This is a genomic window from Enterobacter sp. CP102, from assembly GCF_025152625.1.
Classification (GTDB): Bacteria; Pseudomonadota; Gammaproteobacteria; order Enterobacterales; family Enterobacteriaceae; genus Enterobacter; species Enterobacter soli.
Window position 1 is genome coordinate 1,953,420 of record NZ_CP104014.1, and the last position, 113,464, is coordinate 2,066,883.

At 53.7% G+C, this 113,464-nt stretch carries 110 protein-coding genes, 2 tRNA genes, 1 other RNA gene and 1 pseudogene (2 of these 114 only partly in view); 47 read left to right on the plus strand and 67 right to left on the minus strand.

Annotated elements, in window-relative coordinates; all coding sequences use genetic code 11:
• Both N1249_RS09165 and N1249_RS09170 read left to right on the plus strand, forming a co-directional pair.
• Positions 1-623, plus strand: the final stretch of a protein-coding gene (locus N1249_RS09165; RefSeq protein WP_259836983.1) for an MFS transporter. It extends 778 nt beyond the left edge of the window; 623 of the gene's 1,401 nt are visible here — the last part of the coding sequence; its start codon lies off the left edge, out of view; it ends in the stop codon at positions 621-623.
• Between the two features lie 3 nt (positions 624-626).
• Positions 627-3,002: a glycoside hydrolase family 3 N-terminal domain-containing protein gene (locus N1249_RS09170; RefSeq protein ID WP_259836990.1), complete on the plus strand. Its 2,376-nt coding sequence runs from the start codon at positions 627-629 to the stop codon at positions 3,000-3,002.
• 5 nt (positions 3,003-3,007) lie between these two features.
• Here the strand turns inward: N1249_RS09170 and rprA are convergent.
• Both rprA and ydiK read right to left on the minus strand, forming a co-directional pair.
• Positions 3,008-3,115, minus strand: an RNA gene (gene rprA / locus N1249_RS09175) — antisense sRNA RprA.
• Between the two features lie 193 nt (positions 3,116-3,308).
• Entirely contained in the window at positions 3,309-4,424 is a 1,116-nt protein-coding gene (gene ydiK, locus N1249_RS09180) for an AI-2E family transporter YdiK (RefSeq protein WP_259836992.1), read from the minus strand.
• 198 nt (positions 4,425-4,622) lie between these two features.
• On the opposite strand from ydiK, the gene N1249_RS09185 reads away from it, so the two are divergent.
• The 3 genes from N1249_RS09185 (at position 4,623) to N1249_RS09195 (ending at position 8,375) form a co-directional block, all read left to right on the plus strand.
• Positions 4,623-7,679: an FAD-binding and (Fe-S)-binding domain-containing protein gene (locus N1249_RS09185; protein ID WP_259836994.1), complete on the plus strand. Its 3,057-nt coding sequence runs from the start codon at positions 4,623-4,625 to the stop codon at positions 7,677-7,679.
• The gene (gene menI / locus N1249_RS09190) at positions 7,676-8,086 is read left to right on the plus strand and encodes a 1,4-dihydroxy-2-naphthoyl-CoA hydrolase (RefSeq protein ID WP_259836996.1); all 411 of its coding nucleotides are present in this window, start codon (positions 7,676-7,678) and stop codon (positions 8,084-8,086) included. Before N1249_RS09185 ends, menI begins: the two co-directional genes overlap by 4 nt.
• Before the next feature lie 94 nt (positions 8,087-8,180).
• On the plus strand, positions 8,181-8,375 hold the full coding sequence (locus tag N1249_RS09195) for a YdiH family protein (RefSeq protein WP_014069924.1): 195 nt from the start codon (positions 8,181-8,183) through the stop codon (positions 8,373-8,375).
• 45 nt (positions 8,376-8,420) lie between these two features.
• Here the strand turns inward: N1249_RS09195 and N1249_RS09200 are convergent, their stop codons facing one another.
• The 5 genes from N1249_RS09200 to ycgZ form a co-directional block, all read right to left on the minus strand.
• Positions 8,421-9,050 carry a winged helix-turn-helix transcriptional regulator gene (locus N1249_RS09200; RefSeq protein WP_259836998.1) on the minus strand — a complete coding sequence of 210 codons (630 nt, stop codon included), beginning with the start codon at positions 9,048-9,050 and terminating at the stop codon, positions 8,421-8,423.
• Positions 9,051-9,201: 151 nt separating this feature from the next.
• Positions 9,202-11,352, minus strand: a complete 2,151-nt coding sequence (gene fdhF, locus N1249_RS09205; protein WP_259837002.1) for a formate dehydrogenase subunit alpha — start codon at positions 11,350-11,352, stop codon at positions 9,202-9,204.
• Positions 11,353-11,536: 184 nt separating this feature from the next.
• Positions 11,537-11,815, minus strand: a complete 279-nt coding sequence (locus N1249_RS09210) for a biofilm/acid-resistance regulator YmgB/AriR (RefSeq protein ID WP_259837004.1) — start codon at positions 11,813-11,815, stop codon at positions 11,537-11,539.
• A 29-nt stretch (positions 11,816-11,844) separates the two neighbouring features.
• Positions 11,845-12,162, minus strand: coding sequence for a hypothetical protein (locus N1249_RS09215; RefSeq protein WP_259837006.1), 318 nt, complete (start codon positions 12,160-12,162; stop codon positions 11,845-11,847).
• 4 nt (positions 12,163-12,166) lie between these two features.
• Positions 12,167-12,406: a regulatory protein YcgZ gene (gene ycgZ, locus N1249_RS09220; RefSeq protein ID WP_259837008.1), complete on the minus strand. Its 240-nt coding sequence runs from the start codon at positions 12,404-12,406 to the stop codon at positions 12,167-12,169.
• A 340-nt stretch (positions 12,407-12,746) separates the two neighbouring features.
• Between ycgZ and N1249_RS09225 the strand changes: the two genes are divergently transcribed.
• From N1249_RS09225 to N1249_RS09265, 9 genes are all read left to right on the plus strand, one after another.
• Positions 12,747-13,967: a diguanylate phosphodiesterase gene (locus N1249_RS09225; RefSeq protein ID WP_259837011.1), complete on the plus strand. Its 1,221-nt coding sequence runs from the start codon at positions 12,747-12,749 to the stop codon at positions 13,965-13,967.
• Between the two features lie 188 nt (positions 13,968-14,155).
• Complete coding sequence (locus N1249_RS09230; RefSeq protein WP_259837013.1) at positions 14,156-14,884, plus strand: MerR family transcriptional regulator; 729 nt, start codon at positions 14,156-14,158, stop codon at positions 14,882-14,884.
• A 310-nt stretch (positions 14,885-15,194) separates the two neighbouring features.
• Positions 15,195-15,563 carry a Fe-S cluster assembly scaffold SufA gene (sufA, locus tag N1249_RS09235; RefSeq protein ID WP_014069932.1) on the plus strand — a complete coding sequence of 123 codons (369 nt, stop codon included), beginning with the start codon at positions 15,195-15,197 and terminating at the stop codon, positions 15,561-15,563.
• Positions 15,564-15,571: 8 nt separating this feature from the next.
• The gene (gene sufB / locus N1249_RS09240) at positions 15,572-17,062 is read left to right on the plus strand and encodes a Fe-S cluster assembly protein SufB (RefSeq protein WP_259837014.1); all 1,491 of its coding nucleotides are present in this window, start codon (positions 15,572-15,574) and stop codon (positions 17,060-17,062) included.
• Between the two features lie 9 nt (positions 17,063-17,071).
• A complete protein-coding gene (gene sufC, locus N1249_RS09245) occupies positions 17,072-17,818 on the plus strand; it encodes a Fe-S cluster assembly ATPase SufC (RefSeq protein ID WP_014069934.1) in 747 nt (248 codons plus the stop codon).
• On the plus strand, positions 17,793-19,064 hold the full coding sequence (gene sufD, locus N1249_RS09250) for a Fe-S cluster assembly protein SufD (protein ID WP_259837017.1): 1,272 nt from the start codon (positions 17,793-17,795) through the stop codon (positions 19,062-19,064). The genes sufC and sufD overlap by 26 nt, the downstream gene beginning before the upstream one ends.
• Positions 19,061-20,281 (plus strand): cysteine desulfurase SufS, encoded by a 1,221-nt coding sequence (sufS, locus tag N1249_RS09255; RefSeq protein ID WP_259837020.1) that lies wholly within the window; start codon positions 19,061-19,063, stop codon positions 20,279-20,281. The genes sufD and sufS overlap by 4 nt, the downstream gene beginning before the upstream one ends.
• Before the next feature lie 14 nt (positions 20,282-20,295).
• Positions 20,296-20,712, plus strand: coding sequence for a cysteine desulfuration protein SufE (sufE, locus tag N1249_RS09260; protein WP_259837022.1), 417 nt, complete (start codon positions 20,296-20,298; stop codon positions 20,710-20,712).
• A gap of 97 nt (positions 20,713-20,809) precedes the next feature.
• The gene (locus tag N1249_RS09265) at positions 20,810-21,823 is read left to right on the plus strand and encodes a L,D-transpeptidase family protein (RefSeq protein WP_259837024.1); all 1,014 of its coding nucleotides are present in this window, start codon (positions 20,810-20,812) and stop codon (positions 21,821-21,823) included.
• A 55-nt stretch (positions 21,824-21,878) separates the two neighbouring features.
• Here N1249_RS09265 and lpp read toward each other — a convergent pair whose 3' ends face one another.
• From lpp to N1249_RS09285, 4 genes are all read right to left on the minus strand, one after another.
• Entirely contained in the window at positions 21,879-22,115 is a 237-nt protein-coding gene (gene lpp, locus N1249_RS09270) for a murein lipoprotein Lpp (RefSeq protein WP_010430241.1), read from the minus strand.
• 311 nt (positions 22,116-22,426) lie between these two features.
• Positions 22,427-23,848 carry a pyruvate kinase PykF gene (gene pykF / locus N1249_RS09275; RefSeq protein WP_014069939.1) on the minus strand — a complete coding sequence of 474 codons (1,422 nt, stop codon included), beginning with the start codon at positions 23,846-23,848 and terminating at the stop codon, positions 22,427-22,429.
• A 377-nt stretch (positions 23,849-24,225) separates the two neighbouring features.
• On the minus strand, positions 24,226-25,371 hold the full coding sequence (locus tag N1249_RS09280) for a PLP-dependent aspartate aminotransferase family protein (protein WP_259837037.1): 1,146 nt from the start codon (positions 25,369-25,371) through the stop codon (positions 24,226-24,228).
• 11 nt (positions 25,372-25,382) lie between these two features.
• Complete coding sequence (locus tag N1249_RS09285) at positions 25,383-26,753, minus strand: cystathionine beta-synthase (RefSeq protein WP_259837039.1); 1,371 nt, start codon at positions 26,751-26,753, stop codon at positions 25,383-25,385.
• Between the two features lie 400 nt (positions 26,754-27,153).
• Here N1249_RS09285 and N1249_RS09290 point away from each other — a divergent pair, with 400 nt between their 5' ends.
• The 4 genes from N1249_RS09290 (at position 27,154) to fumD (ending at position 29,992) form a co-directional block, all read left to right on the plus strand.
• Positions 27,154-28,176: a methionine ABC transporter ATP-binding protein gene (locus N1249_RS09290; RefSeq protein WP_014069943.1), complete on the plus strand. Its 1,023-nt coding sequence runs from the start codon at positions 27,154-27,156 to the stop codon at positions 28,174-28,176.
• Positions 28,169-28,837: a methionine ABC transporter permease gene (locus N1249_RS09295; protein ID WP_217187293.1), complete on the plus strand. Its 669-nt coding sequence runs from the start codon at positions 28,169-28,171 to the stop codon at positions 28,835-28,837. The genes N1249_RS09290 and N1249_RS09295 overlap by 8 nt, the downstream gene beginning before the upstream one ends.
• 24 nt (positions 28,838-28,861) lie before the next feature.
• The gene (locus tag N1249_RS09300) at positions 28,862-29,674 is read left to right on the plus strand and encodes a MetQ/NlpA family ABC transporter substrate-binding protein (RefSeq protein WP_003857677.1); all 813 of its coding nucleotides are present in this window, start codon (positions 28,862-28,864) and stop codon (positions 29,672-29,674) included.
• A gap of 108 nt (positions 29,675-29,782) precedes the next feature.
• A complete protein-coding gene (gene fumD / locus N1249_RS09305) occupies positions 29,783-29,992 on the plus strand; it encodes a fumarate hydratase FumD (protein WP_014069945.1) in 210 nt (69 codons plus the stop codon).
• Here the strand turns inward: fumD and N1249_RS09310 are convergent.
• Genes N1249_RS09310 through N1249_RS09325 form a run of 4 tightly spaced genes read right to left on the minus strand, consistent with a single transcriptional unit; the run spans position 29,973 to position 33,067 of the window.
• A complete protein-coding gene (locus N1249_RS09310; RefSeq protein WP_259837050.1) occupies positions 29,973-30,659 on the minus strand; it encodes an amino acid ABC transporter permease in 687 nt (228 codons plus the stop codon). The genes fumD and N1249_RS09310 overlap by 20 nt on opposite strands.
• Positions 30,656-31,432 carry an amino acid ABC transporter permease gene (locus N1249_RS09315; protein WP_259837052.1) on the minus strand — a complete coding sequence of 259 codons (777 nt, stop codon included), beginning with the start codon at positions 31,430-31,432 and terminating at the stop codon, positions 30,656-30,658. The genes N1249_RS09310 and N1249_RS09315 overlap by 4 nt, the downstream gene beginning before the upstream one ends.
• Positions 31,432-32,247 carry an amino acid ABC transporter ATP-binding protein gene (locus tag N1249_RS09320; protein ID WP_259837055.1) on the minus strand — a complete coding sequence of 272 codons (816 nt, stop codon included), beginning with the start codon at positions 32,245-32,247 and terminating at the stop codon, positions 31,432-31,434. Before N1249_RS09320 ends, N1249_RS09315 begins: the two co-directional genes overlap by 1 nt.
• A 1-nt stretch (position 32,248) precedes the next feature.
• Complete coding sequence (locus tag N1249_RS09325; protein ID WP_259837057.1) at positions 32,249-33,067, minus strand: ABC transporter substrate-binding protein; 819 nt, start codon at positions 33,065-33,067, stop codon at positions 32,249-32,251.
• 571 nt (positions 33,068-33,638) lie between these two features.
• On the opposite strand from N1249_RS09325, the gene N1249_RS09330 reads away from it, so the two are divergent.
• The 3 genes from N1249_RS09330 to N1249_RS09340 all read left to right on the plus strand — a co-directional run bounded on the left by N1249_RS09330 (position 33,639) and on the right by N1249_RS09340 (position 36,140).
• Complete coding sequence (locus N1249_RS09330; RefSeq protein ID WP_259837059.1) at positions 33,639-34,967, plus strand: sensor histidine kinase; 1,329 nt, start codon at positions 33,639-33,641, stop codon at positions 34,965-34,967.
• Positions 34,960-35,571, plus strand: coding sequence for a response regulator transcription factor (locus N1249_RS09335; protein ID WP_259837061.1), 612 nt, complete (start codon positions 34,960-34,962; stop codon positions 35,569-35,571). The genes N1249_RS09330 and N1249_RS09335 overlap by 8 nt, the downstream gene beginning before the upstream one ends.
• Before the next feature lie 89 nt (positions 35,572-35,660).
• A complete protein-coding gene (locus N1249_RS09340) occupies positions 35,661-36,140 on the plus strand; it encodes a heme-binding protein (protein WP_259837063.1) in 480 nt (159 codons plus the stop codon).
• Positions 36,141-36,188: 48 nt separating this feature from the next.
• On the opposite strand, the gene N1249_RS09345 is transcribed toward N1249_RS09340, so the two are convergent.
• Positions 36,189-36,329 (minus strand): hypothetical protein, encoded by a 141-nt coding sequence (locus tag N1249_RS09345; RefSeq protein ID WP_213826622.1) that lies wholly within the window; start codon positions 36,327-36,329, stop codon positions 36,189-36,191.
• Positions 36,330-36,555: 226 nt separating this feature from the next.
• On the opposite strand from N1249_RS09345, the gene N1249_RS09350 reads away from it, so the two are divergent.
• Positions 36,556-37,191: a carbonic anhydrase gene (locus tag N1249_RS09350; protein ID WP_259837066.1), complete on the plus strand. Its 636-nt coding sequence runs from the start codon at positions 36,556-36,558 to the stop codon at positions 37,189-37,191.
• 28 nt (positions 37,192-37,219) lie between these two features.
• Here the strand turns inward: N1249_RS09350 and N1249_RS09355 are convergent, their stop codons facing one another.
• Both N1249_RS09355 and N1249_RS09360 read right to left on the minus strand, forming a co-directional pair.
• Entirely contained in the window at positions 37,220-38,815 is a 1,596-nt protein-coding gene (locus tag N1249_RS09355) for an FAD-NAD(P)-binding protein (protein WP_259837068.1), read from the minus strand.
• A gap of 71 nt (positions 38,816-38,886) precedes the next feature.
• Positions 38,887-39,702, minus strand: a complete 816-nt coding sequence (locus tag N1249_RS09360) for a hypothetical protein (protein WP_259837070.1) — start codon at positions 39,700-39,702, stop codon at positions 38,887-38,889.
• Between the two features lie 115 nt (positions 39,703-39,817).
• On the opposite strand from N1249_RS09360, the gene N1249_RS09365 reads away from it, so the two are divergent.
• Together N1249_RS09365 and N1249_RS09370 are read left to right on the plus strand one after the other, a co-directional pair.
• The gene (locus N1249_RS09365; RefSeq protein WP_259837071.1) at positions 39,818-40,702 is read left to right on the plus strand and encodes a glycoside hydrolase domain-containing protein; all 885 of its coding nucleotides are present in this window, start codon (positions 39,818-39,820) and stop codon (positions 40,700-40,702) included.
• A 31-nt stretch (positions 40,703-40,733) separates the two neighbouring features.
• Positions 40,734-41,504 (plus strand): hypothetical protein, encoded by a 771-nt coding sequence (locus N1249_RS09370; RefSeq protein WP_259837073.1) that lies wholly within the window; start codon positions 40,734-40,736, stop codon positions 41,502-41,504.
• Between the two features lie 104 nt (positions 41,505-41,608).
• Here the strand turns inward: N1249_RS09370 and N1249_RS09375 are convergent.
• From N1249_RS09375 to mdtK, 3 genes are all read right to left on the minus strand, one after another.
• Positions 41,609-41,685 (minus strand) — tRNA-Val (locus N1249_RS09375).
• 4 nt (positions 41,686-41,689) lie between these two features.
• Positions 41,690-41,766, minus strand: a tRNA-Val gene (locus tag N1249_RS09380).
• 153 nt (positions 41,767-41,919) lie between these two features.
• A complete protein-coding gene (mdtK, locus tag N1249_RS09385; RefSeq protein ID WP_259837075.1) occupies positions 41,920-43,293 on the minus strand; it encodes an MdtK family multidrug efflux MATE transporter in 1,374 nt (457 codons plus the stop codon).
• Positions 43,294-43,517: 224 nt separating this feature from the next.
• Here mdtK and N1249_RS09390 point away from each other — a divergent pair, with 224 nt between their 5' ends.
• Positions 43,518-44,156 carry a riboflavin synthase gene (locus N1249_RS09390; RefSeq protein ID WP_014069956.1) on the plus strand — a complete coding sequence of 213 codons (639 nt, stop codon included), beginning with the start codon at positions 43,518-43,520 and terminating at the stop codon, positions 44,154-44,156.
• 32 nt (positions 44,157-44,188) lie between these two features.
• Here the strand turns inward: N1249_RS09390 and cfa are convergent, their stop codons facing one another.
• Both cfa and punC read right to left on the minus strand, forming a co-directional pair.
• Positions 44,189-45,337 (minus strand): cyclopropane fatty acyl phospholipid synthase, encoded by a 1,149-nt coding sequence (cfa, locus tag N1249_RS09395; protein WP_259837077.1) that lies wholly within the window; start codon positions 45,335-45,337, stop codon positions 44,189-44,191.
• A 301-nt stretch (positions 45,338-45,638) separates the two neighbouring features.
• Positions 45,639-46,838 (minus strand): purine nucleoside transporter PunC, encoded by a 1,200-nt coding sequence (gene punC / locus N1249_RS09400; protein WP_259837078.1) that lies wholly within the window; start codon positions 46,836-46,838, stop codon positions 45,639-45,641.
• A gap of 115 nt (positions 46,839-46,953) precedes the next feature.
• On the opposite strand from punC, the gene punR reads away from it, so the two are divergent.
• Positions 46,954-47,865, plus strand: coding sequence for a DNA-binding transcriptional activator PunR (punR, locus tag N1249_RS09405; RefSeq protein ID WP_259837080.1), 912 nt, complete (start codon positions 46,954-46,956; stop codon positions 47,863-47,865).
• A gap of 16 nt (positions 47,866-47,881) precedes the next feature.
• Here punR and purR read toward each other — a convergent pair whose 3' ends face one another.
• Positions 47,882-48,907, minus strand: coding sequence for an HTH-type transcriptional repressor PurR (purR, locus tag N1249_RS09410; RefSeq protein WP_259837087.1), 1,026 nt, complete (start codon positions 48,905-48,907; stop codon positions 47,882-47,884).
• Between the two features lie 297 nt (positions 48,908-49,204).
• Between purR and N1249_RS09415 the strand changes: the two genes are divergently transcribed.
• Positions 49,205-49,294, plus strand: a complete 90-nt coding sequence (locus N1249_RS09415; RefSeq protein WP_041162048.1) for a YnhF family membrane protein — start codon at positions 49,205-49,207, stop codon at positions 49,292-49,294.
• 164 nt (positions 49,295-49,458) lie between these two features.
• Positions 49,459-50,625 (plus strand): MFS transporter, encoded by a 1,167-nt coding sequence (locus N1249_RS09420; RefSeq protein ID WP_166716838.1) that lies wholly within the window; start codon positions 49,459-49,461, stop codon positions 50,623-50,625.
• A gap of 38 nt (positions 50,626-50,663) precedes the next feature.
• Here the strand turns inward: N1249_RS09420 and sodB are convergent, their stop codons facing one another.
• A complete protein-coding gene (sodB, locus tag N1249_RS09425; protein WP_014069962.1) occupies positions 50,664-51,245 on the minus strand; it encodes a superoxide dismutase [Fe] in 582 nt (193 codons plus the stop codon).
• Between the two features lie 122 nt (positions 51,246-51,367).
• Positions 51,368-52,135 (minus strand): C40 family peptidase, encoded by a 768-nt coding sequence (locus tag N1249_RS09430; RefSeq protein WP_259837100.1) that lies wholly within the window; start codon positions 52,133-52,135, stop codon positions 51,368-51,370.
• Positions 52,136-52,473: 338 nt separating this feature from the next.
• Between N1249_RS09430 and grxD the strand changes: the two genes are divergently transcribed.
• Positions 52,474-52,821, plus strand: a complete 348-nt coding sequence (grxD, locus tag N1249_RS09435; protein ID WP_014069964.1) for a monothiol glutaredoxin 4 — start codon at positions 52,474-52,476, stop codon at positions 52,819-52,821.
• A gap of 73 nt (positions 52,822-52,894) precedes the next feature.
• Here the strand turns inward: grxD and rnt are convergent, their stop codons facing one another.
• From rnt to eptA, 5 genes are all read right to left on the minus strand, one after another.
• The gene (gene rnt, locus N1249_RS09440; protein WP_014069965.1) at positions 52,895-53,554 is read right to left on the minus strand and encodes a ribonuclease T; all 660 of its coding nucleotides are present in this window, start codon (positions 53,552-53,554) and stop codon (positions 52,895-52,897) included.
• Between the two features lie 95 nt (positions 53,555-53,649).
• Complete coding sequence (gloA, locus tag N1249_RS09445) at positions 53,650-54,057, minus strand: lactoylglutathione lyase (protein ID WP_014069966.1); 408 nt, start codon at positions 54,055-54,057, stop codon at positions 53,650-53,652.
• A gap of 99 nt (positions 54,058-54,156) precedes the next feature.
• The gene (locus N1249_RS09450) at positions 54,157-55,254 is read right to left on the minus strand and encodes an alkene reductase (protein ID WP_014069967.1); all 1,098 of its coding nucleotides are present in this window, start codon (positions 55,252-55,254) and stop codon (positions 54,157-54,159) included.
• A gap of 53 nt (positions 55,255-55,307) precedes the next feature.
• The gene (locus N1249_RS09455) at positions 55,308-55,907 is read right to left on the minus strand and encodes a TetR/AcrR family transcriptional regulator (RefSeq protein WP_259837111.1); all 600 of its coding nucleotides are present in this window, start codon (positions 55,905-55,907) and stop codon (positions 55,308-55,310) included.
• 41 nt (positions 55,908-55,948) lie between these two features.
• Positions 55,949-57,574, minus strand: coding sequence for a phosphoethanolamine transferase EptA (gene eptA / locus N1249_RS09460; protein WP_259838064.1), 1,626 nt, complete (start codon positions 57,572-57,574; stop codon positions 55,949-55,951).
• Positions 57,575-57,722: 148 nt separating this feature from the next.
• On the opposite strand from eptA, the gene N1249_RS09465 reads away from it, so the two are divergent.
• The 3 genes from N1249_RS09465 (at position 57,723) to sodC (ending at position 59,505) form a co-directional block, all read left to right on the plus strand.
• Positions 57,723-57,962: a DUF1289 domain-containing protein gene (locus tag N1249_RS09465; RefSeq protein ID WP_259837112.1), complete on the plus strand. Its 240-nt coding sequence runs from the start codon at positions 57,723-57,725 to the stop codon at positions 57,960-57,962.
• A 48-nt stretch (positions 57,963-58,010) separates the two neighbouring features.
• On the plus strand, positions 58,011-58,907 hold the full coding sequence (locus N1249_RS09470; protein ID WP_259837114.1) for an aldo/keto reductase family oxidoreductase: 897 nt from the start codon (positions 58,011-58,013) through the stop codon (positions 58,905-58,907).
• A 79-nt stretch (positions 58,908-58,986) separates the two neighbouring features.
• Positions 58,987-59,505 carry a superoxide dismutase [Cu-Zn] SodC gene (gene sodC / locus N1249_RS09475; protein ID WP_014069971.1) on the plus strand — a complete coding sequence of 173 codons (519 nt, stop codon included), beginning with the start codon at positions 58,987-58,989 and terminating at the stop codon, positions 59,503-59,505.
• Here sodC and N1249_RS09480 read toward each other — a convergent pair.
• Genes N1249_RS09480 through N1249_RS09490 form a run of 3 tightly spaced genes read right to left on the minus strand, consistent with a single transcriptional unit; the run spans position 59,484 to position 62,664 of the window.
• Positions 59,484-61,517, minus strand: a complete 2,034-nt coding sequence (locus N1249_RS09480; RefSeq protein WP_259837117.1) for an FUSC family protein — start codon at positions 61,515-61,517, stop codon at positions 59,484-59,486. The two genes, sodC and N1249_RS09480, sit on opposite strands and share 22 nt — an antisense overlap.
• Positions 61,517-62,377, minus strand: a complete 861-nt coding sequence (locus tag N1249_RS09485) for an HlyD family secretion protein (RefSeq protein WP_259837119.1) — start codon at positions 62,375-62,377, stop codon at positions 61,517-61,519. Before N1249_RS09485 ends, N1249_RS09480 begins: the two co-directional genes overlap by 1 nt.
• 2 nt (positions 62,378-62,379) lie before the next feature.
• Complete coding sequence (locus tag N1249_RS09490; protein WP_395677902.1) at positions 62,380-62,664, minus strand: DUF1656 domain-containing protein; 285 nt, start codon at positions 62,662-62,664, stop codon at positions 62,380-62,382.
• Between the two features lie 139 nt (positions 62,665-62,803).
• On the opposite strand from N1249_RS09490, the gene slyA reads away from it, so the two are divergent.
• Positions 62,804-63,244: a transcriptional regulator SlyA gene (slyA, locus tag N1249_RS09495; protein ID WP_041162049.1), complete on the plus strand. Its 441-nt coding sequence runs from the start codon at positions 62,804-62,806 to the stop codon at positions 63,242-63,244.
• 36 nt (positions 63,245-63,280) lie between these two features.
• On the opposite strand, the gene N1249_RS09500 is transcribed toward slyA, so the two are convergent.
• Together N1249_RS09500 and slyB are read right to left on the minus strand one after the other, a co-directional pair.
• Positions 63,281-64,642 (minus strand): GGDEF domain-containing protein, encoded by a 1,362-nt coding sequence (locus N1249_RS09500; RefSeq protein WP_259837128.1) that lies wholly within the window; start codon positions 64,640-64,642, stop codon positions 63,281-63,283.
• A 201-nt stretch (positions 64,643-64,843) separates the two neighbouring features.
• Positions 64,844-65,311, minus strand: coding sequence for an outer membrane lipoprotein SlyB (gene slyB, locus N1249_RS09505; RefSeq protein ID WP_259837130.1), 468 nt, complete (start codon positions 65,309-65,311; stop codon positions 64,844-64,846).
• A gap of 254 nt (positions 65,312-65,565) precedes the next feature.
• Between slyB and anmK the strand changes: the two genes are divergently transcribed.
• The 5 genes from anmK (at position 65,566) to pdxY (ending at position 70,149) form a co-directional block, all read left to right on the plus strand.
• Complete coding sequence (gene anmK / locus N1249_RS09510; RefSeq protein ID WP_259837133.1) at positions 65,566-66,690, plus strand: anhydro-N-acetylmuramic acid kinase; 1,125 nt, start codon at positions 65,566-65,568, stop codon at positions 66,688-66,690.
• Positions 66,691-66,784: 94 nt separating this feature from the next.
• Entirely contained in the window at positions 66,785-67,108 is a 324-nt protein-coding gene (gene mliC / locus N1249_RS09515) for a C-type lysozyme inhibitor (protein WP_259837135.1), read from the plus strand.
• Between the two features lie 57 nt (positions 67,109-67,165).
• Positions 67,166-67,822: a pyridoxamine 5'-phosphate oxidase gene (pdxH, locus tag N1249_RS09520; RefSeq protein WP_259837143.1), complete on the plus strand. Its 657-nt coding sequence runs from the start codon at positions 67,166-67,168 to the stop codon at positions 67,820-67,822.
• Between the two features lie 125 nt (positions 67,823-67,947).
• Positions 67,948-69,222: a tyrosine--tRNA ligase gene (gene tyrS, locus N1249_RS09525; protein WP_014069981.1), complete on the plus strand. Its 1,275-nt coding sequence runs from the start codon at positions 67,948-67,950 to the stop codon at positions 69,220-69,222.
• A gap of 66 nt (positions 69,223-69,288) precedes the next feature.
• Positions 69,289-70,149 (plus strand): pyridoxal kinase PdxY, encoded by an 861-nt coding sequence (pdxY, locus tag N1249_RS09530; RefSeq protein ID WP_259837146.1) that lies wholly within the window; start codon positions 69,289-69,291, stop codon positions 70,147-70,149.
• A gap of 77 nt (positions 70,150-70,226) precedes the next feature.
• Here pdxY and gstA read toward each other — a convergent pair whose 3' ends face one another.
• From gstA to blr, 12 genes are all read right to left on the minus strand, one after another.
• Positions 70,227-70,832: a glutathione transferase GstA gene (gene gstA / locus N1249_RS09535; RefSeq protein WP_166716825.1), complete on the minus strand. Its 606-nt coding sequence runs from the start codon at positions 70,830-70,832 to the stop codon at positions 70,227-70,229.
• A gap of 108 nt (positions 70,833-70,940) precedes the next feature.
• Positions 70,941-72,449 (minus strand): dipeptide/tripeptide permease DtpA, encoded by a 1,509-nt coding sequence (dtpA, locus tag N1249_RS09540; RefSeq protein WP_259837153.1) that lies wholly within the window; start codon positions 72,447-72,449, stop codon positions 70,941-70,943.
• Positions 72,450-73,062: 613 nt separating this feature from the next.
• Positions 73,063-73,698 (minus strand): endonuclease III, encoded by a 636-nt coding sequence (nth, locus tag N1249_RS09545; protein WP_259837155.1) that lies wholly within the window; start codon positions 73,696-73,698, stop codon positions 73,063-73,065.
• Positions 73,695-74,381 (minus strand): electron transport complex subunit E, encoded by a 687-nt coding sequence (locus N1249_RS09550; RefSeq protein WP_166716823.1) that lies wholly within the window; start codon positions 74,379-74,381, stop codon positions 73,695-73,697. Before N1249_RS09550 ends, nth begins: the two co-directional genes overlap by 4 nt.
• A 2-nt stretch (positions 74,382-74,383) precedes the next feature.
• On the minus strand, positions 74,384-75,004 hold the full coding sequence (gene rsxG / locus N1249_RS09555) for an electron transport complex subunit RsxG (RefSeq protein WP_259837163.1): 621 nt from the start codon (positions 75,002-75,004) through the stop codon (positions 74,384-74,386).
• Positions 75,005-75,013: 9 nt separating this feature from the next.
• On the minus strand, positions 75,014-76,066 hold the full coding sequence (gene rsxD, locus N1249_RS09560) for an electron transport complex subunit RsxD (protein WP_259837164.1): 1,053 nt from the start codon (positions 76,064-76,066) through the stop codon (positions 75,014-75,016).
• On the minus strand, positions 76,067-78,091 hold the full coding sequence (gene rsxC, locus N1249_RS09565; RefSeq protein ID WP_259837166.1) for an electron transport complex subunit RsxC: 2,025 nt from the start codon (positions 78,089-78,091) through the stop codon (positions 76,067-76,069).
• A complete protein-coding gene (gene rsxB, locus N1249_RS09570; protein WP_259837169.1) occupies positions 78,084-78,662 on the minus strand; it encodes an electron transport complex subunit RsxB in 579 nt (192 codons plus the stop codon). Before rsxB ends, rsxC begins: the two co-directional genes overlap by 8 nt.
• Entirely contained in the window at positions 78,662-79,243 is a 582-nt protein-coding gene (rsxA, locus tag N1249_RS09575) for an electron transport complex subunit RsxA (RefSeq protein WP_217188805.1), read from the minus strand. Before rsxA ends, rsxB begins: the two co-directional genes overlap by 1 nt.
• 76 nt (positions 79,244-79,319) lie before the next feature.
• Positions 79,320-79,760, minus strand: a complete 441-nt coding sequence (locus N1249_RS09580) for a DUF2569 domain-containing protein (RefSeq protein ID WP_259837172.1) — start codon at positions 79,758-79,760, stop codon at positions 79,320-79,322.
• Between the two features lie 87 nt (positions 79,761-79,847).
• Positions 79,848-80,063 (minus strand): transcription modulator YdgT, encoded by a 216-nt coding sequence (gene ydgT, locus N1249_RS09585; RefSeq protein WP_006174966.1) that lies wholly within the window; start codon positions 80,061-80,063, stop codon positions 79,848-79,850.
• Between the two features lie 234 nt (positions 80,064-80,297).
• On the minus strand, positions 80,298-80,423 hold the full coding sequence (gene blr, locus N1249_RS09590) for a division septum protein Blr (protein ID WP_168162139.1): 126 nt from the start codon (positions 80,421-80,423) through the stop codon (positions 80,298-80,300).
• Between the two features lie 243 nt (positions 80,424-80,666).
• On the opposite strand from blr, the gene N1249_RS09595 reads away from it, so the two are divergent.
• Positions 80,667-81,707, plus strand: a complete 1,041-nt coding sequence (locus N1249_RS09595; RefSeq protein ID WP_259837176.1) for an oxidoreductase — start codon at positions 80,667-80,669, stop codon at positions 81,705-81,707.
• A 40-nt stretch (positions 81,708-81,747) separates the two neighbouring features.
• Here N1249_RS09595 and add read toward each other — a convergent pair whose 3' ends face one another.
• The 3 genes from add to malX all read right to left on the minus strand — a co-directional run bounded on the left by add (position 81,748) and on the right by malX (position 85,659).
• Entirely contained in the window at positions 81,748-82,749 is a 1,002-nt protein-coding gene (gene add, locus N1249_RS09600; RefSeq protein ID WP_014069994.1) for an adenosine deaminase, read from the minus strand.
• Positions 82,750-82,845: 96 nt separating this feature from the next.
• On the minus strand, positions 82,846-84,018 hold the full coding sequence (locus tag N1249_RS09605) for a MalY/PatB family protein (RefSeq protein WP_259838068.1): 1,173 nt from the start codon (positions 84,016-84,018) through the stop codon (positions 82,846-82,848).
• 48 nt (positions 84,019-84,066) lie between these two features.
• The gene (gene malX / locus N1249_RS09610; protein WP_259837179.1) at positions 84,067-85,659 is read right to left on the minus strand and encodes a maltose/glucose-specific PTS transporter subunit IIBC; all 1,593 of its coding nucleotides are present in this window, start codon (positions 85,657-85,659) and stop codon (positions 84,067-84,069) included.
• A 178-nt stretch (positions 85,660-85,837) separates the two neighbouring features.
• Here malX and N1249_RS09615 point away from each other — a divergent pair, with 178 nt between their 5' ends.
• Both N1249_RS09615 and N1249_RS09620 read left to right on the plus strand, forming a co-directional pair.
• A complete protein-coding gene (locus N1249_RS09615) occupies positions 85,838-86,866 on the plus strand; it encodes a Mal regulon transcriptional regulator MalI (protein WP_259837181.1) in 1,029 nt (342 codons plus the stop codon).
• Between the two features lie 140 nt (positions 86,867-87,006).
• Positions 87,007-87,522: a phospholipase D family protein gene (locus N1249_RS09620; protein ID WP_259837183.1), complete on the plus strand. Its 516-nt coding sequence runs from the start codon at positions 87,007-87,009 to the stop codon at positions 87,520-87,522.
• A gap of 27 nt (positions 87,523-87,549) precedes the next feature.
• Here N1249_RS09620 and N1249_RS09625 read toward each other — a convergent pair whose 3' ends face one another.
• Complete coding sequence (locus N1249_RS09625; protein WP_259837185.1) at positions 87,550-89,091, minus strand: YdgA family protein; 1,542 nt, start codon at positions 89,089-89,091, stop codon at positions 87,550-87,552.
• Positions 89,092-89,190: 99 nt separating this feature from the next.
• Positions 89,191-90,366 (minus strand): mannose-6-phosphate isomerase, encoded by a 1,176-nt coding sequence (gene manA, locus N1249_RS09630; protein WP_259837187.1) that lies wholly within the window; start codon positions 90,364-90,366, stop codon positions 89,191-89,193.
• A 198-nt stretch (positions 90,367-90,564) separates the two neighbouring features.
• Here manA and fumA point away from each other — a divergent pair, with 198 nt between their 5' ends.
• Both fumA and fumC read left to right on the plus strand, forming a co-directional pair.
• Complete coding sequence (gene fumA, locus N1249_RS09635) at positions 90,565-92,211, plus strand: class I fumarate hydratase FumA (protein ID WP_182060799.1); 1,647 nt, start codon at positions 90,565-90,567, stop codon at positions 92,209-92,211.
• A gap of 183 nt (positions 92,212-92,394) precedes the next feature.
• A complete protein-coding gene (gene fumC, locus N1249_RS09640; protein WP_259837188.1) occupies positions 92,395-93,789 on the plus strand; it encodes a class II fumarate hydratase in 1,395 nt (464 codons plus the stop codon).
• On the opposite strand, the gene tus is transcribed toward fumC, so the two are convergent.
• The 5 genes and pseudogenes from tus to rstA all read right to left on the minus strand — a co-directional run bounded on the left by tus (position 93,790) and on the right by rstA (position 98,278).
• Positions 93,790-94,719, minus strand: a complete 930-nt coding sequence (gene tus / locus N1249_RS09645; protein WP_259837189.1) for a DNA replication terminus site-binding protein — start codon at positions 94,717-94,719, stop codon at positions 93,790-93,792.
• A 75-nt stretch (positions 94,720-94,794) separates the two neighbouring features.
• Positions 94,795-96,093, minus strand: a complete 1,299-nt coding sequence (rstB, locus tag N1249_RS09650; protein ID WP_259837190.1) for a two-component system sensor histidine kinase RstB — start codon at positions 96,091-96,093, stop codon at positions 94,795-94,797.
• 134 nt (positions 96,094-96,227) lie between these two features.
• Positions 96,228-96,974 (minus strand): annotated as a pseudogene (locus N1249_RS09655) (SAM-dependent methyltransferase); the annotation flags it as partial.
• Between the two features lie 15 nt (positions 96,975-96,989).
• Positions 96,990-97,253: a YjhX family toxin gene (locus N1249_RS09660; protein WP_259837191.1), complete on the minus strand. Its 264-nt coding sequence runs from the start codon at positions 97,251-97,253 to the stop codon at positions 96,990-96,992.
• A gap of 308 nt (positions 97,254-97,561) precedes the next feature.
• The gene (gene rstA / locus N1249_RS09665) at positions 97,562-98,278 is read right to left on the minus strand and encodes a two-component system response regulator RstA (protein ID WP_182060803.1); all 717 of its coding nucleotides are present in this window, start codon (positions 98,276-98,278) and stop codon (positions 97,562-97,564) included.
• Between the two features lie 128 nt (positions 98,279-98,406).
• On the opposite strand from rstA, the gene N1249_RS09670 reads away from it, so the two are divergent.
• A complete protein-coding gene (locus N1249_RS09670; RefSeq protein ID WP_259837192.1) occupies positions 98,407-98,742 on the plus strand; it encodes a GlpM family protein in 336 nt (111 codons plus the stop codon).
• On the opposite strand, the gene folM is transcribed toward N1249_RS09670, so the two are convergent.
• The 3 genes from folM to ydgH form a co-directional block, all read right to left on the minus strand.
• Positions 98,739-99,461, minus strand: coding sequence for a dihydromonapterin reductase (gene folM, locus N1249_RS09675; RefSeq protein WP_259837193.1), 723 nt, complete (start codon positions 99,459-99,461; stop codon positions 98,739-98,741). The genes N1249_RS09670 and folM overlap by 4 nt on opposite strands.
• A gap of 38 nt (positions 99,462-99,499) precedes the next feature.
• Complete coding sequence (locus tag N1249_RS09680; RefSeq protein ID WP_259837194.1) at positions 99,500-100,882, minus strand: amino acid permease; 1,383 nt, start codon at positions 100,880-100,882, stop codon at positions 99,500-99,502.
• A gap of 185 nt (positions 100,883-101,067) precedes the next feature.
• Positions 101,068-102,012, minus strand: coding sequence for a DUF1471 family protein YdgH (ydgH, locus tag N1249_RS09685; RefSeq protein WP_259837195.1), 945 nt, complete (start codon positions 102,010-102,012; stop codon positions 101,068-101,070).
• A gap of 533 nt (positions 102,013-102,545) precedes the next feature.
• Here ydgH and pntA point away from each other — a divergent pair.
• Together pntA and pntB are read left to right on the plus strand one after the other, a co-directional pair.
• The gene (gene pntA, locus N1249_RS09690) at positions 102,546-104,075 is read left to right on the plus strand and encodes a Re/Si-specific NAD(P)(+) transhydrogenase subunit alpha (protein ID WP_259837196.1); all 1,530 of its coding nucleotides are present in this window, start codon (positions 102,546-102,548) and stop codon (positions 104,073-104,075) included.
• 10 nt (positions 104,076-104,085) lie between these two features.
• Positions 104,086-105,474 (plus strand): Re/Si-specific NAD(P)(+) transhydrogenase subunit beta, encoded by a 1,389-nt coding sequence (gene pntB, locus N1249_RS09695; RefSeq protein WP_259837207.1) that lies wholly within the window; start codon positions 104,086-104,088, stop codon positions 105,472-105,474.
• 122 nt (positions 105,475-105,596) lie between these two features.
• Here pntB and uspE read toward each other — a convergent pair whose 3' ends face one another.
• From uspE to N1249_RS09725, 6 genes are all read right to left on the minus strand, one after another.
• The gene (uspE, locus tag N1249_RS09700) at positions 105,597-106,547 is read right to left on the minus strand and encodes a universal stress protein UspE (protein ID WP_014070015.1); all 951 of its coding nucleotides are present in this window, start codon (positions 106,545-106,547) and stop codon (positions 105,597-105,599) included.
• A 136-nt stretch (positions 106,548-106,683) separates the two neighbouring features.
• Positions 106,684-107,436: a fumarate/nitrate reduction transcriptional regulator Fnr gene (gene fnr, locus N1249_RS09705; protein WP_014070017.1), complete on the minus strand. Its 753-nt coding sequence runs from the start codon at positions 107,434-107,436 to the stop codon at positions 106,684-106,686.
• A 183-nt stretch (positions 107,437-107,619) separates the two neighbouring features.
• A complete protein-coding gene (gene ogt, locus N1249_RS09710; RefSeq protein ID WP_259837216.1) occupies positions 107,620-108,135 on the minus strand; it encodes a methylated-DNA--[protein]-cysteine S-methyltransferase in 516 nt (171 codons plus the stop codon).
• A 10-nt stretch (positions 108,136-108,145) separates the two neighbouring features.
• On the minus strand, positions 108,146-109,672 hold the full coding sequence (gene abgT / locus N1249_RS09715) for a p-aminobenzoyl-glutamate transporter (RefSeq protein ID WP_259837218.1): 1,527 nt from the start codon (positions 109,670-109,672) through the stop codon (positions 108,146-108,148).
• 41 nt (positions 109,673-109,713) lie between these two features.
• Positions 109,714-111,159: a M20 family metallopeptidase gene (locus N1249_RS09720; protein ID WP_259837221.1), complete on the minus strand. Its 1,446-nt coding sequence runs from the start codon at positions 111,157-111,159 to the stop codon at positions 109,714-109,716.
• A complete protein-coding gene (locus N1249_RS09725; RefSeq protein ID WP_259837222.1) occupies positions 111,159-112,469 on the minus strand; it encodes a M20 family metallo-hydrolase in 1,311 nt (436 codons plus the stop codon). Before N1249_RS09725 ends, N1249_RS09720 begins: the two co-directional genes overlap by 1 nt.
• A gap of 175 nt (positions 112,470-112,644) precedes the next feature.
• Between N1249_RS09725 and N1249_RS09730 the strand changes: the two genes are divergently transcribed.
• Positions 112,645-113,464, plus strand: partial view of a LysR family transcriptional regulator gene (locus N1249_RS09730; protein ID WP_014070022.1) — the 5' portion only. 92 nt of this gene lie beyond the right edge of the window; 820 of the gene's 912 nt are visible here — the first part of the coding sequence; it begins with the start codon at positions 112,645-112,647; the stop codon falls past the right edge of the window.

Here is a 113,464-nt window from a genome sequence, read left to right on the forward strand (position 1 = left end):
TATTGTTACGCCCGGAGCTGGTTTTCGCCTTTATTGTTTCCGGGATGGTGGCCTCCCTCAGTGGCGCATTATTGTCTGAACGGTTATTGGGTAAATTCGACCGGGTACGGGCCTATCAGTGGACGATTATCACTTTCGTTATATTTGGTGCACTAATTTTCTTCCTGCCGCCGTCGCAGGTCTGGCTGATATTCGGCCTGAACATTATCTTCAGCTTTATTCAAAACCTGACCACGCCGCTGCAATGGACCATGTTCTCTGACGTGGTGGACTACGAAGAGCATCGCAGTGGCCGTCGGCTGGATGGGCTGGTGTTCTCTACCGCGCTGTTTGCCATCAAATTTGGTCTGGCGCTGGGCGGTGCCGTGGTGGGCTGGGTACTGGGTATGGTGGACTATGCGCCGGGCCAGGCTATACAGGCTCCGCACGTGCTGAGCACCATCAACGCACTCTTTACGCTGATCCCCTGCGCGCTGTTCATTGGCATGGTCGCGCTGCTCACCGTTTACAAACTCAATAGCCGACTGGTTGACACTATTGCCCGCGAGCTTGCCAGCAAGCGCCAGGCGCGCCCGGACGAGGAAGCACTCAGCCCGGCACTTCATCATGTAATCAAGGAGTAACGTATGACTGCAATCTATAAGGATGCGGGGCGTCCCGTGCACGAACGTGTGGCGGATTTACTGGCCCGTATGACGCCAGAAGAGAAATTTGCGCAGATGCACGCGTACTGGCTGATCCTCGATGAACACGGCAACCATCGCGAGCGGACGGATTTGAGTGATGAGTTTGCAGGTGTCAGCGAACAGGCTGCGCTGGGCGAGAGGCTGAAGCTGGGTGTCGGGCAGATAACCCGGCCGCTGGGGACGCATATTGTTGATGCCAGAACGGGCGTGCGGGCGGCAAACCGCTTGCAGCGAATGATGATGGAAGAGACGCGGCTCGGCATCCCGGCGCTGTTCCACGAGGAGTGCCTGGTCGGCCTGCTCTGTAAAGACGCCACGCTTTTCCCCTCATCGCTGAACTATGGTTCAGGCTGGGACCCCGCGCTCGTCAGGCGTGCCGCAGAGCACATTGGTGCCGAGGCCCGCTCGGTGGGTTGTCAGCAGGGGCTGGCACCGGTTCTTGATGTCTCACGCGATGTCCGCTGGGGGCGTACCGAAGAGACGTTTGGTGAAGACCCGTGGTTAGTCGGCGTGATGGCCAGCGCCTATGTGGAGGGATTACAGGGCGAAAAACGCGATCTGCTGGCCACCCTGAAACACTATGTTGGCCACTCTTTCAGTGAAGGTGCGCGTAACCATGCGCCCGTGCATCTGGGATTCAGCGAACTGAACGATACCTTCTTGCTGCCGTTCGAAATGGCGGTGAAGCTCGCTAATGCTGGGTCGGTGATGCCTGCTTATCACGATATCGACAACCAGCCTGGCCACAGCGACAGCTTCCTGCTGACCACAGTGCTGCGTGAGCAGTGGGGTTTTGACGGTATTATCGTTGCCGATTACGGTGGCGTGAGTCTTCTGCATCAGCACCACGGTATTTCGCATGACGCCGCTGAATCGGCGGCGCTGGCGTTTAATGCCGGGCTGGACGTTGAGCTGCCAAAAGATGACTGCGCGCGCCATCTGGCACAGGCGGTTGAACGTGGGCTTATCACCATGGCGAAAGTGGATGAGATCGTGGGCCGCGTACTGACTGAGAAATTCCGTCTTGGGCTGTTTGAAAAACCTTATGCCGATGAAAACGCCATTGATCTGCAAAATGACGCCACCCGGCAGGTGGCGCGTGAGGTAGCAACCCGCTCGCTAACCCTGCTTGAGAATAACGGCATCCTGCCGCTAAGCGGAAAACCGCGTGTGGCGGTTGTGGGGCCAACGGCGGACGATCCGCTGGCATTGCTGAGTGGCTATAGCTTCCCGGTGCATTTAATCATCAGCGATATGGTGGATGAAACCTCGCAGGTGACGACACCGCGCGCGGCGCTTGAGCACTACCTGGGGGCATCGCAGGTGCGTTATGCCAAAGGTTGTCACATCATCGAAAAACGGATGGCGGGCGCGCCGGTTTTCCCGGGGGACAGCGGCGGAAAACCGATGCAGCAATCCCCGGTTTCACACAGTACCGCCTTGATCCCCGAGGCCGTACGCGCGGCACAGGAGAGTGACGTGGTGGTGGCCTGCGTCGGGGATCTTGCCGGGTTGTTCCAGAGCGGAACCGTCGGAGAAGGTTCCGACACGGACTCCCTGAACCTGCCTGGCGTGCAACAGCAATTGCTGGAAGCGCTTGTCGCAACAGGTAAATCGGTGGTGGTGGTGATGACCGGGGGAAGGCCGTACAGCCTGCAAGGCCTGGAGGACAAGGTCGCGGCATTTATGGTCGCCTGGGCACCCGGCCAGGAAGGCGGCTGGGCAATTGCCGATGTGCTGACCGGCCGCGCAGAACCGCAGGGCAGGCTGGTGGTCAGCGTGCCGAAAAGCGCGGGGGCGATGCCCTATTACTACAACCACAAACTCAAAAGTGGCGGCACGCCGTTTGCGTTTCATTTTGGCTCGCGTTATCCCTTTGGGTTTGGTCTGGGCTGGAGCGACTTTGGCTTAAGCAACCCGATACTGGCATCTGAGCGGATTGATATTACAGGGGAAGTGGCCCTGAGTATTGATGTGACCAACCGCGGCGAACGCAGCGGCAGCGAAGTGGTGCAGGTCTATGTACGCGATAAAGTGGCAAGCCAGGTGCGCCCGTTGCAGGAGCTGAAAGCCTTCCAGCGGGTGACGCTCTTACCCGGAGAGACAACCCGGCTGACCTTCACGTTGCCGGTCGATATGTTCAACTTTACCCGCCGCGACGGTAAGCGAATTGTCGAGCCGGGCGAATTTGAGCTACAGATTGGCACGTCGTCGGCAGATATTCGCGAGATGGTCACGGTGAATGTTACCGGTGAGACACGTGTATTGCCTGCCGACTGGCGGATGCTCAGTCAATGTGAGACGAAGAGCGTCTGAGAAGGATAAAAAAAAGCCCATCGTGGGAGATGGGCAAAGACTACACACAGCAATTCGTTGTTTCACTCAGGGGATTTCCATGCTTATAAATCAAGGTGTTGATTTATAACCGTGAGCTAATAGTAGGCATTGAGGTTTTTTGCGTCGATCAGATTCGTCTCAATAGTTAAAGAGACGTAAAGATTTTTTGAGGTGAATGACAGAGTTACAGGCGATGTGGCGGGTCTGACCAGTGAAATGATTAACGATGTTTAAGTATTGCGAGGAAATCAGGCCGGGTAAGCGCAGCGCCACCCGGCGATACCGTTACTGCTTGTTCTTGTCTTCCAGCTCTTCCAGTTCGCTGAGGATCACATCGGGGTCGGTGCCTGGTGGTGGTACTTCATGCACCCAGGCAGAGAACAGACGCCAGGTGACGGCGAGCAGCACCGGGCCGATAAACAGGCCAATCATGCCGAATGCAATCAACCCGCCGATAACGCCAGACAGGATCAGAATCAGCGGCAGATCCGCGCCCATACGAATGAGTATCGGGCGAATAACGTTATCCATCGTACCGACCACGCAGCTCCAGACCAGCAGAACGGTGCCCCAGGTGGTGTCCCCGGTCCAGTAGAGCCAGATAATGCAGGGGATCAGCACCAGCAATGGCCCCAGTTGCGCAAGGCAGGTCATTATCATGATCACGGTAAAGATAGTGGCGTATGGCACACCAGAAATCGCAAGACCGATACCGCCCAGAACGGCCTGTACCAGAGCCGTCACTACCACACCCAGCGCAACGGCGCGTACGGCCTGAGCCGCCAGCAGGATCGCCGCATCACCGCGTTTACCGGCCAGTCGGGTGGCAAAATGTCGCACACCCAGTGCGACCTGCTCACCACGCCAGTACAGCAGGGCACTGAAGGCCAGCATCAGCGTACAGTGCATCATAAAGCGACCAATGTGCGCGGCCTGGCCGACAAACCAGGTGGTCGTGGTGCCAATATAAGGACGCACTTTCGCCATCAATGCGCTGCCGCCCATCTCCAGCAGGCCGTGCCAGCCGCTGTACAGTTTTGAACCGATAACCGGAATGCTGTTCAGCCAGGCGAGATCCGGCAGCGTCATGTCGCCGGTGCTGATGGCGCGAATAACCGGGCCGCTGGTATCAACCAGGCTATTAACCAGTAAGGCAATGGGAATAATAAACAGCAGGAACAGCAGTAAGGTCATGACCAGCACGGCAAGCGCACGGCGGCCAAACAGCAGTTTCTGTAAACGCAGCAGCAGTGGCCAGGTGGCGACGACTACGGTACTGGCCCAGGCGAAGCCGAGCACAAATGGCTGAACAATCCACAGACACGCAATAATCATGATTGCCAGAAACAGCACTGACAGCAGGATTTGCGCAACATCCCTCGGCTGACGAAGATTGACCATAAATGAAACTTTCCTTTGATGAACACCAGCGAGGCTGGCGAGAACATGAAACCGCGTCATTCTAATCATTAGTGATTTCAGCGATTTTTAACAGGCAGATTCTGCATGTAATTCAGCTGAGCGTATAAGAAAAAAATGTGATAAAACTTTCACGACACAACGCAAACGATTTCACACCTCTAATTAGGGTCGACCGTAATGATCCCACAGATTTCTCAGGCACCTGGCGTCGTTCAGCTGGTGCTGAATTTTTTGCAGGCACTGGAGCAACAGGGTTTTACAGGTGATACCGCCACAAATTATGCCGACAGGCTAACGATGGCGACCGATAACAGTATCTACCAGCTTCTTCCCGATGCAGTCGTCTTTCCCCGCTCGACGGCAGATGTGGCATTAATTTCCCGTCTGGCGGCGCAGGAACGTTTTACGTCCCTGGTGTTCACCCCGCGTGGTGGCGGCACCGGCACAAACGGCCAGGCGCTTAATCAGGGCATCATCATTGATATGTCCCGCTATATGAACCGCATTATTGAAATCAACCCTGAAGAGGGCTGGGTGCGTGTTGAAGCGGGCGTTATCAAAGATCAGCTCAACCAGTTTTTAAAACCCTATGGCTACTTTTTCGCGCCAGAGCTTTCTACCAGTAACCGCGCGACCATTGGCGGGATGATCAACACCGATGCGTCCGGACAGGGGTCGCTGGTGTATGGCAAAACTTCCGATCATGTGATGGGCGTCCGCGCGATACTGCTGGGTGGCGACATCCTTGATACTCAGCCAATGCCCGTTGCGCTGGCTGAAACGCTGGGCAAAGAGAGCACCGCCAGCGGGCGAATTTATCGCACCGTACTGGAACGTTGTCGCGACAACCGTCAGCTGATCCTCGATAAATTCCCCAAACTGAACCGCTTCCTGACGGGCTACGATCTGCGTCATGTGTTTAACGATGACCTGACCCAGTTCGATCTGACCCGTATTCTGACCGGTTCGGAAGGCACCCTGGCATTTATTACTGAGGCGCGTCTGGATATCACCCGGCTGCCGAAGGTACGCCGTCTGGTCAATGTGAAATACAACTCCTTCGATTCTGCGCTGCGCAATGCGCCGTTTATGGTTGATGCGCGGGCGCTGTCGGTTGAAACCGTCGACTCCAAAGTGCTTAACCTGGCACGGGAAGACATTGTCTGGCACTCCGTGAGCGAACTGATCACCGATGTGCCGGATAAAGAGATGCTTGGCCTGAACATCGTTGAATTTGCCGGCGATGACGCCGAGCTGATTGAAAGCCAGGTGTCGATGCTCTGCCAGCGTCTGGACGAGCTTATTGCCAGAGGTGAGGGCGGGGTTATTGGCTGGCAGTTGTGTAACGACCTTTCCGGTATTGAGCGTATCTATGCGATGCGTAAAAAAGCGGTGGGGCTGTTGGGCAATGCGAAAGGTGCAGCGAAACCCATTCCGTTTGCAGAAGACACCTGCGTACCGCCGGAGCATCTGGCTGACTATATTGTTGAGTTCCGCGCCTTGCTGGACAGCCACGGGCTGAGCTATGGCATGTTTGGCCACGTGGATGCCGGGGTACTGCACGTGCGTCCGGCTCTGGATATGTGCGACCCGCAGCAGGAAATCCTGATGAAACAGATCTCCGATGACGTCGTCGCATTAACGGCAAAATATGGTGGTCTGTTGTGGGGCGAGCATGGTAAAGGCTTCCGCGCGGAATACAGCCCGGCGTTTTTCGGTGAGCAACTGTTTGGGGAACTGCGCAAAGTTAAAGCGGCGTTTGACCCGGATAACCGCCTCAACCCGGGCAAAATCTGCCCGCCAGAAGGTGTGGATGCGCCAATGCTGCGCGTGGATGCGGTGAAACGCGGCACCTATGACCGGCAAATTCCTATCGCCGTCCGCTCATCCTGGCGCGGCGCTATGGAGTGTAACGGCAACGGTCTGTGCTTTAACTTCGACGCGAAAAGCCCAATGTGTCCGTCGATGAAAATCACCAGTAACCGTATTCATTCACCAAAAGGGCGTGCAACCCTGGTGCGCGAATGGTTGCGTCTGCTGGCCGATCGCGGTGTTGATCCGCTGAAGCTGGAAAGCGAGCTGCCGGAAAAAGCGGCCAGCCTGCGTACGCTTATCGAACGTACGCGGAACAGCTGGCACGCCCGGAAAGGCGAATATGATTTCTCCCATGAAGTCAAAGAAGCCATGTCAGGCTGTCTGGCCTGTAAGGCCTGTTCGACCCAGTGCCCGATTAAAATCGACGTCCCGGAATTCCGTTCGCGTTTCCTGCAACTTTACCACACGCGCTATCTGCGCCCGGTGCGCGATCACCTGGTCGCCACGGTGGAAAGCTATGCACCGCTGATGGCGCGAGCGCCTAAGACATTCAACTTCTTTATCAATCAACCGCTGGTACGTAAGCTCTCCGAAAAACATATCGGCATGGTGGATCTGCCGTTGCTCTCGACGCCATCTTTACAGCGTCAGCTGGTGGGGCATCGTTCTGCAAACATGACCCTGGAGCAGCTTGAAGCGTTAAGCGCAGAGCAAAAAGCCAACGTGGTGCTGGTAGTGCAGGACCCGTTCACCAGCTACTACGATGCGCAGGTCGTGGCCGATTTTGTCCGTCTGGCCGAAAAAATCGGTTATCAGCCGGTGGTGCTGCCGTTCTCGCCTAACGGTAAGGCACAGCACATCAAAGGCTTCCTGAACCGCTTTGCGAAAACTGCACAGAAAACTTCGGACTTCCTCAACCGCGTTGCCACGCTGGGGATCCCGATGGTCGGCGTCGACCCGGCGCTGGTGCTCTGCTATCGCGATGAGTACAAGCTGACGCTTGGCGAAAAGCGTGGGGATTTCCACGTCATGCTGGTGCACGAATGGCTGCCCGCGGCGCTGCAAAAAACCGCGACCAAAGAGGTGAGCGGTGAGTCCTGGTATCTGTTTGGACACTGTACTGAGGTAACGGCCCTGCCAGGGGCACCTGGACAATGGGCCTCTATTTTTGCCCGCTTCGGTGCGAAGCTCGAGAGCGTCAGCGTGGGGTGTTGCGGCATGGCGGGAACCTACGGACATGAAGTTAAAAATCATGAGAACTCGCTTGGGATCTACGAGTTGTCATGGCATCAGGCCATGCAGCGTTTACCGCGCAACCGCTGTCTGGCGACAGGTTACTCCTGCCGCAGCCAGGTGAAACGCGTTGAAGGTAACGGTGTACGCCATCCATTGCAGGCTTTACTGGAGATTATGGGATGATCTGGAAACGAGCAGTGACGCTTCAGGCGCTCAATGCCATGGGAGAAGGGAATATGGTGGGCTTGCTGGATATCCAGTTTACCCACATTGGTGAAGATTCGCTGGAAGCGACCATGCCTGTCGATAGCCGCACGCATCAGCCGTTTGGTCTTTTGCACGGCGGTGCGTCGGTGGTGCTGGCTGAAACGCTTGGCTCAGTCGCAGGCTATTTGTGTACTGAAGGGGAACACAAAGTGGTAGGGCTGGAAGTGAACGCCAACCATATTCGCTCTGTTCGCAGTGGGCGTGTACGCGGTATCTGCCGCGCATTGCACGCAGGTAGCCGTCATCAGGTGTGGCAGATTGATATTCTGGACGAGCAGGACCGTCTGTGCTGCTCATCGCGTCTGACGACGGCGGTGGTGTAACGCGTTTAAACATCCAGGATGTTTTGCCTTTGGTCAAAATCTGAGCAGTAAAACGTGTTATACTGCTCAGGTTTTGTACACAAGCGAGGACGTCATGGATACCGAATTGAACCCAACCCAACTGGCAGTTGAATATTTACGTCGCGATAAGAGCAACCTGTCTCCGGCACAGTACCTTAAAAAGCTGAAACAGCTTGAGCTGGAATTTGCCGACTTACTCGCGCTCTCTTCCAGCGAGCTGAAAGAAGAGATCTATTTTGCCTGGCGGTTGGGTGTTCATGTCCATTAATTGCTGAAAAAGGGCCGCGCTTGCGGCCTTTTTTGTCTGCGGCATTCAGTACCTTGCCGGGAGTTTGTTAATTTTAATCAGCCTGCCATCTTCCATCTCCACATACCCACCCGCTTTCAGGTCGGCCAGAATGCGCATCACACCACTGCGCGAGAGCAGTGTTTTGTCCCTGATATAGCGTTCCACCGTGATGCTCCTGCGGAAACTCTCGTCTTCATTCATCAACAGCATTAGCTGCTGGCGGATCATCTCATACGCCGTCGGCGCGCCGCGGGGCATGATATTGTTATAAAGCCGGTTATACATAAACATCAGGTGTTTTGAGATAAGCCCCCACAGCGCTTTGTCTTTGATAATCTCGTTGAGCTGCTCAGTGGGCAGTGTGCCGATAAGACAGGGAGTGACGGTTTTAAGATAATCATCAAAGAAAACATCTGCGAGATTGGCAACGCCCAGGACGGCCGGGCTTTTCGCCGTTGAAAGCAGCATATTGTCGCTTCTGCGGTAGATGGCGACAGTCCCTTCTATCACCAGATAACACATGCCCTGATGGTTTACCTGAAGATCCAGTTGCTCACCACGGCCCGTTTTCCGCGTGACAGAGTAGGGTTGTAAATGGGTAATAAGCTCTTGTGCATAGGGCGAGCCACGATGAGATGAGCCTGAAACAAACATGACGGATAACCTTTAAGAAAGCCCATCTGATTATAGTGTCAGTCCTGGCCCCGGGTATCCCGGGTTGAGTTGAATCGCCATACTCTCGCTAAACAGCTGCAAACCTGGCTATTGCGTGAGTGAGAGGCCCGCCGGGCGGGCCTCTCTATGGTCAGACATTCACGGCACTGATCAGGCGCGTTTTCATCGTCTGATACGCAGAAGCAGCAAAATCTTCCGCCCAGTGTTGGTCCTCAATGGCCTCAACCTGCACCGCGCAATATTTCGTTTCCGGCGTTTTGGATACCGGGTCGAGATTATCCTGCGTCAGTTCGTTACAGGCGCCAATCCACCACTGATAGGTCATGTAGACCGCACCGGCATTGATGCGCTCGCTGATGCTGGCGCGGGTAATCACTTTCCCCCTGCGCGAGCGAACCCAGACCAGTTGGCCATCGCGGATGCCCAGCGCGTTGGCGTCTGCCGGGTTTAACTGCACGCGGCCAGGTTCGTCGGCCAGGCTTTGCAGTGCCGCACAGTTCCCGGTCATTGAGCGACAGGAGTAGTGGCCAACCTCCCTTACCGTGCAGAGCACCAGGGGATATTCCGCATCAGGAATTTCGGCCGGACGACGCCACGCAGTCGCGAAAAGTTGCCCCTTGCCGGTTGAGGTGTCGAACTGATTATCTTTGTACAGGTAAGGCGTGCCAGGGTGTTCCAGCGTTGTACACGGCCACTGGACATGACCCATCTCGCCCATTTTTTCATAAGTCACACCATAGAACAGCGGACACAGTTCGCGCATCTCATCCCAGATCTGCTGGTCAGAGGTATAGTGCATCGGGTAGCCCATTTCTGTTGCCAGCAGGCTGATGATTTCCCAGTCGCGTTTCACGTTGCCGCGGGCTTCTATGGCTTTGCCGAATCGCTGGAAGCCGCGATCGGCACAGGTAAAGACGCCACCATGTTCGCCCCAGGAGGTCGCCGGAAGCAGCACGTCAGCCACTTCGGCGGTTTTGGTCATGAAAATGTCCTGCACCACCACAAAATCCAGCGCCTCGAATCCGCGGCGCACCAGGCCAAGATCGGCCTCTGTCTGGAGCGGGTCTTCCCCCATGATGTAATAAGCCTTGATCTTGCCTTCCAGCGCGAGATGCGGGACTTCTGTGATGCGTGTCCCCACCCGGTCGTCCATCTGGTTGACATCGATGTGCCAGGCATCGGCAAATTTTTGCCGGACCACCGTATCGGTGACATCCTGATACCCGGGGAACATGTTAGGCAGCACGCCCATATCGCACGCGCCCTGAACATTATTCTGCCCGCGCACCGGGCCGACCCCGACCGCCGGACGCCCCAGATTGCCGGTCAGCAGGGCGAGGCTGGAAAGCCCTTTAACCACATCTACGGCCTGCCCGAACTGGGTGACGCCCATTCCCCACATCACGGTGGCAGACGGTGCCGCTGCAAAAGTACGCATTGCCTGGCGAACATCCCTGGCGGCAATGCCGGTCAGATGTTCGACATTCTCTGGGGCGTACTCTTTTACCGCCTCACGATAGGCATCCAGCCCTTCGGTAAAGCGCGCAACATAGTTTTTGTCGTATAACTCCTCTTCCAGCAGCACATAGCCGAAAGCGTTTACCAGCGCCATATTGCTGCCGTTTTTCAGCTGCAAATGCTGATCGGCAATGCGCGCGGTCTCGATGCGCCGCGGATCGCAGACAATAATTTTCGCGCCATTTTCACGCGCTTTGAGCACGCGTCTTGCCACAATCGGATGAGAATCGGCGCAGTTATAGCCAAAGACCAGCAGGCATTTTGAGTTTTCAATATCGTTGATGGAGTTGCTCATGGCGCCATTGCCAAGCGTCTCCTGAAGGCCTGCAACGGAAGGGCCGTGGCAGACACGCGCGCAGCAATCCACGTTGTTGGTGTTAAGCACCGCCCGGGCAAATTTTTGCATCACGTAGTTTGTTTCATTGCCTGTCCCCCTGGAGGAGCCGGTGGTCATAATCGACCGGGGGCCGAACTGCTCTTTAATGCTTTGCAGTTTGTGGGCGGTGTAGCGAATGGCTTCTTCCCAGGTGACGGGGGTGAAAGCGTCGCCTTTGCGGTAGCGGATCATCGGTTGCGTTAAACGGGGAGTCAGCAGACGGGTATCGTTGAGGAAATCCCAGCCGTAAAAGCCTTTCAGGCACAGCGTGCCCTGGTTTGTTACGCCATCGGCGGCTTCGGCACGGAGAATGCGGTTATTTTCTACGACAAGGTTTAATTTGCAGCCTGCACCACAGTATGGGCAGACACTGGCGATTTTTTTCATCAATAACAGACCTGTTAAGAAATGAAGCAAGTTGACTGGAAAACCCAGTCCCGTAGGCGAAGGTAAGCAGGAACTGTGCCAGGTTGGTTTTGCTTGTTTTACAGGGTGTTATATGCAGAGGGGGCATGTCATCGTCAGGTCGTTCGTCAGTTTTGACGATGACACGCCATGGGAGCGAATCGTCTTAGAGATCGTCCATCGTGTAACCCACCACGATTTCCAGAGTCTTACGGATCACATCCGCCTGAACCACGTCGCGGGTGGTTTCCAGCGTCTGAATGAGCCAGAGGATGATTGCTTTATTGGACAGATGCCCCTCGGAAGCCAGAACACAGCGTACTGCAGTAGAAAAAACAGCGGACTCTTCAGCAAAACGATCGCCTGCGTGACGGAAATATTCCGACAGCGCACTGTCTAAAAAAGCAGAATGGTATTCGGGTTGAAGCTGAATATTTTGTCTCATTTGTTTTCACCGTAGCTGTTAGATTGCAGTCAATGTATTTTTTTGGGATCGGACGGTTTTCCATTTCCAAATAAAGGCACTACATTGTCTCTGTTGTTAAGAGGTCCCTCTCTTTTCGTTCGTCCTTGCACGGTTCTGCGACGTGTAAAGGCGATGCTGTCTGAGCCGATTTCGGCAATCACCATCGCAAGTGTCTCCCGCCGCTGGGGATCCTTTTCATGTTGTTTCATTACCCGCAGACGCTGTAGCAATCCTTCGGTTGTCACTGGTCCCCGCTCTTTCAGAAGAGAGAGAACGGCTTCACCGATAAGCATGTCGATCAGTCGGTCTGCGTCACTGCTGTTCATCACGTTACCGTTCGAAGAGCAGACCAAGTAGCATGTGGTAATGCTCTTCCTCTTCCGGCCCGTCGGCTCGCTCAAGGCGGCTGAGCAGCTTGGTACAAAGCGATTTGCGATTAAGGTTTCGTCCGTCGCTGAGAATTTCAACAACTACCTGACCCAGCGTCTCCTGCTGGGTGGGACGCGCAGCCTTTTCAAAGTACTGTGCAATCGCTGCTGCGGAATCTGTGGCGTAACCTTCCTGCTGCATGTCTCACTCCTGTAAAATCATGTCGTCAATAACGTTACATTTAAGGTATACACAATTTCAAAATCTGTACATAAAAAATGTACAAATTTTTATGTGTTTTATAACATTTTTTAAAAAATACTTTATTTTCAATTTATTGTGTGATGTTCATGAAGCGATGATGCTACAGGATATATTGTACAAAAAGAGCGGGTACTGATAAGTTGTACAGCAGAGAAAACAGGTCTCATTAACTGCCGTAAATGGTTGAGATGTAAATTATTTGTTAAGCAATTAATGTGCTATAAATGAAAATTACCCACGTCTTTTGTGGCCAAAACCCATACACCCCAGGAATAGCATGCTCACAACCATCATTTACCGCAGTCATATCTGTGAGGACGTTCCAGTGAAAGCGCTGGAAGCAATGGTCGCTGCTGCAAATAGTAAAAACCGGCAATCTAATGTCACGGGGATCCTGCTGTTTAACGGCACACATTTTTTCCAACTGCTTGAAGGGCCAGTGGAGCACGTTTCATCGATCTATGAGCAGATCTGTAACGACCCACGTCACCATAATGTGGTGGAGTTGATGCGCGATCACGGGCCTGTTCGGCGCTTTGGCAACGTGGGCATGGAGCTTTTCGATTTACGCCAGTTCGACAGGGATGAGGTGCTGCAGCAGGTGCTCGACAAAGGCACGACACGCTACCAGCTGACCTATAACGACCGCCCACTTCAGTTTTTCCGCACTTTTGTCGATGCCACGGAAAAAGAAAACTACTTTGAACTTCCGCCGGCGGATTCATGGGATTTTGTTCCCGAAGACACTCGCTTATCCGCGCAGCCCGGGGTGATCGCAAAGGGGGCGGATTGCAGCTTTGCGTTCCAGCCGATAGTCGATCCGTTTATGCAGCAGGTCGTTTCCTGGGAGGCGCTTATCCGCACACTTGACGGCGGCTCGCCGGAGGCCTATTTCGCCAACCTCCCGCGTGACGAAGTGTATACGTCCGATCTGCAAAGCAAGCAGGTGGCGCTTTCAATGGCCAGCGCGCTGGGATTACAGGATCAAACATTATCTCTTAACCTGCTGCCCATGACGCTGGTTAACATTCCCAACGCTGTGGATTTTCTGCTCGCGGCGATTGAAGCAAATGGGTTTGTGCCCGAGCAAATTGTGGTGGAGTTTACTGAAAGCGAAGCCATTTCCCGTTTTGATGAATTCTCGGATTCAGTCAGGCAGCTAAAAAGTGCTGGCATCAGTGTGACGATCGATCACTTTGGCGCAGGTTTTGCGGGGCTACAACTGCTGGCTCAGTTCCAGCCGGACAGAATTAAGATAAATCGCGATCTGGTCGCTAACGTGCACAAAAGCGGTCCCCGACAGGCCATCATTCAGGCGATTATCAAATGCTGTACCACACTTGAGATCCAGTTCTGCGCGGTGGGCGTGGAGAAGGCGGAAGAGTGGATGTGGCTGGAGTCTGCGGGAATTTCCCAGTTCCAGGGGCATCTCTTTGCCAGCCCCCGGCATGGCGGTATTCCGGCTATTGCGTGGCCGGAGAAAAAATTCGAATTCTGATAAAGCTGTACATAAAGCGGCGGACCTAACTGTACGAATGGTAAATTTTATACAACAATATATTCACAGGTGCAGGCAAGAGTAGCCCATTCACCTGAGTAAAATGTGGTCTTAGTTATACAAATGGTTTGTACAATCTGATAAGGTTGGTGTAGTTAGGTATGGAAGTTCTGAGCGTGAGGGAGTTAATGGCCTATTACAGTATCGGCGAAGTGGCCGAACGATGCGGTATCAACCCCGTTACGCTGCGTGCCTGGCAGCGTCGTTATGGATTGTTGAAGCCGCAGCGCAGCGAAGGAGGGCATCGTCAGTTTGACGATGAAGACATCCTGCGTATTGAAGAGATCAAACGCCTGATGAAAAGCGGCGTTTCGGTCGGAAAAGTTAAAGTCTTGCTGGAAAACAAGGAAGTGCTGACCCAGGGCAATTGGGTTTCGTTCCAGGAAGAGATGATGACCGTTCTGCGTTACGCCAGCCCGGCAAAGCTGCGCGCCAAAATTGGTGAATTCCGCCGCGATCACGCGATGGATGCACTGATTGACAATATTATCTCCCCCGTCCGCCAGCGAATGAACCAGGATCAAAATACAGTGCGCCACATGGCGAGCCTGCTGGATGGCGTGTTGATCGAATTCGCGATTGCGAGTCTGGCGGAGTCCCGCAAGAAAGCCGGTAAAGACGCTCTCCTGATTGGCTGGGAATGCGATGACCGAACCCATCTGTGGCTTGAAGCCGCGCGTTTGGCACAGAAGGGCTGGCATATCGACGTGCTGGCTGAACCCATCGATTCACCGCGTCCTGAGCTTTTCCCGGGGCAAAAAATCTTCGTCTGGACGGGGAAATCACCCACGTCTCGCCAGCAGGAACAACTGGATCACTGGCGTGAACAGGGGTTTGCTGTCTCATTTCATCACTGATCGTAAGAGGCCTTAAGGGCCTTTTTTGTTTTTGCCCCTTTCCTCAAAAGCTATCTTAAAAATAGGCATTTCCGATGCATATTTTACTTTTCTTCTCTGCGTCATAGATGACGTGACGAAATGCATTATTTATCAATGTATTGAACAATTAAATCCATCCTGCCTGCATCCTTCCACAGGGTCTATGCTTAATAAAAGTAGCCAAAAAGGGCGATTTAGCCGAAAGCCCCTGCTGTCAGGGGGTTGAAGTGATAATCGTTATCACTAACATGGTGTTATGCCCTGGTGGCTCAATACATGAGGTGGACCTATGGAATTGCATTCAGAAACCTTCAATCCTGCCGACTTTGCCTGGCGCGGTTTAACGCTCACGCCAGCGGCTGCGGCACATATTCACGAGCTGGTGGCGAAAAAACCAGAGCTCCTGGGCGTGCGCTTAGGAGTCAAGCAGACCGGTTGTGCGGGGTTCGGCTATGTGCTGGATACCGTCACGGAACCCGCAAAAGACGACCTGGTCTTTGAAACCGATGGCGCGAAACTGTACGTCGCGCTACAGGCCATGCCTTTTATCGACGGAACCGAAGTCGACTACGTTCGCGAAGGTTTAAACCAGCTCTTTAAATTTCATAACCCGAAAGCCCAGAACGAATGCGGCTGCGGCGAAAGCTTTGGGGTATAGGCGGTACTATGTCTCGTAATACTGAAGCAACTGATGATGTCAACACCTGGAGCGGCGGGCACCTCAACTATAAAGAGGGGTTCTTCACGCACCTGCAGACAGATGAACTGGCAAAGGGCATCAATGAAGATGTCATCCGCGCGATTTCAGCCAAACGTAATGAGCCGGAGTGGATGCTTGAGTTCCGTCTGAATGCTTTCCGTGCCTGGCTTGAAATGGAAGAGCCTCACTGGCTGAAAGCGCACTACGACAAGCTGAACTATCAGGATTACAGCTACTACTCCGCGCCATCCTGCGGCAGCTGTGATGATACCTGTGCTTCGCAGCCGGGGGCTGTACAGCAGACCGGGGCCGACAACAGCTTCCTGAGCAAAGAAGTCGAAGAGGCGTTTAATCAGCTGGGCGTGCCGGTGCGGGAAGGTAAAGAGGTGGCGGTTGACGCCATTTTTGACTCCGTTTCCGTTGCCACCACCTACCGTGAAAAACTCGCCGGGCAGGGCATTATCTTCTGCTCGTTTGGCGAAGCCATTCACGAACACCCGGAGCTGGTGAAGAAGTACCTGGGGACCGTTGTGCCGGGTAACGATAACTTCTTTGCCGCGCTGAACGCTGCGGTGGCGTCCGATGGCACTTTTATCTACGTGCCGAAAGGCGTGCGCTGCCCGATGGAGCTGTCAACGTATTTCCGCATCAACGCAGAAAAAACCGGCCAGTTCGAACGCACGATCCTGATTGCCGATGAGGGAAGTTACGTCAGCTACATTGAAGGCTGCTCTGCCCCGGTTCGTGACAGCTATCAGCTGCACGCGGCGGTGGTGGAGGTCATCATCCACAAAGATGCTGAAGTGAAATACTCCACCGTGCAAAACTGGTTCCCGGGCGATGGCAACACCGGCGGCATCCTGAACTTCGTCACCAAGCGCGCGCTGTGTGAAGGCGAAAACAGCAAAATGTCCTGGACTCAGTCGGAAACCGGATCTGCGATCACCTGGAAGTACCCAAGCTGCATTCTGCGCGGGGATAACTCCATCGGTGAGTTTTATTCCGTGGCGCTTACCAGCGGACGCCAGCAGGCGGATACCGGCACCAAGATGATCCACATTGGTAAAAACACCAAATCGACCATCATCTCGAAAGGGATCTCCGCCGGGCACAGCCAGAACAGCTATCGCGGGCTGGTGAAAATCATGCCTACGGCCACCAACGCCCGTAACTTTACCCAGTGTGACTCAATGCTGATTGGCCCTGATAGCGGTGCGCATACCTTCCCGTACGTGGAATGCCGTAACAACAGCGCCCAACTGGAGCACGAAGCGACCACATCGCGTATTGGTGAAGATCAGCTCTTCTACTGCCTGCAACGCGGGATCAGCGAAGAAGATGCGATTTCAATGATTGTTAACGGCTTCTGTAAGGATGTGTTCTCTGAACTGCCGCTGGAATTTGCCGTTGAAGCCCAAAAACTCCTCGCCATTAGTCTTGAACACAGCGTCGGTTAAGGAAAGCACATGTTAAGCATTAAAGATTTACAGGTAAGCGTTGAAGACAAAGAGATCCTGCGTGGTCTCAATTTTGACGTCAAACCGGGAGAAGTTCACGCGATCATGGGGCCAAACGGCTCCGGGAAAAGTACGCTTTCAGCGACGCTGGCAGGACGCGAAGATTACGAAGTCACCAACGGAACAGTCGAGTTTAACGGCAAAGATTTGCTCGAGATGTCACCGGAAGACCGTGCAGGAGAGGGCATCTTTATGGCCTTCCAGTATCCGGTAGAAATCCCTGGCGTCAGCAACCAGTTCTTCCTGCAAACGGCGCTCAATGCGGTGCGTAAATACCGTGGGCTTGAGGCGCTCGACCGTTTTGACTTCCAGGATCTGATGGAAGAGAAAATCAAACTGCTGAAAATGCCGGAAGACCTGCTGACCCGCTCCGTGAACGTCGGCTTCTCCGGTGGTGAGAAAAAGCGTAACGATATTCTGCAAATGGCGGTACTGGAGCCGGAACTGTGCATTCTCGATGAAACCGACTCCGGTCTGGATATCGATGCCCTGAAGATTGTGGCAGACGGCGTAAACTCCCTGCGTGACGGCAACCGCTCGTTCATTATCGTTACGCACTACCAGCGAATTCTGGATTACATCAAACCGGATTACGTCCATGTGCTCTGGCAAGGGCGCATTGTGAAATCCGGCGACTTTACGCTGGTCAAACAACTGGAGGAGCAGGGCTATGGCTGGCTTACCGAACAGCAGTAACGCGCTCCAGCAGTGGCATCGCCTGTTTGAAGCGCAGGGCGACTCGCGCTCTGAACATGCCCAACAGCACCTGCAACAGATGCTGCGTCTGGGATTGCCGACGCGTAAGCATGAAAACTGGAAGTACACCCCGCTCGACGGATTGCTGAACGGCCAGTTTGTGACCCGTCTGGCGGATGTCAGCAAGGCCCAGTGCGATCTGCTGGCGTTGAGCGTCAAGGCGGTGCGTCTGGTATTTGTAGACGGGCGTTTCCACCCGGAACTGAGTGACGATACTCAGGACAGCGGCTTTGAGGTAACCGTGAATGATGATCGCCAGCCGCTAGTGGCACCGGTGCAGCCGGAGGTGTTCCTGCACCTTACCGAAAGCCTGGCGCAGAGCGTCACGCAGATCCGCGTGAAGCGAAACCAGCGTCCGGCGCAGCCGTTGCTGTTGATGCATATCACGCAGGGGCTGGCGGGCGAAGAGATCAACACCGCGCATTACCGCCACCATCTTGAGCTGGCCGAAGGGGCTGAGGCGACGATCGTTGAACACTACGTCAGCCTGAATGACGCGCCGCACTTTACCGGCGCACGCCTGACCATGAACGTGGCGGCCAATGCACAGCTTCACCATATCAAGCTGGCGTTTGAAAACCCGGTCAGCCACCACTTTGCCCATAACGATATTCTGCTGGGGGCCGATGCAGCGGCATATAGCCACAGCTTCCTGCTGGGCGGTGCGGTGCTGCGTCATAACACCAGCACGCAGCTGAATGGCGAAAACACTACGCTTCGCATTAACAGCCTGGCGATGCCGGTTAAATCGGAAGTGTGCGATACCCGTACCTGGCTTGAGCACAACAAAGGCTACTGCAACAGCCGCCAGCTGCATAAAACCATCGTCAGCGATAAAGGCCGCGCGGTCTTCAACGGCCTGATTAACGTGGCGCAACACGCCATTAAAACCGACGGGCAGATGACCAACAATAACCTGCTGCTGGGGCGCCTGGCGGAAGTGGATACCAAGCCGCAGCTTGAGATCTACGCCGACGACGTGAAGTGCAGCCACGGTGCCACGGTTGGCCGCATCGACGATGAACAGATGTTCTATCTGCGCTCGCGTGGGATCGACAAACAGGCGGCGCAAAAGATGATTATTTACGCGTTTGCGGCAGAGCTGACGGAAGCTCTGCGTGATAACGCGTTAAAACAGCAGGTGCTGGAGCGTATTGGTCAGCGTCTGCCTGGAGGCGAGGCATGAGTTTTCCCGTAGAGAAAGTACGGGCAGATTTTCCGGTTCTGACCCGTGAAGTGAACGGTCTGCCGCTGGCCTATCTCGACAGTGCTGCCAGCGCCCAGAAACCGAATCAGGTGATTGACGCTGAAGCGGAGTTTTACCGCCACGGCTATGCCGCCGTGCATCGCGGTATTCATACGCTCAGCGCTGAGGCGACGCAGAGCATGGAAAACGTGCGCACTCAGGTGGCCGCTTTTCTCAATGCCCGCTCGCCGGAAGAGCTGGTATTTGTGCGCGGCACCACCGAAGGGATAAACCTGGTGGCGAACAGCTGGGGTAGTGCGCAGGTTCACGCCGGGGATAACATCATCATCACCCAGATGGAGCATCACGCGAATATCGTTCCCTGGCAGATGCTTTGCGAACGCACCAGTGCACAGTTGCGCGTGATCCCGTTGAACGAGGATGGCACTTTGCAGCTGGCGCATCTCGATGAATTGCTCGACGAACGCACCCGGCTGGTGGCGGTCACGCAGGTCTCTAACGTCCTGGGTACCGAAAACCCGGTGGCGGAGATCATCGAAAAAGCGCATAAGGTAGGCGCGAAAGTGCTGGTTGATGGCGCGCAGGCCGTGATGCACCACGCCATTGACGTCCAGGCGCTGGATTGCGATTTCTACGTGTTTTCCGGGCATAAGCTCTACGGGCCAACCGGCATCGGCGTGCTGTATGTCAAAGACGCGATTTTGCAGGCCATGCCACCCTGGGAAGGGGGCGGGTCAATGATTGCCACCGTCAGCCTGACGGAAGGCACCACCTATGCACGTGCGCCGTGGCGCTTTGAAGCGGGTACGCCGAATACGGGCGGGATCATCGGCCTGGGGGCGGCGATTGCGTATATCTCTTCGATTGGTCTTGATGCCATTCAGGAGTACGAGCAGGTGCTGATGCACTACGCATTGCAGGAGCTGGCCAGTGTGCCGGATCTGGTCTTATACGGCCCGGCCGACAGGAAAGGGGTGATTGCCTTTAATCTGGGCAAACACCATGCCTATGACGTGGGCAGCTTCCTGGATAATTACGGCGTGGCCGTGCGTACCGGGCATCATTGCGCCATGCCGTTGATGGCATTTTACCAGGTGCCGGCGATGTGCCGGGCATCGCTGATGATGTATAACACAATGGAAGAGGTTGACAGACTGGTGGCGGGACTTAAACGCATTCACCAGCTGCTTGGATAACGGAGAGGCAAGAGATGGCCGATTTGCCGGACAGAGATAAACTGCTGCGTAACTTTGGGCGTTGCGCAAACTGGGAAGAGAAATATCTCTATATTATCGAGCTGGGGCAGCGCCTGCCGCCGCTCGGTGAAGAAGAGCATAACCCGCAGAACACGATTCAGGGCTGCCAGAGCCAGGTGTGGATCGTCATGCGCCAGAACGACGATGGCGTAATTGAATTACAGGGCGACAGCGATGCGGCCATTGTGAAGGGGCTTATCGCGGTGGTGTTTATTCTTTATCACCAGATGTCCGCGCAGGATATTGTCGCCTTTGACGTGCGCCCATGGTTTGAAAAAATGGCGCTGACCCAACACCTCACCCCGTCCCGCTCTCAGGGACTCGAAGCGATGATTCGCGCAATTCGCTCCAAAGCGTCAATCATTAGCTAGACTTAACAGACAGCATTCATTCTGTTTCGCGAGGTGGTTCCCGCCTCGCTGGTTTTTCAGCTTTCTGGCTTTCTGCCAGTGAATAAGGAATCTCAGCATGAAGCGCGCGTCTATTATTACTCTATTACTCCTCGGTTCGCTCGGTGCGCTTAATTCGGCCTGGGCGGTTGATTATCCATTGCCGCCTGTCGGCAGCCGACTTATTGGTCAAAATCAAACCTACACCATTCAGGAAGGTGACAATAAACTGCAGGCCATTGCCCGACGATTTAATACTGCTGCACAGTTGATCCTTGAAACGAATAATACGATAGCCCCGGTGGATCCCGCGCCGGGAACTGTAATTACGATCCCCTCCCAGATGCTCCTGCCGGACACGCCACGCGAAGGCATTGTGGTGAACCTGGCTGAGCTGCGGCTGTACTACTTCCCGCCTGGTGAAAACATCGTTCAGGTATTCCCGCTGGGTATTGGACAACTGGGTCTGGAAACCCCGGTCACCACTACGCGGGTGAGTCAGAAAATCCCAAATCCAACCTGGACGCCGACACCGGGCATCAGAGCGCGCTCACTGGCGCAGGGCATTAAACTGCCCCCGGTAGTCCCCGCCGGGCCTAATAACCCGTTAGGACGCTTTGCACTGCGTTTAGGCGTGGGTAATGGGGAATATCTCATTCACGGAACCAGTGCGCCCGACAGCGTAGGGTTGCGGGTCAGCTCCGGGTGTATGCGCATGAACGCGCCGGACATTAAGGCGCTGTTTGAGCAGGCACGCGTCGGTACGCGGGTGCAAATCATCAACGAGCCGGTGAAATACTCCCTTGAGCCCGATGGCAGACGCTACGTTGAGGTCCACCGTCCTCTGGCACAGCAGGAAGGGGAGAATCCGCAGACAACACCAATTAATCACTCAACCGACTTTGCTACTTTTGTGTCTCAGTCCGGGAGTGATAAAGCGCTTATCAACAAGGCGTTATCGCGCCGCGCGGGGATCCCGGTGGTGGTGTCAGCTGGCAATGGCCCGTCAGCGAATAATGCGGTGTTATCGGTGCAGAACAGCCGGGCGTCTGCGGCGGTGTCAGAAGGCGAGGGTGAGAAGGTTACACAGTAGAAGTGAAGGCAAAAAAAATGGCGCACAATGTGCGCCATTTTATTAACAGGTACTATTACTTACGGTATTTAGTAGCCTGGTTGTCCAGACGCTGGTTAGCGCGAGCTGCGTCATCTTTAGCAGCCTGAACGTCGGAACGGATTGCGTTCACGTCGTTGCTCAGCTGGTCAACTTTAGCGTTCAGAGTCTGAACGTCAGAAGACAGCTGATCGATTTTAGCGTTGCTGGAGCAACCAGCCAGCAGAGTAGAACCCAGGATTACCGCGCCCAGTACCAGTTTAGTACGATTCATTATTAATACCCTCTAGATTGAGTTAATCTCCATGTAGCGTTACAAGTATTACACAAAGTTTTTTAGGTTGAGAATATTTTTTTGATGGGAATACGCCTATTTTTGATCGTTCGCTCAAAGAAGCAACGAATTCGGCATTTTTGTCGAAAAAGCTATGTTAAAAAAGGCATTTTTCATCGGATTCATCTTAGATAAATCGCTATTAAATAGAAAAACCCGATTTGCTTTTTGAATAAATCTGGCTAATACCAGGAATAAAAAAAGCGCCCCGAAGGGCGCTTTTATCAAAAAATTAATTCGTTCGAGAATTATTACAGCACGTGAACAGATGCAGTGTTGGTGGTACCTGCTGGTACCAGAGCACCAGAAACCATCACCACAACGTCGCCTTTCTGTGCCAGGCCGCGTTCAACGAGTTGCAGAGCCACTTCTTTACCCAGACGGTAGAAATCGTCTGTAGACGCGATCTCTTTCACCAGGTGAGGAACAACACCTTTGCTCAGAACCAGCTGACGGGCAGTGGTTTCGTTGGTGGTCAGCGCCAGAATGGTGGCATCCGGGAAGTATTTACGGATAGCACGTGCAGATTTACCGCCCTGGGTCGCAACTACGATCAGTGGTGCTTCCAGTTTCTCAGCAGTTTCTACCGCACCGCGGCACACCGCTTCAGTGATGCGCAGTTTACGGCTGTCGTTGTTGTAGTCCAGACGGCTGGTCATCACGCGGTCGGTACGTTCACAGATGGTTGCCATGATGCTTACAGCTTCCAGCGGATATTTACCTTTAGCGGATTCGCCAGACAGCATCACTGCGTCAGTACCGTCCAGGATGGCGTTCGCCACGTCGCCTGCTTCAGCGCGGGTTGGGCGTGGGTTTTTGATCATGGAGTCCAGCATCTGCGTTGCAGTGATAACCACTTTACGCGCGCGAACACACTTCTCGATCATCATCTTCTGCGCGAAGATAACTTCTTCAACCGGGATTTCAACACCCAGGTCACCACGAGCAACCATGATACCGTCAGACGCTTCGAGGATTTCGTCGAAGTTGTTCAGGCCTTCCTGGTTTTCGATTTTGGAGATGATCTGGATCTTCTCGCCGCCGTGCGCTTTCAGGTGCTCACGGATTTCAACTACGTCGGAACGTTTACGGATAAAGGACGCTGCAACGAAATCAACGCCTTGCTCGCAACCGAAGATCAGGTCTTGCTTGTCTTTTTCAGCCAGTGCTGGCAGCGCGATGGAAACGCCCGGCAGGTTAACGCCTTTGTTTTCGCCCAGGTCGCCGTTGTTCAGCACTTTACAGATAACGTTGTTACCTTCGATAGCGGTAACTTCCATACCGATCAGACCATCGTCCACCAGCACGGTGTTACCGACGGACAGATCGCTGGTGAAGCCTTCATAGGTCACAGCAACGATTTCGTTGTTGCCGACAACAGACTTGTCAGTGGTGAAGGTGAAGGTCTGGCCCGCTTTCAGAGAAACGTCGTTACCGCCTTCCAGTTTGATGGTACGGATTTCAGGACCTTTGGTATCGAGCAGGATTGCTGCTTTTTTACCGGTCTTGCTCATCACGTTGCGCAAGTTCTGGATACGCTGACCGTGTTCAGCATAGTCACCGTGGGAGAAGTTCAGACGCATAACGTTCATGCCGGCGTCCAGCATTTTGGTCAGCATCTCTTCAGATTCGGTTTTCGGGCCGATGGTGCAAACAATTTTCGTCTTTTTCATGACAGTCTTAGTCTTTAAGTTGGGAAGGATATGGAAATATCGCTCCGGGGGCGCACCGCCGCGGAGTCAAACCTGTGTTGCAAAAGAGTATATGACACGCACTAAGGATAGGAGACATCAAATGAGCGTGCAGAAGAAAGTGTGCCTGAGTGTCAGCCCAACGGAGGAGAGGAAAAGTTGTACGTTGTTTTTTGTATTCCAAGCGCTGAAACCATTCACCAGGGATTAGGCGCGCATTATACGCTGATTTTCAGATAAAAGGAAAATGAAAACAGCGTTTCAAAAATAATCTGTGCAGATTCACATAAGATTGTTATCAAGGCGTTAAGGCATAATGACAACTTATGGCGGCAGGCTGGTTACCTGCCGCATTTTGCTCAAATTTTTAGCGCCTGATCCAGGTCGGCAATTAAATCCTGCACATCTTCAATACCCACCGAAAGACGGATCAGCTGCGGCACAATACCGTTTGCCCGTCGTTGCTCGGGCGGAATCGAGGCATGGGTCATGCTGTAAGGCTGGCTGACCAGGCTTTCAACGCCGCCCAGGCTTTCTGCCAGGGTAAACAGTTTCAGTTTGCGGATGACTTCCGTCGCCCGTTGCGCATCGCCTTTTACCACCACCGAAATCATGCCGCCGGGCAGCGCCATCTGACTGCGCGCGAGTTGATACTGCGGATGGGACTCAAGCCACGGGAACCACACCTTTTCCACCTGCGGGTGCTGCTCCAGCCATTGCGCAATCGCCAGGGCGTTGGCACTGTGCTTCTCCACGCGCAGTGAAAGGGTACGTATTCCTCGCAGCGTGAGGAAACTGCTGAACGGATCGAGTACGCCGCCCACCGCATTTTGCAGGTAGCCCAGTTTATCGGCCAGTTCCGGGTTATCGCCCACAACCGCCACCCCGGCAACCACATCGGAATGGCCGTTCAGGTATTTGGTTGCGGAGTGCACCACGATATCAAATCCCGACTCCAGCGGGCGGTGAATAACCGGCGAAGCAAACGTGTTGTCAGCCACGCTGATGAGGCGATGGCGACGGGCGATATCCGCAATGGCGGCCAGGTCGGCCAGCTTGAGCAGGGGATTCGTCGGCGTTTCGACCCACACCATACGCGTGTCGGGCCGGATAGCGGCTTCCAGCGCCGCCACGTCGCCCGGCTTAACCCAGCTGACCTGCAACCCGGTGCTGCGCTTGCGCACATTTTCAAACAGACGGTACGTCCCGCCGTAGACATCATCAATGGCAACGATGTGGCTGTCTTTATCCAGCAGCTCCAGCACCGTGGCGATCGCCGCCAGCCCGGACGCGAATGCATAACCGCGGGTGCCGCTTTCCAGCGCGGCAATGGCAGTTTCAAGGGCGTGACGGGTTGGATTCCCGCTGCGGGAATATTCGTAGCCGGTATGTTCACCCGGTGACGGTTGCGCAAACGTAGATGTGGCGTAAATGGGGGGCATCACCGCACCGTGCTGGTCGTTAAATTCACCGCTGTGAACGCTGAGGGTGGCTAAATTTTTCATTGTCTCTTCCTTTATTGTTGCAGGCGGTTGCGCCAGGCGGTAAGAACATCGCTGCGCGTAATCAGACCCAGAAAACGATCTTTATCATTAATGACCGCCACCAGGCCGCGGTCGAAAATCGCATTCAGCGCACTTTCCGGGGCGCGTTTATCGAGAAACTCCACCTGGCGCGTCATGGCACTGGTGACGGGAAGGGCGAAACGGTCACCGTCGCCGCCGATGTGGCGCAGCAGATCCCACTCATCGATGATGCCGACGACTTTGTCATCATCCAGAACCGGGAGTTGTGAGATGTCGTACAGACGCATTCGTGCCAGCACGGTGGAGAGTGTGTCATCCGGCGCGGCGGTCACCGTGGCGCCTTCATCATGGCGCAGGGCAATGTAGTCGGAGAGATCGCCTGCCTGCGGACGGGAAATAAGCCCCTGCTGGCGCATCCAGTCGTCGTTGAACATTTTCGACAGATACTTATTTCCGCTGTCGCAGGCGAATGTCACCACGCGTTTGGGAGTTGTCTGCGCCTGGCAATATTTCAGTGCCGCCGCAAGAAGGGTGCCGCTTGAAGAGCCCGCCAGAATACCTTCTGTTTTCAGCAGCTCGCGGGCGGTAGTGAACGCTTCGCGGTCAGTGATACGCCATGCACGGTTGACGCCTTCGATATGGGCCAGCGGGGGAATAAAGTCTTCGCCAATTCCTTCGACCAGCCATGAGCCCGCATCATGGTAATGCCCGGTTTCGACCTGATCGGCCAGAACGGAGCCTGCGGGATCGGCGAGCACAAACTCAGTGTGAGGGGAATGTTCAGCAAACCACGCCTGAAGGCCGCCCAGCGTGCCGCCGGAGCCCACGCCAACCACAATGGCGTCGATATCGCCATCAAGTTGTTCATACAGCTCCGGTGCCGTGGTAGTGCGGTGGGCCAGCGGGTTGGCGTCATTATTAAACTGATCGATATAAAACGCGCCGGGTAGCTCACTGGCCAGGCGCTGCGCGTAATCCTGGTAATAGGCCGGATGGCCTTTATTAACGTCTGAACGCGTCAGCACGACCTGTGCGCCCAGCGCCCGCAGATGGAAAATCTTCTCACGGCTCATTTTATCGGGGACGACCAGGATCAGCGAGTAGCCTTTTTGCGCGGCGATTAACGCCAGGCCAAGCCCGGTATTGCCTGCGGTGGCCTCAATAATTGTCCCGCCGGGCTGTAACTGGCCGTTGCGCTCGGCTTCGTTAATCATCGACAACGCAACGCGATCTTTGATAGAGCCGCCCGGGTTCTGGTTTTCCAGTTTCAGAAACAAGGCGCAAGGGCCGGTATTGAGCTTATGCAACTGAATAAGCGGGGTACGGCCAATCAGTTCGGTGACGGAGTGATAAATCGTCATGGTTTTTTCCTGTATGAAGGTCATGACGGGATGATAGTGCGGCGAAAAATTAGCGATAAAGAACGTTTAACTGCCTTTTAGAACGGAAAGTAATATTAATGACTATTTCAGCAGCCCAGCCAGCAAGACGTAAAGTGGTCTGGAAGTGAGGATGGCTATACCGGCATAAAATGCTGTAAAAATGAGCGAATTGTGCCCCTAAGGGTCGTGATATATGCGTCTGGCAGATAATCATTACTGAAATTGAGCTATTTGCTTCCCGCCCAGTAAATCCGCCTTTTATTTCTTTTGGTTATAACAAATTCCTTTTTGGTCATTTAAAAGCGGATAATCGCTGATTACTATCGTTTGGACATCCATACTGCTAAACCGCTATGTGCGTAACGGATAACGAAGAAGAATGATAGTTCTCAGGAATATTTCGAAGATTTTTGACAACGGGAAAGTGGCGCTCACTGCCGTTGATAACGTCAATTTGACGGTTGAACAGGGACAGATTTACGGAATCATTGGTTACAGTGGCGCAGGCAAAAGTACCCTGATTCGCCTGCTGAACGGCCTGGAAAAACCCAGCACCGGCAGCGTGACCATTAACGGGCAGGATATCTCTGCTGCCAAAGGTGAGGCGCTGCGCCAGGCTCGCCTGAAAATCAGCATGGTTTTCCAGCACTTCAACCTGCTGTGGTCGCGCACGGTGAACGAGAACATCGCCTTCTCAATGCAAATTGCGGGCGTGCCGAAAGCCAGGATCAAAGCACGTGTGGCAGAGCTGGTGGAACTGGTTGGGCTGAAAGGTCGCGAGAATGCCTATCCTTCACAGCTGAGCGGCGGGCAAAAGCAGCGCGTGGGCATTGCGCGTGCACTGGCAAACAACCCTGACGTACTGCTTTGCGACGAGGCAACCTCTGCGCTCGACCCGCAGACCACCGATCAGATCCTCGATCTGCTGCTGGACATTAACCGTCGATTCAAACTGACCATCGTGTTGATCACCCACGAAATGCACGTGGTGCGCAAAATTTGTGACCGTGTGGCGGTGATGGAAAACGGCAAAGTGGTGGAAGAAGGGGACGTGCTGAGTGTCTTCACCCATCCACAACAGCCGATCACCCAACAGTTTGTGCGACAGGTGAGCCAGTATGCGGAAGAAGAGACCTTTAATACCGAGCTGGCCAGCGAACTGGAAGGAACGGTGATCCGACTGACGTTCACCGGGCACAGCACGCATAAGCCGGTGGTCGGTGAGCTGACGTTACGCTACGGCCTGCCGTTTAACATTCTGCACGGGAAAATGACGCAAACCGCCCACGGTGTGTTTGGCCAGTTATGGGTACACGTAGTGGCATCTGACGAACAACTGAACAATATCCTCGCCGACCTGAAGCACAGCGATATTGAAGGCGAGGTAATTAAACATGGCTGAAAATCTGTTCCCCCATCTGAAATGGGACCAGCTCTGGGCGGCAACGCAGGAAACGCTGTACATGACCGCGCTCTCGGGCGTTGCGACTTTTGTGCTGGGGATCGTGCTTGGTCTGGCGTTGTTCCTGACCGCACGCGGCGGGCTGTTCCAGAACCGGACGGTCTACAGCGTGATTTCGATTGTGGTGAACGTCTTCCGCTCGATTCCGTTCATCATCCTGATTGTTTTGTTGATCCCGTTCACCAAGACCATCGTCGGCACCATTCTTGGCGCGAATGCCGCGCTGCCCGCCCTGATTGTGGGGGCAGCACCGTTTTACGCACGTCTGGTCGAGATTGCCCTGCGTGAAGTGGACAAAGGGGTCATTGAGGCAACGCGCTCGATGGGCGCAAGGCTGAGTACGTTAGTTTTTCGGGTATTACTGCCGGAATCATCACCTGCACTGGTATCAGGTATTACGGTGACGCTGATTGCGCTGGTGAGTTACAGCGCAATGGCAGGGGTGATTGGTGCCGGGGGTTTGGGAAATCTGGCTTATCTGGAAGGATTCCAGCGCAACCACGGTGACGTCACGCTGGTGGCAACGGTGACCATTTTGATCATCGTTTTCATTATCCAGTTCTGCGGCGATGTCATTACTTCACTGTTAGATAAACGCTAATAAATACACACAGGAACCATCATCATGAAAAAGACACTGACACTGATCGCCGCAGCAACCCTGAGTGCCCTGAGCTTCGCCTCCTGGGCTGATACCTTAACCGTGGGCGCGTCCAACACCCCACACGCCGAAATTCTGGAGCAGGCGAAGCCGATTCTGGCAAAACAAGGTATCGATCTGGAGATCAAACCGTTCCAGGACTACATTCTGCCAAACACCGCGCTGGCCGGGCACGACATTGATGCGAACTACTTCCAGCATATTCCTTATCTGAACAGCGTGCTGAAAGATCATGCGGGCGACAAGGATTACGATTTTGTCAGCGCGGGCGCTATCCATATCGAGCCAATCGGAATTTACTCCAAAAAATACAAGTCACTGAAAGATCTGCCGGAAGGCGGCAAAATCATCATGCGTGATGCGGTGTCTGAAGAAGGCCGTATTCTCTCCATCTTCGAAAAAGAGGGCGTGATTAAGCTCAAGCCGGGCATCGACAAAGTGACGGCACGTATCAGCGATATCGTTGAGAACCCGAAAAAACTGCAATTCACGCCTAACGTAGAAGCGTCTCTGCTGCCGCAGATGTACAACAACGACGAAGGCGCTGCGGTGGTTATCAACGCGAACTACGCGATTGACGCAGGTCTGGATCCGGTTCACGATCCTATCGCGGTAGAGAGTGGTGAAAACAACCCGTATGCCAACATCATTACGGTGCACCGTGGTGACGAGAAGAAGAAAGATATCGTGGCGCTGGTGAACGTGCTGCATTCCAAAGAAATTCAGGACTGGATCCGCACCAAATACAAAGGCGCGGTTATTCCGGTAAACAACTAATCATTTGATTTCACAGATGAAGCCCGGCGAGTTTCTCGCCGGGCTTCTTTTTTGTATCCAGCCGACGAATCATTTAAGCTGAGTCTTTAGAGCAATGGAGTGAGAGCAATGGGCAATGTGACCAAAGACGACGCGCTGTATCAGGAAATGTGCCGGGTGGTAGGGAAGGTCGTGCTTGAGATGCGTGATTTAGGGCAAGAGCCGAAACATATTGTTATTGCCGGCGTGCTGCGAACCGCGCTGGCGAACCAGCGCGTCAAACGTAGCGAGTTGACCACTCAGGCCATGGAAACGGTGGTTAAAGCGCTGGCCGGATAACGCGCCAGCGTTTTGCGAGCAGCTCAAGGGAGCAGCACAGCAGGTAATAAACCACACCCGTAAAGATAAAAATGGCGGCCGGGTAAATCTGCACCCGGTTGTTCACCTGCCCCGCCACGGTGGTCAGTTCAGGCACGTTCACAATAAAGGCCAGAGATGTGTCTTTCAGCAGGCTGATAAAAATACCCAGCAGTGACGGCAGAATATTGCGTAAAACCTGCGGCAATAAAATCCGCCACAGCGTCTGCCCCGTGCTAAATCCCTGCGTCAGTGCAGCTTCATACTGCCCTGCGGGCAACGCGCTCAGCCCGGACAACACCGAATGCATCACCGCAGCTGCGCTAAACCACGCCAGCGCCAGCGTAACGGTCATCGCGCCGGGTAAATCCCCACCGGTGATCAGCGGCAAGAGATACCACATCCAGAAAATGACAAAGATAAGCGGGATACCGCGGATAAGCTCTGCCCACAAAAAGAGCGTGTTGCGCACAACGCCCGGAAAGCGCCAGGCGAGACACGCCAGCCCGATACCGCCCGGTAGCGCCAGCGCGGCGGCACCCAGCGCCATCAGCAACGTCAGAAGCACGCCGCCGGGTTCACCGGCCGCCAGGCGGCCCCAGAGTAAATAATCCAGGTTATCAGTAATAACATTCAGCCCGGCAATCATGCGTTTTCACTCCCTGTGCTGGCAGATGCTGCCCGCTGGCGGCGGGTGCGTTTTTTCATCGACGGGCCGGTTCGTGTGAGCAGCAGCCCAAGGGCGACCCCCGTCACCAGATAGAGCACGGTTCCCACGCTAAACGCCTCCAGCGCGTGTGCGTTGTAACTTTCGATTTGCCGCACCTGGTACGTTAGCTCGGCAAAGCCAATCCCGCTGGCGAGCGATGACAGCTTCATCAGATTGAGATACTGCCCAACGATGGGCTGCCAGGCGTTAGCAAGCCCTTGCGGCAGGAGGATGTGGCGAAAAAGCCGCCAGGTGGCGAACCCCTGAGCCAGCGCGGCTTCCCGCTGCCCGTCAGGGACGGAGCGCAATCCGGACTCCACCTCTTCAATTAAAAAGGCCGAGGTGAAAACACCCAGCCCCCAGGCAGAACAGAGGAATTCAGGTGTGAACCACCAGACGTTGCCGGGCAAAATCGACCAGCTGTGATCGGCGTTCACCAGATCGCGAAACGCCTGCGGCAGCCCGTTCCAGGCGGCGAAATACCAGAACAGGAGCTGCACCAGCAGTGGCGTATTGCGAAACAGTGAAACCCAGCCGCTGACGATGGCATGTCCGGTGCGTCCACCGGAAAGACGTAACAGCAGAAAGAGAAGCGCCAGAAGGCTTGCCAGAATCACACCGGCAAGCGTGACCCACAGCGTGGTAAGAAAACCGGAGAGGATCCATTGCAGGGGTTGCCCGGTCAGCACCCCGTGCCAGTCGAGCGCAGGCATTACAGATGCTCCTGATGCAGCGGGTTAAGCACTTTTTGCAGGAAACGCTGCGCGCGCGGATGTGTTGGCTGAGTAAAGAATTGTTCAGGTGGCGCGGTTTCCAGAATTTGCCCGCCGTCGATAAAGACAATCCGGTCGGCAATTTCACGGGCGAACTGCATTTCATGCGTCACCACAATCATGGTTATCCCACTGTGGGCCAGCGCTTTCATCACAAATAACACCTCGCCAATCATCTCCGGATCCAGCGCGGAAGTGGGTTCATCGAAGAGGATGATTTGGGGTGATGAGGCCAGTGCGCGCGCGATCGCTACGCGCTGTTGCTGGCCTCCGGAAAGCTCGGCAGGGAAGTGGTGCGCTTTTTCCAGCATCCCGACGTTGTTCAGCAGTTCCAGCGCACGCTCCTCAGCAGGCTGCGGTTTCCAGCCATGAACATGCTCCAGCGCCAGGGTGATGTTCTGGCTGGCCGTAAGATGGGCATAAAGATTGAATTGCTGGAAAACGAAGCCAACGCGGCTGCGCAGCTTGCGAAGCGCGGCCCCGGTGAGTTGTCCGGTGGGTTTGTTATCGATAAGGATCTCACCGCCGTTCAGGGTTTCAAGCTGGTTGATAAGACGGATAAGGGTGGATTTACCGGAACCGGAAGGGCCAAGAATGGCAACCACTTCACCAGGGGTAATGCTGAGATTAATACCTTTTAGCACGTGATGGTAGCCGTAGCGCTTTACCACGTCCCGAAACTCAACGCTGGCCTGTTCCAGATGTGAAAAATCCGCGGCACTGGCCGCGGAGCGTGAAAATAAACCTGAGAGCATATTACTGAGCTTCTATTTTAAAGGCACGAGGCTGAGGTGATTGGGTTTGTGGGCCAAACCAGACGTCATAAATGCTGGCGGCCTGGCCATTTTTCTCCAGAGCGACCAGCTCATCGTTAACCACTTTCAGCAGCGCGGTTTCGCCTTTTTTCACCCCGACGCCAATCTCTTCTTTGCTTATCAGGTCAGGCAGGATTTTAAAGTTCGCTTTATCCGGTGCCTGTGCCAGCAGCCCGGCCAGAATGGTGCTGTCCTGGGTGATTGCCTGGACGTTGCCATTACGCAGCGCCGTCAGCGCCAGCGGGATATCGTCATAAGAGAGCACGCGAGACTGCGGGAAACGCTGGTGTAATGTCTGCTCGCCGGTGGTGCCTTTCACCGCCCCGATGCGTGCCCGACTGTATTCGTCGAGCTTATCGGCGGATTTTGCCGGTACCAGGAACTGCTGCCCGGTCACGAAATAGGGGGTGGAGAAATCAACAACCTGCGCGCGCTCTGGCGTGATGGTGATATCGGCCACGATCAAATCCGCCTTACCGGACTGAAGCAGCGGAATACGGTTCGCCGGGTTAGTGGCAACCAGCTCCAGTTTCACGCCGAGCGTTTTTGCCAGAGCTTTGGCGAAATCAACGTCATAGCCCACAATTTCATGGGTTTTCGCGTCAATAGAGCCAAACGGCGGGTTGGCATCGAAGGTGGCCACTTTCACCACGCCTGCGGCCTTGATATCGGCCAGTTGATCGGCCAGTGCCTGTGTGGAAAGAATGCCGCCTGCTGCCAGTAAACCCAGAGCCAGTGCCAATTTTGTGTAAGCTGCCATAGTGTTATCTCATCGTTTTGTTTTGTCCTTCCACGCTCCCATAAGTGAACCCTATCGCCAAATAAGAAATCGTGCTTTGTAATTAACGAAAAAGCATTAGTGAACAAGGTGTTATCGTCAGGTAAATGAAAGGATTCTATTTGCACTTCCTGCACATCAACAGTCGATATTGGTATTTCACTTGCACGGGAAAGGGGTGTTTAACTTAGGGCAGGTTCAGCAACGAGGGGTAAAGACGATGAAAAAGTGGATAAGCACGTTACGGCGGTTTTTTGCGGGCTCACCAGCAAGTGCGGAGAACAGCGCGCAACGTGTTCTTGAGTCGATACTGCCTGTTGCCAGCCTTTATGGCGTGGATATCGCGAACATAGACCCGGAGTGGTTCCATGATCAAACGTCACGCTGAATTGCGCCTAAAGCGCGAAATGTACTGGAATGAGCTGTGCGAAGGCTGCTGAGGAAAGCCGGGTGTTAAAAACACCCCGGAGATCGGATAACGGCACGGTTTTTTTGTTCTCATAAGGGTTAGCTGATAATGTCGACTGCCTGAATGACGACGCCCGTTAACACGATGAGTAATTCTATTCTGATTAAACGCAGCATCGCGGTCTGGGCCATAGTCTGCCTGATTAGTGGTGTGTTGCTGTACGCCGAACAGATCCGCCGCCAGTACTGGGCGCAGGATCGTGAGTTTTCGACGCTCTATTCCACTGTCGGTGCCGTACTGACGCAAAACGAATCGGTGCTGCCGCTCCTCAGTGGCGATGAAGATATCGCCGCGCTGCGTAAAAAATTCCCGCGTATTCTGGCACTGGAAAAGACAACGGGTCGGGCGCTGGATGCGGCCAGAGTTGAACCTTTGCACGATCAGCAGTACTGGTTGTACAACCCCTGGCGTCAGATCCGGGTGCTTATCGACCTGGCGCCGCTGCTGGCGACCAGCCACACGTTCTCCCGTCTTCATATACACTTTTCGACGAACCCTGATGAGACCGCGTCTGGTGCTTTCTGGCACTGGCAGCGCACTTTCCCGCAGCACACTCAACCCTTTACGCTAAATGCAGACGCGGAACCCGACTGGCTCGGGGTTTCGTGGTTTAGCTTTCCACTGGTCTTTTTCGGCTGGGCGGTGGTGATTGCGGTGGCGAGCGTGGCGTTCTGGCAGCGCAAGGCGCGAAAAGAGGCGGAGCAACGCGCGCACTATTACCAGCACGCCAGGCTGAACACGCTGGGGGAGATCACCGCGGGCATCGTGCATGAAATCAACCAGCCGCTCACCGCGGTACAGACCTGGATCCAGGGAGCGCAGCGCCAGCAGATGCAGGATAACCCGCAGGCGGTGTCTCAGGCGCTGGCGGCAGCGCTGGTGCAGACTCAGCGGATTGGCGCGTTGTTAACGCGCTTTCGTGAACACGTGGTGCAGGAAAAAGTGACCCTGCGCGACACCGACCTGGCGCAGTGCTGGCAGCAGGTGGTGAATCTACTCGAACATGAGCGTAAGGCTGAACATATTACGGTCAGCCACCGCTTTGCGCCGGATGCATCGACAGTGCAGGCAGACCGGCTGTGGCTTGAGCAAATGCTGCATAATATCCTCAGCAATGCGATCCAGGCACAGCAGGACATTCCTCAGGGTTGGGTGCGGATAGAAAGCCAGAAGAAAGGCGATACCGTACAGATAACCGTCACCGACGGTGGCCCGGGCTTTAGCCCTGAGGCATTGCAGAATGCATTTATGCCTTTTTACAGCGGGCGAAAAGAGGGGATTGGGCTCGGCATGACCTTAACAGAGTCACTGATGACGCGCATGAACGGCGCCATTACGCTTAACAACGCACCGGGTGGCGGCGCGCAGATCCTGCTTCAGCTGGCGAATGACAAGGAGACATCGCATGGTTAACGTTATTTATCTGATTGATGATGATGCGTCAGTCAGGGAATCGCTGGCATTTTTACTCTCCGGGATGCAGTGGCAGGTGAAGACCTATGACAGTGTTGATGCCTTTACGGTTGCGCATCAGGGGGACGCGGCGCTGGTGGGCTGCCTGCTGCTTGATATGCGGATGCCCGGTAAAGGCGGGCTTGCGTGGCTGGAAGAGGGGGAATGGCCGTGGCCGCTGTTACCCGTCATCATTATGACCGGGCATGGCACCGTCGATGCCTGCCGCCGGGCGTTTCGCAATGGCGTATTTGAATTTTTCACCAAGCCGCTGGATGCGGATAAGCTGATTGAGACGGTTGGCATGGCCTTTGAAGAGAGCCTACGACTGCTCGGAACATGGCAGGAGACGTCACGCATTAAAGCCCGCTTTGAACTCCTTACCGCGCGTGAACATGAGGTGCTCAGCGTGTTGATGGAAGGGCGCAGCAATAAAGAGGCCGCCGCGCAGCTCAGCCTGTCACCCAGAACCGTTGAAGCGCACCGCGCTGCGGCATTTACCAAGCTCGGTGTCACGAGCCTTGTTCAGGCCATCCGCGATTACGACAAATTGCAATCCGTATAACTACCAGGAGGAGTGCGTATTCAACCGAATTACGTTTCCCCGCGCATCCCGATAACCTCGTGGTGTCTCCCAATAATCGAGGATGTGCGATGAAAAAGTTAATGATGGTTGCGGCGTTTATCGCGGGCAGTGTGAGCCTGACAGCACAGGCAGATGTGCTGGCGCAAAAAAATATCTCTCTGGCCCAGGCGAACGCCCTGGCGACCTCTGCCATTCAGGCCTGCATGGCGAAAAACTACCAGGTGACGGTGACCGTGGTTGATCGTGCGGGCGTCATTAAGGCCGTGCAACGCACCGACAACGCAGGCCCGCACACGGTGAAAGCCAGCGAAATGAAAGCCTATACGTCACTCAGTACAAAGAATGCCTCTGGCAAAGTGATGGAAGCGGCGCAGAGTAATGCCGGTGCGCAAAACATGCGTGATGTTCCGGGCTTCCTGCTTCTGGCGGGCGGTTTACCGCTGAAGGAGGGTGATGAAGTGATCGGGGCGATTGGTATCGGCGGTGCGCCGGGCGGTCATCTTGATGAAGCGTGCGCGCAGCAGGCGATTGATAACCTGAAGCTGTAACAAGTAACCCGCACCGGGTGTTGCATCCGGCGCGGGTCAATTACGTGATCAGATTTTGCAGGCGTCGCCGCAGTCATCGTCAGCTACAATAGCCTGAGCCTTTTTATCTGCGTCATCCAGACGCTCAGCGTTGCGCTCTTCGGCTTCATCCAGTCCGTTAAACACCAGATTGTTGAGATCAATTTCCATTATTTACCTGCTTTGTTCAGTTTTTGCGGTCAGCACAGTATAGGGCAAAAACAGGGATTGATGCATCCCGCGGGCGGCAGAACAGCCCAAAGTGCAAAATGCGGGGGTAACGGGCAATGTGGTCGGGTCAGCAATATAATTCTTGTATGATGTTAAGCGGGATAGTTAAACTTTACGAACGTGATCACTGTCACGCCTAAACTAAAACAGATAAAGAGACATTGCTATGCAACATATCATTGAAGGTTTCCTCAGCTTTCAAAAAGAAGTTTTCCCGCAACGTAAAGAACTCTTCCGCAGTTTAGCGTCCAGCCAGAATCCCAAAGCGCTGTTCATCTCCTGCTCCGATAGTCGTCTGGTACCAGAGCTGGTAACGCAGCAAGAGCCGGGACAGCTCTTTGTCATTCGAAATGCTGGCAATATCGTTCCACCGTTCGGCCCTGAACCAGGCGGCGTGTCGGCGACGATCGAATACGCGGTAGTGGCGCTGGGTGTGACCGATATTGTTATTTGCGGCCACTCCAACTGCGGCGCGATGAAGGCGATTGCCGACAACGCCAACCTGGAGCCTATGCCGGCGGTATCCCACTGGCTGCGCTATTCCGATGCGGCAAAAGCGGTTGTGGAAAACAAAACCTGGACCAACGGTACGGACAAAGTGAATGCGATGGTGCAGGAGAACGTGTTCGCGCAGCTGAGCAACATCAAAACGCATCCGTCTGTGGCAGTCGGCCTGCGCAATAACTCTATTCGCCTGCATGGCTGGGTTTACGATATCGAAAGCGGTGATATTCGCGCTCTGGATAAAGAGACCAAAACCTTTGTGTCGCTGTCTGACAACCCGGAAGTGTTCTTCGAATAATCCGGTTGTGAAGGGCAAGGACGCCCGGTTAATTCTCCACAAAAAACAGTTTTCTGCGTGGCCGGGACGCAGGTTTCTCTGCCGCTTTTGCCATCGCTTTTCCTCTCTCTGCGCATTCCGCCAGCCCCTGCACAAAAGGCTGATCGTGCATGAGCCAGGGGATTGCCCCAAAGGCTACCCGTCCGCACAGCGATTCAGGCGCCTGCAATGTGTAATCCTCTCCCACATTCGGTATTTCATCTGCTGTTGCCAGCAGCTGCTTACGAAGCGTCGGGAAGGGCAGGTCTTTGGTTTTAAGCGGCTTTTGTCCGCGTGCATCGATAAATACATCGAATTGCCAGGTGGCGTCCCGGGTCGTGATAACAGTATGATCATTGCCGATATCCAGTTCGTATTCATTCCCCAGCGTAAGAATGTTGAGGATCCCCGCCTCGCGCAGTGCCAGTAGCCGGCGAATGGACTGCGGCGGAATGGCGGCATAGTTATCAATAAACACCCGCGCCAGCCCCATTTTAAAACGCTCGCTGTCTTTCTCGTTAAGGTGAGGAACGATTTCCCCCACCACATCGTGTAGCCGCAGCACGGTATAGCGCCAGGCGACGGTGCGTTTTTCCTGTTTGTTTCGCACCACCTCCTGGAGGTTGTCTTCCGCCCATAAGAAAGGGTCGTGCCTTTTGCGATCCGCAAACCAGGCATCAAGGAGGGTGTCGGCATTAAGCCGGTGAAGATTTATTGCGTCGCACCACTGAGGGTCGGCATTCTGGAGCTCTTCCACCATAAGCGCAAATATCCGGTCGAGCAGGCCGTCCGCCCCTTTTTTGATTTCGGCTTCTGCGGCTGCACGGGTCAATATGGCGAGCGGTTCATACGGGATGGGGCAATAAAAATCGGCCTCCGGAAGGATCCCGGTGCGCGACATTAAGGTAATTTTCAGCCCCTGACTTTTTTCTGCCAGCCGGAACTGGTCGTCGACAAACGTCCCGTGCTGCATCACCACCGCCATGGTGGCATCCAGGCCACTCAGCGAGGTGCCCATAATGCCGACGTGGCAGGGGCGGACTTTCGCATCCATCAGCCCGGACCACGGGCTTGGAAAGTAGGCGTGCGTGGCTTCATCATCGTCGGGCCAGACGTGGCCAGTGGCAACGATGGCAAGATCCACGCTTTCGCCGAAAGGTTTATCGTTTACCGAAAGTGTGACCCCGTCCGCGTGGGCATCGATATCGGTCACGCAGGAGGATTCGTATACCTGTACCGCAAAACCCCGCTTTTTAGCTTCTGCAACAATGGCCAAAAACCGATCGCGGAAAAACTCGCCCAGTAAAATACGCGGTAAAAATTGGCGGTCATGCAGTGAATTTTTATCAACGCCATAGCGGGCGAGATGGGTCTGGCTCTGCGTCTTAAGCCAGTCGAGATAGGTGATGAAGAGTGGGGGGATTTCAATACTCGCAATGTTCGCCAGCATCAGGCGTGAGTTATCTTCGACGCTGTATGGCATCCCAACTCCGGCTTCCTCTTCTTGTTCAAAAAGAGATATCGAAAGTGGTGTTTTACTCTTCAGGAGAGAATAAAAGGTGTAAATCCCTGTGGGGCCCGCGCCGATAATTGCGATTTTCTTCATCGACCGTCTTCCTGCGTTGTTTTCCATCAGAAAAGCGTAGCAGGATAAGCATCAAACGCATGGCATGATTGTTAAATTATAATGCCCATTCCCTGTTGAATTTTCCCCTTTTCCCGCGCGTAATTGATCTCAAGGGCGGAATAGCTGCCCGGTGCTCCATACATCGGGGAGAGCACAGGAATAACCGCTCTGCATTTATCGATACGGTCATACAAGTAACTAATGAGTGAGGTATCCTCCAGCATATCGAGCCTTTCAACCATTCTGCGGGGAAGGGACCAGCGATCCCAAAATACAGCCCGGCCCTGCTTAATAAGGTCATCCATTTGCAGCCATGCAGAGTGAGTACCATCTTTAATACGATAGCTGATGAAGTCAAATGGGAGTTCATCGATTTTCTCTTCCCACGCTTTCATTAAATCTATGGATTCAAGTTGCCGCATACTCTGTAAAAAATGTCCGATCGGTGTGGTCGGATTGCCCCATAGTGCTGCTATTTCCGACTTGCTATTGATAGTTCGAAGCTGCTTCAGATGTTCTTTAGCATCCAGGCAGGGATACCAGCGTGATTCAGGCTTAGCAATGAATCTCAGGACGGGTTTATTGCCAGGAGTGCTAGATTCTACGCGTTTCACAATAATCTTTGCATCCAATGAAGGGGGTAGCTCCCCCCAGGGCGAATAAAGCTGCGCGAAGATCCAAATGACATCATCGGCTTTTATTCGCGTCGCAGCCCCTTGAGTTGCACGAGTAATATGCCATTCTGGAGCCAAAATACCCAGGCGACCACTCTGCTCTTCAGCATAAAATGGTGTGGGTGTATTTAGTTCTTTCTTGCTAGTGCTGACAACAAGGTTTCGCCTTATATAGTGGATGAAATGATTCATTTTAACCCCGCTGATTTAATACTTGCCTATTAATTTTCAGTTTGGAAATCATTACTCTGTGTGATTTTCTTTGTGTATCATCTCGTAAAAAATTAAAAAAATTGAGGAGGTGATTATGAGTATAATTGATACGCCATATAATACAAAAAACATCGTCTCTTGTTTGCTTAGGGAAGGTGTTTCAACAGTTATTCGTTATTATAATTTTAGCAATTCGATTTCATTTCCTGAAAAGAGGTTGACGCTGCCCGAGGCTGAAATGCTTAGCCAGAAGGGAATTGATATTGGTGTGGTATTTCAGCAAAAACAAAATGAAGCAGGGGATTTTAACTATCAAAAAGGGTTTTCTGCAGGAAGAAGAGCCTACCGATATGCCCGTGATGATATTAATCAACCTGTAGGATCCGGGATTTACTTCTCTGTGGATTTTGATGCCACGAAAAAAGAAATTACGACAGCTATTGTTCCTTTTTTTGAGGGTATTAGAGATGCGTTTCTTAAAGAGAAGAGTGAAAGTATTGAATATGATATCGGGGTCTATGGTTCAGGTTTTACTGCCGAAACTTTGAAAAAAGCTGATTTGATAAGTTTGGTTTGGCTGGCTATGTCCTCCGGATTTCAGGGAACCAAAGCAGCTCAGAAAAGTGGTGCCTTTAACTTAAACCAGCAGTATCCGTCGGGAAATATTTGTGGGATTGGTGTCGACTATAATCATTCAAACCCTGATGGCCGTGGCATCGGTACATTTAGACTTCCACACGTTCAGCAGCAATTTCAGCTCTCTAACACAATCACTGAGAAATCACAGTTTAAGGTCATCGCAAGAAATGGGCTGAGAGTTCGCAGAGGACCGGGTGTTGAGTTTGATGTTGCCGGGATTGTGCAAAAAGGAACGTTACTAAGCGTTATAAAAATAGAAGGGCAGTGGGCGCTGGTTGATATTGAAGGCGATGGCATGGCCGATGGGTATGTTTTTGCAGGTTATCTTGAAAAACGTTAGCACATGGTTTCTGATATGAGGAGACGATTTGATGACCGAGCCGCTAAATGATAATGATAGAGCTGACGCTGAAACACGCAATAAATTAAGTTTTGTGATTATTAAAAGAGTGCTATTGATGATCGCGGTACTGGTGGCTATATCATTAATTGTTGCTGTCACTGGTGGTAAAGACAGATTTGATTATGTTAAAGATATTTTAAGCATCATACTACCTCTTTTGGCTACATGGATCGGTACGGTCCTGGCCTTTTACTATTCCAGGGTAAATATAGAATCAGCTGCGAAGCAAACACATGAGTTAATCAACAAGTTAACCAGTGAGCAGAAATTAAGTGGAATAGATGCCAGAGATGTAATGATCAACATGGCGGGGCCAGGTACGGAAAAATTAGTTATTCACGAAGGAACAATCGATCATGTTAATTTATTAACGGATATTCTTAATGGTATCCTAATCAAAAAAGATAAAAATAGGTTGCCTATTGTTGATGAAAGAGGTGTTGTTCTTTTTATTATTCACCGAAGTGCAATAGAGCAATTTATTGTTGATGCGCAGAACAATAAGAATTTTTCTCGAGAACAATTAACCTTGAGTGCAATATTAGAGGATGGCCATTGGAAAATAATATTCCAGTCATTCGCAACTATCAGAGTTGACGATAAACTCTATGAAGCAAAAAAAGCTATTGATAACAATAAATACTGCGATGATGTATTCGTTACTGAAGATGGTACGCCGGGTACCCCTGCTCGGGGATGGATAACGAATGTTATTGTAGGGCAGCATTCCGTCGTATAAGCATAAATGTATGCTGCAGAGAAGCCAGATGGAAGCTTTATGCAAGTACAGAATTTGTCTTAAGAAAAAATAAGAAGGAATTTTGCACCATTTCAGGACTGAAATGGTGCGTCCGAGTGGACTCGAACCACCGACCCCCACCATGTCAAGGTGGTGCTCTAACCAACTGAGCTACGGACGCAGAATGGTGCGTTCAATTGGACTCGAACCAACGACCCCCACCATGTCAAGGTGGTGCTCTAACCAACTGAGCTATGAACGCAACGTGTTGTCGGCGACAACGGGGACGAATATTAGCGGCACTGTCCGGATGAGGCAAGAGGGAAAATGCAATTTTCTCTCAGATTTCACGCGATTGCTTTATTCCCGCGCAAAATGAAGAGAAAGTAGCCGCCCGCCAGCGGCTACTGTGTATTTAACGTGCAGCGCGCTGCAAAATCACGGCCGAAGGCTGACGTTGCAGGAAGCGCATACGCAGCATCATCAGGATAGCAGCTGATGTTAAGCCGATGATAAAGCCCATCCAGAATCCGGCTGGCCCCATACGGTCAACCACCAGGTCGGTCAGCGCCAGTATATAGCCAGCAGGCAGCCCCAGAACCCAATACGCCGTAAAGGTGATAAAGAAGATGGAGCGCGTGTCTTTATACCCACGCAGGATCCCGCTGCCGATAACCTGAATCGAATCTGAAATCTGGTACACCGCTGCCAGCAGCATCAGGTGCGACGCCAGGAGAACCACTTCCGGGTTGTCGTTATAGAGCAGGGCAATCTGCTCACGCAGTGCGACGGTAAACAGCGCGGTACACATCGCCATACAGACCCCCACGCCTAACCCGGTACGCGCTGCCGTTTGTGCATCAATGGTTGAACCTTGCCCCAGACGGAAGCCGACGCGGATGGTAACCGCAGCTGCCAGTGACAACGGCATCACGAACATCAGCGAACTAAAGTTCAGCGCTATCTGGTGCCCGGCTACGTTAATAATGCCCAGCGGAGAGACCAGCAGTGCAACCACTGCGAACAGCGTCACTTCAAAGAACAGCGCCAGCGCAATAGGCAGCCCGAGCTGCACAAGACGGGTCACGACAGCCATATCCGGCTTGCTGAAAGATTCATCGTTACGGATATCGCGCATGGAGCGCGCGCGTTTGACATAGGTCATCATGCTAAAGAACATTACCCAGTACACCGCCGCCGTCGCCACACCACAACCGACACCACCCAGTTCAGGCATCCCGAAGTGCCCGTAGATAAAGATGTAGTTCACCGGAATATTCACCAGCAGGCCGATGAAACCCATCACCATGCCAGGCTTGGTTTTTGCCAGCCCTTCGCACTGATTACGCGCCACCTGGAAGAACAGATATCCCGGCGCGCCCCACAGTAACGCGCGCAAATAACCCACGGCTTTATCCGCGAGGGCAGGGTCGATGTTATGCATGGAGCGGATGATATGACCTGCGTTCCACAGCACCACCATAATCAGCACGGAGACCGCACCCGCCAGCCAGAATCCCTGACGCACCTGGTGCGCGATACGCTCGCGGCGGCCGGAGCCGTTCAGCTGGGCGATAACCGGAGTCAGGGCCAGCAACAGGCCATGGCCAAAGAGAATGGCCGGCAGCCAGATAGAGGTTCCGATTGCAACGGCGGCCATATCGGTGGCGCTATAGCCACCTGCCATCACCGTATCCACAAATCCCATTGCGGTTTGGGCAACCTGCGCGATGATCACTGGTATAGCCAGTGCCAACAACTGACGCGCTTCATTCATGTACTTCTGCACGTGAACACCTTTGTATTGTAGTTATTTGAGAGACTAAAAAAGCCGCCGTTACTGGCAGCAAGAAGAAAATGCAGGGGGATGGCAGCTATTGTAGCGGGCTTTAACTAATTATCTAGTGAAAAAATCGCCAGAAAATGCGCTGCACTGGCAACCTGTTTTTCCAACTGTTATTGTGGTGGGATTAAACGGTGTCAGCACCGTCCGAAGAAACAGGAGTTGTAAGCATGTTTACTGGTATTGTTCAGGGCACGGCTAAACTGGTGTCCATTGATGAAAAACCCAATTTCCGCACCCATGTTGTCGAGCTGCCGGAATATATGCTCGATGGCCTGGAAACCGGGGCATCGGTTGCGCATAACGGCTGCTGCCTGACGGTCACTGAAATTAACGGCAATCACATCAGCTTTGATTTAATGAAAGAAACGCTGCGCATCACCAATCTGGGTGAGCTGGTGGTTGGCGATACCGTAAACGTAGAGCGTGCGGCGAAGTTCAACGATGAGATCGGTGGGCATCTGATGTCTGGCCATATCATGACGACGGCTGAAGTTGCGAAAATCCTGACCTCTGAAAATAACCGCCAAATCTGGTTTAAAGTGCAGGATACGACATTAATGAAATACATCCTGTATAAAGGATTTATTGGCATTGATGGTATTAGCCTGACGGTTGGCGAAGTGACACCAACGCGTTTTTGCGTGCATTTAATTCCTGAAACATTACAGCGCACTACGCTGGGTGCTAAAAAACTGGGGCATCGCGTAAATATCGAAATAGATCCGCAAACGCAGGCGGTTGTGGATACCGTCGAGCGCGTGCTGGCGGCAAAAGAAGCCGCAATAATAAAATCTGAAGAAGAATAAAAAAATAACCCCGGCTATCCGGGGTTATTTTTTTAGCGGGCGACCCGCAAACCGTGTTCAACACCACGGCTGAAGACCACCTGCCATAGCTGTATATCACGCGCCCTGAATGCGCCTGCACAGGCGTTAAGGTAATACGTGAACATCCGTTTGAATCGTTCGGAATAGTTGTCAGCAATCTCCGGCCAGGCACTGAGAAAACGCGACTGCCATGCCATCAACGTGGTGTCGTAATCTGCGCCGAAGTTATGCCAGTCTTCCACAATAAAGTGGGGTTCGCAGGCGTTCGCAATCTGGCGAACCGACGGTAAACAGCCATTCGGAAAGATGTATTTGTTGATCCAGGGATCAACGCTATGGTCGGTCTTTTTCGAACCTATGGTGTGTAGCAGGAAGATGCCATCCGGTTTCAGGTTACGGTCTGCCACCGAAAAATAGGTGTTGTAGTTTTTCGGCCCAACGTGTTCGAACATCCCGACAGAGACAATGCGGTCGAACTGATCGTTCAGCTCACGGTAATCCTGGAGCAGAATATTGACGTCGAGGTCGTGACAGCGCTCCTGCGCCATTTTCTGCTGTTCCGCAGAGATGGTCACACCCACCACGCTGACACCGTAGTTTTTCGCCATATAGTACGCAAGACCACCCCAGCCGCAGCCGATATCCAGCACGCGCATCCCCGGCTGTAACTGCAATTTCTCGCAGATCAGACGCAATTTTGCCTGCTGTGCATCCTCAAGCGTGGTGGCCTCTTTCCAGTAGGCGCATGAGTATTGCATGTAAGGGTCAAGCATCCGGCTAAAGAGGTCATTACCCAGATCGTAATGCTCTTTACCCACGATCCATGCCCGTTTTTTGCTTTGCAGGTTGAACAAGCGGGCAGACGCGACACGCAGGGTATCTTTCACATTGCGGGGTAGCTGGCTTTCCAGCCCTGCACGTAAAACGCTTGAGAAAAAGATATCCAGCCGTTCGCAGTCCCACCAGCCATCCATATAGCTTTCACCCAGCCCTAACGATCCCTCCTGCAATACACGTTTGAAAAAGTCGGGATGTTTGATCTGGGGGTCGGATGGGGAAGACCCGTTAATAGTGATGCCTGCACGACTCAATAATTCACTGACGATCCGGGACCAGTTGTCGTCCGGAACGCGGACTTCTTCTATACACGATGAACTCATAGCTTCTCCATCACCTTGCTGTGATTAGAACCTTCAAACAGCGTAGACGCTTTTCTTGGTTTGTGAGAAATCTCACGGTATTACGCCCCGTGAGGCTAGTATCCGACGTAGAACAGAGGAAGGGAGATAGCCCTTGCCGAAAGGCCTTCCATGGTAAAACGGGAGCACTCCGGCTCCCGTTAACACTTAATATTTATCGTATTTAATCGAACCAAATTTAGTATAGGCCTCAAAATTTGGTGATTCAACAGAAAACTCTTAGCAACCTAATCACTGAAATGTAACATAATTGCTGGCGCGATTATGCGTGAGATGTTTCAGCCTGGCCTGCCGTATTTTCCTCACGGTGTGCCGATGACTGCATGTGATAGCCGATGCCAGCAAGGGCAACGGTCACCAACATCACACTGGTGGTGGTAAGCAGCGGCGTCGCAATCAGTGCCGATACTACCAGGCTTGCCAGGAAGCACAGCCCCAGTTGCAGTGTGTTCTGCAAGGCTGCCGCACGGCCCGTAGCCTGCGGGAATGGGCGTAAAGCCTGCGCCACTACAATCGGATAAATGGCACCGTTAGCAATCGCCATCACACAGAACGGGATCAGGATTTCTACCAGACCTGCGCCCGGAATAAAGCCGACGGCCCAGGTACCCACAACGCTTAACGCATACAGTACCAGCAGCCAGGGTAACATCTGCTGACCCTGCCATTTTTGCAGCGCCGCGCGGCAACCGTAACCACCTACCAGGAAGGCGATGGTCTGTGGAACATAGCTCAGGCCGATGGCGGCCGGGCTGTAACCCATCTCATGCAGAATAAAGGGGGAGCCGGTCAGCCATGCGAAGAAGCTGGCGGAGCAGGCAGCGTAGATAAGCACGTTGCCGCGGTACGCTTTGGTGCGCAGCAAAGAGGTAAAGGTAATCGGCTTCGCTTCCGGGTGCGTCTCTTTTTTATGCGCGGGTTTCAGGGCGAATGCGGGCAGCATCAGCACCAGAGTGATGGCAAACAGGGTGGCGAAAATCGCCTGCCAGTCGAAGTGCGCCAGGATCCAGCTGCCCAGCAAGGGAGCCAGCGCAGGGGAAAGGCCAACCAGCGGCATAATGGTGGCAAAAATCCGGTTAGTCCGTGAGGCCGGATAGTAATCCGTCACCAGCGCCTGCCAGGTGACCGCTGCGGCACAAACGCCGACGGCCTGAACAAAACGCAGCACCAGTAGCCAGGTCGCGTCGCGTACCCACAGCATCCCAAGGCAGCCCACGGCAAAAATGGCCAGGCCCAGTAACAGCACCGGTTTACGACCAAAACGATCAGAGAGCGGTCCCCACAGCAGCTGCGCAAAGGCAAACCCGGCGAGGAACAAACTCAGGCTGGCGCTGATGGCTGCGGCAGGCGTTTGCAAATCTTCCTGCATGGCGGCGAATGCGGGTAAGTACATATCGGTAGCTAAAAAGCCCAGCACGCTTAAGCCGCCGAGCCAGACTAAAAAACCTTTCCTGGGTTGCATTGTTTTATTCTCCTTAAGGAGGCAGGTGTACGTTGGCGCAGAGTGTAGGGAGTGCAAAGCAGCTTGTGAAACGCTAATATTTGGCGGGTGCATTCAAATTTTTTGCAGGCAGAAAATGTGGTCAGATTATTCTCTTGAAGTTGTGGATGCTGTCGCCCGTAATGGCAGCTTCAGCGGAGCCGCGCAGGAACTCCACCGCGTCCCCTCGGCCATCAGCTACACGGTGCGTCAGCTTGAGGAATGGCTGGCGGTTCCGCTGTTTGAACGCCGCCATCGCGACGTGGAGTTAACGCCTGCCGGGGCGTGGTTTTTGAAAGAAGGGCGTTCTGTTATCAAAAAAATGCAGATCACCCGTGAACAGTGTCAGCAGATTGCAAACGGCTGGCGAGGGCATCTGTCTATTGCAGTGGATAACATCGTCAAACCCGAACGTACCCGGCAGATGATTGTCGATTTTTATCGCCACTTCTCCGATGTCGAGCTGCGGGTATCCCAGGAAGTCTTTAACGGTGTCTGGGATGCACTGGCAGACGGCAGGGCAGAGATGGCGATCGGCGCAACACAGGCCATACCCGTAGGGGGACGTTACGCATTTCGCGATATGGGAATGTTAAGCTGGAAATGCGTGGTGGCAAGCGATCACCCGCTGGCGGCAATGCCGGGACCGTTAAGTGACGATACCTTGCGTAACTGGCCCTCGCTGGTGCTGGAAGATACGTCACGCTCGCTACCCAAGCGTGTAACCTGGCTGCTGGATAACCAGCGGCGGGTGATTGCGCCAGACTGGGAGTCGTCCGCGACCTGCCTCACTGCCGGGTTATGTGTGGCGATGGTGCCGGTCCATTTTGCCAGACCACGAATCGATGCCGGAGAGTGGGTTGCTCTTGAGCTGGAAAACCCGTTCCCGGACGCGGCATGTTGTCTGACCTGGCAGCAAAGCGATGTATCGCCCGCGATGGCGTGGCTGCTGGATTATCTGGGAGACAGTGAAACGCTGAACAGGGAGTGGTTACGGGAGCCAGATTAACTGGCTCCGTACACGATTAACGGCGGTAGTCGCGGAAAGGACCATCCGCAACGGAGCGACGCTCAATAAGACGCGGGTGGACTTCAATTGACTGTGACTCTTCACGTTTGTTAACGATCCTGTCCATCAGCATATTGAAGGCAGTTTCACCCAGAGAATCTTTCGGCTGGTGAATGGTGGTCAGCGCCGGAGTGAAGAAACGCGCGTTGCGCACGTTGTCATACCCGATCACAGAAATATCCTGCGGTACGCGCAGACCCAGCTCATCGGCAGCACAAAGCGCACCCATTGCCATAATATCGCCGCCGCAGAAGACGGCAGTCGGACGATGCGGCTGGGAGACAATCTGCTGCATCGCGCGATAACCGGATTCAGGCTCAAAGTCACCCTGAACAATCCAGTTTTCCGGTACGGTGATCAGCGCTTCTTCCATGGCTTTCATAAACCCGGCCAGACGGCCTGCACCGGTGTTACGCTCCAGCGGGCCCGGGATCACGCCGATCTCGCGGTGACCGCGTTCCACCAGATAACGACCGGCCATGTAGCCGCCTTCGAAGGCGTTATCGATAACGGAATCGGTAAAATCGGCGCGCGCTTCACCCCAGTCCATCACCACCATCGGGATGTGCCGATACTCTTCCAGCATCGAGAGCACAGATTCCGGGTATTCAGAACACATGACCAGCAGGCCATCCACGCGTTTTTGCGCCATCATCGACAGGTACGCGCGCTGTTTCTCAAGGTTGTTCCACGCGTTACCCAGGATCAGGGTATAGCCTTTCTGGAAGCAGTTTTTCTCGACCGCTTCGATGATCTCTGCGAAATACGCAGCTTCACTGCTGGTGGCCAGCAAACCAATGGATTTGGTGTGATTAACTTTCAGACTACGCGCGACCGCACTTGGCGAATAGTGCAGTTCTTTGATCGCCGCCCAGACGGCATTACGCGTCTCTTCCGCTACAAAACGGGTTTTGTTAATTACATGTGATACGGTTGTAGTGGAAACGTTTGCGCGTTTTGCCACGTCTTTAATTGTTGCCATTAAATGTCACTCCAGACCATATCCTAAGCTCCTGAAAAACTTGAAGGTAAACGTTTGCCTTCTCTCACCCTTATCACGCAATCTGGAATTGCGACACGCCGGGAAAACGACACAGGACGTCAGGAGGGGGTCAATGGCCGGTACGCTAATAAATTTAGCGTGGAATTTTGTCCTATCTTGATGAAAAGGGGAAGAGCAAAAGTGGATATCAGTTTAAATCCAGGAAGATTTTTGACGTAAACTGTGTAAAAATGAGCAAGCTCACTTTTCGTAAGGTGATTAAAAGGAGAAAAATTGATGAGTACCGATCTTAAGTTTTCGCTGACGACCACCGTTATCGTGCTGGCTCTGATTGTTGCCGCGGGTCTGACGGCTGTATTGCACTGATTCAAACGGGGGGAGAACGCTCTCCCTCCGGATTTTCCCCGATTGTTACTTCTCCGGCAAAAATCTTTTGCCAAATTGTTAACTTCTCATTTTTTGTGATTGGTGTCATGCTTTTGACTTCTTTGTTCTGTGTCGCGGTACGACACGGCATCCGGAGTTGACTCATGAAAATCAATTTTCCACTGCTGGCCCTGGCGATTGGCGCTTTTGGGATTGGCACCACCGAATTTTCCCCGATGGGGTTATTGCCTGTTATCGCCCGGGGTGTGGACGTCTCTATCCCTGCGGCCGGTATGTTGATTAGCGCCTACGCAATTGGTGTGATGGTAGGGGCACCGTTAATGACGCTGCTGCTTTCACACCGTGCGCGCCGTAATGCGCTGATTTTCCTGATGGCCATTTTTACGCTGGGGAATGTGCTTTCTGCGCTTTCACCGGATTACACCACGCTGATGCTGTCACGTATCCTGACCAGCCTTAACCACGGTGCTTTCTTCGGACTGGGTTCGGTGGTTGCCGCAAGCGTGGTGCCTAAACATAAGCAGGCCAGCGCCGTGGCAACCATGTTCATGGGCCTGACCATCGCCAATATCGGCGGTGTCCCTGCGGCCACGTGGCTGGGTGAAGCCATCGGCTGGCGTATGTCGTTCCTGGCAACCGCTGCACTGGGTGTGATTGCGATGGTCGCACTGTTCTTCTCGTTGCCAAAAGGCAGCGCTGGTGAACGCCCGGATGTACGCAAAGAGCTGTCCGTGCTGGTGCGTCCTCAGGTGTTGTCTGCGCTTCTGACCACGGTACTGGGGGCAGGGGCGATGTTTACGCTCTATACCTATATTTCGCCCGTGCTGCACGATATTACTCATGCCACGCCGGTCTTTATTACCGCGATGCTGGTGCTGATTGGCGTAGGGTTCTCTATTGGTAACTATCTGGGCGGCAAGCTGGCAGATCGTTCCGTGAGCGGCACGCTGAAAGGCTTCTTAACGCTGCTGATTGTCATCATGGTGGCCATTCCGTGGCTGGCGCGTAACGAGTTTGGCGCGGCCATTGCGATGGTGGTATGGGGTGCAGCAACCTTTGCCGTGGTTCCACCGTTGCAGATGCGTGTCATGCGTGTGGCTCATGAGGCACCTGGACTCTCTTCATCCGTGAATATTGGTGCGTTTAACCTGGGTAATGCGTTGGGTGCAGCGGCTGGCGGTGCAGTGATTTCGGGTGGCCTGGGGTACAGCTTTGTGCCGGTGATGGGAGCGATTATTGCCGCTCTGGGGTTACTGCTGGTATTGATGTCGGGTCGTAAACAGCCAGAAACGGCCTGCGCTGCTGAATAATCAAAAAACGCAGAAGGGCGAACCCTTCTGCGTGTCTCTTACGCTGCGAGGTTCTTCGCAACAAATTCCCAGTTAACTAGCGCCCAGAAATGCTCCAGGTAGTTCGGACGCGCGTTACGGTAATCGATGTAGTAAGCATGTTCCCACACATCGACGGTCATCAGCGGAGTTGCGCTGGTGGTCAGCGGTGTACCCGCGTTGGATGTTGATACGATAGCCAGTTTGCCATCGGCTTCTTTCACAAGCCAGGTCCAGCCGGAGCCAAAGTTTTTAATCGCTGCGTCAGTGAATTTTGCTTTGAAATCAGCAAAGCTGCCGAACGCAGCATTGATGGCGGCGGCCAGTTCACCGGTTGGTTCTCCGCCTGCATTCGGTGCCAGGCAGTGCCAGTAAAACGTGTGGTTCCAGACCTGAGCGGCGTTGTTAAACACGCCACCTTCAGAGCTACGCACGATCTCTTCCAGCGTTTTGCCTTCAAAGTCAGTGCCTTTGATCAGATTGTTCAGGTTGGTGACATACGTCTGATGATGTTTGCCGTAGTGATATTCCAGGGTTTCCACGGAAATGTGTGGAGCCAGGGCGTCTTTTGCATACGGTAATGCAGGTAATTCGAACGACATTGCTTCTCTCCTTATTATTTTTTATGTTGCCAATAACCATACGGACAACAAGGATAGAGTAGCAAATTGAAAGGGTATGCAAAAGAGGAACTTACCCCGCCGCAGACGCGGCAGGGCAGGGATTAACGAATGGTTTTCGGGGTCATCACTCGGCGTGCGCCAACGTAGTGGCGTACCCAGTAATCTTCGCTCAGAGAAGTGATTTGAATGTCCTGGCCGCTACGGGGGGACTGGATGAATTTCCCGTTACCCACGTAAACACCCACGTGGTCAGCCGTGCCGCGCCCCTGAGTGCGGAAGAACACCAGATCGCCGTTTTCCAGCTCACCACGATCGACCGGTGAAGCATCGCGCAGGTGATACATTTCGTTTGCGGTACGCGGAATACGGAATTTCACCAGATCTTTGTAAGCGTAATACACCAGACCGCTGCAATCGAAACCGGTACGGGGTGAGGTTCCGCCCCAGCGATAAGGTTTGCCAATTTGCCCCATCAGCTTGTTCATCGCGGTTTTTTGCGCTTTCTGGACGCGTACTTTATGCACTTCCGCAACCTTCATTCCTTTAACGCACTTCACTTTGTGACCTTTGCGGGTCGTGCATTTTTCGGTAACGAGATTAGCGGCAGTTTGCTGGGCTTTGCGCGAGCTGGATGAGGTTGTGTGAGTGATTTTGGCTTTGCTGGAGGCAGTACGTTTTGTCTGTGCGGTGGTTTTTTTCTTTTCGTTCTTACTGCTGGTTTTTTTCTTACGTTCTGTGACTTTCGCCAGGTGCGTTTTTTGTACAGCAGAATGCCGCGCCTGCTGGGAGGCGTTAGCCACTGGCGTGAAAGAGAGTGTCGTAAACAATAAAGCACAGAGCGTGATCGAGATTTTATTTATCCGCGCCACTGGCCAGTCCCCTGGTAAATGCAGGTCATCAATCATACCTGCGTGTGATTTTCAAAACCCGTCGATTCTAATCTATAAAAACCCGATAAGTTAATAGCATTTTTCAATCTAAAATTATGTTTCGTTAGCAAGTGCAAAAAAATTCATCAATCTGTAGCACTATTGTTTACTCCTTAAGCAAAACCTTACCCGCAGCAGGGTTAAGCTACATTTGGAATGCAACTTATGCCGGTAACGTTTAAAATATATAGACGTGAAAAAAATGTTATTTTCCGATGCCGCTCTGAACCGCTACAATGTCAGACGAATGCCGTAACAGAAGTTAAAGGAAGCAAGACATGAGCACCACTATTGAAAAAATCCAGCACCAGATTGCTGAAAACCCAATTCTCCTGTACATGAAAGGTTCTCCGAAGCTGCCAAGCTGCGGTTTCTCCGCACAAGCAGTTCAGGCGCTGTCTGCCTGTGGCGAGCGCTTTGCTTACGTTGATATCCTGCAAAACCCGGACATTCGCGCTGAGCTGCCAAAATACGCAAACTGGCCGACCTTCCCGCAGCTGTGGGTTGATGGTGAGCTGGTTGGCGGTTGCGACATCCTGATCGAAATGTATCAGCGTGGCGAACTGCAACAGCTGATCAAAGAAACCGCTGCTAAGTACAAAACTGAAGAACCAGACGCAGAGTAAGTTATCTGCGAAAATAAAAAAGCGACCCGTCGAGGTCGCTTTTTTTTGTCGGGAGGCGCTGCGCTTACCCGACCTACGATTGAATATCTGCCTCATCGCCCATCGGTAGCGGCCAGCCGCCAAGACGTTTCCAGCGGTTCACAATTTCGCAGAACAGTTCGGCCGTGCGTTCGGTGTCATATAACGCGGAATGCGCCTGAGTCCCGTCAAACGCAATTCCTGCCGTGATGCAGGCTTTGGATAATACCGTTTGTCCCAGCGCCAGGCCGCTCAGGGCTGCGGTGTCGAAGGTAACAAACGGATGGAAAGGGTTGCGTTTGAGCGATGCACGTTCGGCAGCCGCCATCATAAAACTGTGATCGAAGGTTGCGTTATGCGCCACCATGATCGCGCGGCTGCAATCATTGTCCTTCATGCCTTTGCGCACCATTTTGAAAATGGCGTGCAGTGCATCGTATTCGCTTACAGCGCCACGCAGGGGGTTATGCGGGTCAATGCCGTTAAAGGCCAGCGCTTCTGGCTGTAAGTTGGCACCCTCGAACGGGTCAACGTGGAAATGCAGCGTGGTGTCCGGTGAAATCCAGCCCTGTTCATCCATCTTCAGCGTGATGGCGGCAATTTCAAGCAGCGCATCGGTTTTAGCGTTAAATCCGGCTGTTTCTACATCAATGACAACGGGATAAAAACCACGAAAACGGTCGCACAGACCGGTAAATTGAGCGTTATCGGACATCAGGGTCTCTTACATGGGGAAAAAGCAGTGCGCATTATGGCAAATTTTAAGAGGGGATGCAGTAAAACTACGGGCGCATATTGCGCCCTGCGGGATCAGTTGCCCAGACCGCGACCAGCGTCTTTGGCTTCAATCAGCTCGATTTTGTAACCATCTGGATCTTCAACAAAAGCAATGACCGTGGTGCCACCTTTGACCGGGCCAGCTTCACGGGTCACGTTGCCGCCGTTGCTGCGGATGCGTTCGCAGGCTTCAGCGGCATTTTCCACTTCCAGCGCGATATGGCCATATGCCGTGCCCAGCTCATAGCTGTCTACGCCCCAGTTATAGGTCAGCTCGATAACTGCTTCATCTGATTCCGGGCCGTAGCCTACGAATGCCAGTGAATATTTGTATTCCGGGTTTTCGCTGGTGCGCAGCAGCGTCATACCCAGCACGTTAGTGTAGAAATCGACAGAACGTTGCAGGTCGCCAACGCGCAGCATGGTGTGAAGTAGGCGCATAATTTCCTCATTAACCAATGGATTGGATTATCTTTTTGAACAGAAACGATGTTTTAGTATAGCGGCGAAATGTCGCCGCTATCAATGCACAAGGAGGAATTACAGGGAAGGGTAGTCGGTGTAACCTTCAGCGCCGCCGCCGTAGAAGCTTTCCGGGCGCTGTGGATTCAGTGCCGTTTTACGTTCCAGACGGGCAACCAGATCCGGGTTAGCGATGTAATCACGACCAAATGCCACCGCATCGATCAGCCCTTTGCTGATCAGATCTTCTGCTTTCTCTGGTGTATAGGCACCGGCACCGATAATCACGCCGTGGAAACGGTCGCGCACTTTCTGACGGAAAGCTTCAGTGTATGGCTGACCGCCCGCCCAGTCTGGTTCAGACATATGCAGGTAAGCAATGCCGCGTTTTGCCAGCTCTTCAATCAGGTACAGGGCATCCGCTTCTTCATTCGCACCGTTATCAACGTTCTGGAACGAACCAATCGGGGAAACACGGATACCGATACGGTCGGCGCTCCACTCTTTGCAGACGGCATCAACCACTTCCAGAACCAGACGCGCGCGGTTTTCAACGCTGCCGCCGTATTGGTCAGTACGATGGTTAGAAGACGGCGACAGGAACTGGTGCAGCAGGTAGCCGTGAGCAGAGTGCAGCTCAACCAGATCGAAGCCGGCGTCACGCGCATTCGCAACGGCCTGGCGGAAATCGTTCACGATACCCGGGATCTCGTCCAGCTCCAGCGCACGCGGCATAGAGGTATCGACGCGGATGGCATGGCCGTTTTCATCGCGCAATGAAGTACGGGTGTTTGCACTCAGCGCAGAGGCGGAAACCGGAGCCTGGCCGCCAGGCTGGATGCTGCTGTGAGAGATACGACCGGTGTGCCACAGCTGTACGGCGATGCGGCCATCTTCAGCGTGAACACCGGCGGTGATTTTTTTCCAGGCTGCGATTTGCTCCGGGCTGTGCAGGCCAGGTGCGCCAGCATAACCTTTTGCCTGGGCAGAAATCTGCGTAGCTTCAGAGATGATAAGCCCTGAGCTTGCGCGCTGACGGTAATATTCACCCATCAATGGGGTTGGGATGTCACCCGGTTCAATGCTGCGAAGACGGGTGAGAGGGGCCATGAACACGCGGTTTGGCGCGGTAACGGCACCCACTTTCAGTGGGGTAAATAATTTTTCAGCTGACATAGAGACTCCTGAGTAGACCAGTCGACTAGTAATTGGGTAAATAAAAACGCCTGCTAAACGCCAGGCGTTGTAATACTGCTTTTCACATGTGCCAGTGCGCTTTCCAGCGGCACAGCACTGCGAGAAATTTTGGCTTGCAGGTTTGCACCTAACCAGAGCGCATAGAGCACCTGCGCCTGGGTAAGTGGCTCACCGGGGAAGGCCAGCGTTTTTTCATTGCGGCCTTTCTCAAGCGCCTGGGCCAGCAGGGCGATAACGCCACTGGCACCTTTGTCCATTGCGGCACGCATATCTTCGGAAAGATCGCACACCTCTGCAGAGAGTTTTACCGTCAGGCATCCGCTGATAATGCCCTGCTGACAGAACTGGGTCAGCGTTTCCTGATAGTAGTTAAGAACACGATCCCGGAAGTTACCTTCGCCACTGGCAAAGTGGGTGGCCAGGCGCTGATGGTAACTGGCATAGTGCCGTTCAAGCATCGCCACGCCAAAGGCTTCTTTAGAGCGAAAGTAGTGGTAGAACGACCCTTTCGGCACCTCAGCGGTTTTTAACAGTTCGCTAAGCCCCATACCGGTAAACCCGCGATGCATACAAAGACGCTCGCCTGTAGCCAGTAAGTGTTCGCGCGTATCGTGTTCAGTATTTCTGCTCATGTCGGCACTCTAATAGACCAATCGGTCTATTGCAAGCGGGTTTATTGACGACATGCGTTCAGGATATCCAGCTGTTGCTGATAAACCTTTGATTTCACGTTCATCATCCCCAGTACCGTTGAGAATAAATTGTCCTGTGAAACCGCATCTTTTGCTGCATGGTCGCGCAGGCATTGCCCGTTAACGCCATAGTTTTTCGCGTAGTCGGGAGAGAGCCAGAACATAAACGGAATATGTGTTTGTTGTTCAGGCGCCAGCATGTACGGCGTGCCGTGCAGGTAGATACCGCTTTCGCCCAGTGATTCACCGTGATCCGACAGGTAAATCAATGCCGTGTTCATGCTTCCCTGGCGAGCTTTCAGGGTATCGATAGTCCTGCTCACTATGCTGTCGGTATAAAGGATAGTGTTGTCATAGGTGTTAATCAGCGCCTGATGATCGCAATCCTGAATTTCGTTGGTATCGCAGGTTGGCGTGAACTTGCGGAAGTTATCCGGGTAACGGCGATAGTACGCCGGGCCGTGACTGCCCATCAGGTGAATGACCAGAACCGTGTCCTGCTTCAGGCCGTCCAGCACGTTATCCAGACGATAGAAATTGACGTCATCAATACAGGATTTGTCTTTGCAGAACTGGTCTAGTTTCCACTGAGTCATGTCCGTATGCGGGATACGGTCGCAAGCGCCTTTACAGCCGCCATCGTTATCGCGCCACAACAGGTTGATACCTGCATGTCCCAGCACGTCGAGCAACCCTTCCTGGTGGCGGGCGAGGTCAGCATCATATTTCTTACGCGTCATGCCAGAAAACATGCAAGGAACGGAGACCGCGGTTTCTGTCCCGCAGGAGGACGCCTGAGGGAAGTTGATGATGTCTTGCTTTTTCAGCTCAGGGTTGGTTTCACGGTCATAACCGTTAAGAGAGTAGTTCGCCGCACGGGACGCTTCACCGACCAACAATACCAGCACTGTTTTTTTCTGCTGCCCGGCAATCACCGGGCCTTTTTGGGCATCTTCACCAATACGCACCAGCGTCTGATCGCCTGCAAACCAGCGGGTTTTGCTGTATTTCATGATGGCGCTGACGTAGTTGGCAGGGGTCACCATCTTGACGATGCTTTTGTTGTTACGGAACAGCGATGCGTAATCTTTATAGAACACGGAGGCGACCAGAATGATCACCAGCAGCGCGCCGAGCATCGCGGCAATACGCGTCAGCAGCGCGTACCACCATTTACCGGTGCGTATACGCGTCAGGGCTAACACCACGGATGGAATAAGACCGGCAATGACAATCCAGATGATCATCTGCGGTGTTACCAGAGCGGTCGCTTCCTGGGAGTTGGTTTCGAACACGTTAACAATCATGTTCTGATCGATAACCGCGCCGTAGGTATACATAAAATAGGTGGCTGCAGCACATCCCATGGTCAACAGGATAAGCAGCGGCTTACGGATAAAGGGAATATTGAGAATGCTAAAAACAATGACCCAGCCGCAAAACAGCACCAGCGGAACGGACGCCGCGAAAAGCATATCATGCAGTTGTGCAGGGGCTATGATGGCCCAGCTGCGCTGGATGAACAGGGCATTCAGCACGGTAAAAAAGAGGGCACAACCCAGAGTAAATTTAATGTCGTTACATTGTAACTTTTTAATCAACCACATCATTAACAAACCATTCTTTATAGTGATGCGGCGAGTATAGGGAGAGAAGATTAGTGAAACCTTAATGCCATATTTCTGTGGTAAAGCCCTTGCATGAGCGGCATTTAACGTCTTCACTGTAGGTGATAATCGGTTTCTGGAGGTGTGTGTGGCAGAGCAACTGGAGTTTTTCCCCATCCAGAGCCCGTGCCGGGGAATTTGTCAGTCAGATGAGCGCGGATATTGCCGTGGGTGTATGCGCACCCGTGACGAGCGTTTTAACTGGCAAAATTTTAGCGACACGCAAAAACAGGACGTCCTGCGCCTGTGTCGACAGCGTCTGCTGCGCAAAATACGCGCAAACAAAGCGGGCGAAACCGAAGAACCTCAGCAACCTTCACTTTTTTAGCAGCGTAATTGCGTATACTCATGACATCACTTCCTTGAGGAAATTGTTATGGTTCAGCGTATTACCCTTGCACCCCAGGGCCCGGAGTTTTCCCGTTTTGTGATGGGTTACTGGCGGCTGATGGACTGGAATATGTCCCCTGTTCAGCTCGCGAGCTTCATTGAAGAGCATCTCGATTTAGGGATCACCACCGTCGATCATGCCGATATCTATGGTGGCTACCTGTGTGAAGCCGCGTTTGGTGAGGCACTTAAGCTGGCTCCGGCGCTTCGCTCGCGTATGGAGATCGTCACGAAATGCGGCATCGCCACCACGGCTAAACCAGAGCACGCGCTTGGCCACTACATTACCGACCGCGACCACATCGTAAAAAGCGCAGAGCAATCACTGGTTAATCTGGCAACTGACCATATCGATTTGCTGCTGATCCATCGCCCGGATCCGCTGATGGATGCTGATGAAGTGGCGGAGGCTTTCCTGAATCTGCACCAGAGCGGCAAAGTCCGTCATTTCGGGGTATCGAACTTTACCCCTGCACAGTTCGCTTTACTTCAGTCGCGCCTGCCATTTACGCTGGCTACTAACCAGGTCGAGATTTCACCTGTTCACCAGCCGCTGCTGCTGGACGGTACGCTCGATCAGCTGCAACAACTGCGCATCCGCCCGATGGCGTGGTCGTGCCTGGGCGGCGGGCGTCTGTTTAATGATGATGCCTTCCAGCCATTGCGTGATGAACTGAGCACCATCGCACAGGAGCTGAATGCGGAAAGCATTGAACAGGTAGTGTATGCGTGGATCATGCGTCTGCCGTCAAAACCGCTGCCGATTATCGGTTCCGGTAAAATTGAACGTGTGCGCGCGGCGATTGCCGCTGAAGCGCTGGAAATGACCCGCCAGCAGTGGTTCCGCATCCGTAAAGCGGCGCTGGGTTACGACGTCCCGTAATCCGCTATAACGTGGCCTCCAGGTGAAAATGCTGCCTCTGGTATAGACTTAAGGGGCAAAAAGAAACTCTGGAGGTCACATGAAGCGTTTTGCTCTGGCACTCGTGACACTGGCAGTATGCGCAGGGGCGCAGGCTGCCAGTGACGAAGTAGAAATGAACCTCGTTTCCCCACTTGGCGTAGGCCAGTCTGTCGGAACAGTAAAAATCACTGAAACCGACAAAGGGCTGGAGTTTGCTCCTCATCTCAACTCACTTCCACCCGGCGAGCATGGTTTTCATGTTCATACCAACGGTAGCTGCCAGCCTGCCCTGAAAGAGGGGAAAGCCTCGGCGGCAGAAGCCGCAGGTGGCCACCTTGATCCTGAACATTACGGTAAGCACGAAGGGCCGAACGGCATGGGGCATCTGGGCGATCTGCCCGTGCTGGTGGTAGATAAAGACGGCAAAGCCACGACGCCGGTCATTGCGCCGCGGCTGAAAAAACTGGATGAAATCAAAGGCCGGGCGCTGATGATCCACGTGGGCGGAGATAACATGTCCGACAAGCCTAAACCTCTGGGCGGTGGCGGCGCACGTTATGCCTGTGGCGTGATGTGATCGCCAATGGTGCCCGGTGGCGGGGCCTGTTCCAGCTGCGACAGCGAACAGTGCAGCCGCCAGATTATTGAGGCCAAATCGCGCGCGGCCGGAAGATGGTGGCGCGCGAGGGTGTCGCAAATACGCTGAAGCTCAACGAGTGTAGCTTCCAGCGGACGTTGCTGAACACCACGTTCACTCATCACATCGCGCAGTAACGCGATACAGATATCCCGAACCTGCGCCAGAGGGTCAGAACGGGTTTCCCAGGCACGCAGCTGCCACACCACATGCGAACAGTTAAGCAATACCACGCCCCAGCGCAGCAGCCAGCGACGCGCGAGAACATCCTGACTGTTATTCAGCTGACTCACGTGATGATACACAAGGGATTCATACTCGCTTTCACGCAGATGGGGCTTACGGCTGAGCTGATCGACAAATCCCCGGCGAAGCTCACGAATATGACGCCGACTTTTGCGCGCATCAGAGCCCGGGCGGAGCACTGCAAACGCCAGCCATGTTAACGCCACACCAAGGATTTTTGCCAGGTTGTCATTGAGGAAGTTGGCGAAATCATAAACAGGTGGGTTGGTGACCGCGATAAACGATCCCATAAAGACGATAAGCTGCCCCCAGAGCCCGGCGAGTTTTGGCATTTGTAGCTTCAGCAGCTGCATGGTGGTGAGCAGGGGGAAAAGAAACAGCAGGAACTGCCAGAGATCCGTGATTTGCACCATCAGGCCAAACATTACCACAAAACTGAACAGTGACAGCAGTATCAGCGTACGCAGCAAGAGCGTCAGGGAGTTAAACGGTGAGGGGGAAACCGAGTAAAGCACGCTGCTAATGGCGGCGAGGGTTAACGCGGCGGAGGTGCTGTCCCACTGGGTTGCGATGCCCCATGTGCCTACCAAAGTCAGCGCGCAGAACGTACGAAAACCGCTCCACAGCGCCTCCATATTATCGGTATGCCGTGCCAGTGCAGGGCTTTGCGGGACAGAGAACTCCGTAATGGGCGTGGCATTTTCTACCGCGCGGATCCAGCGGCTGCTCAGCAGGTAAAGCCGACAAAAATAGCGCAGCCGTTGCCAGAACGCGCGGTGGCGATAGTCATATTCATCTACCGGCGCCAGCGGCGCAATAATGCGCGCCACGCTATAGAAATCTGCCGTGGGTCGCGCAAGCTCAGCCAGCAGCGCTTCAATGATTTCACGGGTGTTTTCCGGCGGATTGGGCCAGTTAAGCAACATCCGGCGCAGGCTGGAAATGGCGCTGGTCATACGCAGTTGCTGATGCAGCAGATAGTTAAGCAACGCGTTCTGCCTGCGGAAACGATAGTGGCTCCAGAACGCCTGAATACGCAGTAAATTCATGGTCAGGATCTGGCCGATGACTTTTTCGTGCGCAAGGCGAATTTCGTCGTTGGTGTCGGGCTGCCAGAGAAGACTTGCGTGTTCCAGCAAACGGGCGTGCATGGTTTTTAACGCGGTGATCAGCGCAGTGCCGTCCGATGTGCTGGGCAGGATCATCATCATAACTCCGCCGCACAGAATACCGATAATGACTTCACACACGCGCGCCTGGGCGATATCCCACAGTTCGGTAGTGTCCAGGACGTTAATCACCGGGAAGGCAATAATGGCGGCGGTATAGCCTGCCAGCTGAAATGCGTAGGCCACGTTATTGGTAAAATGCGCGCAGGCCCAGGTACAAAAGCCTAGCCACGTTGCCATGCTCAGTAAAAACAGCCAGGGATCGTTAAGGGTATGGCCGGCGATGATCAACGCGGCAGTAGCACCGAGCAGGCTACCCGCCACACGTCCCAGACTTTTACTGATAACACCGCCAACGGTGGGGAAGCTCACCACCGCCGCAGAAGTCATCGCCCAGTAGGGTTCGTCCAGATTCAGATAGTAGGCCACCATGAGCGCAAGACACATGGCAATGCCGTTACGCAGTGCATAACGCCACTGCGGGCGGGTTGCTTTTATCCAGGGGGTGTTACGCCAGGAGAAAGCGGAGAGGTTCATTAACGTGTTCCGACAGAGACGGTACAGGTTGTGCCTGAAACCAGCGTGATGTCTTTCGGCAGGCTGTCAAACTCCACGCGAACCGGAACGCGCTGGGCAAGACGCACCCAGGGCACGTTCGGTTTGATGTCCGGGACCAGGCCGGAATCTGTCTCGACGCTTTGATCATAAATGGCCCGGCCAATGCTCGATACGTGACCCTGTAACGTTTGTGAGCCGCTGTACAATGTTATCCGCGCCGGTGCACCTTCCTGAATATGGCGCAGTTTCGTCTCTTCAAAATAACCGACAACATAGAATGAGTGGCTGTCTACCAGCGCAAACACCGGCTGCCCCGTGGTGGCGTAATTCCCCACGCGCGTGGAGAGGTTCGTCACCCATCCATCAACCGGAGAGGTCACCACCGTTTGCGTCAGCTGCCACTGGGCCTGTTTGAGCGTCGCTTCGGCGACATCGACGCTTGCCTGCATGGCTTTCACATTAATGTTGGCGGTGTCTAAATCTTCAGCAGAGATATAATTTTGCGATAAATGGCGGCGACGATTGGCTTCGTTGTTGGCTTTCGCCAGGTCAGACTGCGCTTTGGCAAGCTGCGCCTGCGCATTCAGAATAGCGATATGGAAGGGCGTCTCGTCAATACGGAACAGCACATCGCCTTTTTTAACAAACTGGTTATCTTTAACCAGAAGAGTGGTGATGCTGCCGGAGACCTGCGGAGTAATATTGACCTGTTCGGCGCGGATTTTACCATCGCGCGTCCACGGGGACTGCATGTAGTAAGTCCACATCCACCAGCCGGCAACCAGTGCCAGGGCCAGGACCAAAAGAGTGGAAAAGTATTTTAGCGTTTTCAGGGACATATTCACCACACAATCAACACGGCAAGGCCAAGACATACGGAAAGGGCAAACAGGGAGAGATCCATCAGCATCGGATGCCAGATTTCACCGGAATACATCCAGTCACGCAGCAGGCGGTGTGCAACAAGCCAGATTAAAAAGCCGACAAAAACGGCTTTAAAAAGAGGAGGAAAATAGACTGATGCACCGACAATCAAGTCCTGGAGGGGTAACCCCGCGGAGCTGTAAGAAAACTTCACGAGCAGAGATCCTTTGCAGTTGAAAGGGTGGCCACAGTGGCCGGTCATTACACGATGAGGCGTCAGTATTCAGTGTAAATCATACTTTCAACATCGCTGAATGCAGTATTGCATTTGTTTTGGCAATATAAATGCTGCACACTATTCTAAAATCAGTATAATAACTTAGCAAGCTAATTATAAGGAGATGAAATTGGAATCGCCATTAGGTTCTGATCTGGCAAGGTTGGTACGCGTCTGGCGTGCTCTGATTGACCATCGCCTGAAACCTCTGGAATTGACACAGACGCATTGGGTCACGCTGCATAACATTCATCAGCTGCCACCCGAACAGTCGCAAATTCAACTGGCCAAAGCGATTGGTATTGAGCAGCCGTCGTTGGTACGAACGCTCGATCAGCTGGAGGAAAAAGGGCTGATCTCACGGCAGACCTGCGCCAGTGACCGTCGCGCCAAGCGGATTAAACTCACTGAAAAAGCAGCGCCAATCATTGATGAGATGGAAGCTGTGATCAGCAAAACGCGAGGGGAGATCCTGTCCGGGATATCACCTGCGGAACTTGAGATGCTCATTAGTCTCATTGCTCGTCTTGAGCAGAACATCAGTGAGTTGCAGTCCCGCGACTGATAACATAAAAAAGCCTTGCATCAGCAAGGCTTTTTTTTACTGGAAGACCACCACGCGGTTACGTCCCGTCTCTTTAGCCTCATACATCGCTTTATCCGCGCTTTCCACGCACTCTTCAGCGGTTATCTGTGACGATGTCGCGGTAAATACCCCCATGCTGATGGTAATAGGCTCAGGAAGCTGTCCGTTACTGCTGCTTTTATCAAAACTGCTTAAGTTGAGGCGAATACGCTCTGCAACCTGGCGCGCGGCATCGGAATCGGTATTGGCCAGCATCAGGACGAACTCTTCGCCACCAATACGTGCGGCAATATCCTGAGGGCGCACGGAATCCATCAGCAAATTGGCGACAAACTGCAATACCTTGTCGCCCTGTAAGTGGCCATAGCAGTCGTTGATGCGCTTGAAGCGATCGAGGTCACTGACGATAACAGAAACAGGGCGAGTCGCTTTCGCCGTCGCAAGGGACTGGTTTAACGCGTCATAAAAATAGCTGCGGTTGTAGAGACGGGTCAGCGGATCGCGAATCGAGTTTTGATAAGACTGCTGGTACTTTAAATGTGAATCACGATAGAGATTAAATACATCATAAAGCAGAACCAGAATGATGAGTAAGGTCGCTGCAGTTTCAAATAAACGGGCGCGATACCAGGCGATGTCTTCAGCGTGCCCACCGAAGAACAGCATCCCCAGCGTCACGATATAACAGACACTTAAAAAAGTACCGCCGACCCAGAACAGGTTGCGCAAACGCGTAATAGCGATCAGTGTCACTAATGCCACCAGCCACAAAATGATAAGCAATATATTGATTAAATGGCTCCAGAGAACCATAAATTGCCGGGTTTCATTATCCACTAAATCAATCGTCAGTACTGATGAATGGCCGGAAAAAAGCCATGCCAGCACAACCATACATGCGGTGAATATAAATATAGCGATAATAATACTGATATGAGTCAGTCGAGATAAAGGGTAATCCCGGACCATATACAGTAGCGCAGCAAAGATAATCAACACCGCCATCAGGAGATGGCGAAACGTGAAGAAAATCATCGCATCGTTATAGTTAACGATGTCGAACTGGTAGAGATCAAGCCAGGCAGGGAAGCTCGACAGCGTCCCGGTCATCAGCAGCATCGACCCGGTGAAGGCGGAGGCGATGGCGACCAAATACAAGCGTCTGCGATCGCACCAGTATTTCATGGACATAAAACAAGCAATAAACAGATGAAACACGAGTAAAAATATGGTGAGCGTCGGGAATAATAAGGGTGAAAATGACGGGACTAACTCGACCAGTTTTAAAAATGAACCCTGTAATATCGCAATGACAATAATGCAGCCAAAGAAGAAAGCGATATAGCGGTTCTTTATGTAACGTTCAATCGTGTTCATACGTTTTTGTTAACAAAAAAATAATAGTTTATTAAAGAGGTGTGAGTCTGCTTAGTTTAACAACGTCATGAACAAATACTTTGCGCAGGAGCAATATAAGAAGGGGAAACTAAATAGCGGGAAAGGTATTTTGTAAATGTATATATTTAAATGATGAATATTGTAAAAGGATGCAGCCAGTTGGCCGCATCCTCTTTGGTATTAACGCGGGGAAACGGTAACCTGGCTACCGTTGCTGGCCAGAACAACACGCTGACCAGCTGCAAACTTAGTGCTACCCTGTTTTTGCACAACCATAATGGTATTACCGTCGTCCTTACGGATTTCCAGTTCAACACCCTGAGTTTTGTTCATTGCGCCCTGAACGCCCTGACCTGCAACACCACCGGCTACGGCACCTGCGGCAGTCGCCAGAGAACGACCCGTACCGCCACCTACGGTGTTACCCAGGAAGCCACCCAATACGGCACCGCCGATTGCGCCTACAACGTTGTTGTCATCGCCGCCCTGAATTTGTACAGGACGTGCATTAACGATAGTACCGTAAGTCACGTTCTGAACTTGTTTAGCTTCAGACGCGCTATAAACGTCACCGGAAAGGGAATCGTTATTCACACAACCCGCCAGCGTCAATCCAATCAGCGAAACGCCCAGTACACGTAAAATCATTTGAATCTCCTGTTCACCAAAAACGCCCAGTCAGGGCATCCGTTATGGCTAAATTATATGGCATAAGAGGCCATAGTTCATATCTTTGCACTAACAATAGGAAAATTGTACTTGAATTTGGCTTAACGAGGCATAAACAAGAAGCCCTCTGGTTACGTGTCTGACATTGTTAAAAAATATTATCTCTGCATAGCAAAGCGACGCCGTTTATGGTGGAGTGTGGGTAACTCGCCCACGAAACGTAAGGAAAGCGCATGAAATCGGGTCGCTATATTGGTGTGATGTCAGGTACCAGTCTTGATGGTGTCGATGTTGTTCTGGCTGCCATAGATGAAAACATGGTAGCACAGCAGGCGAGCCTGACATGGCCGATCCCTGTTTCGCTTAAGGAATCTATCCTGAGTATCTGTCAGGGCCAGCAGCTGACGCTGTCACAGCTTGGTCAGCTTGATGTGCGCCTGGGCGCGCTTTTCGGCGATGCGATACTGGCGTTGATGCAAAAAGAGAAGCTGCAACCGCAGGATGTGGTGGCGATCGGCTGTCACGGGCAAACGGTCTGGCATGAGCCGACCGGCGACGCGCCGCACACGATGCAGATAGGCGATAACAACCAGATTGTCGCCAAAACCGGCGTGACCGTCGTGGGTGATTTTCGCCGTCGGGATATCGCGCTGGGTGGGCAGGGCGCACCGCTGGTTCCTGCGTTTCACCAGGCTTTGCTGGCGCACCCAACAGAACGCCGGATGGTGCTCAACATCGGCGGCATCGCCAACCTGTCAATGCTTATCCCGGGCCAGCCCGTACGTGGCTACGATACCGGGCCGGGCAATATGCTGATGGATGCCTGGATCTGGCGTCAGTACGGAAAACCTTATGACAAAGACGCCCAGTGGGCCTGTGAAGGAAAAGTGATCATCCCTCTTTTACAGTCCATGCTGAGCGACCCGTATTTTGCGGCGCCTGCGCCAAAAAGCACCGGGCGCGAGTATTTCAACTATGGCTGGCTTGAACGTCAGCTTATGCCGTTCCCCGCACTTTCCCCTAAAGATGTACAGGCAACGCTTGCGGAACTCACGGCTACCTCGATTTCCGAACAGGTTCTCCTCAGCGGTGGATGCGAACGCCTGCTGGTGTGTGGCGGTGGCAGCCGCAACCCGCTGGTGATGGCGCGTCTGGCCGGGTTACTGCCGGGCACCGAGGTCACGACGACGGACGATGCCGGGATCAGCGGCGATGATATGGAAGCGCTGGCCTTTGCCTGGCTTGCCTGGCGCACCATCGCCGGATTGCCTGGGAATCTCCCGTCGGTAACCGGTGCGCGTGAAGCAAGCGTGCTGGGTGCGATTTTCCCGGCAAATCCACGTCATAATCAGAGTTAACTGAAATTCAGCACTGCGTGTAGCCGTTAAAATGGAAAGAAAACAGGGGGGCAGCAGTGCCCTCCAGGACCAGGATAGTCTTCGGAATACGCCCATGAAAAAACTTCTTCTTATTGCCGTGCCTTTACTGCTGTCAGGGTGCAGCGTCTATAACCAGCTCGTTGAACGTATGCAGACCGATACCCTCGAGTATCGTTGCGACGAAAAACCGCTGACCGTGAAGATCAACAACCCTCGTCAGGAAGCCAGCTTTGTGTACGACAACAAACTGCTGAATCTGAAGCAGGGCATGTCTGCGTCAGGTGCGCGTTATACCGATGGCATTTATGTTTTCTGGTCTAAAGGCGATGAAGCAACGGTCTACAAACGTGACCGCATTGTGCTGAACAATTGCCAGCTACAAAATCCGAAGCGTTGAGATTTTTACAGGGGCGGCGCACAATAGCGCCACCTATTGTCAATTTCAGCTAACGCCATGTCAGATAACGACGAATTGCAGCAAATTGCGCATCTGCGCCGTGAATACACCAAAGGCGGCCTGCGTCGCCAGGATCTTCCCGCCGAACCCCTGGTGCTTTTTGAACGCTGGCTGAAACAGGCCTGTGAAGCAAAGCTTGCCGACCCGACCGCAATGGTTGTTGCCACGGTTGATGAGACCGGTCAGCCGTACCAGCGTATTGTGCTGCTGAAGCATTACGATGAGAAAGGGCTGGTGTTTTATACCAACCTGGGCAGCCGTAAAGCGCATCAGATTGAAAACAACCCGCGTGTGAGCCTGCTGTTCCCGTGGCATATGCTGGAACGTCAGGTCATGGTCACCGGTAAAGCCGAGCGCCTTTCCACCCTGGAAGTGCTGAAATATTTCCACAGCCGCCCGCGCGACAGCCAGATTGGTGCCTGGGTCTCTAAACAGTCCAGCCGAATCTCTGCCCGCGGTGTACTGGAAAGTAAATTCCTCGAGTTAAAACAAAAGTTTCAGCAGGGTGAAGTCCCGTTGCCGAGCTTCTGGGGCGGTTTCCGCATCCCAATCGAGCAGATGGAATTCTGGCAGGGTGGTGAACATCGCCTGCACGACCGCTTTTTATACCAGCGCGAGAATGAAGGCTGGAAAATCGACAGACTGGCGCCGTAATCCCCGAAATTTGTTGTTTTAAGCGCTAGCGCTACGTGCGCCAGCGCTTTATTCTATGTATCTTTCGCATCAGGCGAAAAGTCGTGCACCGGCAAAGGTGCAGTCGTTTATACATGGAGAATTTGATGGCAAGCAGTAACTTGATTAAACAATTGCAAGAGCGGGGCCTTGTGGCCCAGGTGACGGACGAGGAAGCGTTAGCAGAGCGACTGGCGCAAGGCCCGATCGCGCTCTATTGCGGCTTCGATCCCACCGCTGACAGCTTGCATTTGGGGCATCTTGTTCCATTGTTATGCCTGAAACGCTTCCAGATGGCAGGCCATAAGCCTGTTGCACTGGTTGGCGGCGCGACCGGTCTGATTGGTGACCCAAGCTTTAAAGCCGCTGAGCGTAAACTGAACACCGAAGACACCGTGCAGGAGTGGGTGGACAAGATCCGCAAACAGGTTGCGCCGTTCCTCGACTTCAACTGTGGTGAAAACGCTGCGATTGCCGCGAACAACTATGACTGGTTTGGCGGCATGAACGTGCTGACCTTCCTGCGTGACATCGGTAAACACTTCTCTGTTAACCAGATGATCAACAAAGAAGCCGTGAAGCAGCGTCTGAACCGTGACGATCAGGGTATCTCTTTCACCGAGTTCTCTTACAACCTGCTGCAAGGTTATGACTTCGCCTGCCTGAACAAACTGCACGGCGTGGCCCTGCAAATTGGCGGTTCAGACCAGTGGGGTAACATCACCTCCGGTATCGATCTGACCCGTCGTCTGCATCAGAACCAGGTGTTCGGCCTGACGGTTCCACTGATCACCAAAGCCGACGGCACCAAGTTTGGTAAAACTGAGGGCGGCGCAGTATGGCTCGATCCGAAGAAAACCAGCCCGTACAAGTTCTATCAGTTCTGGATCAACACCGCAGATGCTGACGTCTACCGCTTCCTGAAATTCTTCACCTTTATGGACATTGAAGCCATCAATGCGCTGGAAGAAGAAGACAAAAACAGCGGCACAGCACCTCGTGCGCAGTATGTTCTGGCTGATGAAGTGACCAAACTGGTTCACGGTGAAGAAGGTCTGGCTGCGGCAAAACGCATTACCGCAAGCCTGTTCAACGGTACGCTGAGCGATTTAAGCGAAGCGGACTTCGAACAGCTGGCGCAGGATGGCGTGCCGATGGTTGAGATGGAAAAAGGCGCAGACCTGATGCAGGCGCTGGTGGATTCTGAGCTGCAACCGTCCCGCGGTCAGGCTCGTAAGACCATTGCCTCTAACGCCATTACCATCAACGGTGAAAAGCAGGCCGATCCTGAATACACCTTTGTTGACGGCGATCGTCTGTATGGCCGCTACACGCTGTTGCGTCGCGGTAAAAAGAATTACTGTCTGGTGTGCTGGAAGTAATCAACAGTATGCAGGGGCGTGGGAAACCACGCCCCTTTGTTTTTTCAGGGTTGTGGTAAGCTAAAAATGAAGAATATCCTCGCCATTCAGTCCCACGTTGTATTTGGACATGCTGGCAACAGCGCAGCGGAATTCCCGATGCGTCGCCTCGGTGCCAATGTCTGGCCGCTTAATACCGTTCAATTCTCTAACCATACCCAGTACGGGAAATGGACCGGCTGTGTGATGCCGCCTTCGCATCTCACGGAGATTGTGCAGGGCATCGCTGATATCGACCAGCTCAAACGCTGTGACGCAGTGTTGAGCGGTTATCTGGGCTCAGCAGAGCAGGGCGAACATATTCTCGGCATCGTGCGTCAGGTGAAGGCGGCGAACCCGGCGGCAAAATTCTTCTGCGACCCGGTAATGGGGCACCCGGAAAAGGGCTGCATCGTGGCACCTGGCGTGGCTGAGTTTCACGTGCGACACGCACTGCCCGCGAGCGACATCATTGCGCCCAACCTGATTGAGCTGGAGATCCTCTGCAAGCATCCGGTTAACAGTGTAGAAGAGGCTGTAAGCGCTTCTCGCGAGCTGATTGCGCAAGGGCCCGAGATTGTACTGGTCAAGCACCTTGCGCGTGCAGGGCTGAGCCCTGACCGTTTTGAGATGCTGCTGGTGACGAAAGACGAAGCCTGGCATATCAGCCGTCCGCTGGTCGATTTTGGCGTGCGTCAGCCGGTTGGGGTAGGCGATGTGACCAGTGGTCTGCTGTTGGTGAAATTGTTACAAGGCGCAACGCTTCGTGATGCGCTGGAGCATGTAACTGCCGCCGTGTACGAAATCATGACAGCAACGAAAAATATGCAGGAGTATGAGTTGCAGGTGGTTGCGGCGCAGGATCGTATTGCGAAGCCGGAGCACTATTTCAGCGCAACGCAGCTGTAAACTATGCCGGGTGGCGCTGCGCTTACCCGGCCTACAATACCCGTAGGCCCGTGCAAGCGCAGCGCCGCCGGGCGATATTAGTTAAGGCCTTCCGCTTTCAGCGCCGCAGCAACCGCAGGGCGTGCCGCCACTCGCTCCATATACGATGCAATATGATCTAACCCTTCCAGGTTCAGCTTAACTGCACGCGCCCAGCGCAGAACGGTAAACAGATACGCATCTGCAATGGTGAAACGCTGGCCACAAATCCACTGATCGTCTTTCAGCGACTCGTTAATGTACTGAAGTTTTTTCTCCAGCAGGGCACGTACGGTAGGTTTGTACTCTTCCGGCGTGTCCGGGCGGAACAGTGGCGTAAAGCCTTTGTGCAGCTCGGTCGCGATATAGTTCAGCCACTCCAGAGTCTTATAACGCGAGATACTGCCGGTCGGTGCCAGCAGTTGGCGATCCGGGACGTTATCCGCCAGGAATTGCATAATCGCAACGCCTTCCGTCAGCAGTGTACCGTCATCCAGCAGCAGTGCCGGAACTTGTCCCTTCGGGTTAATAGCAAAGAAATCGTCGCCGTTTTCCAGGCGTTTTTTCATCAGGTCAACGCCGTCCAGCGTGAAATCTTTGCCGCTCTCGCGCAAGGTAATATGGGAAGCAAGAGAGCAGGCGCCCGGTTTGTAGAACAGTTTCATCGGTAACTCCTTTTTGCTGAGGTTTCAGCTATGTTAGTGCGCGAACGAATAAAAAAAAAGCCGCTAACACAAAGTTAACGGCTTCTGTTCAGTCGTTCCCCGATGACATTATGCTGTCGCGGTTTCGGTCGCTTTAGCAGTTTTGTCGTCGTCCTGAGTCATACGATTCAGTTTAGGTGCAGTCAGCAGCATCAGCACGGCGATAACTGCGGTAGCCACACCAATCTGCATGAATACCGTACCGTAGACGTTCAGAGAAACCAGTGGGTCGGTTACGTTCTCTGGAACAGCCATCAGGTTAGCAATCTTACCGGCGATAATCGCTGCACCGGCAGTGGTCAGGAACCAGCTACCCATGATGAAGCCCATCAGACGCTGTGGTACCAGCTGAGCAACCATCGCCAGACCCAGACCGGAGATCATCAGCTCACCAATAGACTGGAGAGCATAGCTCAGGATCAGCCAGTTAACGGAGACGATACCTGCGTCGGTCGCAAATTTGGTACCCAGTGGCAGCACCAGGAACGCACCAGAGCACAGCACCATACCAATCGCGAACTTGTGCGGCATTGGCAGACGGTCACCCATCTTGTTATAGATAGCGGCCAGAATCGGGCTACCAATCATGATCCAGAACGGGTTCAGGGCCTGATACTGCTCCGGCTCGAACGCGATACCCAGAATAGAGTGCTCAACGTTACGGATAGCGAAGAAGTTCAGAGACGTTGGCATCTGGCTGTACAGCACGAAGAAGATAATTGCTTCCAGCATCAGGATGAACGCAACAATCATCTTACGGCGAGCAGCGCCCTGCATGGCGAATGCTTCTTTCGCGAAGATGCAGACGATACCCAGTGCAACCACGCCCAGCACAGCACGTGCCACGCCCTGGTTGTGCAGCAGCCAGGTGGCGATTGCCGCGAGGATCACCACACCCACGATAGTTGCCAGCAGTTTGCCCATGTGCACAGGTTCGAAGTCTGGTTTTGAACCGTAGTTTTTAACCCACTTCTTGCAGAAGGCGAAGTTAACAACGGTGATCAGCATCCCGACAACAGACAGGGAGAACGCAACGCTCCAGCCGAATTTCGCGGCCAGCCATGGCGTTGCCAGCATAGAGAAGAAGGAACCGATGTTCACGGACATGTAGTACATGGTGAATGCACCGTCCAGACGCGGGTCATCTTTGCTGTAGCAGGTAGAAAGCAGGGAAGACGGGTTCGCTTTGAACAGACCGTTACCGACTGCGATAGTCGCCATACCCATGTACACCACAGCCGCATCGTGACCGGACCATGCAACCAGCGCATAACCGATTGCCAGAACGATAGCACCCAGCATGATGACACGTTTGGTACCCAGAACCTTATCACCCAGCCAGCCGCCGATTGCGACCAGACCGTACACCAGAGCACTGAATGAAGAGAACAGCGTGATGGAATCTGCTTCGGACATACCCAGTTGCTTAACCAGGTAAACCGCCATGATCCCTTGCAGGCCGTAGTAACCAAAACGCTCCCACAACTCAATAGAGAAGATGAGATAGAACGCTTTAGGTTGTTTGAAAGCGTTAAGACTTACGCTCTCATCTGTTGGTTTATTGTTTGCAGTAGACACATATACCTCTTTTTTTACATCCCATATTAACGGGGGTGTTCATAGCGTGATGACCGTAGTCCATCCGCCTTATAGTTATATTGGGAGGGGAAACGGCGGGTAATGTTCACTATCCTGACCCATCTGGCAATACGTTTGTAATAATCTGTTACATATATCTGGAGCGGTATAATACTCGGGTCATGCAAATGTTATTCAGCGTTAAATTTCATTGGTTAAGGATTGTTGGTTTTTTTCACTGCCGCAAACCCTAAAAAGACCGTATTTGGCAATATGTTCTGCTATTTGGCCTTATGGCCAGTGATATAGCCCATATTCTGAAAAATGACTGGTCTTATCTGCGGTAAAGGATCGGTTAAATATTGTCTGGCAAAGGGTTTACACAGCTTTTCACAACAAAAATCCAACATGGAGTTATCAGAGTGATCTCGCTCACAGATGTATAGAAATTTTTGGTGATGAAAAAACAATTAACCTGTTTGAGTGTTAAATAACCGAACAATCGACAGGGTTAAGGATGGCTAATGCGGACAATAAGTGGTCGAAAGGAAGGTTCACAGTGAGACCTTCCTTTCATAACCATTTGATATGAGCTCAGAAAGCGAAAAAGGACTCAGGGATACACTTTTTCTTTAAATTCGCAGAGGTCTTCAATGATACAGGAGCCGCAGCGCGGCTTGCGCGCAATGCAGGTATAACGCCCGTGCAGGATCAGCCAGTGATGGCAATCAACCTTAAATTCTGCGGGAACCACTTTGAGCAGTTTCTCTTCAACCTGCTCGACATTTTTGCCGGGAGCGAAGTTAGTGCGGTTTGAAACGCGGAAGATATGGGTATCGACAGCGATCGTTGGCCAGCCAAATGCCGTGTTAAGAACAACGTTGGCGGTTTTCCGGCCTACACCGGGTAATGCCTCGAGCGCTGCGCGATCTTCCGGCACCTCACCACCGTGTTGTTCAAGCAGGATCCGGCAGGTCTTAATGACGTTCTCGGCCTTGCTGTTGAACAAGCCAATGGTCTTGATGTAGGACTTAACACCCTCTACATCGAGCTCCAGCATCGCCTGTGGCGTATTGGCGACCGGGTAGAGCAGTGCAGTGGCTTTGTTGACGCTCACGTCCGTGGCCTGTGCAGAGAGCAGCACGGCAATCAGCAGCTCGAACGGTGAGTTAAAGTTCAGCTCTGTTGTCGGATGCGGGTTTTCATCCCGCAGCCGGGTCAGGATCGCAATGCGTTTCTCTTTGTTCATGAGGCTTTCTCGGGTATCCCTTCCTGTACGCTGCGCTCAGCGGCGCGGCGTTTACGTTTCTCATCAATGAGATATTTTATCGCCAGCATCATTCCAAGGCCAATAAATGCGCCAGGCGGCAGCATGGCCAGCAGGAACGGTGTGTCCGTGTGGAACACTTCGATGCGCAATGCTTTGGCCCAGCCACCCAGCAGGGCGTCCGCACCGTCAAACAGCGTACCGTTCCCCAGAATTTCACGGATGGAACCGAGGACAAACATGGCGCAGGTTGCGCCCATACCGATGGAGAAACCGTCCAGCGCAGACATCGCCGGGCTGTTTTTCACCGCAAAGGCTTCAGCACGCCCAACCACAATACAGTTGGTTACGATAAGCGGAATGAAGATCCCGAGCGACTGGTACAGACCAAATGCGTAGGCGTTAATCAGCATCTGCACGATACTCACCACCGAGGCGATGATCATCACGTAAATCGGAATACGGATTTCTGATGGTGTCCAGCGGCGAAGTGCAGAGATGGACAGGTTCGTCAGGGTGAGCACCAGCGTTGTCGCAAGGCCCAGCCCGAGTGCGTTGGTCGCGGTCGATGTTACCGCCAGCAGCGGACACATCCCCAGTAGTTGCACCAGTGCGGAGTTGTTCTTCCACAGCCCCTGGACAATAACCTCTTTAACCTGGCTCATGATTACTCCTCACAGGCCGGAAGATTGTTGATCTGCGCGGGCAGCGTTTCGGCATACAGCCCGGCACGTTTTACGGCGTTGACCACCGCACGCGGGGTGATGGTGGCGCCGGTAAACTGGTCGAATTCACCACCATCTTTCTTTACCGCAAAGGCGGTATCATCTTCGCCATGGATCACTTTGCCTGCGAAATGCAAAATCCACTCGCTTAAGCGCAGCTCAATTTTGTCACCAAGACCGGGTGTTTCGTGGTGCTCTGTCACACGCGTACCCAGAACCGTACCGGAAAAATCAGTGCCGACCAGCAGCTGTATGGCCCCGGAGTAACCGTCTGGCGCCGTGGCTTCCATCACGGCACCCACCGCTTTATCCCCTTTACGGGCAATAAAAATCCGGTGCTGGCCTTTCCCTAACGGGGCTGCCTGAACCACAAAACAGCTTTTTTGCAGGTCATTATCGTAGAATTCTGCCGGGATCACCTGGTCGAACAGGGCCTTCTGTTGTTTCGTCGCCTGTTCTTCAATGGTCGTTTTGGTCAGCGCATTCACCAGTGCCGTCAGCCCGGTCAGCACCGCAGCGAAGATGGCCAGCGTGACGCCGTGTTTTTGCATCGTTTTCAGCATAGCAGGCTCCTAGCGGTGGCCGTACACGCGTGGACGCGTGTAATAGTCAATAAGCGGAACGGTGATGTTGGCGAGCAGGACAGCAAACGCCACGCCATCTGGATAACCGCCAAAACTGCGGATAAGCCACACCAGTAGCCCCGCCAGGGCACCGAAGATCAAACGTCCACGGTTGGTGGTCGATGCGGTCACCGGGTCAGTCAAAATAAAGAATGCGCCCAGCATGGTCGCACCCGAGAGCAGATGCATCTGCGGGCTGGCCAGGGATTCCGGAGAAAACACCCAGCCCAGGGTGGAGCAGACGGCGAGCGTCACCAGGAAACTAACCGGAATATGCCAGCGAATTGCCCTCTGCCACAGCAGTAACACGCCACCCAGCAGATAAGCCAGATTCACCCACTGCCAGCCTGCACCGGCGAGCACGCCGCTGTAGATGGCTGATTTCATGATCTGCTCAACGCTGTGCCCGGCGTGAAGTGAGGTTTTAAAGGTATCCAGCGGAGTCGCCTGGCTGATGCCATCCACACCCATGCGCAGTGTATTCATATCCGCACCCAGCGCCGTGTGTCCGGTGAAAATAACGTGGAGCGCATCCATAAAGCCTGGCACGGTTGCGGCAATATCATGCGGTGGCAACCAACTGGTCATCTGCACCGGGAAAGAGATAAGCAACACCACATAGCCGATCATCGCCGGGTTAAACGGGTTATGCCCCAGGCCGCCGTAAAGCTGTTTTGCGATAATCACGGCAAACACGGTGCCCAGTACCACCATCCACCACGGCGCGAAAGGCGGGATACTGATGGCCAGCAGCAGGCCGGTCAGAAGTGCTGAGTTGTCGCCGAGGATGCGGGAAACATCCATCTTACGTAACGTCAGAACCAGTGCTTCGGCCGCCAGAGCGGTAGCACAACCCAGGACTAACTGGAAAAGGGTTCCCCAGCCGAAAAACCAAAACTGCACGGCGATACCCGGCAGGGCCGCCAGGCAAACCAGCATCATAATGCGCGATGTCTGACGCTGGTTATGGGTGTAAGGGGAACTTGCGATTCTGAAAACCATTTAATCCTCGTTAACTGCTTGCTGCGCGGCTTTCTTTGCCTGAACGCGCGCAATCGCGGCTGCGACTGCGGCTTTGCGTGGATCGTCATTTGCGGCCTGAGGCTGCTCTTCCTGCTGCGCCGCTTTGCGGGCTTTGGCCCGGGCGATGGCGGCTTCTACTGCTGCCTTACGCGGATCAACAGGGGCTTCAGGCTCTGCTTGTTGTAGATGTTGTTCTGCTTTGCGCGCTTTGGCCCTGGCAATAGCGGCTTCGACAGCGGCTTTGCGCGGGTCAACGGGCAGTTCTGGCGCTACCACAACGTCCTGCTGTTCTGCTTTGCGCGCTTTAGCACGGGCAATGGCCGCTTCGACGGCCGATTTACGCGGGTCGGTTGCTGTTTCCGGCTGCGCGATTTGCGCTTTTTCCGCCTGACGAGCGCGGGCTTCTGCCTTGCGTGCTTCACGCGCGGCAATCGCTTCACTGTTATCCGGTTTCGCCCCTGCAGGGATCACCACGGGCTGAGCGGCCGAGGCTTTTTTCTCGCGAACGCGCGCCAGAGCGGCGTTAATCGCATCCTGATCTTTCTCTGCGGGCTGCACGGCTGCTTGTTTATGGCGTTCCTGACGCGCGGCTTTCTCACGCTCAAGACGCGCCTGACGGGCTTCAAAGCGGGCTTTTGCTTCTGCCGCACGTTTCTCTTCCATCGAGATGGCGTAAATTTCGGCCTTCTCCTGGCGGAAATACTGCACCAGCGGAATATTGCTCGGGCAGACCCAGGCACAGGCACCGCACTCGATGCAGTCGGAAAGATTGTGTGCTGTGGCTTTATCGTGCTGCTGGCCTTTGCTGTACCAGTACAACTGCTGCGGCAGAAGATCCGCCGGGCAGGCGTCAGCACAGGCGCTACAGCGAATACAGCCTTTCTCTTCCTGCTCTTCACCCATCTCTGTGGCAGAAGGGGCGAGCAGGCAGTTAGTAATTTTAACGACCGGAACATCCAGCCACGGCAGGGTAAAGCCCATCAGCGGGCCGCCCATGATCACCATCTGTTCACTACCGGCACAAAAACCGGCCTGCTCCAGCAGGTGACGCACCGGTGTGCCTAAACGCGCCCAGACGTTACCCGGCCGAGAAACCGATTCGCCGGTAAGGGTGACCACACGTTCGGTCAGCGGCTCGCCGTCAATTACTGCGCGTTTCACCGCATAGGCGGTCCCCACGTTTTGCATCAGTACACCGATGTCGGACGAGCGCCCGCCGTGCGGAACCTGTTTGCCGGTCAAAATCTGCGTCAGCTGCTTCGCGCCGCCGGAAGGATACTTAGTTGGAATAACGCGAAGGCCAATGTCGTGGCTGCCTGCCAGCACCGCACGCAACATGGAAATCGCCTGCGGTTTGTTATCTTCAATGCCGATCAGCACTTCGCGCGGTTGCAGAATGTGGGCGAGGATGCGAATACCTTCCACAACCTGTGCCGCGCAATCCTGCATCAGACGGTCATCCGCGGTGATGTAAGGCTCGCATTCCGCAGCATTGATAATTAAGGTCTGGATTTTATCGCCGCCGCCACGCAGTTTGCTTCCCGTCGGGAAGCCTGCGCCGCCAAGACCGGCCACGCCAAACTGATGAATACGTTCAATGAGCGCGTCGCGGCTGCGGGCGGTGTAGTCGCTCCAGCCATCGCGATCGATCCAGCGGTCTTCGCCGTCAGCTTCGATAATGACGCTAAGTTCAGAGAGGGCAGAAGGGTGCGCAACGGTATGCGGCGCAATCGACACCACTTTACCGGACGTCGGCGCGTGTACGGGCAGCATACGTCCGCGACCGAAGGTCAGCGGCTGGCCGCGCAGGACGATATCGCCTTCTTTCACACACAGCTCACCCTCAGCGCCAATATGCTGTTTCAGCGGCATAACGTAGCGGGTCGCCAGCGGAATTTGACGCAGCGGGGTGCCGTTAGACTGGGTTTTCATTTCTGGCGGATGAATGCCGCCATCAAAGTCCCAAATCTTCTCTTTTCTGAAAGCAGAAAATAACTTAAGCATGTTGTTCCACAGGAATGATGCGAACCGGAATGGTCTGAAGATCCCACTTCCAGCTATCGGTAGTCGTTTCGACCGGGCGTAACTCAATACATTGCGTCGGGCAAGGCGCAACGCAGAGGTTACAGCCGGTGCACAAATCCGCCACAACGGTGTGCATGGCGCGGGTTGCGCCGACAATGGCGTCGACAGGACACGCCTGAATACATTTGGTGCAGCCAATACAGTTTGCTTCGTCGATAACCGCCAGTGCGCGAACGGGCTCCTGCACATCCGCATCGCCATCAGCAGGCTGCGGATCAACGTTAAGCAGCGCGGCGATTTTCAGCATTACCGCTTCGCCACCCGGCGCACAACGGTTGATTTTCTCACCCTGCACACCGACCGCCTCTGCATAAGGGCGGCAGCCAGGATAGCCGCACTGCCCACACTGGCTTTGCGGCAAAAGCTCATCAATTTTTTCAACAACCGGATCGTCCTCAACCGCGAAGCGGCGGGAGGCATAACCCAGAATGATGCCAAACACTAATCCCAGCACGCTGATAGATGCGATGGCAATCCAGATAGCATTCATTACAACTTCACCAGACCACTAAAGCCCATAAAGGCCAGAGACATTAAACCTGCGGTCACCAGCGCAATCGCATTTCCGCGAAACGGCGCAGGGATATCCGCTGCCACCAGGCGCTCACGAATAGAGGCAAACAACACCATAACCAGAGAGAAACCGACTGCGGCGGAGAAACCGTACAGCGCCGATTGCATGAAATTATGCCCGAGGTTGATGTTCAGTAGTGCCACGCCCAGTACGGCGCAGTTGGTGGTAATCAGCGGCAGGAAGATGCCCAGCAGGCGATAAAGCGCCGGACTGGTTTTGCGCACCACCATTTCGGTAAATTGCACCACAACCGCGATAACCAGGATAAAGGCCAGCGTACGCAGATAGGTTAAACCCAGCGGGATGAGTATCCAGGTATCAATCCACCAGGCGCAAATAGACGCCAGCGTCATGACGAAGGTTGTCGCCAGCCCCATGCCCATTGCTGTTTCCAGTTTTTTGGACACACCCATAAACGGGCACAGGCCAAGGAACTTCACCAGTACGAAGTTGTTAACCAGCACAGTTCCGACAAAGAGCAGTAAGTAATCGGTCATTATTCAGCCTGAAATAAAAAAGCCGCCTATTATCGGATAAACCAGAACAGGCGACAACAGGATAACTGTAAGGTTATTACGGGTTCACGAAGGTTTTTTTCACGCGCGACGAGCGTTTGAAATAGGGGACCAACAGTGATGCCGCCAGCAGCGGGAACAGCAGCTGACGAACGGCCAGCGCATCAGACACTGGTGAGAAAGCAAAGGCTTTCACCGCCAGCAGCACAGAGATCAGCAGCCAGATAATGTAGTGTTTAGGCACACTCTGACGGCGCTTAAAGAAGGCGATGGTCAGCCACAGTGTGTAATACCACATGCCTATCGCGAAGACGAACGACGCAAACCACAGCGCAATTTTGCCCGCACTCTGAGACATCAGGGTCTGGATCGCATGAGGGGTAATCAGTGCGGTGGTGTAGAGCAGAAGCGCCAGAGATGCGCTTAATAATGCAACCAGCAGCCATGCCAGCGGGGCGATTAACCAGCCTCCGATTTTTTCTCCAGGCGATGCGGTCATGTTCTCTCCCATAAGTCTGCGCGAAACGTTATATAGCCAATTTGCAGGGCGCAGAGTATATAACATTTCGCGCGGATGGCTACTTTCTTATAGTACGTAACGCCATACAGACTTAGGGACTTCGCCAACATTGAACAACCGGCCACCAGAGACGAGCTCTGCACGGCGGTGATCGGCTGCACGATACATATTGATGATTTCCTGATTATCCGACAGCGTGTAGTTCAAATGGTCAAACAGTTTTTCCAGGCTCTCAAGCGAATTGATCTTGCGAAATTTTAATAAATAGTCCTGAACTGTCATATTAATAAGTTTCCATATAAAAGTGAGTAATACCAGTGAAGGTAATTCGTTCGAATAATAAACGGATTAATAAAGACGTAAACTGCCCACTCAGGTAATGCGACTAAATTAGGAGTTTTCTTTGCTGAATGATTCAGGCATCAGACGATGCCTGGATGAGAAGGTTAACCCTGTTCAACACGGCTGGCAATATGAAACTGACATAATATGTCACTCTTTATTACCGCGTTGAGGTTATTTCGGTTGTGCGACTGTGACAGGCTCCGGCGGCTGGTAGTTATCGATATGGCTGGCAACACCCAGCAGCACGACCGAAACTCCAAGGACAATCCATCCCGCTAATTCAATGATTCGATTAATTATTGACGTCATGATTCGTGTTTGTAATTTATCCATAAATACAGATTGCAAATGTTACAGCGCAACATTCGCCACGGCAAGCGCTTTGGGAACGGTTTCCTTAAAGAAAATCAGCAGGTTAAATCTATGTAACAAAAATAACCGGTACAGGATGCTATTTTAAGTCATATGGCACATTATTAATCTGTTCAGACATCAGAATAGCCAGTGTGAAATAAGAACATCAGCTGAGAGGGTAACAATATGAATGACAACATCCGTGTCGGGCTTATTGGTTATGGGTACGCGAGTAAAACATTTCATGCCCCTCTGATTGCCGGGACTTCAGGAATGGAACTCGCCGCGATTTCAAGCAGTGATGCAGCAAAAGTCCATGCCGACTGGCCATCGGTTCCTGTTGTGTCTGAGCCAAAGCATCTGTTTAACAATCCGGATCTTGATTTGATTGTGATCCCCACGCCAAACGATACCCACTTCCCGCTGGCAAAAGCCGCGATGGAAGCGGGTAAACACGTGGTGGTGGATAAACCCTTCACCGTGACGTTGTCACAAGCCAGAGAGCTGGATGCGCAGGCAAAAAGTGCGGGCCGGTTGCTTTCGGTATTTCATAACCGCCGCTGGGACAGTGATTTTTTAACCGTTAAATCGCTGATAAATGAAGGTGCGCTCGGCGAAATTGCCTATTTCGAATCGCACTTTGACCGGTTCCGTCCTCAGGTGCGTGACCGCTGGCGCGAGCAGGCTGGCCCCGGGAGTGGTATCTGGTACGACTTAGGGCCGCATTTGCTCGATCAGGCAGTGAACCTGTTTGGTTTGCCAGTGAGCCTGACCGTCGACCTGGCCCAGCTGCGGCCGGGTGCACAGACAACGGATTACTTCCACGCGGTATTAAGTTACCCGCAACGGCGCATTGTCCTGCACGCCACCATGCTGGCGGCAGCGGAATCTGCGCGTTATATCATCCACGGTACGCGCGGCAGCTACGTGAAGTTTGGCCTCGACCCGCAAGAAGATCGCCTGAAAAATGGCGAGCGTCTGCCGCAGGAAGACTGGGGCTACGATATGCGCGATGGTGTGTTCACGCGCTTCGAAGGCGAGGAGCAGGTTCAGGAAACTTTACTGACGATGCCCGGCAACTACCCGGCTTATTATGCGGGGATCCGCGATGCGCTAAATGGCACGGGGGAAAATCCGGTTCCGGCAAGCCAGGCCATTCAGATTATGGAGCTGATTGAGCTGGGGATTGAATCTGCCAAACATCGTGCAACGCTTTGTCTGGCATAACGCTAAGGGCCGGGCAGGCACACGCTACCCGGCACATGGCTTAACCGCGAGCCACTTTGTCTTTCAGCGCCTGTTTTTCCGCAGGCGTTAAGAAGGCAATTTCCAGCCCGTTAATCTGCGCCTGGCGGATCTGTTCGCGGCTCAGACCTGCCTGCGGTGCTGCAATGGTATATTCGTGAATAATATCGACACCCTGTACCGCCGGATCATCAGTGTTCAGCGATGCCAGTACGCCGTGCTCCAGGAAGGTTTTCAGCGGATGCTGCGCAAGCGTCGGCACGGTGCTGGTCTGGATGTTGGACGTCAGGCAGGATTCGATCCCGATGCGCTGTTCGGCAAGGAAATCCATCAGGGCGCGATCTTCAACGGCTTTAACGCCGTGACCAATACGCTCAGCGCCCAGCTCGCGGATAGCCTGCCAGATACTTTCCGGACCAGCAGCTTCGCCCGCATGGACGGTAATGTGCCAGCCGGCATCACGTGCGCGGTTGAAGTGGGAGAGGAACAGGCTGCCCGGGAAGCCCAGCTCATCGCCCGCCAGGTCAATGGCGGTGATCTGATCCCGGTGCGCGAGCAGCGCTTCCAGCTCCTGCAAACACGCTGCTTCACCGAACGTACGGCTCATAATACCAATCAGGCGGGCTTGTACGTCGAAGGCCTTGCAGCCTTCACGCACGCCGGCAATCACCGCTTCAACCACGCCAGCTACAGGCAGGTTGTGAGTCATCGCCATGTAGCCTGGTGAAAAACGCAGTTCGACGTAGTGCAGGCCGTTACGCGCAGCATCTTCAATGTTTTCGAAAGCAACACGGCGGCAGGCATCCAGAGAGGCCAGCATCTTCACGCCCCAGTCGAGCTTGCTCAGGAAACTGACCAGATCCGGTTCATTCGACGTGACCTGAACGTGGGGGATCAAGGTTTCAAGTGTTTGAGCAGGAAGAGTTAAATTGAACTGGCGGCCAAGATCGAGAATGGTTTGGGCACGAATGTTACCGTCAAGGTGACGATGAATATCAGTTAAAGGAAGGCTTGTATCAATCATGGTCGCACTCTTTTCTGGTTAAAGTGCGCCATATTATAAAAACAAAACGAGGCAAAAAGCTATTTGCGCAATGGAATATTCCGTTGCGCAAATCAATTAGCGCAGCGCGTTAATCCCGGCGATGAGCCGCTGAACCCCTTGCTCAAGCTTGCTGCGCGGGCAACCTGCGTTGAGGCGCACAAAACCGTTGCCTTCTTCACCGTAGGTATATCCCGGCATGATGGCGACTTTTTGCTGCTCAATCAGGACTTTTTGCAGTGCTTTGTCGTCAATGCCCAGAGGACTTAAATCTATCCAGGCAAGATAGGTCGCCTGAGGGGGCTGCCAGTTCAGATTCGGAAAAGCGCTGTTCAATTCACGCGCAACATAGTGCAGATTTTCTTCCAGATAACGGCGTAACGCATCCAGCCAGGGGGCTCCTTGCTCATAGGCCGCAATGTGCGCGGTCAGCGCCAGCACGGAAGGAGAAGAGAGCCCATCGCGGCCTTTCAGCGCGCTCAGGTAGGCAGTGCGGCTTTCATCATCGCCAATCAAACCGTATGCACCGGTAAGCGCCGGAATGTTAAAACTCTTGGAACCTGAGGTCAGTAGCGCCCATTTTCCGCGTGCGACCTCATTCCACGGGGTATGGCGGTGCTCACCCCACACCATATCCATATGGATTTCATCGCTGATAACCGCCACGTCGTATTGCGCGCAAAGTTCTGCCATTTTGTGCAGCTCTTCCCGCGTCCAGACTTTACCCGTTGGGTTCTGCGGGCTGCACAGCAACAGGATTTTGTTTTCCGGCCTGGCGAGTGCGGCTTCCAGTGCGGCCATATTGCCCTGCCAGCCGGATGCATTTTTTTCCATCGCCACGGGCACCACGGTGCGCTGATTGCCGTTGATGGCATTGTAAAAGGCATCATAGGCTGGCGTATGCACCACAACGCCGTCGCCCGCGTCTGACCAGATACGAATCAGCTCCGACACCATGTAAATGACCGATGGGCCATAAACAACCGAATCAGTATCAATGCGGCTGTTAAAGCGCTGCTGGAACCAGTGCGCTACGGCGGCAAGAAACTCATCGTTTTTCCAGCGGCTGTAGCCGAATACACCGTGGCTGATGCGTTGATGTAAGGCCTCGGTAATGCAGGGCGCGGTGGCAAAATCCATATCCGAAATGGTAAACGGCAGCAGGTCGGCGGCGCCGAAACGGTCGGCAACATAATCCCACTGGGTGCACCAGGTGCCGTGTCTGTCTACAACGGTAGAAAAATCAAACATCATGTTGGTCCTTAAAGTAAAACCCCCTCACGAAGAGGGGGCGAGGCATCAGGCTTCTACTGTTCGCATCAGGGTCGCCAGCTCATCTTTGACTGACTGCACCTGCGGGCCGATGACAACCTGTAAATTATGCTGATTCAACTGTACCACACCGATGGCGCGATTGGCCTTCAGGGCATTGGTATCGACCTTCGACATATCGTTAACTGACAGACGCAGGCGGGTAATACAGTTATCCAGCGAGGTAATGTTATCCGTCCCGCCAAGTGCCGCCAGAATAGCAGGGGTGTTATAGCCGGATTTACCCACTGTACCGGCAACGGCTTGTTCAACGCTGGTGGCGGTGTCCGCATCGCGACCCGGAGTTTTCAGGTTAAAGCGGGTGATAGCGAAGCGGAAGATCCCGTAGTACACCGCGAACCAGATAGCCGCCACAACCGGCACCAGATACCATTTGGTCGACAGGCCATGCAGGATGCCGAACACGACAAAATCGATAACGTTGCCGTCGGTGTTACCGATAGTCACGCCCAGCACCGCCATAACGGTAAAGCCCAGACCGGTCAGCACCGCGTGGATGAGATACAGCACCGGAGCAACAAACAGGAACAGGAATTCGATAGGCTCGGTTGTACCGCCCACCACGCAGGCAATCACGCCAGAAATCAGCAGGCCTTTAATTTTATGACGGTTTTCCGGGCGTGCGCAGTGGTACATCGCCAGCGCCGCACCTGGCAGGCCGCCCAGGAACGCAGGCATTTTACCCTGTGACAGGAAGCGGGTTGCGCTCTCAGAGAAGCCGTGAGTGGTCGGGCAGCTCAGCTGCGCCTGGAAGATGGTCAACGCACCGCTGACGTCGTGACCACACACGTCCATGGTACCGCCTGCTTCGGTAAAGCGGATCAGCGCCACGAGGATATGTTGCAGACCAAACGGCAGCAGCAGACGCTCGCCGGTACCAAAGATCATCGGGCCAAAATCACCGGCACCGTTAATGATGCGCCCGATTCCGGTAATGCCCAGCGCAAAGACCGGCCAAATCAGAGGAATGATCAGACCAAACAGGCCCATTACCACCAGGGTGACAATCGGGACAAAGCGCGTGCCACCGAAGAATGCCAGCGCATCTGGCAGGCGGATATTGTGGAAGCGTTCATGCAGCATCCAGATAATGACGCCCGCGATCACCGCACCCAAAATACCGGTATCGATAGACTGAATGCCAATGACGCTCTGAATGTTGTTTGCTTTCAGTACGGCGGCATCGGTTGTTGGCAGGATGCCTTTCGCCGTCAGCCAGAAGTTTACGGCGAGGTTCATCACCGCGTAGCCGACAAACCCGGCGAAAGCGGCAACGCCTTTGTTTTCACGCGCCAGCCCGAGCGGGATAGCGATACAGAACATCACCGGCAGGAAACTAAACGCAAAGGAGCCGACCTTACTCATCCAGATGAAGATCGCCTGCAACACAGGGTTGCCGAGGAACGGGATCAGCGTAATAACATCATTACTGCTCAGTGAGCTGCCGATCCCCAGCATGATCCCGCAGAAGGAGAGGAGTGCCACGGGCAGCATAAAGGTTTTACCCAGTTGCTGGAAAAACTCCCACAGCGATATTTTTTGTGCTGCTTTCGCCGTCATAAAACGACTCCTTTATTGTTAAAATAGGTTTATCTGCTTCAATGCTGCGAGAAGATAAAACGTTTTATCAAACTTTAGTGCGCGCTAAATCACATTCTCAGGCTTTGGCAGAGAGTATAAAGATAACGTATTGATAAAACGTTTTACCGATCTCATTATCAGGGAGTCACGCCAACACATGGCTGTAGCGAAAAAAATCACCATCAACGATGTCGCACTGGCGGCTGGCGTGTCCGTCAGCACCGTTTCGCTGGTTCTGAGCGGAAAAGGGCGCATCTCTTCCGCCACGGGTCAGCGCGTTAACGAGGCTGTCGAGCAGCTGGGTTTTGTGCGCAATCGCCAGGCATCGGCGCTGCGCGGCGGGCAAAGCGGTGTGATTGGGTTGATTGTGCGCGATCTGACCTCACCGTTTTACGCCGAACTGACCGCCGGGCTGACTGAAGCGCTGGAAGCGCAGGGGCGGATGGTGTTCTTGCTGCACGGCGGGCGCGAGGCCGACCAGCTTCTTCAGCGGCTGGATATGCTGCTGACGCAGGGTGTTGATGGTGTGATTATCGCCGGGGCGTCCGGTGTCGGCAGTGAACTGTGTGAGCGCGCCGCCGCAAAAGGCGTGCCGCTGGTGTTTGCATCGCGTGCCAGTTACCTGGACGAAGCCGATACGCTGCGGCCCGACAACATGCAGGCTGCACAAATGCTGACCGAACATCTTATCCGTCGTGGCCATCAGCGCATCGCCTGGCTGGGCGGAAAAAGCTCCTCCCTGACGCGGGCTGAACGGGTAGGTGGGTATTGCGCCACGCTGATTAAATACGGGCTACCATTCCACAGTGAATGGGTAGTGGAGTGCGAATCCAGCCAGAAACAGGCCGCCGAAGTGATAGGCGCCATGCTGCGCCGTAACCCCACGATCAGCGCCGTAATTTGCTACAACGACACCATTGCGATGGGGGCCTGGTTTGGCCTTATCCGTGCGGGGCGCGAGAGCGGTGAAGGGGGCGTTGAAACCTTCTTTGGCCAGCAGGTAGCGCTAGGGGCTTTTGCCGATGTCGGCGAAAATGCGCTGGACGATCTGCCCATCGTCTGGGCAACCACACCCGCTCGCGAGATGGGGCACACGCTGGCTGACCGGATCATGCAGCGAATCGACAACACCGAGGTACAGGCCGGGCATCAGATTGTGGCGGCGCGTCTGGTGCCGGTGAAGTAGTTCTCAGCCCGGTTTACGTTTGCTGTTCGTAGGCCGGGTAAGGCGCAGCCGCCACCTGGCAATAAAATGTGATCCGGATCAACCGTGTGCGCATCAAAACGATGCGTATTCTCCACCTCGTTTTTTCACCAGGTTTGCCCATGCGGATCCTCAAGACTCTTCTTGCACTAACCTTTATCCCGCTTATTTCTTACGCCACCAGCGATATCGAAGTCGGATTCTCTCCTGAAGGCGGGGCGCAGGCGCTTGTACTGAAAACCATCAATAAGGCGAAGAAGTCGATTCGCATGATGGCATTCTCCTTTAGCGCGCCCGATGTGATGACCGCGCTGGTGGACGCACAAAAGCGCGGGGTGGATGTGCGGGTGGTGATTGATGAAGAGGGAAACACCAGTGCCAAAAGCCTGGCGGCCATGCGTTATATCACTCAAAACGGCGTAAAGCTGCGCACGGATAATCACTACCGTATTCAGCATGATAAAACGATCGTTGTGGATGGGGACACGGTAGAAACCGGCTCGTTTAACTTTGCGAAATCAGCCGAATATCTGAATTCCGAGAATGTCATTGTTATTCATCATGCCCCTGAACTTGCGCAGAAATATCTGACGCACTGGGAAAATCGCTGGCAACAGGGTGTTGATTTTCAGCCATAAAAAAGCCCCTCGCGGGGCTTAAGTCTATTACTGCTGCGGCACAGCCGGAACTGCTGGCACTGCCGGGTCGGCAGGTTCCGCCGGTTCTGGCATTCCCAACGCAGGCATCCCGAACATACCGACAAAATCTTCCAGCGGCATTTTGTCGCCGTTGAGCGTCACCTGGCCGTTTGCATATTGCAGGCTGGTTGAAATGGTGTTGTCTTCCAGTTTGGTGATGCGGAACATCTGTCCCATCGCTGCCAGGCCTTTCACCTGCTGGTTCGCCAGCTTACCGGCATCTTCATCGCCATAACCTTCGAGCTTCGCGACCTGGGTCATCAGCTCGGTGGCCATATCCATCGGAATAGTCAGCTTACTGTCGAGCGATTTCACGGTGCGGTCCACTTCCTGGGCCAGCGTCTGTGGTTCACCCGTGGCGGTGGACGGATCTTTCAGGAACAGCGAGAGGTTAAAGCTGGTTTCACCTTTGCTGTTTTTCCAGCTCAGCGGCGCAACAGTAATCACCGGATCGCCTTTCAGCAGAATCGGCAGATTGTTGAACAGCACGGCCATTGCCTGCTGCTGATAGATCTCAGGGTTTTGCTTCAGTGCGGCATCCGTCAACAGCGCCTGGCTCTCTTTGCTGTATTTCTGGCTGAACTCGTGCCATGCGGCACCGTCAATGTTGCCAATTTTCAGCGACAGTTTACCGGTACCCAGATCCTGATTTTGCACCTTCAGGCTTTTCAGATTGTAATCCAGCTGGGTATTGATGCTCTTACCGTCTTTGGACACATCGGTTTTGCCGTTCAGGTCCATCCCTTCCAGCACGCCCATCTCTTTACCTTCAACCGCGATAGCGAGCTTTTCCAGGCTGATTTTCTGGTCGCCAATGCGCTCGTCAAAGCTGGTCATACGGCTGTTGCCGTCGGCTTTCAGATTGTTGAACGTGAGCTGAACCTTCTGGTCGTACTCGTTAACCGCATTCACCAGGCCACTCTGCGCTTCACCGGTCAGGGTGAAGACGTTGCCGTCACGATCGGCGTCCAGCTGGAAATTGCCGCCGCTGAAGGCCACTTTCTCGTTACCTTTTTCGTAGTCCAGCGCTTTCAGCACAATGTTTGAGCTGGTGTCTCCGGCATAGCCGATGCGGGTATCAATCTCAAATGGCGAGGTATTTTTCGCAATATCGAAAAGCGGTTTCGTGATGTCGTTATTCACCAGAACGGTTTTTACCGATGCCATCGACGGGATCAGATTGAAAGAGGCCAGCTGTGCCAGCGGGAGGGGGCCGTGGCTCACGACTTCGTCCAGCACCACGCTTTGGCCGGGCTTCAGCCACGCGGTTTCATTTCCTGCCACCGGCTTGACGACCAGCTGCATATGGCTGGTAAACACGCCGCGCTGATAGTTTTGATAACTCAGTTCCACGCCAGCTTCTGGCGCGCTACGTTTAATTTCGCTGTTGGCCTGCGCCACCATCTCAGCCAGACGGCCTTCCAGCTGTTTTCCGGTGAACCAGGATGCACCTGTCCAGACCACGCCTAATGCAACAATAACGCCAACCGCTACGACCGATTTTTTCATTGCGACTATCCCTAAAATGAAACCAGGCGGTAAAAACCGCCCGGTGATATAAAGTCTTCAACTAGCTTAGCAAGAGTTGTTAAAAAATTCAGTAAGTGCTTATAGCTTATTGAAAACACGCGCCAGTCGGCCAGTGCCGCTTACGCTAATCGGTGATTCAGTGGCGGCAATAAAGGCAGACTCACCCGGTTTCAGCACCAGGCGCTGCGCGTCTTTATGCAGAACGGCTTCACCTTCCACGCAGAACAGGATCGCGGCGCTCTCCTGGGCGATGGCGGTTTCGGTCTGGCTCAGGTCATGCAGGGAGAACGCAAAATCGTCCACCGGGATCGGGAAGTCCAGCTCCGTACCCTGTTTCACCGGCTGCGTCAGCAGCTCTGCAGCAGGTTTAGCGACAAACTTCACGTTAGCAACCAGTTCCGGAATATCGATGTACTTCGGCGTCAGGCCAGCGCGCAGCACGTTGTCGGAGTTTGCCATCACTTCCAGCGCCACACCTTGCAGGTAGGCGTGTGGGGTTTCAGCAAACAGGAACATCGCTTCGCCTGGATTCAGCTTCACCACGTTCAACAGCAGTGGAGAGAACAGGCCGCTGTCATCCGGGTAAAACTCCGCGATCGCGCGAATGGTGTCCCACGGCTCGCCCTGCTGGCTATTCAGCGTGGCTTTCAGTACCGCGATCGCGTGTGCTTTTTCTTCGCCCTGCATGTTAAGCAGGCTGGCAAACAGCTGGCTTAACCCTTCAGTGTCCGGATTTTGCAGGAAGTGGGCGATGGCTTTATTCGCCCCCGCGACCGGCTGCAGCAGAGAAATAATGTTTGAGAACTCGCGGAATGCGTTCATTGCCAGGAACGGGGTCAATGCAAAGACCAGCTCAGGCTTGTGGTTAGGATCTTTGTAGTTACGCTCTGCGGCATCCAGTGGAATACCCGCGGCGTTCTCTTTCGCAAAGCCAATTTCAGAGGCTTTTTTATTCGGGTGAACCTGAATGGAAAGCGGCTGGTCGGCACACAGCACTTTAAACAGGAACGGCAGTTCGCCGAAACGACTGGCAACCTTACTGCCCAGCAACGCCGCTTTATCGGCGTCGATCACGTCACGCAGGGAACGTGTCTGACCGCTGGCGTCTTCAATTTTTGAGCTGCTCTTCGGGTGAGCGCCCATCCACAGCTCTGCCATCGGCAGGTTGTTGGGGTTCGCGATACCGTAGAGATCCGTTAACGCAGTTTTACTTCCCCAGGCGTAGTTTTGCACTGAGTTAATGAGTTTTTGCATTATCAAGCCCTGATTCAAAAGGTGGAATTAACTCCGGGTATTAAAGCAATAAACCGTGTGGAAGTAACCTTCGGATGTAAAAAGTCGTACTAGTCTCAGTTTTTGTTAAAAAATTGTGTAGGATAGGCTAACTCGCTTTTAAGCGGGCAGCGGAACGCCTGCCCAAATAATCAGACCGAAGCAGTAAGTGAGAGAACAATGTCGAACAAACCCTTTCATTATCAAGATCCTTTTCCCCTCAGTAAGGATCAGACCGAATATTACCTGTTAACCCGCGATCATGTTTCTGTCTCTGAATTCGAAGGGCAGGAGATCCTCAAAGTGGATCCGCAGGCGCTGACCTTACTGGCGCAACACGCGTTTCATGATGCCTCCTTTATGCTCCGTCCGGCGCATCAGCAGCAGGTTGCCGATATCCTGAGCGACCCGCAGGCCAGCGAAAACGACAAGTACGTGGCACTGCAATTCCTGCGTAACTCCGATATCGCCGCCAAAGGCATCCTGCCGACCTGCCAGGACACCGGTACGGCCATTATCACCGGTAAAAAAGGCCAGCGTGTCTGGACCGGCGGTGGTGACGAAGCTGCGCTGGCGCACGGTGTGTATAACACCTATATCGAAGACAACCTCCGTTATTCGCAAAACGCGGCGCTGGATATGTACAAAGAGGTCAACACCGGCACTAACCTGCCTGCGCAGATCGATCTCTACAGCGTGGACGGCGACGAGTACAAATTCCTGTGCATCGCCAAAGGTGGCGGTTCTGCCAACAAAACCTACCTCTATCAGGAAACGAAAGCGCTGCTCTCGCCGGGCAAGCTGAAAAATTACCTGGTGGAGAAGATGCGCACCCTGGGTACTGCGGCATGTCCGCCGTATCACATTGCGTTTGTGATTGGCGGGACATCTGCCGAAAGCACGCTGAAAACCGTTAAGCTCGCCTCGACCAAATACTACGACGGCCTGCCGACGGAAGGTAACGAACACGGCCAGGCGTTCCGCGATGTGCAGCTTGAGCAGGAACTGTTGCAGGAAGCGCAAAACCTGGGGCTGGGGGCGCAGTTTGGCGGTAAATACTTCGCCCACGATATCCGCGTGATCCGCCTGCCGCGTCACGGTGCATCCTGTCCGGTAGGGATGGGGGTTTCCTGTTCTGCGGATCGCAACATTAAAGCGAAGATCAACCGCGACGGTATCTGGATCGAAAAACTGGAAAACAACCCGGGCAAATATATTCCGGAAGAGCTGCGTAAAGCGGGCGAGGGTGAAGCGGTACACGTTGACCTGAACCGCCCGATGAGTGAGATCCTGGCGCAACTTTCGCAGTATCCGGTTTCGACCCGTCTGTCACTGAACGGCACCATTATTGTTGGACGTGACATCGCCCATGCGAAACTGAAAGAGCGTCTGGACAATGGCGAAGGTCTGCCGCAGTACATTAAAGATCACCCGATATACTACGCAGGCCCGGCCAAAACGCCTGAAGGTTATGCATCCGGCTCGTTAGGCCCGACCACCGCAGGCCGCATGGACTCCTACGTTGACCAGTTGCAGGCCAACGGCGGCAGCATGATTATGCTGGCGAAAGGTAACCGCAGCCAGCAGGTGACGGATGCCTGCCACAAACACGGCGGCTTCTACCTGGGCAGCATCGGTGGCCCGGCGGCGGTACTGGCGCAGGGCAGTATCAAGAGCCTGGAGTGCGTGGAGTACCCGGAACTGGGTATGGAAGCTATCTGGAAAATTGAAGTGGAAGATTTCCCGGCGTTCATTCTGGTGGATGACAAGGGCAATGACTTCTTCAAACAGATCCAGTCTTCTCAGTGTTCGGCGTGTGTGAAGTAGTCTGAAGAAAATGCCGGGTGGCGCTGACGCTTACCCGGCCTACATTCTCGTAGGTCGGGTAAGGCGAAGCCGCCACCCGACACCAATAAGAGCGCACAAAGCGCCATATCGTTTCTCAGAAGTCATCAATACTTATCTCTTAAGCATGTGAGCAATCCCATCTTTGTTATCAAGGAGAAAGTAATGACAACGCATCGTCGCGAAACAGATTCTATGGGCGCGATCGACGTCCCGGCCGACAAGCTATGGGGCGCACAAACCCAGCGTTCGCTGGAGCATTTCCGCATCTCAACAGAGAAAATGCCCGTTTCGCTGATTCAGGCGCTGGCACTGACCAAACGCGCCGCAGCCAAAGTGAATCAGGACTTAGGATTGCTGGCGGCAGAAAAAGCCTCGGCCATCATCAACGCGGCTGATGAGGTGCTGGCAGGTAAACACCCCGATGAATTCCCTCTTGCCATCTGGCAGACCGGCTCCGGTACCCAAAGCAACATGAACATGAACGAAGTGCTGGCAAACCGCGCAAGCGAACTGCTGGGCGGCGTGCGCGGCATGGAGCGTAAGGTTCACCCGAACGATGACGTGAACAAGAGCCAAAGTTCTAACGATGTCTTCCCGACAGCAATGCACGTGGCGGCGGTGATCGCCATCCGCGAGCAGCTTATCCCGCAGCTGAATGTGCTGAAAAAGACCCTCAACGAAAAATCGCAGGCGTTCAGTTCTATCGTCAAGATTGGCCGTACACACCTTCAGGATGCCACGCCGCTGACGCTCGGCCAGGAGATCTCCGGCTGGGTTGCGATGCTGGAACATAATCTTAAGCACATTGATAACAGCCTGCCGCACCTGGCGGAGCTGGCGCTGGGCGGCACGGCGGTTGGTACCGGTTTGAATACGCACCCTGAGTATGCGGTGCGCGTGGCCAAAGAGCTGACGGATATCACCGGACAGCCGTTTGTCACCGCGCCAAACAAGTTTGAGGCGCTCGGCACCTGCGATGCACTGGTGCATACCCACGGCGCGCTGAAAGGGCTGGCGGCTTCGCTAATGAAAATTGCCAACGACGTGCGCTGGCTGGCCTCTGGCCCGCGCTGCGGTATTGGCGAAATCAGTATCCCGGAGAATGAGCCGGGCAGCTCGATCATGCCAGGAAAAGTGAACCCGACCCAGTGCGAAGCCATGACCATGCTTTGCTGTCAGGTAATGGGTAACGATGTGGCCGTGAATATGGGGGGCGCATCCGGTAACTTTGAGCTGAACGTCTTCCGCCCGATGGTCATCCACAACGTGCTGCAATCGGTTCGCCTGCTGGCAGACGGTATGGAAAGTTTCAATGAGCATTGTGCGGTGGGGATCGAGCCAAATCACGATCGTATCAGCCAGCTGCTGAATGAGTCGTTGATGCTGGTCACCGCGCTCAATACCCACATCGGTTACGACAAAGCGGCTGAAATTGCTAAAAAGGCCCATAAAGAGGGGCTGACGCTCAAGGCCTCGGCACTGGCGCTCGGCTATCTGACAGAAGCCGAGTTCGACACCTGGGTTCGTCCGCAGGATATGGTTGGCAGCCTGAAATAATCACTCCGCCACATACAGGTGCAGCCGTGGAATGATCAGCTGTAGCGGCTGCGCCTGAGGCTTATAACGATGCTGAACATTTTCGGCATCGTAATTCAGCAGTTCACCAATATCCGGCACCACCGCGCCCTGGTCGGCGTCATAGAGTGCAATCAGCGGCGTCGGGCAGGCGTATTGCACCTGTTTTTGTTGCCCCGAATACCAGACACGAGCGATAGGCTGCACTTTTACCGGGCGCTTTATCTTAAGGCGCGTGTCCGCCGGTAAAGATGCAATACTGTGATACTCCTGCTCCAGGCGTTCAATCCACTGTTCCCGTGACCACGGGGCCACCGTACGCGGGGCTTTCAGGCTCTTTTCAAGCTGGGCGAGGATCTCATCGCGGGTGAAGTTTTTGATAATGTGCTTGTTCGCCCAGCCAAACCGCAGCGTGGCAGGCTGGCGCAGTACCGTCAGGGTCCGGTAGGCATTCAGGGTAATCAGCCCCGGTAGCTGGCGGTGCACCCATTCAAAACGGGCGGCAGGGGCTAACCCCGACTCTTCAGTAACTATCTTCTCAAACGCTGCTTTCAGTGTATTGATGTGCGCAATCCGGGTTTCCAGCGCTTCCCGCGCGGCAGTATCGGTTTGCAGACAGATAACCCCAGGCAGACGGACGGCAGCTTTACTGCTGCGGTTTTCTGACTGCTGCTGGATAAACAGGCGACGATAGTGAAGTAGAGTGAGTTCTAGTGCGGCTCTGCCGATGTGCTGTTTCACCTCGATGGTGTCGAGCGGGTCATGTTCAGCCCCTTTGCCGACCTCCGGCAGGGTAAACACTCGCGCCGCCAGTAAACGGCAGGTCTGCAAACGCTCGGTCAGGGTGAGTAACTCGTGCTCCATTTCCCGAAATGTAGTGTTTAGCCGTTCGATAAGGTCGTAGGTCGCCATGATTACCCTTTATTAGTTACAACATACTTAATGATATAGCACAGCACGCCGGGTCAGGCCAGCGTGCGGTTAATGTCAGGCAGGAACGGGAAGGGTGATGTTGTGATAGACCGGCCAGCTAAAACAGAACTGTGCGCCGCCCAGTTCACTCTCACCACAGTGCACCGTGCCGCCCATCGCCTGTGCGATAGAATAGACAATGGCCAGCCCCAGTCCACAGCCGCCTGTCGCGCGGTCGCGGCTTGGATCAAGGCGCACAAACGGCTCAAAGACTTTTTCTCGTTCATCCGGGGCAATACCTGGCCCGTCGTCTTCAACGGATAAACTGGCCTGACTGCCCTGCAAATCTAAACGGATACGCAGTGTACTTTCGCTATAACGCATGGCGTTGTTCATCAGGTTATCGAGAACACGCTCCATCAGGCGCATATCCAGCGCACCGTAATCACCAGGCGTAATGGTCGTCAGCAGCACGCGTTGCGGGTTAACGCTCTGCACGTCATCAATATGGGTTTGCAGCCAGACGGGCAGGTCAGGGGTGCTGAGGTGCAGTTCGTTTTGCGGACGGTCAAGGCGTGCGTAGGTCAGCAGCTCTTCAATCAACGCTTCGAGCTGGCCAATATCGCGGTTAAGCGCCTGAGACTCCGCCTCGGTAAGATTTTCGCTCATTTCCAGACGATAGCGCAGGCGCACCAGCGGGGTACGTAATTCGTGGGCGATACCGTCGATCAGCTGTTTCTTACTGGCTATCAGCGCATTGATGTTATCGGCCATCTGGTTGAAAGCAATGCCCAGACGATCGAAACTGGAACCGCTGTCAAAATGGATGCGCTCGGTCAGATGCCCTTCACCAAAGCGTTGCGCTGCGGATTCGAGTTTCAGCATGTCCTGCCAGTGGGGACGCATCCAGATAAAAACCGGGAAAGCCAGAGAAATGGCGATAAACGCCAGCAGCGCCATATCCAGCAACCGCATCTGATGCAGATAATAGAGATAGGGCACCGGCCCCACCGCCAGCACATAGTGGCTGCGGGGAATGCGCTGGATAAAGGTGTACTTTTCGTCGAGAGCGACAATATCTCCGTCGCGCAGTCGCTGCATGGCGGGTGGCTCTAAATCAAAATCCTTCATCGGCTCAATCCGCAGATCAAACGACAGATTCAGATCCAGCTCTTTTAAGGTTTTCGCCCAGTCGTGTGGCGGGATTTCGCGTAATTCGCTGCGCATCAGATAGAGCGAGCTTTTCATCAAATCATCCAGCGATTGCCTGCCCGCACGCTCGGCGGTGAATTTATAGACCAGCCCGACCAGCATGGTCATTACAAGGAAACAGACAAACAGCAGAAGGTAAAACTGCACAAACAGTTTTTTCATTAAATATCACCGAAAAAATCAATACGTTAACTATCTTGTTTTTACCTTCAGGGGCACTGTGGGGGCATGTGTATATCCGCCCACGCGCTGATTCAGTGCCGGTATAGTTTTTCAACTATACCGGCTGACTCATTTTATCGTGACATCAATGCGAAAACACCCCAGCCGAAGTACTCCCGCGTCCAGGTGACATGACGTGTTGGCGACAACGTTAGCTCATTACGAACGTCGTTAGCAAAATCATCATCCGGATTTTCATCCAGCCACCTCCGCATTGTCATCCACTTAGCGGCCTCATACCGGTCCCAGCCTTCCTGGTCGGCCAGCACCATTTCTACCACGTCATAACCGAGTTCCCCAAATGAGGCGACCAGCTCAGGAAGTGTGAGAAAATCAGTGATAGATGTTACACCACATGATTGTGCATCCGCTTCCGTCTTCGGAACCTTACGCCAGAAAGGTTCGCCAATAAGCATCATCCCTCCCGGTTTCAGGCTTTGTTGTAGCAGTGCGATTGTTCCAGGCACCCCGCCAGCGATCCAGGTGGCGCCCACACACGCCGCTATATCGCACTTTTCTTCCGGGACGAAACCTGCGGCATCGTTATGAATGAATTGTACGTGCTCCGCTACGCCGAGTTCTTCGGCGCGTGTTATCGCCTGAGACGTAAACAACGGGCTCATGTCTATACCGGTTCCGGTAACACCATGGTCTCTTGCCCAGGTGCAAAGCATTTCACCAGAGCCACTGCCAAGATCGAGAATTCGTGTCCCCGGTTTCATGCGTAAAACATGTCCCAATGTTGCGTACTTTTCAGGTGTAAAAGGGTTATGGATGCGGTGTTCGCTTTCACTAATGGTAAAGATACGTGGGATATCCATTGAGTCTTTCATCGCTCACTCCTGGCGGTTGTCGAGTTGGGCTCGTACGTTGCCCAGTCCGGTGGCATTAATTCGATAGGGCTGACCCTTCACGGACTTAATGAGTTTCTTCGTTTTGAGTTTTTTAAATACGGCGAGAGAGCAGTCGGTAAGCAGCAACCCTTCACGGGTATAGCATTCGACTGAGGTAATACGGCCTGAAGAATTGCGGACGTGGACGATGCGCCCACCTTTTGCGAGAACGTGCAGGGTACGCTGTTCCTGACGGGATAAATTCATACTGGAAAACCTTTATAATCATCATGAGCTAAACGTGCGAACACGAAGAGGTGTTCACATTCTTTTCGGCGCATTGATAACCAGTCCGGCCAAAATTGGTCGGAAAGCTGATTATCAGATGATTACATTCTCCAGCATCGAAGCCTCGGTAGATTTGCAGTGTTTAACGCGCAGGATAATATCACCTATAGATGACATGGATATATTTAGGCGGCGTAAATGTGATCGATATCCGATTAAACCGGTAGCAAGTCCTGAGGGGAAAATAGGGGGGGAATACATGCAGGCGATCCCGGATGACATGTTGATCAGGTTTCCCAGGCGTGAGGGGCGAAAAGGTAGCCCTTGTTACGCACGGTTTTGATACGGTATGGCTCAGTGGCGTTATCCAGCAGTTTCTTGCGCAGGCGCGAAATGGCCACATCCACGCTGCGATCCATGCCGTCGTAACTGACGCCGCGCAGGTTTTTCAGCAGAGCATCCCGGTCCATGATCTGCCCGGCGTGGGTTGCCAGCTCCCACAGCAGGTCAAAATCCGCCGTTGAGAGGGCAATCAGCTCACCGGATAACAGAACCTGGCGGTTAATCGGATCGATGGATAACGTACCGAAACGCATGGCTTTATGCGGCGTAAGTGACGGTGCCGGCGCTTCGCGCTCAACGCTTGCGCGCTGGCGAAGGTGGAGCCGTAAACGCGCGAGGAGCACCGCCGGAGGCGTTGTCTTCAGGATGTAGTCGTTAGCCCCCATTTCCAGCGACAAAATATGGTTCATATCGCTGTCCAGAGAGGTGAGAAGCACAATCGGGCCATCCCACTGCGCGCGCAGGTCGCGACACACCGTCATCCCATCTTTGCCAGGCAGCATGATATCCAGCAGCACCAGATCGGGATTTTCGCGGACCACAACCTCTTCAGCACGATCGCCACGAGGTTCGACGATGACGTCCATATCATGTTTACCCAGATAAGCGGCGATCAACTGCCCAACTTCGGGTTCATCTTCTACATAAACAATCTTATTCATACAGCGTCTGTTATCGCGAAAAAAGCCAACATACACCGCGCAACCTTAACCTTCCATTAATCTTTCAAAATTAACGTCAGTTCCGTTATTCTGGTTCACATTGTTATTTGATTGTTATAGGAAAAAGCATGGGGCTGGTGATTAAAGCGGCATTGGGTGCGCTGGTGGTGCTACTGATTGGTATTCTGGCGAAAACGAAGAACTATTACATTGCCGGGCTGATTCCGCTTTTCCCGACGTTTGCGCTTATCGCACACTATATCGTTGCTTCTGAGCGGGGCATCGAAGCCCTGAGAACCACCATCGTCTTCGGCATGTGGTCGATAATCCCGTATTTTCTTTATCTGCTGTCGCTGTGGTATTTCACCGGGTTTCTGCGTTTACCGCTGGCGCTGGGCGGAGCCGTTGTCTGCTGGAGCCTCAGCGCCTGGGTACTTATCTTCTTCTGGAGCCGTTTCAACTAACGCAGCGGACGGCCGCCATCCACCGCGAAGGTTCTCCCTGTCACGTAGCAGCTGGTCAGCAGATAATCGATAAGATCGATCACCTCTTTCTCGCCGGGGGCGATTTTCATCAGCGACTTATTCAGCGCCTGCTGGCGGTATTCCGCGTCATCACTTTCATTAAATAAAATCATCGCCGGAGCAATGGCATTGACCTTAACTTCTGGCGCCAGCTTGCGGGCAAAGGAGCGCGTCATGTTGTCCAGCGCCGCTTTACTGGCCGCGTAGGCGATATGCTTGTCGCTGCCGCGTTCCACCACGTAATCGGTGAAGTGGATAATATCGGCTGCGGCGTGCCCGTGCCCGCGCAGCAGGTCCAGCAGCGCGTGGTTAAGCAGGTAAGGGGCGTTAACGTGGATTTGCAACATGCCGGAGAGGGTATCGCTGAGCGACGTGCCGGGTTTTTCAGCAAGCCAGGCGCTGGCGTTATGGATAAGCGCCCGCAGCCCATTGGTTGTGGATTTCACTTTCTCAGCAAAAGCGAGAATACCTTCGTCGGTTGAGAAATCGGCCTGAATACAGACGGCACCGGCTTTGCGTAGCCCTTCAATGGAAGGGTATTCGTTGCGATAGCTCACAATCACCGGCTGGTGAAGGTTGAGAAAATGATGGGCGATGGCGAGGCCGATACGGCGGCCTCCACCAGTGATCAGAATAGGGCGTTGCTGTGTATTTCCCATCGTAGTCTCCTTTCAGTTCAACAATGGGAAAGACGATGCTATCCCATTAACATCCACGTTGCTGGTACGGCAGCAACCAGCAGTAATCCAATTAACGCCATTTCACGGCGCTTTAGCGCATTATCCAGCTGATGCGTGCGGCGGGCGTAGATAAACACCAGCAGACCCGGCGCATATAACACCACAGATAGTAGCAGGTGCATAGGCCCGGAAGCATACAATAACCATAGTCCGTAAATACAGGCACCTACGCCCACGGCATAGTGTGCCGGGCGGGTCGCGATTTTTAATAAATACGCACCGACCAGGAAATAGGGTACCAGAATCATTTCAGAGGCGATGGTCAGCAGGGTGTTATAGTCAGAACCTGTGAGCCAGATCAGCACCAGACAGACCTGTACGCTGATGTTGGTGAGCCACAGCGACGCCGATGGCGCATTATTGTTATTCTGGCGCGCAAACAGACGCGGGAACGCTTTATGCGTGGCGGCCAGGAACGGTACTTCGGCGGCCATGATAGTCCAGCTCAGGTAGGCGCCGCACACGGACACAATCAGTCCCGCCGCAATCACCACGTCGCCCCACGAACCGAGCATTTTCACCATCAGTCCGGCCATTGACGGGTTACGCATTTCGGCCAGCTCAGGACGCGCGACGACGCCGAGCGAGAGTAACGTCACCAGCAGATACACGCCCAGCGCGGCGAGAACCGCGAGCAGCGTGGCGCGGCCAACGTCGCGTTTATTGCGTGCACGCGCTGAAACCACCACCGCGCCTTCAACACCAATGAACACCCACAGGGTAATCAGCATGGTGTTTTTCACCTGTTCCCAGACCGGAACGCCCAGCGCGATACCGGTGAAATCGAGTTTAAAGACATCCAGGCGGAACGCGATAAAGGCCAGCACGATAAACAGGCCGAGCGGCACCAGTTTGGCGAGTGTTGCCACCAGGTTGATGCTTGCTGCGGTTTGCACGCCACGCAGCACCAGCCAGTGCACAAACCACAGTAGCACCGATGCACCCACAATGGATTGCCAGGTATTGCCGTCACCGAATAAACGCAGCTCTGGCGTGTCGGTAAAGAAGCTCAGGGCAGAGAAGACAATCACCAGATAAGAGACGTTGGCAATAACCGCGCACAGCCAGTAGCCCCACGCCGAACAGAAGCCAATCAGTTCGCCGAAACCTTCCCGTGCATAGGTGAAAATCCCGCCGTCGAGATCCGGGCGAATGCGGGTTAACAGCAGCATGGCAAAGGCCAGCAGCAAAATTCCGGCCCCGGTGATGCCCCAGCCAATGAGTAACGCCGCAGGGCTTGCTACGGCCGCCATATTTTGCGGCAAACTGAATACACCCGCACCCAGCATTGAGCTTAAAACGAGTGCAGTCAAAGCACTCAGGCCAAGTTTCTTTTCCATTGGCTTCCTGTTATGAAAGTTCCAAATCCAGAATAATTATTTCGCACAGGCGCATAAAAATGGTGGATCACACTAAGGCGCGGGATTTTACGGAGTGTCACGAAGTCATGCAATGACGTGGGGCGGAATTTCGAAAAAAAGTAACAAAAAAGGCGGCATTGCGCCGCCCTTGTTCAACGGTTTGCTTACTTGTACAGGTCAGCGCTGATGGTGATGTTGTTACCACGTTCCTGCCACTGGCGGGTGATGTGGTAGAACTTCGCCCCTTTCTTCGCAGCGCGCTTCGCTACCTGATAAGAGATTTCCGTCATGTTGCCGTAGTTGCCGCTAAACTTGATGCTGTCGAACGGAACCATCTGCGCAGCAGTGGCGTTGTTCAGCTCTTCAATTTTAGTGCCGTCTGGCAGCGTTACAGAGTAGCGACCACCCTTGGTGGATTGCGTTTCAAAGAAACGACCCACTTCAGCACTTGGTGCTGCGGACGTCGCAACGCCTGGGATCTCAACTTTCTTCGCTTCTTCACCACCTTTCGCGATAGCCGCGCGGCCCGCTTCGGAGTTGGCAGGAATAGCATCCGGGCTTTGCAGAACACGTTTTTTCGCATCTTGCTTATAGATGAACGCGGTGATGCGCTGGTTGCCGCCCTGGTTGGCATCAACCTGACGCACAATGTAGAACGCGTAAGCGTCTTTTGCTTTTGCGGCTTTGGTGATGGCGTCGTTCACTTCAGGCTGGCTGCGATAGAAACCCTGCACGGTAACGGTGTCGTACGGTTCCAGCTCGATTGCCTGATCTTTTGGCAGTTCGACGATGCCGTTAATGACGCGGTTTTTCGGTGCGTCAGCTTTTGGTGCATTGTCTTTATACAGCGCGATGGTTACACGCTGGTTGCCGCTGTTGCCGTAATCAGACTGGTCAACAACATAAAAGGAAGCTGCACCGTTTTTGTCGGCGGCTTTTGTTGCAGCGGCGACGGCATCGCCAATTGAGTTGTAACGACCCACAATGACCGTATGGTCAAAAGGTTTTAACGCTGCCGCTTGCTCCGGCGTTAACTCTGTCGCGGCATTCGCGGACAGGGCGGTCGCAGAAAGAAGTGCGGACGCCAGGAGTGTGTTCTTAAGCTTCATAAAAATAATCCTTCGCCTTGCGCAAACCATATACTGGTATTGTTGTTAATTTGAAACGGCCTCGATTATGGCATTTAAAACCCGTCGCTGTCTGCGCCATTTTTCACAGGCCGTGCGAAGTGCATGACCCTTTTCGATAACATTTAGTGATATGTTGAAAAAACACGCGTTTGACAAGCAAAACTGATAAAGCATATGACTTTTACAAGTTAATTTAATGTTAATAAGTTGATCTCTTATGGCGCTATATCATCTTTTTACCGCTTCGCTTGCGCTATTTATCGGTTCTGGCGGTGAATTTAAGGTAAATATCTCTGTCAGCGATGCGGATCACTTATTTTTCACAAATAAAGTAAGAAATAGTGTTTTCAGGCGGTGGATCACAGGCGCTATTTTCAGTAGGTTATAGAAAGTTTGTTACTGTTTTATTTTCCGGGGTAATCATGTGTCGGCGCTAACAACTGGCTAAAGTTGATACAAACCACGGGTATTTATCGACAAACCATCATCAAAAACCGATGGAAGGGAAAACTATGCGTATTGGGGTACCAAAAGAACGGTTAGCCAATGAAACCCGCGTAGCGGCTACACCGAAAACGGTGGAGCAACTGCTTAAACTGGGTTTTACCGTCGCGGTTGAAAGCGGCGCGGGCAAGCTGGCGAGTTTCGATGACGAGGCCTTTATCCAGGCTGGCGCAGAAATAGTAGAAGGTGCAGATGTCTGGCAGTCGCCGATCATTCTGAAAGTGAATGCGCCGGAAGAGAGCGAAATCCCACTGCTGAATCCGGGCACGACGCTGGTGAGCTTTATCTGGCCGGCACAAAACCCGGAACTGATGGAAAAGCTGGCGGCGCGCGGTGTAACCGTGATGGCGATGGATTCCGTGCCGCGTATTTCGCGTGCGCAGTCTCTGGATGCATTGAGCTCAATGGCGAACATCGCGGGCTACCGCGCCATCGTTGAGGCGGCTCACGAGTTTGGTCGTTTCTTTACCGGGCAAATCACCGCGGCGGGCAAGGTTCCGCCGGCGAAAGTGATGGTTATCGGTGCTGGTGTTGCCGGTCTGGCTGCCATTGGCGCAGCAAACAGCCTCGGTGCGATTGTGCGTGCATTTGATACCCGCCCGGAAGTGAAAGAGCAGGTGCAAAGTATGGGCGCCGAATTCCTTGAGCTGGATTTCAAGGAAGAAGCGGGCAGCGGTGATGGTTATGCGAAGGTGATGTCAGAAGCCTTCATTAAAGCCGAAATGGAACTCTTCGCCGCTCAGGCGAAAGATGTCGATATTATCGTGACCACGGCGCTGATCCCGGGTAAACCGGCACCGAAGCTGATCACCCGTGAAATGGTTGATTCCATGAAGTCGGGCAGTGTGATTGTTGATCTGGCGGCGCAAAACGGCGGTAACTGCGAATATACCGTGCCAAACCAGGTCACCACGACGGCCAACGGCGTGAAAGTGATCGGTTATACCGACCTGCCGGGTCGCCTGCCAACTCAGTCTTCTCAGCTGTACGGCACCAACCTCGTTAACCTGCTGAAGCTGCTCTGCAAAGAGAAAGACGGCAATATAACCGTTGATTTTGAGGATGTGGTTGTCCGTGGCGTTACCGTTGTCCGTGAAGGTGAAATCACCTGGCCTGCGCCGCCAATTCAGGTATCGGCACAGCCTCAGGCGGCTCCGAAAGCGGCACCTGCGCCAAAAGAACCGGCAAAACCGGCTTCGCCGTGGCGTAAATACGCCATCATGGCGCTGGTGATTATTCTCTTTGGCTGGCTGGCCGATGTCGCCCCTAAAGAGTTCCTCGGACACTTCACCGTATTTGCGCTCTCCTGCGTGGTGGGTTACTACGTGGTGTGGAACGTATCGCACGCGCTGCATACGCCGCTGATGTCGGTTACAAACGCCATCTCCGGGATCATCGTGGTCGGGGCGTTGCTGCAAATTGGTCACGGCGGCTGGATTAGCTTCCTGAGCTTTGTTGCGGTGCTGATCGCCAGCATTAATATTTTCGGTGGTTTCACCGTGACTCAGCGAATGCTGAAAATGTTTCGTAAAGGCTAAGGGGTAGCATATGTCTGGAGGATTAGTAACAGCCGCATACATTGTTGCTGCGATCCTGTTTATTTTCAGTCTGGCGGGGCTTTCTAAACACGAAACGTCTCAGCAGGGTAATAACTTCGGTATCGCCGGGATGGCGATTGCGCTGATTGCCACCATCTTCGGGCCGGACACCGGCAACGTTGCGTGGATCCTGGTGGCGATGATTATCGGTGGTGCTATCGGTATTCGTCTGGCAAAACGTGTTGAAATGACCGAAATGCCAGAGCTGGTGGCGATCCTGCACAGCTTTGTCGGCCTGGCTGCGGTGCTGGTGGGCTTCAACAGCTACCTGTATCACGAACCTGGCATGGAGCCGATTCTGGTCAATATTCACCTGACCGAAGTGTTCCTCGGCATCTTCATTGGTGCGGTAACCTTCACCGGCTCTATTGTGGCGTTTGGTAAGCTGCGCGGTAAGATCTCCTCTAAACCGCTGATGCTGCCTAACCGCCATAAGCTGAACCTGGCTGCGCTGGTGGTGTCATTTGTGCTGCTGGTTGTCTTCGTACGTACCGAAAGCGTAGGGATGCAGGTGCTGGCGCTGCTGGTGATGACCATCATTGCTCTGGCGTTTGGCTGGCATCTGGTGGCGTCCATCGGTGGTGCAGATATGCCAGTCGTGGTGTCAATGCTGAACTCCTACTCCGGTTGGGCAGCGGCGGCAGCAGGCTTTATGCTGAGCAACGATCTGCTGATCGTTACCGGTGCGCTGGTCGGTTCTTCCGGTGCGATCCTGTCTTACATCATGTGTAAGGCGATGAACCGTTCCTTCTTCAGCGTAATTGCCGGAGGCTTCGGGACCGATGGTTCTTCTTCCAGTGCTGATGAAGAAGTGGGTGAGCATCGTGAAATTTCTGCGGAAGATACCGCAGACATGCTGAAAAACTCGCACTCTGTCATTATCACCCCAGGCTACGGCATGGCGGTGGCACAGGCTCAGTATCCGGTCGCGGAAATCACCGAGAAGCTGCGTGCGCGCGGTATTAAGGTGCGCTTTGGTATTCACCCGGTTGCCGGTCGTCTGCCAGGCCACATGAACGTGCTGCTTGCAGAAGCGAAAGTGCCTTATGACATCGTGCTCGAAATGGATGAAATCAATGATGATTTCTCCGATACCGATACGGTACTGGTCATTGGCGCCAACGACACCGTCAACCCGGCCGCGCAGGATGATCCGGGTAGCCCAATTGCCGGGATGCCGGTTCTGGAAGTGTGGAAGGCGCAGAACGTGATTGTCTTCAAACGCTCAATGAACACCGGTTACGCTGGCGTTCAGAACCCGCTGTTCTTCAAAGAGAACACCCACATGCTGTTTGGCGACGCCAAAGCCAGCGTGGATGCGATTCTGAAAGCGCTCTGACAGGTAAAGCCCGGTGGCGCAAGCTTACCGGGCCTACCAAACCCGTAGGCTGGGTAAGGCGAAGTCGCCACCCGGCAAAAAAAAACCGCCGGTTCCCCGACGGTTTTTTTTCATTTTACTGCTTAATCGTCTTCCGGGTCGTCCAGCTCGACCGGCGTCTGATACTGATCCGGCTTGATGACCAGCAGGTCGCAGCGCAGGTGGTCGATCACCTGTTCGGCGGTATTACCCAGGAAGGCAGCGGAAATACCCGTACGGCCAATCGTACCCAGAACCACAATCCCGGCCTGGAGGTGTTCGGAGAGGTCAGGAATGACTTCTTCCGGTAAACCTTTTTCAACGTGAGTCATTTTCTCATCGATGCCGAATTTCTGACGCAGCGCTTTCATCGCCAGCAGGTGCTGTCCACGAATGGCATCGTTGTAAACGCTTGGGTCAAATTCAGGTAATTCGATGGCGATGTTGATGGGAGTGACCGGATAAGCCCCCACCAGATGAACTTCGGTATGGTTAACCTGATCGGCAAGCTCAAGGGTTTCTTTTACCAGTTTTTCATTGAGCGAATTATGGTAATCCTCTTCGCTGGCAAGGTTCACCGCCACAACGGCTTTACCGCCCTCTGGCCAGGGCTGGTCTTTCACCATCCACACCGGGCAAGGGCATTTACGCAGTAAGTGCCAGTCGGTTGGGGTGAAGATCACCGATTCCAGTTTGTCGTGCTGGTGCGCCATTTTCAGCAGCAGATCGTGATCGCCGCTGACAATTTCCTGGATAATGGCTTCGAAAGGCCGGTTATGCCAGACCACTTTGATATCGATAGGAACGCCCGCTTCCAGGTAATATTTTGCCTGTTCGCGGATCCACGCGGTTCGTTGGCTGATCACTCCCTGACGCATAGCGGTACGCTCGTCAGGCGACAGAAGGGTGGTCATCTCATATGAGAAGTCATAGATCGGCAAAAACGCTTTGATTTTGCCGCCAATCCGTTGATGTAAATACACAGCACGTCGTAACGCCGGTTGATCGTCCTGATTAGGATCGATGGCCACCAGCATGTTTTGATACTTTGCCATACAGGTCTCCTTACTACTGTCACCACAGTCTGTAATTAAAAGAGTAACCTATATATCTTGAATGAAACAGGGGGGAAGTTTTGCCAGATCAATAAATCATGAAAATTTATCGACCTGGCAGAGTCATACGCGGGTTTTATGCAACGTTGCGGGAATGCCCGGCGAGTACCGCCAGCGCTTCACCGTTTTCGATGGTGATGTACTTACCTTTAACCGCCAGCATTCCGCTTTTCTGGAAACGACCCAGCAGACGGCTGATGGTTTCAACGGTCAGGCCCAGGTAGTTACCGATATCGCCACGGGTCATGGTCAGACGGAATTCACGTGGAGAGAAACCGCGTTCCGCGAAACGGCGGGAGAGGTTATAGATAAATGCCGCCAGGCGCTCTTCTGCATTCTTTTTGGAAAGCAGCAGGATCATGTCCTGATCGCCTTTGATCTCGCCGCTCATCAGACGCATCATCTGCTGACGCAGGTTAGGCATTTTGCCGGACAGATCGTCCAGGGTTTCAAACGGGATTTCACAAACCATTGAGGTTTCGAGCGCCTGAGCAAAGCTCGGGTGATGCCCGGTACCGATAGCGTCAAAGCCGACCAGGTCGCCCGCCAGATGGAAGCCGGTGATCTGCTCATCGCCTTGTTCGGTGATGGTGTAGCTCTTGATGGTGCCAGAACGGATAGCATAGAGCGATTTCAGTTCGTCTCCCGCTTTAAACAGCGTCTGCCCTTTCTGAATAGGCTTTTTGCGCTCGATAATATTATCAAGCTGATCAAGTTCATGCTCATTCAGGGTAAACGGGATACAGAGCTGGCTGATGCTGCAATCCTGGCAATGGATAGCACAACCGCCAGACTGAATGCGTCGTATAATTCGCTTTTCCGGGATCATAGGTTTGCTCAAGCCTTAATTGATATTGGTCAATTTTAACATCTTTTTGGAGAGTACGTAAGCCTGGCAAACCATCAATAAAGACAAGAGTCGGCATTGTGCTGGCATCTTCTTGAAATTCCACAGCTTGATTATGGATTATTAACCTAACCGGAAGAAAATTAAGCACTAAAAGCCTGGATACTACAGTAAAAGATAGCCTTCATGGCGCAGCAACCACTCCTTGCGCTGCACGCCTCCGGCATAGCCCGTCATGGTGCCGTTGCGTCCAATCACGCGGTGGCAGGGCACGACAATACTGACGGGATTGGAGCCATTAGCTGCTCCAACCGCACGCGCCGCACCCGCACGACCTAACTGCTCTGCGAGCTGACCATAATGCATCACATGCCCGCATGGGATCTGGCGCAGTGCCTGCCAGACTTCACGCTGAAAAGGGGTTCCCGCCGTCGCGGTAGGCAGGGTGTCGATAATGCTGAGATCGCCCTCGAAATACGCTGCAAGTTTATCGCTCAATCCGCCCGGGTTGGTGGCGCTGATGCGCTCATAGCCCTGTGAACGGTAATGGATATTGAGCAATTCCTCCATCCGGTCGCTGTGCTCTTCCCACTCTACGGCGCGCAAATTGAACGCTTCGTCGGTCATGATCCACAGCGGCCCAAGCGGGGTCGCAATTTTATCTTCGAGTAACCTCAGCATCCTCTCTCCTTTAGTGCAGCCTTGGGTAAATTCCCGGTCCAATTGGCAGGCCGACAAGATACCATGCCACCAGCATCACCAACCATACCCCTAAAAAGATAAGCGGATAGGGTAAGACCAGCGAATAGTAGGTACCCAGTTTTGCTTCCGGTTTATAGCGTTGCAGGAAACCTAAAAACAGCGGGACAAACGGCGACACCGGTGCCAGCGGGATGACGGAGGAGTCGGCGACGCGAAACAGAATTTGTGCAAACGCCGGATGGAACCCGAGCATCATAAACATCGGCACAAAAATCGGAGCCAGAATCGACCAGATTGCCGAGCCGCTGGCGATAAACATACACAGCAGCGACGACAGAATGGCCAGGCCGACAAATGCCGGAATACCGCTTAATCCGGCCGCTTCAAGAGCATCCGTCAGCCCCACGGCCATGAATTTGCCCATGTTGCTCCAGTTGAACATGGCCACGAACTGCGCCAGCGGGAACACCATCACGATAAAACCGGCCATCTCTTTCATCGGCTCGATCATCAGCTGCGGCAGATCAGCCTGGTTGCGGATTTTGCCCGTAGCGATGCCATAGGCGATCGACACGATAAAGAAGAACAGAATAATCAGCGGCACAATGCCCTGAATAAACGGCGAGGGCAGGACGGTGTGTTTGACCGGATCGCGCAGCACGCCGTTTTCCGGGATAACCATCAGCGCCACAACCGCGATAAACGCCAGCGAGACAATCCCGGCCACCCGCAGGCCGAACTGCTGTTCTTTGCTGAGCGTCTCCAGCTTTTCGTCGCTGCGGCCTTCCCATTTCCCTAACCGCGGCTCGATGAGCTTATCGGTAATCAGCCCGCCGACAATCGTCAGCACAATCACTGAGCTTGCCATAAAGTACCAGTTGTCGATTACGCTGACGTGCATCGCGGTATCAATGGTTTTCGCCGCTTCGGTACTGATCCCCGAAAGCAGCACGTCGGTGGTTACAATCAGCAGATTGGCGGTAAATCCGCAGCCCACGCCGGCAATCGCCGCCAGCAGCCCGGCCACCGGATGACGCCCCACGGCAAGGAAGATCAGCGCCCCCATCGGCGGCATGATCACCAGCGCGGCGTCAGACGAGATATGGCTGAAAAAGGCGATAAACAGCACCATATAGCTGGCGTAACGCGCGCTTACGTTGGAGGCCATTTTCACCATCAGCGCGGGCAGTAGCCCCACACGCTCGGCAAGGCCCGCACCCAGCACCAGCGCGAGGATCGCCCCCAGCGGCGCAAAACCGCTGAAGTTCTTAATCACGTTGGGTAAAAACCAGTGCAACCCCTCGACGCTCAGCAGGTTTTTTACCGCCACCATGCTGCCATCAGCCGGACTGCGCACGCTCACGTCAAAGGCGGAGAGTACGGCGGTGGCTACCATCAAAATTACAATCAAATAGATAAAAAGCAGGAAAGGATGCGGCACTTTATTGCCGACCCTTTCAACCCAGCCATAGAGCTTACCGGTTGGGGAATGCGAAGGTATGGATGACATACTCATGGGCGTTCCTCGGGACTGTTGTGTTGTTGTGTTATGTATTTTTATTTTAAAGGTGACGGTGTCACGCCAGCAGGGATCGGACACACGTACGGTCTTTCTGTTATTTGTTGTTCAAACTCGTCACGGCATTTTTGCAGCAGCGCGGCATCCAGAAGCAGATTCAGGGCGGTTGCGCCCATCACTTTTCCGGCCAGCAGCATCCCTTTATGGGCAATTGAGGTGCGTCCCTGAGCCACCAGTTGCCAGGTGTGCAGCGGCGTACCGACGGTAAAGCAGGGGCTAAAGCACTGCGCGACTGGCATTTTCCAGCTGACATCGCCAACGTCCGTCGAGCCTGCCAGCACGTTATCGGTGATGGCATACGGTGCGACTTCATCAACCAGCAAGGTAACCTGATGACGGCGGGCAAAGGCTTTGCCCGCATCGCCACCGGTCGCAGCGATATTTTTCAGGCTGTTTTGCAGATCGTTTGCGGTCAGCGTGGCGCGGATCTCACTGGCGAACTGGCGCTCTTTTTCCGTCCAGGCTGGCGTACCGTAATGTTGCAATGCCTGATACATCGCCGCTTCGAGCGTGCGGTTTGGCAGGTAGCTGGAGCAGGCTTTATCGAAACGGCATTCAACGGTGGTTTCCGTCATCATGGCCGCACCCTGGGCGATTTTTTCGATGCGCTCGTAGATCTGTTGTGCATCGGCCATTTCCGGGGCGCGGATCAGGTACAATACTTCGGCCTGCGCCTGCACCACGTTTGGCGAAATGCCCCCGGTATCGGTGATGGCGTAATGTACGCGCGCTTTCTCGATGATGTGTTCGTTGAGGAAATTGGTGCCGGTGGTCATCAGCGTCACGGCATCGAGCGCGCTGCGCCCCAGATGCGGGGAGTTCGCAGCATGAGCCGCCACGCCGTGAAATCGCCAGGCGGCCTGAATGTTGGCGAGCGTGCTGACGTTGAACATCCCGGCAAAAGCTTCCGGGTGCCAGGTGACAGCGGCATCGACGTCATCAAACAACCCTTCGCGTACCATAAAGGTTTTGCCGGATCCGCCTTCTTCACCCGGGCAGCCGTAAAAGCGCACTGTCCCGCTGCCACCGTGCTGCTCCAGCCAGCTTTTCACCGCGACGGCTCCTGCTACCGCCGCCGTACCCAGCAGATTATGGCCGCAGCCGTGGCCATTTTCGCCCGGCGTTGCCGACTGCGCGGTGGCGCAGTGCGCCTGCTGGCTCAGCCCGGCCAGAGCATCGTATTCGCCCAGCAGCGCGATAACCGGCTTACCGCTGCCGAAGCTGGCAATAAAAGCGTTTGGAATACCACCGGCTTCGCGCGTCAGGCTAAAACCTTCGGCTTCCAGCGCACTGGCGAGCCGTTCGGCTGACCAGAACTCTTCAAAACGTGTTTCGGGATGATCCCAGATTTCGTCGGCAATATCGCTAAAGGTCTGACATCGCGTGTCGATGGCATCCGCGATAAAAGCGTAGTTTTCCTGCATCACACACCTCGCGTCCACGGGAAGTTCAGCGCCGTTCGCGCCAGCGTTTCAACGGCCACATTCATTATCTCCTCGTCGAAGTCGAATTTTTCGTTGTGATGCCCGGCGCTCAAATCGGTGCCAAACACCATGTAGGAGGCCAGACCGCCATTCTGCTGCACGCGGGCCATCATCAGGGTGGCATCTTCTGATCCTGCCGGGGCTTTGACCTTATCAATGGCATGAAGGACGCCGGTAACTTGTTCAGCCTGCTCGCGCAGGTAATTCACCCAGGCAGGAGATGGTGCGCTGGACGTTGCCGCTCCCATCAGGTGCGTTTCTGCGCTTACGCCATACAGCGCCGCCGCACCTGCGATCACGGATTGCGCACGGTCGAACACGTACTGGTTGATAGTTTCGCTTTCGCCACGGGTTTCCACCTTCAGCAAGGCACTGGCCGGAACGACGTTGCGCCCGCTACCGGCCTGCATGACGCCCACATTGACGCGTGAGGCACCTTCGCTGTGAGGGGCGATGCTGTGCAGGGCAAGGGCGGCCTGCGCGGCGGCGAGCAGTGCGTTACGGCCTTCCTCCGGTTTACCGCCCGCATGGGCCGCCACGCCGGTAAAGCGCACGTCAAACTTGGTGGTTGCCATAAAGTTATCGCTACCGCAAATAACCGTCCCGGCAGGAACACCGGTACCAATATGGACCGCAGTAAAGTAATCCACACCGTCCAGCGCGCCTGCCGCCACCATTGCGCGAGCCCCGCGCGTGCCTTCTTCCGCAGGCTGGAAGATAAGCCTGATGGTGCCGTTGAGCTGGGCTTCGTTTTGTTTCAGTACCTGAGCCAGACCCAGGCCAATAGTGGTATGCCCGTCATGGCCGCAGGCGTGCATCATCCCCGGATTGCAGGAGGCAAAGCCGTCGCGGAACGGGCGATGGCTTTCGTCTAGCGCTTCGCTGAGATCCAGCGCATCCATATCCACGCGAAAGGCGAGTGTCGGCCCCGGACGCCCTGTACGCAGTGTGGCGACAATGCCGGTAAATCCACCTTCGAACGCGGCGAGCCATTTCTCGGGCGCACCTTGCTCGCGGGCACGGGAAAATTCTTTTGCCAGCGTCTGCGCGTCCGGCAGGCCCATGCGGCTTTCGGCGTCAACCACATCACGCCCCATCGCCAGCTCATAACCCAGGTGGTCCAGGATTTCCGCCACTTTGGCTGCGGTACGAAACTCCACCCAGCCAGATTCAGCAAAGTGGTGGAAATCGCGACGCCATGCGGTCAGTTGCGGGGTTAATGTCTGAATGTCGTGCGCCAGTGAGTCCATATCTCTTCCTGTCATCATTAAAATATGTGAACTGCTTCACGCTGTGATAGTTTTTACTTATCACTAACCGTTTTTTCACAGTTTTAACCGTTCAGGAATTACCCTCGCACATCCATTTCCATTAAAGTAGATGACAATTTCTTTACTCTGATAAACAACGGTTATCGGTCGGGCTATGTCATTTCAGGTTAAATTTCATCAGATTCGGGCTTTCGTGGAAGTGGCGCGTCAGGGCAGCATTCGCGGGGCCAGCAGGGCGCTTAACCTCTCACAGCCGGCATTGACGAAATCGATCAAGGAGCTGGAAGAGGGCATTGCCGCGCAACTTTTTGTCCGGCGCAGCAAAGGCGTGGCGCTGACTGAATGCGGTGAGAGCTTCTATCAACATGCCAACCTGATTCTGGAAGAGCTGCGTGCGGCGCAGGACGACATTCGTCAGCGGCAGGGGCAGCTGGCGGGGCAGATCAATATCGGTATGGGCGCCAGTATTTCACGCACGCTGATGCCTGCAGTGATTACCCGTTTTCACGCGCAGCACCCGCTGGTGAAAGTCCGTATTATGGAAGGGCAACTGGTATCGATGATTAATGAATTACGCCAGGGAGAACTGGACTTCACCATTAATACCTATTGTCAGGGTCCGTATGACCATGAGTTTACGTTTGAAAAATTATTTGAAAAACCCTTTGCGATATTTTGTCGGGAAGGGCATCCGGCGATAGGGGTAAAGTCAATTAACGAACTTCTGCATTATAACTGGACGATGCCAACGCCGCGGGGGAGTTATTATAAGCAGCTGGAAGATGTGTTTCATCACCGCTCGCAAATACCGCGTATTGGTATTGTCTGCGAAACGTTTTCGTCCTGTATTAGCCTGGTCGCACAGAGCGATTTTATCAGCATCTTGCCACAGGAGCTTGGCTGTGACCCGCTGCTGGCGCACCGTCTGGTGATGCTGCCGGTTGTCGAATCATTACCTAAAGCCGCTTATTATT

What these genes read in the sequence shown, in the direction of transcription:
- N1249_RS09170 (WP_259836990.1), top strand. Translation starts at nt 627, where the DNA reads ATGACTGCAATCTATAAGGATGCGGGGCGTCCCGTGCACGAACGTGTG.
- ydiK (WP_259836992.1), bottom strand. Translation starts at nt 4,424, where the DNA reads ATGGTCAATCTTCGTCAGCCGAGGGATGTTGCGCAAATCCTGCTGTCA.
- N1249_RS09185 (WP_259836994.1), top strand. Translation starts at nt 4,623, where the DNA reads ATGATCCCACAGATTTCTCAGGCACCTGGCGTCGTTCAGCTGGTGCTG.
- menI (WP_259836996.1), top strand. Translation starts at nt 7,676, where the DNA reads ATGATCTGGAAACGAGCAGTGACGCTTCAGGCGCTCAATGCCATGGGA.
- N1249_RS09195 (WP_014069924.1), top strand. Translation starts at nt 8,181, where the DNA reads ATGGATACCGAATTGAACCCAACCCAACTGGCAGTTGAATATTTACGT.
- N1249_RS09200 (WP_259836998.1), bottom strand. Translation starts at nt 9,050, where the DNA reads ATGTTTGTTTCAGGCTCATCTCATCGTGGCTCGCCCTATGCACAAGAG.
- fdhF (WP_259837002.1), bottom strand. Translation starts at nt 11,352, where the DNA reads ATGAAAAAAATCGCCAGTGTCTGCCCATACTGTGGTGCAGGCTGCAAA.
- N1249_RS09210 (WP_259837004.1), bottom strand. Translation starts at nt 11,815, where the DNA reads ATGAGACAAAATATTCAGCTTCAACCCGAATACCATTCTGCTTTTTTA.
- N1249_RS09215 (WP_259837006.1), bottom strand. Translation starts at nt 12,162, where the DNA reads ATGAACAGCAGTGACGCAGACCGACTGATCGACATGCTTATCGGTGAA.
- ycgZ (WP_259837008.1), bottom strand. Translation starts at nt 12,406, where the DNA reads ATGCAGCAGGAAGGTTACGCCACAGATTCCGCAGCAGCGATTGCACAG.
- N1249_RS09225 (WP_259837011.1), top strand. Translation starts at nt 12,747, where the DNA reads ATGCTCACAACCATCATTTACCGCAGTCATATCTGTGAGGACGTTCCA.
- N1249_RS09230 (WP_259837013.1), top strand. Translation starts at nt 14,156, where the DNA reads ATGGCCTATTACAGTATCGGCGAAGTGGCCGAACGATGCGGTATCAAC.
- sufA (WP_014069932.1), top strand. Translation starts at nt 15,195, where the DNA reads ATGGAATTGCATTCAGAAACCTTCAATCCTGCCGACTTTGCCTGGCGC.
- sufB (WP_259837014.1), top strand. Translation starts at nt 15,572, where the DNA reads ATGTCTCGTAATACTGAAGCAACTGATGATGTCAACACCTGGAGCGGC.
- sufC (WP_014069934.1), top strand. Translation starts at nt 17,072, where the DNA reads ATGTTAAGCATTAAAGATTTACAGGTAAGCGTTGAAGACAAAGAGATC.
- sufD (WP_259837017.1), top strand. Translation starts at nt 17,793, where the DNA reads ATGGCTGGCTTACCGAACAGCAGTAACGCGCTCCAGCAGTGGCATCGC.
- sufS (WP_259837020.1), top strand. Translation starts at nt 19,061, where the DNA reads ATGAGTTTTCCCGTAGAGAAAGTACGGGCAGATTTTCCGGTTCTGACC.
- sufE (WP_259837022.1), top strand. Translation starts at nt 20,296, where the DNA reads ATGGCCGATTTGCCGGACAGAGATAAACTGCTGCGTAACTTTGGGCGT.
- N1249_RS09265 (WP_259837024.1), top strand. Translation starts at nt 20,810, where the DNA reads ATGAAGCGCGCGTCTATTATTACTCTATTACTCCTCGGTTCGCTCGGT.
- lpp (WP_010430241.1), bottom strand. Translation starts at nt 22,115, where the DNA reads ATGAATCGTACTAAACTGGTACTGGGCGCGGTAATCCTGGGTTCTACT.
- pykF (WP_014069939.1), bottom strand. Translation starts at nt 23,848, where the DNA reads ATGAAAAAGACGAAAATTGTTTGCACCATCGGCCCGAAAACCGAATCT.
- N1249_RS09280 (WP_259837037.1), bottom strand. Translation starts at nt 25,371, where the DNA reads ATGAAAAATTTAGCCACCCTCAGCGTTCACAGCGGTGAATTTAACGAC.
- N1249_RS09285 (WP_259837039.1), bottom strand. Translation starts at nt 26,753, where the DNA reads ATGACGATTTATCACTCCGTCACCGAACTGATTGGCCGTACCCCGCTT.
- N1249_RS09290 (WP_014069943.1), top strand. Translation starts at nt 27,154, where the DNA reads ATGATAGTTCTCAGGAATATTTCGAAGATTTTTGACAACGGGAAAGTG.
- N1249_RS09295 (WP_217187293.1), top strand. Translation starts at nt 28,169, where the DNA reads ATGGCTGAAAATCTGTTCCCCCATCTGAAATGGGACCAGCTCTGGGCG.
- N1249_RS09300 (WP_003857677.1), top strand. Translation starts at nt 28,862, where the DNA reads ATGAAAAAGACACTGACACTGATCGCCGCAGCAACCCTGAGTGCCCTG.
- fumD (WP_014069945.1), top strand. Translation starts at nt 29,783, where the DNA reads ATGGGCAATGTGACCAAAGACGACGCGCTGTATCAGGAAATGTGCCGG.
- N1249_RS09310 (WP_259837050.1), bottom strand. Translation starts at nt 30,659, where the DNA reads ATGATTGCCGGGCTGAATGTTATTACTGATAACCTGGATTATTTACTC.
- N1249_RS09315 (WP_259837052.1), bottom strand. Translation starts at nt 31,432, where the DNA reads ATGCCTGCGCTCGACTGGCACGGGGTGCTGACCGGGCAACCCCTGCAA.
- N1249_RS09320 (WP_259837055.1), bottom strand. Translation starts at nt 32,247, where the DNA reads ATGCTCTCAGGTTTATTTTCACGCTCCGCGGCCAGTGCCGCGGATTTT.
- N1249_RS09325 (WP_259837057.1), bottom strand. Translation starts at nt 33,067, where the DNA reads ATGGCAGCTTACACAAAATTGGCACTGGCTCTGGGTTTACTGGCAGCA.
- N1249_RS09330 (WP_259837059.1), top strand. Translation starts at nt 33,639, where the DNA reads ATGAGTAATTCTATTCTGATTAAACGCAGCATCGCGGTCTGGGCCATA.
- N1249_RS09335 (WP_259837061.1), top strand. Translation starts at nt 34,960, where the DNA reads ATGGTTAACGTTATTTATCTGATTGATGATGATGCGTCAGTCAGGGAA.
- N1249_RS09340 (WP_259837063.1), top strand. Translation starts at nt 35,661, where the DNA reads ATGAAAAAGTTAATGATGGTTGCGGCGTTTATCGCGGGCAGTGTGAGC.
- N1249_RS09345 (WP_213826622.1), bottom strand. Translation starts at nt 36,329, where the DNA reads ATGGAAATTGATCTCAACAATCTGGTGTTTAACGGACTGGATGAAGCC.
- N1249_RS09350 (WP_259837066.1), top strand. Translation starts at nt 36,556, where the DNA reads ATGCAACATATCATTGAAGGTTTCCTCAGCTTTCAAAAAGAAGTTTTC.
- N1249_RS09355 (WP_259837068.1), bottom strand. Translation starts at nt 38,815, where the DNA reads ATGAAGAAAATCGCAATTATCGGCGCGGGCCCCACAGGGATTTACACC.
- N1249_RS09360 (WP_259837070.1), bottom strand. Translation starts at nt 39,702, where the DNA reads ATGAATCATTTCATCCACTATATAAGGCGAAACCTTGTTGTCAGCACT.
- N1249_RS09365 (WP_259837071.1), top strand. Translation starts at nt 39,818, where the DNA reads ATGAGTATAATTGATACGCCATATAATACAAAAAACATCGTCTCTTGT.
- N1249_RS09370 (WP_259837073.1), top strand. Translation starts at nt 40,734, where the DNA reads ATGACCGAGCCGCTAAATGATAATGATAGAGCTGACGCTGAAACACGC.
- N1249_RS09390 (WP_014069956.1), top strand. Translation starts at nt 43,518, where the DNA reads ATGTTTACTGGTATTGTTCAGGGCACGGCTAAACTGGTGTCCATTGAT.
- cfa (WP_259837077.1), bottom strand. Translation starts at nt 45,337, where the DNA reads ATGAGTTCATCGTGTATAGAAGAAGTCCGCGTTCCGGACGACAACTGG.
- punC (WP_259837078.1), bottom strand. Translation starts at nt 46,838, where the DNA reads ATGCAACCCAGGAAAGGTTTTTTAGTCTGGCTCGGCGGCTTAAGCGTG.
- punR (WP_259837080.1), top strand. Translation starts at nt 46,954, where the DNA reads ATGTGGTCAGATTATTCTCTTGAAGTTGTGGATGCTGTCGCCCGTAAT.
- purR (WP_259837087.1), bottom strand. Translation starts at nt 48,907, where the DNA reads ATGGCAACAATTAAAGACGTGGCAAAACGCGCAAACGTTTCCACTACA.
- N1249_RS09415 (WP_041162048.1), top strand. Translation starts at nt 49,205, where the DNA reads ATGAGTACCGATCTTAAGTTTTCGCTGACGACCACCGTTATCGTGCTG.
- N1249_RS09420 (WP_166716838.1), top strand. Translation starts at nt 49,459, where the DNA reads ATGAAAATCAATTTTCCACTGCTGGCCCTGGCGATTGGCGCTTTTGGG.
- sodB (WP_014069962.1), bottom strand. Translation starts at nt 51,245, where the DNA reads ATGTCGTTCGAATTACCTGCATTACCGTATGCAAAAGACGCCCTGGCT.
- grxD (WP_014069964.1), top strand. Translation starts at nt 52,474, where the DNA reads ATGAGCACCACTATTGAAAAAATCCAGCACCAGATTGCTGAAAACCCA.
- rnt (WP_014069965.1), bottom strand. Translation starts at nt 53,554, where the DNA reads ATGTCCGATAACGCTCAATTTACCGGTCTGTGCGACCGTTTTCGTGGT.
- gloA (WP_014069966.1), bottom strand. Translation starts at nt 54,057, where the DNA reads ATGCGCCTACTTCACACCATGCTGCGCGTTGGCGACCTGCAACGTTCT.
- N1249_RS09450 (WP_014069967.1), bottom strand. Translation starts at nt 55,254, where the DNA reads ATGTCAGCTGAAAAATTATTTACCCCACTGAAAGTGGGTGCCGTTACC.
- N1249_RS09455 (WP_259837111.1), bottom strand. Translation starts at nt 55,907, where the DNA reads ATGAGCAGAAATACTGAACACGATACGCGCGAACACTTACTGGCTACA.
- eptA (WP_259838064.1), bottom strand. Translation starts at nt 57,574, where the DNA reads ATGTGGTTGATTAAAAAGTTACAATGTAACGACATTAAATTTACTCTG.
- N1249_RS09470 (WP_259837114.1), top strand. Translation starts at nt 58,011, where the DNA reads ATGGTTCAGCGTATTACCCTTGCACCCCAGGGCCCGGAGTTTTCCCGT.
- sodC (WP_014069971.1), top strand. Translation starts at nt 58,987, where the DNA reads ATGAAGCGTTTTGCTCTGGCACTCGTGACACTGGCAGTATGCGCAGGG.
- N1249_RS09480 (WP_259837117.1), bottom strand. Translation starts at nt 61,517, where the DNA reads ATGAACCTCTCCGCTTTCTCCTGGCGTAACACCCCCTGGATAAAAGCA.
- N1249_RS09485 (WP_259837119.1), bottom strand. Translation starts at nt 62,377, where the DNA reads ATGTCCCTGAAAACGCTAAAATACTTTTCCACTCTTTTGGTCCTGGCC.
- N1249_RS09490 (WP_395677902.1), bottom strand. Translation starts at nt 62,664, where the DNA reads ATGACCGGCCACTGTGGCCACCCTTTCAACTGCAAAGGATCTCTGCTC.
- slyA (WP_041162049.1), top strand. Translation starts at nt 62,804, where the DNA reads ATGAAATTGGAATCGCCATTAGGTTCTGATCTGGCAAGGTTGGTACGC.
- N1249_RS09500 (WP_259837128.1), bottom strand. Translation starts at nt 64,642, where the DNA reads ATGAACACGATTGAACGTTACATAAAGAACCGCTATATCGCTTTCTTC.
- slyB (WP_259837130.1), bottom strand. Translation starts at nt 65,311, where the DNA reads ATGATTTTACGTGTACTGGGCGTTTCGCTGATTGGATTGACGCTGGCG.
- anmK (WP_259837133.1), top strand. Translation starts at nt 65,566, where the DNA reads ATGAAATCGGGTCGCTATATTGGTGTGATGTCAGGTACCAGTCTTGAT.
- mliC (WP_259837135.1), top strand. Translation starts at nt 66,785, where the DNA reads ATGAAAAAACTTCTTCTTATTGCCGTGCCTTTACTGCTGTCAGGGTGC.
- pdxH (WP_259837143.1), top strand. Translation starts at nt 67,166, where the DNA reads ATGTCAGATAACGACGAATTGCAGCAAATTGCGCATCTGCGCCGTGAA.
- tyrS (WP_014069981.1), top strand. Translation starts at nt 67,948, where the DNA reads ATGGCAAGCAGTAACTTGATTAAACAATTGCAAGAGCGGGGCCTTGTG.
- pdxY (WP_259837146.1), top strand. Translation starts at nt 69,289, where the DNA reads ATGAAGAATATCCTCGCCATTCAGTCCCACGTTGTATTTGGACATGCT.
- gstA (WP_166716825.1), bottom strand. Translation starts at nt 70,832, where the DNA reads ATGAAACTGTTCTACAAACCGGGCGCCTGCTCTCTTGCTTCCCATATT.
- nth (WP_259837155.1), bottom strand. Translation starts at nt 73,698, where the DNA reads ATGAACAAAGAGAAACGCATTGCGATCCTGACCCGGCTGCGGGATGAA.
- N1249_RS09550 (WP_166716823.1), bottom strand. Translation starts at nt 74,381, where the DNA reads ATGAGCCAGGTTAAAGAGGTTATTGTCCAGGGGCTGTGGAAGAACAAC.
- rsxG (WP_259837163.1), bottom strand. Translation starts at nt 75,004, where the DNA reads ATGCTGAAAACGATGCAAAAACACGGCGTCACGCTGGCCATCTTCGCT.
- rsxD (WP_259837164.1), bottom strand. Translation starts at nt 76,066, where the DNA reads ATGGTTTTCAGAATCGCAAGTTCCCCTTACACCCATAACCAGCGTCAG.
- rsxC (WP_259837166.1), bottom strand. Translation starts at nt 78,091, where the DNA reads ATGCTTAAGTTATTTTCTGCTTTCAGAAAAGAGAAGATTTGGGACTTT.
- rsxB (WP_259837169.1), bottom strand. Translation starts at nt 78,662, where the DNA reads ATGAATGCTATCTGGATTGCCATCGCATCTATCAGCGTGCTGGGATTA.
- rsxA (WP_217188805.1), bottom strand. Translation starts at nt 79,243, where the DNA reads ATGACCGATTACTTACTGCTCTTTGTCGGAACTGTGCTGGTTAACAAC.
- N1249_RS09580 (WP_259837172.1), bottom strand. Translation starts at nt 79,760, where the DNA reads ATGACCGCATCGCCTGGAGAAAAAATCGGAGGCTGGTTAATCGCCCCG.
- ydgT (WP_006174966.1), bottom strand. Translation starts at nt 80,063, where the DNA reads ATGACAGTTCAGGACTATTTATTAAAATTTCGCAAGATCAATTCGCTT.
- N1249_RS09595 (WP_259837176.1), top strand. Translation starts at nt 80,667, where the DNA reads ATGAATGACAACATCCGTGTCGGGCTTATTGGTTATGGGTACGCGAGT.
- add (WP_014069994.1), bottom strand. Translation starts at nt 82,749, where the DNA reads ATGATTGATACAAGCCTTCCTTTAACTGATATTCATCGTCACCTTGAC.
- N1249_RS09605 (WP_259838068.1), bottom strand. Translation starts at nt 84,018, where the DNA reads ATGTTTGATTTTTCTACCGTTGTAGACAGACACGGCACCTGGTGCACC.
- malX (WP_259837179.1), bottom strand. Translation starts at nt 85,659, where the DNA reads ATGACGGCGAAAGCAGCACAAAAAATATCGCTGTGGGAGTTTTTCCAG.
- N1249_RS09615 (WP_259837181.1), top strand. Translation starts at nt 85,838, where the DNA reads ATGGCTGTAGCGAAAAAAATCACCATCAACGATGTCGCACTGGCGGCT.
- N1249_RS09620 (WP_259837183.1), top strand. Translation starts at nt 87,007, where the DNA reads ATGCGGATCCTCAAGACTCTTCTTGCACTAACCTTTATCCCGCTTATT.
- N1249_RS09625 (WP_259837185.1), bottom strand. Translation starts at nt 89,091, where the DNA reads ATGAAAAAATCGGTCGTAGCGGTTGGCGTTATTGTTGCATTAGGCGTG.
- manA (WP_259837187.1), bottom strand. Translation starts at nt 90,366, where the DNA reads ATGCAAAAACTCATTAACTCAGTGCAAAACTACGCCTGGGGAAGTAAA.
- fumA (WP_182060799.1), top strand. Translation starts at nt 90,565, where the DNA reads ATGTCGAACAAACCCTTTCATTATCAAGATCCTTTTCCCCTCAGTAAG.
- fumC (WP_259837188.1), top strand. Translation starts at nt 92,395, where the DNA reads ATGACAACGCATCGTCGCGAAACAGATTCTATGGGCGCGATCGACGTC.
- tus (WP_259837189.1), bottom strand. Translation starts at nt 94,719, where the DNA reads ATGGCGACCTACGACCTTATCGAACGGCTAAACACTACATTTCGGGAA.
- rstB (WP_259837190.1), bottom strand. Translation starts at nt 96,093, where the DNA reads ATGAAAAAACTGTTTGTGCAGTTTTACCTTCTGCTGTTTGTCTGTTTC.
- N1249_RS09660 (WP_259837191.1), bottom strand. Translation starts at nt 97,253, where the DNA reads ATGAATTTATCCCGTCAGGAACAGCGTACCCTGCACGTTCTCGCAAAA.
- rstA (WP_182060803.1), bottom strand. Translation starts at nt 98,278, where the DNA reads ATGAATAAGATTGTTTATGTAGAAGATGAACCCGAAGTTGGGCAGTTG.
- N1249_RS09670 (WP_259837192.1), top strand. Translation starts at nt 98,407, where the DNA reads ATGGGGCTGGTGATTAAAGCGGCATTGGGTGCGCTGGTGGTGCTACTG.
- folM (WP_259837193.1), bottom strand. Translation starts at nt 99,461, where the DNA reads ATGGGAAATACACAGCAACGCCCTATTCTGATCACTGGTGGAGGCCGC.
- N1249_RS09680 (WP_259837194.1), bottom strand. Translation starts at nt 100,882, where the DNA reads ATGGAAAAGAAACTTGGCCTGAGTGCTTTGACTGCACTCGTTTTAAGC.
- ydgH (WP_259837195.1), bottom strand. Translation starts at nt 102,012, where the DNA reads ATGAAGCTTAAGAACACACTCCTGGCGTCCGCACTTCTTTCTGCGACC.
- pntA (WP_259837196.1), top strand. Translation starts at nt 102,546, where the DNA reads ATGCGTATTGGGGTACCAAAAGAACGGTTAGCCAATGAAACCCGCGTA.
- pntB (WP_259837207.1), top strand. Translation starts at nt 104,086, where the DNA reads ATGTCTGGAGGATTAGTAACAGCCGCATACATTGTTGCTGCGATCCTG.
- uspE (WP_014070015.1), bottom strand. Translation starts at nt 106,547, where the DNA reads ATGGCAAAGTATCAAAACATGCTGGTGGCCATCGATCCTAATCAGGAC.
- fnr (WP_014070017.1), bottom strand. Translation starts at nt 107,436, where the DNA reads ATGATCCCGGAAAAGCGAATTATACGACGCATTCAGTCTGGCGGTTGT.
- ogt (WP_259837216.1), bottom strand. Translation starts at nt 108,135, where the DNA reads ATGCTGAGGTTACTCGAAGATAAAATTGCGACCCCGCTTGGGCCGCTG.
- abgT (WP_259837218.1), bottom strand. Translation starts at nt 109,672, where the DNA reads ATGAGTATGTCATCCATACCTTCGCATTCCCCAACCGGTAAGCTCTAT.
- N1249_RS09720 (WP_259837221.1), bottom strand. Translation starts at nt 111,159, where the DNA reads ATGCAGGAAAACTACGCTTTTATCGCGGATGCCATCGACACGCGATGT.
- N1249_RS09725 (WP_259837222.1), bottom strand. Translation starts at nt 112,469, where the DNA reads ATGGACTCACTGGCGCACGACATTCAGACATTAACCCCGCAACTGACC.